Source organism: Streptomyces montanus (assembly GCF_005786655.1).
GTDB classification, from domain to species: Bacteria; Actinomycetota; Actinomycetes; order Streptomycetales; family Streptomycetaceae; genus Streptomyces; species Streptomyces sporangiiformans.
In genome coordinates this window covers 1-113339 of sequence record NZ_VBZC01000014.1, presented here as the reverse complement: position 1 = coordinate 113339, position 113339 = coordinate 1, and the positions used below count along the sequence as shown (strand labels likewise).

The 113339-nt window shown below is 69.7% G+C and carries 103 protein-coding genes and 15 pseudogenes (1 of these 118 running past the window's edge); 57 read left to right on the top strand and 61 right to left on the bottom strand.

All coding sequences use genetic code 11. The features are described 5' to 3' along the window. From FE633_RS15190 to FE633_RS15175, 4 genes are all read left to right on the top strand, one after another. Positions 1-2212: the 3' portion of an arylsulfatase gene (locus tag FE633_RS15190; RefSeq protein WP_138045657.1), read on the top strand. Its footprint begins 149 nt before the window's first position; only the last 2212 of its 2361 coding nucleotides appear in the window; its start codon lies off the left edge, out of view; it ends in the stop codon at positions 2210-2212. A gap of 83 nt (positions 2213-2295) precedes the next feature. After that, on the top strand, positions 2296-3099 hold the full coding sequence (locus FE633_RS15185) for a formylglycine-generating enzyme family protein (RefSeq protein ID WP_138045656.1): 804 nt from the start codon (positions 2296-2298) through the stop codon (positions 3097-3099). Between the two features lie 62 nt (positions 3100-3161). Then, on the top strand, positions 3162-4133 hold the full coding sequence (locus tag FE633_RS15180) for an ABC transporter substrate-binding protein (protein ID WP_138045655.1): 972 nt from the start codon (positions 3162-3164) through the stop codon (positions 4131-4133). Positions 4134-4375: 242 nt separating this feature from the next. After that, positions 4376-5206: a hypothetical protein gene (locus FE633_RS15175; protein WP_138045654.1), complete on the top strand. Its 831-nt coding sequence runs from the start codon at positions 4376-4378 to the stop codon at positions 5204-5206. Between the two features lie 165 nt (positions 5207-5371). Here FE633_RS15175 and FE633_RS15170 read toward each other — a convergent pair whose 3' ends face one another. The 6 genes from FE633_RS15170 to FE633_RS15145 all read right to left on the bottom strand — a co-directional run bounded on the left by FE633_RS15170 (position 5372) and on the right by FE633_RS15145 (position 11486). Further along, positions 5372-5770, bottom strand: coding sequence for a hypothetical protein (locus FE633_RS15170; protein ID WP_138045653.1), 399 nt, complete (start codon positions 5768-5770; stop codon positions 5372-5374). 94 nt (positions 5771-5864) lie between these two features. Beyond that, positions 5865-7106 carry a SpoIIE family protein phosphatase gene (locus FE633_RS15165; protein WP_138045652.1) on the bottom strand — a complete coding sequence of 414 codons (1242 nt, stop codon included), beginning with the start codon at positions 7104-7106 and terminating at the stop codon, positions 5865-5867. Positions 7107-7188: 82 nt separating this feature from the next. Then, entirely contained in the window at positions 7189-7401 is a 213-nt protein-coding gene (locus FE633_RS15160; protein WP_138045651.1) for a hypothetical protein, read from the bottom strand. 154 nt (positions 7402-7555) lie between these two features. Next, a complete protein-coding gene (locus tag FE633_RS15155; RefSeq protein WP_138045650.1) occupies positions 7556-10156 on the bottom strand; it encodes a YfhO family protein in 2601 nt (866 codons plus the stop codon). Beyond that, on the bottom strand, positions 10153-10524 hold the full coding sequence (locus FE633_RS15150) for a GtrA family protein (protein WP_138045649.1): 372 nt from the start codon (positions 10522-10524) through the stop codon (positions 10153-10155). Before FE633_RS15150 ends, FE633_RS15155 begins: the two co-directional genes overlap by 4 nt. Further along, complete coding sequence (locus FE633_RS15145; RefSeq protein ID WP_425473176.1) at positions 10521-11486, bottom strand: glycosyltransferase family 2 protein; 966 nt, start codon at positions 11484-11486, stop codon at positions 10521-10523. The genes FE633_RS15150 and FE633_RS15145 overlap by 4 nt, the downstream gene beginning before the upstream one ends. 135 nt (positions 11487-11621) lie before the next feature. Here FE633_RS15145 and FE633_RS15140 point away from each other — a divergent pair, with 135 nt between their 5' ends. Next, positions 11622-12620, top strand: coding sequence for an inorganic phosphate transporter (locus FE633_RS15140; RefSeq protein WP_138045647.1), 999 nt, complete (start codon positions 11622-11624; stop codon positions 12618-12620). A 115-nt stretch (positions 12621-12735) separates the two neighbouring features. Continuing rightward, positions 12736-13236: a hypothetical protein gene (locus FE633_RS15135; protein ID WP_246113620.1), complete on the top strand. Its 501-nt coding sequence runs from the start codon at positions 12736-12738 to the stop codon at positions 13234-13236. A gap of 139 nt (positions 13237-13375) precedes the next feature. Here the strand turns inward: FE633_RS15135 and FE633_RS15130 are convergent, their stop codons facing one another. Next, positions 13376-13861 carry a hypothetical protein gene (locus FE633_RS15130; RefSeq protein ID WP_138045645.1) on the bottom strand — a complete coding sequence of 162 codons (486 nt, stop codon included), beginning with the start codon at positions 13859-13861 and terminating at the stop codon, positions 13376-13378. Positions 13862-13993: 132 nt separating this feature from the next. On the opposite strand from FE633_RS15130, the pseudogene FE633_RS15125 reads away from it, so the two are divergent. The 3 genes and pseudogenes from FE633_RS15125 to FE633_RS15115 form a co-directional block, all read left to right on the top strand. Further along, positions 13994-14656, top strand: a pseudogene (locus tag FE633_RS15125) (histidine phosphatase family protein); the annotation flags it as partial. A 10-nt stretch (positions 14657-14666) separates the two neighbouring features. After that, complete coding sequence (locus tag FE633_RS15120; RefSeq protein WP_138045644.1) at positions 14667-15848, top strand: DUF418 domain-containing protein; 1182 nt, start codon at positions 14667-14669, stop codon at positions 15846-15848. Positions 15849-15962: 114 nt separating this feature from the next. Next, on the top strand, positions 15963-16427 hold the full coding sequence (locus FE633_RS15115; protein WP_138045643.1) for a nuclear transport factor 2 family protein: 465 nt from the start codon (positions 15963-15965) through the stop codon (positions 16425-16427). Positions 16428-16490: 63 nt separating this feature from the next. On the opposite strand, the gene FE633_RS15110 is transcribed toward FE633_RS15115, so the two are convergent. The 3 genes from FE633_RS15110 to FE633_RS15100 all read right to left on the bottom strand — a co-directional run bounded on the left by FE633_RS15110 (position 16491) and on the right by FE633_RS15100 (position 17894). Next, positions 16491-16868: a DUF1304 domain-containing protein gene (locus FE633_RS15110; RefSeq protein ID WP_138045642.1), complete on the bottom strand. Its 378-nt coding sequence runs from the start codon at positions 16866-16868 to the stop codon at positions 16491-16493. A 61-nt stretch (positions 16869-16929) separates the two neighbouring features. Continuing rightward, positions 16930-17277, bottom strand: coding sequence for a VOC family protein (locus tag FE633_RS15105; RefSeq protein ID WP_138045641.1), 348 nt, complete (start codon positions 17275-17277; stop codon positions 16930-16932). Between the two features lie 92 nt (positions 17278-17369). Next, positions 17370-17894, bottom strand: coding sequence for a hypothetical protein (locus FE633_RS15100; protein ID WP_138045640.1), 525 nt, complete (start codon positions 17892-17894; stop codon positions 17370-17372). Positions 17895-18151: 257 nt separating this feature from the next. Between FE633_RS15100 and FE633_RS15095 the strand changes: the two genes are divergently transcribed. After that, entirely contained in the window at positions 18152-19282 is a 1131-nt protein-coding gene (locus FE633_RS15095) for a hypothetical protein (protein ID WP_138045639.1), read from the top strand. 77 nt (positions 19283-19359) lie between these two features. Here the strand turns inward: FE633_RS15095 and FE633_RS15090 are convergent, their stop codons facing one another. Continuing rightward, the gene (locus tag FE633_RS15090) at positions 19360-20208 is read right to left on the bottom strand and encodes a hypothetical protein (protein ID WP_138045638.1); all 849 of its coding nucleotides are present in this window, start codon (positions 20206-20208) and stop codon (positions 19360-19362) included. Between the two features lie 221 nt (positions 20209-20429). On the opposite strand from FE633_RS15090, the gene FE633_RS15085 reads away from it, so the two are divergent. Next, positions 20430-21437, top strand: coding sequence for an alpha/beta hydrolase (locus tag FE633_RS15085; RefSeq protein ID WP_138045713.1), 1008 nt, complete (start codon positions 20430-20432; stop codon positions 21435-21437). Between the two features lie 70 nt (positions 21438-21507). On the opposite strand, the gene FE633_RS48385 is transcribed toward FE633_RS15085, so the two are convergent. The 3 genes and pseudogenes from FE633_RS48385 to FE633_RS48375 all read right to left on the bottom strand — a co-directional run. Beyond that, a complete protein-coding gene (locus FE633_RS48385) occupies positions 21508-22140 on the bottom strand; it encodes a DinB family protein (protein WP_281291193.1) in 633 nt (210 codons plus the stop codon). A gap of 249 nt (positions 22141-22389) precedes the next feature. Beyond that, positions 22390-23038: pseudogene (locus tag FE633_RS48380) on the bottom strand (MerR family transcriptional regulator); the annotation flags it as partial. A gap of 47 nt (positions 23039-23085) precedes the next feature. Next, positions 23086-23348: pseudogene (locus FE633_RS48375) on the bottom strand (transposase); the annotation flags it as partial. 272 nt (positions 23349-23620) lie between these two features. Here FE633_RS48375 and FE633_RS15070 point away from each other — a divergent pair. From FE633_RS15070 to FE633_RS47200, 10 genes are all read left to right on the top strand, one after another. Next, positions 23621-24277, top strand: coding sequence for a hypothetical protein (locus FE633_RS15070; RefSeq protein ID WP_138045637.1), 657 nt, complete (start codon positions 23621-23623; stop codon positions 24275-24277). A 496-nt stretch (positions 24278-24773) separates the two neighbouring features. Then, positions 24774-25412, top strand: coding sequence for a ribonuclease FAU-1 family protein (locus FE633_RS15065; protein ID WP_138045636.1), 639 nt, complete (start codon positions 24774-24776; stop codon positions 25410-25412). Positions 25413-25889: 477 nt separating this feature from the next. After that, positions 25890-26957: an ABC transporter substrate-binding protein gene (locus FE633_RS15060; RefSeq protein WP_171059959.1), complete on the top strand. Its 1068-nt coding sequence runs from the start codon at positions 25890-25892 to the stop codon at positions 26955-26957. Next, positions 26954-29131 (top strand): sugar ABC transporter ATP-binding protein, encoded by a 2178-nt coding sequence (locus FE633_RS15055; RefSeq protein WP_138045634.1) that lies wholly within the window; start codon positions 26954-26956, stop codon positions 29129-29131. The genes FE633_RS15060 and FE633_RS15055 overlap by 4 nt, the downstream gene beginning before the upstream one ends. Then, positions 29124-30077, top strand: a complete 954-nt coding sequence (locus tag FE633_RS15050) for an ABC transporter permease (RefSeq protein WP_138045633.1) — start codon at positions 29124-29126, stop codon at positions 30075-30077. The genes FE633_RS15055 and FE633_RS15050 overlap by 8 nt, the downstream gene beginning before the upstream one ends. Beyond that, positions 30074-31021 carry an ABC transporter permease gene (locus FE633_RS15045; protein ID WP_138045632.1) on the top strand — a complete coding sequence of 316 codons (948 nt, stop codon included), beginning with the start codon at positions 30074-30076 and terminating at the stop codon, positions 31019-31021. Before FE633_RS15050 ends, FE633_RS15045 begins: the two co-directional genes overlap by 4 nt. Further along, positions 31018-32241, top strand: a complete 1224-nt coding sequence (locus FE633_RS15040) for a M20 family metallopeptidase (RefSeq protein ID WP_138045631.1) — start codon at positions 31018-31020, stop codon at positions 32239-32241. Before FE633_RS15045 ends, FE633_RS15040 begins: the two co-directional genes overlap by 4 nt. Then, positions 32232-32960, top strand: coding sequence for an MBL fold metallo-hydrolase (locus tag FE633_RS15035; protein ID WP_138045630.1), 729 nt, complete (start codon positions 32232-32234; stop codon positions 32958-32960). Before FE633_RS15040 ends, FE633_RS15035 begins: the two co-directional genes overlap by 10 nt. Continuing rightward, on the top strand, positions 32957-33775 hold the full coding sequence (locus tag FE633_RS15030; RefSeq protein ID WP_138045629.1) for an IclR family transcriptional regulator: 819 nt from the start codon (positions 32957-32959) through the stop codon (positions 33773-33775). The genes FE633_RS15035 and FE633_RS15030 overlap by 4 nt, the downstream gene beginning before the upstream one ends. A 96-nt stretch (positions 33776-33871) precedes the next feature. After that, positions 33872-35131 (top strand): DUF1152 domain-containing protein, encoded by a 1260-nt coding sequence (locus tag FE633_RS47200; RefSeq protein ID WP_171059958.1) that lies wholly within the window; start codon positions 33872-33874, stop codon positions 35129-35131. A 70-nt stretch (positions 35132-35201) separates the two neighbouring features. On the opposite strand, the pseudogene FE633_RS15020 reads toward FE633_RS47200, so the two are convergent. Next, a pseudogene (locus FE633_RS15020) lies at positions 35202-35581 on the bottom strand (peptidase inhibitor family I36 protein). Continuing rightward, on the bottom strand, positions 35578-35736 hold the full coding sequence (locus tag FE633_RS47195) for a hypothetical protein (RefSeq protein ID WP_171059957.1): 159 nt from the start codon (positions 35734-35736) through the stop codon (positions 35578-35580). The pseudogene FE633_RS15020 and the gene FE633_RS47195 overlap by 4 nt, the downstream one beginning before the upstream one ends. A 696-nt stretch (positions 35737-36432) precedes the next feature. On the opposite strand from FE633_RS47195, the gene FE633_RS15015 reads away from it, so the two are divergent. Further along, positions 36433-37614, top strand: coding sequence for a cytochrome P450 (locus FE633_RS15015; protein WP_138045628.1), 1182 nt, complete (start codon positions 36433-36435; stop codon positions 37612-37614). Positions 37615-37626: 12 nt separating this feature from the next. After that, the gene (locus tag FE633_RS15010) at positions 37627-37821 is read left to right on the top strand and encodes a ferredoxin (protein WP_138045627.1); all 195 of its coding nucleotides are present in this window, start codon (positions 37627-37629) and stop codon (positions 37819-37821) included. Between the two features lie 581 nt (positions 37822-38402). Here the strand turns inward: FE633_RS15010 and FE633_RS15005 are convergent. Continuing rightward, complete coding sequence (locus FE633_RS15005; protein WP_138045626.1) at positions 38403-39176, bottom strand: L,D-transpeptidase family protein; 774 nt, start codon at positions 39174-39176, stop codon at positions 38403-38405. Positions 39177-39420: 244 nt separating this feature from the next. On the opposite strand from FE633_RS15005, the gene pyrE reads away from it, so the two are divergent. Next, the gene (pyrE, locus tag FE633_RS15000; RefSeq protein ID WP_138045625.1) at positions 39421-39945 is read left to right on the top strand and encodes an orotate phosphoribosyltransferase; all 525 of its coding nucleotides are present in this window, start codon (positions 39421-39423) and stop codon (positions 39943-39945) included. A gap of 3 nt (positions 39946-39948) precedes the next feature. On the opposite strand, the gene FE633_RS14995 is transcribed toward pyrE, so the two are convergent. The 8 genes from FE633_RS14995 to FE633_RS48370 form a co-directional block, all read right to left on the bottom strand. Further along, the gene (locus tag FE633_RS14995; protein ID WP_246113631.1) at positions 39949-40125 is read right to left on the bottom strand and encodes a hypothetical protein; all 177 of its coding nucleotides are present in this window, start codon (positions 40123-40125) and stop codon (positions 39949-39951) included. Positions 40126-40200: 75 nt separating this feature from the next. Beyond that, entirely contained in the window at positions 40201-40638 is a 438-nt protein-coding gene (locus FE633_RS14990; RefSeq protein ID WP_138045624.1) for a VOC family protein, read from the bottom strand. A 33-nt stretch (positions 40639-40671) separates the two neighbouring features. Then, a complete protein-coding gene (locus tag FE633_RS14985) occupies positions 40672-41115 on the bottom strand; it encodes a helix-turn-helix transcriptional regulator (RefSeq protein ID WP_138045623.1) in 444 nt (147 codons plus the stop codon). Positions 41116-41283: 168 nt separating this feature from the next. Further along, a complete protein-coding gene (locus FE633_RS14980; protein ID WP_138045711.1) occupies positions 41284-41757 on the bottom strand; it encodes a GNAT family N-acetyltransferase in 474 nt (157 codons plus the stop codon). A gap of 71 nt (positions 41758-41828) precedes the next feature. Continuing rightward, positions 41829-42242 carry a hypothetical protein gene (locus FE633_RS14975; protein WP_246113617.1) on the bottom strand — a complete coding sequence of 138 codons (414 nt, stop codon included), beginning with the start codon at positions 42240-42242 and terminating at the stop codon, positions 41829-41831. Positions 42243-42432: 190 nt separating this feature from the next. Further along, on the bottom strand, positions 42433-42846 hold the full coding sequence (locus FE633_RS14970; protein WP_246113626.1) for a peptidoglycan-binding domain-containing protein: 414 nt from the start codon (positions 42844-42846) through the stop codon (positions 42433-42435). Positions 42847-42869: 23 nt separating this feature from the next. After that, on the bottom strand, positions 42870-43295 hold the full coding sequence (locus FE633_RS14965) for a peptidoglycan-binding domain-containing protein (protein ID WP_246113616.1): 426 nt from the start codon (positions 43293-43295) through the stop codon (positions 42870-42872). A gap of 300 nt (positions 43296-43595) precedes the next feature. Beyond that, positions 43596-44696: an RICIN domain-containing protein gene (locus FE633_RS48370; RefSeq protein WP_138045621.1), complete on the bottom strand. Its 1101-nt coding sequence runs from the start codon at positions 44694-44696 to the stop codon at positions 43596-43598. Positions 44697-45119: 423 nt separating this feature from the next. On the opposite strand from FE633_RS48370, the gene FE633_RS14955 reads away from it, so the two are divergent. The 4 genes from FE633_RS14955 (at position 45120) to FE633_RS14935 (ending at position 48791) form a co-directional block, all read left to right on the top strand. After that, entirely contained in the window at positions 45120-45599 is a 480-nt protein-coding gene (locus FE633_RS14955; protein ID WP_138045620.1) for a hypothetical protein, read from the top strand. Between the two features lie 1035 nt (positions 45600-46634). Beyond that, on the top strand, positions 46635-47873 hold the full coding sequence (locus tag FE633_RS14945; protein ID WP_138045619.1) for a Hint domain-containing protein: 1239 nt from the start codon (positions 46635-46637) through the stop codon (positions 47871-47873). A gap of 106 nt (positions 47874-47979) precedes the next feature. After that, positions 47980-48507: a hypothetical protein gene (locus FE633_RS14940; RefSeq protein ID WP_138045618.1), complete on the top strand. Its 528-nt coding sequence runs from the start codon at positions 47980-47982 to the stop codon at positions 48505-48507. Next, positions 48504-48791 (top strand): hypothetical protein, encoded by a 288-nt coding sequence (locus FE633_RS14935; protein WP_138045617.1) that lies wholly within the window; start codon positions 48504-48506, stop codon positions 48789-48791. The genes FE633_RS14940 and FE633_RS14935 overlap by 4 nt, the downstream gene beginning before the upstream one ends. A 118-nt stretch (positions 48792-48909) precedes the next feature. On the opposite strand, the gene FE633_RS14930 is transcribed toward FE633_RS14935, so the two are convergent. After that, positions 48910-49194, bottom strand: coding sequence for a DUF6355 family natural product biosynthesis protein (locus FE633_RS14930; protein WP_138045616.1), 285 nt, complete (start codon positions 49192-49194; stop codon positions 48910-48912). Between the two features lie 496 nt (positions 49195-49690). On the opposite strand from FE633_RS14930, the gene FE633_RS14925 reads away from it, so the two are divergent. After that, positions 49691-49987: a hypothetical protein gene (locus FE633_RS14925; protein WP_138045615.1), complete on the top strand. Its 297-nt coding sequence runs from the start codon at positions 49691-49693 to the stop codon at positions 49985-49987. Positions 49988-50151: 164 nt separating this feature from the next. Here the strand turns inward: FE633_RS14925 and FE633_RS14920 are convergent, their stop codons facing one another. Together FE633_RS14920 and FE633_RS14915 are read right to left on the bottom strand one after the other, a co-directional pair. Next, complete coding sequence (locus FE633_RS14920) at positions 50152-50409, bottom strand: hypothetical protein (RefSeq protein WP_212747218.1); 258 nt, start codon at positions 50407-50409, stop codon at positions 50152-50154. Between the two features lie 33 nt (positions 50410-50442). After that, the gene (locus FE633_RS14915) at positions 50443-50901 is read right to left on the bottom strand and encodes a nuclear transport factor 2 family protein (protein ID WP_138045614.1); all 459 of its coding nucleotides are present in this window, start codon (positions 50899-50901) and stop codon (positions 50443-50445) included. Between the two features lie 732 nt (positions 50902-51633). On the opposite strand from FE633_RS14915, the gene FE633_RS14910 reads away from it, so the two are divergent. After that, complete coding sequence (locus tag FE633_RS14910; protein ID WP_246113615.1) at positions 51634-52944, top strand: FAD-dependent monooxygenase; 1311 nt, start codon at positions 51634-51636, stop codon at positions 52942-52944. 756 nt (positions 52945-53700) lie between these two features. Here FE633_RS14910 and FE633_RS14905 read toward each other — a convergent pair. Continuing rightward, positions 53701-54420, bottom strand: a complete 720-nt coding sequence (locus FE633_RS14905; RefSeq protein WP_138045613.1) for an SDR family NAD(P)-dependent oxidoreductase — start codon at positions 54418-54420, stop codon at positions 53701-53703. Between the two features lie 92 nt (positions 54421-54512). On the opposite strand from FE633_RS14905, the gene FE633_RS14900 reads away from it, so the two are divergent. Beyond that, positions 54513-55064, top strand: coding sequence for a MarR family winged helix-turn-helix transcriptional regulator (locus FE633_RS14900; protein ID WP_138045708.1), 552 nt, complete (start codon positions 54513-54515; stop codon positions 55062-55064). Positions 55065-55953: 889 nt separating this feature from the next. On the opposite strand, the pseudogene FE633_RS48360 reads toward FE633_RS14900, so the two are convergent. Then, positions 55954-56016: pseudogene (locus tag FE633_RS48360) on the bottom strand (hypothetical protein); the annotation flags it as partial. Positions 56017-56330: 314 nt separating this feature from the next. On the opposite strand from FE633_RS48360, the gene FE633_RS14890 reads away from it, so the two are divergent. Further along, complete coding sequence (locus FE633_RS14890) at positions 56331-56810, top strand: VOC family protein (protein WP_138045612.1); 480 nt, start codon at positions 56331-56333, stop codon at positions 56808-56810. Positions 56811-56838: 28 nt separating this feature from the next. Next, on the top strand, positions 56839-57198 hold the full coding sequence (locus FE633_RS14885) for a UBP-type zinc finger domain-containing protein (RefSeq protein ID WP_138045611.1): 360 nt from the start codon (positions 56839-56841) through the stop codon (positions 57196-57198). Positions 57199-57232: 34 nt separating this feature from the next. On the opposite strand, the pseudogene FE633_RS14880 reads toward FE633_RS14885, so the two are convergent. Further along, positions 57233-58146, bottom strand: a pseudogene (locus FE633_RS14880) (DUF5996 family protein). An 85-nt stretch (positions 58147-58231) separates the two neighbouring features. After that, positions 58232-58382: pseudogene (locus FE633_RS48355) on the bottom strand (amino acid transporter); the annotation flags it as partial. A gap of 70 nt (positions 58383-58452) precedes the next feature. Here FE633_RS48355 and FE633_RS14870 point away from each other — a divergent pair. The 4 genes from FE633_RS14870 to FE633_RS14855 all read left to right on the top strand — a co-directional run bounded on the left by FE633_RS14870 (position 58453) and on the right by FE633_RS14855 (position 61485). Continuing rightward, complete coding sequence (locus FE633_RS14870; protein WP_138045610.1) at positions 58453-59433, top strand: aldo/keto reductase; 981 nt, start codon at positions 58453-58455, stop codon at positions 59431-59433. Positions 59434-59711: 278 nt separating this feature from the next. Then, entirely contained in the window at positions 59712-59930 is a 219-nt protein-coding gene (locus FE633_RS14865) for a hypothetical protein (protein ID WP_425473175.1), read from the top strand. Continuing rightward, complete coding sequence (locus FE633_RS14860) at positions 59927-60295, top strand: hypothetical protein (protein WP_138045609.1); 369 nt, start codon at positions 59927-59929, stop codon at positions 60293-60295. Before FE633_RS14865 ends, FE633_RS14860 begins: the two co-directional genes overlap by 4 nt. A 335-nt stretch (positions 60296-60630) precedes the next feature. Then, positions 60631-61485 (top strand): alpha/beta fold hydrolase, encoded by an 855-nt coding sequence (locus FE633_RS14855; RefSeq protein WP_138045608.1) that lies wholly within the window; start codon positions 60631-60633, stop codon positions 61483-61485. Between the two features lie 72 nt (positions 61486-61557). Here the strand turns inward: FE633_RS14855 and FE633_RS14850 are convergent, their stop codons facing one another. Then, positions 61558-62793: a glycosyltransferase gene (locus tag FE633_RS14850; RefSeq protein ID WP_138045607.1), complete on the bottom strand. Its 1236-nt coding sequence runs from the start codon at positions 62791-62793 to the stop codon at positions 61558-61560. A gap of 174 nt (positions 62794-62967) precedes the next feature. On the opposite strand from FE633_RS14850, the pseudogene FE633_RS49235 reads away from it, so the two are divergent. After that, positions 62968-63118 (top strand): annotated as a pseudogene (locus FE633_RS49235) (NF041680 family putative transposase); the annotation flags it as partial. Positions 63119-63225: 107 nt separating this feature from the next. Then, a pseudogene (locus tag FE633_RS14845) lies at positions 63226-63729 on the top strand (alkaline phosphatase family protein); the annotation flags it as partial. An 87-nt stretch (positions 63730-63816) separates the two neighbouring features. Here FE633_RS14845 and FE633_RS14840 read toward each other — a convergent pair. The 3 genes from FE633_RS14840 to FE633_RS14830 form a co-directional block, all read right to left on the bottom strand. After that, the gene (locus FE633_RS14840; protein ID WP_138045606.1) at positions 63817-64293 is read right to left on the bottom strand and encodes an iron chaperone; all 477 of its coding nucleotides are present in this window, start codon (positions 64291-64293) and stop codon (positions 63817-63819) included. Positions 64294-64440: 147 nt separating this feature from the next. Then, entirely contained in the window at positions 64441-64893 is a 453-nt protein-coding gene (locus tag FE633_RS14835; RefSeq protein ID WP_138045605.1) for a pyridoxamine 5'-phosphate oxidase family protein, read from the bottom strand. After that, positions 64890-65120, bottom strand: a complete 231-nt coding sequence (locus FE633_RS14830) for a VOC family protein (RefSeq protein ID WP_138045604.1) — start codon at positions 65118-65120, stop codon at positions 64890-64892. The genes FE633_RS14835 and FE633_RS14830 overlap by 4 nt, the downstream gene beginning before the upstream one ends. 147 nt (positions 65121-65267) lie before the next feature. Here FE633_RS14830 and FE633_RS14825 point away from each other — a divergent pair, with 147 nt between their 5' ends. Then, complete coding sequence (locus FE633_RS14825) at positions 65268-68063, top strand: ATP-binding protein (protein ID WP_138045603.1); 2796 nt, start codon at positions 65268-65270, stop codon at positions 68061-68063. Positions 68064-68473: 410 nt separating this feature from the next. On the opposite strand, the gene FE633_RS14820 is transcribed toward FE633_RS14825, so the two are convergent. After that, a complete protein-coding gene (locus FE633_RS14820) occupies positions 68474-69469 on the bottom strand; it encodes an Acg family FMN-binding oxidoreductase (protein WP_138045602.1) in 996 nt (331 codons plus the stop codon). Positions 69470-69688: 219 nt separating this feature from the next. Beyond that, positions 69689-70273 (bottom strand): Rv1733c family protein, encoded by a 585-nt coding sequence (locus FE633_RS14815; protein WP_246113614.1) that lies wholly within the window; start codon positions 70271-70273, stop codon positions 69689-69691. A 231-nt stretch (positions 70274-70504) separates the two neighbouring features. Between FE633_RS14815 and FE633_RS48350 the strand changes: the two are divergent. Further along, positions 70505-70588 (top strand): annotated as a pseudogene (locus FE633_RS48350) (pyridoxamine 5'-phosphate oxidase family protein); the annotation flags it as partial. 72 nt (positions 70589-70660) lie between these two features. Here the strand turns inward: FE633_RS48350 and FE633_RS14805 are convergent. From FE633_RS14805 to FE633_RS14795, 3 genes are all read right to left on the bottom strand, one after another. Next, a complete protein-coding gene (locus FE633_RS14805) occupies positions 70661-72406 on the bottom strand; it encodes a GAF domain-containing sensor histidine kinase (protein ID WP_138045600.1) in 1746 nt (581 codons plus the stop codon). Positions 72407-72655: 249 nt separating this feature from the next. Beyond that, entirely contained in the window at positions 72656-72976 is a 321-nt protein-coding gene (locus FE633_RS14800; RefSeq protein ID WP_138045599.1) for a hypothetical protein, read from the bottom strand. A gap of 189 nt (positions 72977-73165) precedes the next feature. Beyond that, positions 73166-74878, bottom strand: coding sequence for a SulP family inorganic anion transporter (locus FE633_RS14795; protein ID WP_138045598.1), 1713 nt, complete (start codon positions 74876-74878; stop codon positions 73166-73168). Between the two features lie 190 nt (positions 74879-75068). On the opposite strand from FE633_RS14795, the gene FE633_RS14790 reads away from it, so the two are divergent. Together FE633_RS14790 and FE633_RS14785 are read left to right on the top strand one after the other, a co-directional pair. Then, positions 75069-75974 carry a universal stress protein gene (locus FE633_RS14790; RefSeq protein WP_138045597.1) on the top strand — a complete coding sequence of 302 codons (906 nt, stop codon included), beginning with the start codon at positions 75069-75071 and terminating at the stop codon, positions 75972-75974. A 39-nt stretch (positions 75975-76013) separates the two neighbouring features. Continuing rightward, positions 76014-76895, top strand: a complete 882-nt coding sequence (locus FE633_RS14785) for a universal stress protein (protein ID WP_138045596.1) — start codon at positions 76014-76016, stop codon at positions 76893-76895. 53 nt (positions 76896-76948) lie between these two features. Here the strand turns inward: FE633_RS14785 and FE633_RS14780 are convergent. Next, positions 76949-77017, bottom strand: a pseudogene (locus tag FE633_RS14780) (hypothetical protein); the annotation flags it as partial. Between the two features lie 140 nt (positions 77018-77157). On the opposite strand from FE633_RS14780, the gene FE633_RS14775 reads away from it, so the two are divergent. The 4 genes from FE633_RS14775 to FE633_RS14760 all read left to right on the top strand — a co-directional run bounded on the left by FE633_RS14775 (position 77158) and on the right by FE633_RS14760 (position 82341). After that, entirely contained in the window at positions 77158-79851 is a 2694-nt protein-coding gene (locus FE633_RS14775; RefSeq protein WP_138045595.1) for a bifunctional acetate--CoA ligase family protein/GNAT family N-acetyltransferase, read from the top strand. Positions 79852-79867: 16 nt separating this feature from the next. After that, positions 79868-80599: a CBS domain-containing protein gene (locus FE633_RS14770; protein ID WP_138045594.1), complete on the top strand. Its 732-nt coding sequence runs from the start codon at positions 79868-79870 to the stop codon at positions 80597-80599. Positions 80600-80615: 16 nt separating this feature from the next. After that, entirely contained in the window at positions 80616-81128 is a 513-nt protein-coding gene (locus tag FE633_RS14765; protein WP_138045593.1) for a flavodoxin domain-containing protein, read from the top strand. 199 nt (positions 81129-81327) lie between these two features. Further along, positions 81328-82341 carry a 2-hydroxyacid dehydrogenase gene (locus tag FE633_RS14760; RefSeq protein ID WP_138045592.1) on the top strand — a complete coding sequence of 338 codons (1014 nt, stop codon included), beginning with the start codon at positions 81328-81330 and terminating at the stop codon, positions 82339-82341. A gap of 3 nt (positions 82342-82344) precedes the next feature. Here FE633_RS14760 and FE633_RS14755 read toward each other — a convergent pair whose 3' ends face one another. The 3 genes and pseudogenes from FE633_RS14755 to FE633_RS48345 form a co-directional block, all read right to left on the bottom strand. After that, positions 82345-83340: an Acg family FMN-binding oxidoreductase gene (locus tag FE633_RS14755; protein WP_138045591.1), complete on the bottom strand. Its 996-nt coding sequence runs from the start codon at positions 83338-83340 to the stop codon at positions 82345-82347. Between the two features lie 16 nt (positions 83341-83356). Next, positions 83357-84034 (bottom strand): CBS domain-containing protein, encoded by a 678-nt coding sequence (locus FE633_RS14750; RefSeq protein WP_138045706.1) that lies wholly within the window; start codon positions 84032-84034, stop codon positions 83357-83359. Between the two features lie 41 nt (positions 84035-84075). Continuing rightward, positions 84076-84476: pseudogene (locus FE633_RS48345) on the bottom strand (cyclic nucleotide-binding domain-containing protein). 123 nt (positions 84477-84599) lie between these two features. Between FE633_RS48345 and FE633_RS14740 the strand changes: the two are divergent. From FE633_RS14740 to FE633_RS14720, 5 genes are all read left to right on the top strand, one after another. Continuing rightward, positions 84600-84800, top strand: a complete 201-nt coding sequence (locus FE633_RS14740) for a hypothetical protein (protein ID WP_138045590.1) — start codon at positions 84600-84602, stop codon at positions 84798-84800. A gap of 96 nt (positions 84801-84896) precedes the next feature. Further along, positions 84897-87152 carry a formate C-acetyltransferase gene (gene pflB, locus FE633_RS14735; RefSeq protein ID WP_138045589.1) on the top strand — a complete coding sequence of 752 codons (2256 nt, stop codon included), beginning with the start codon at positions 84897-84899 and terminating at the stop codon, positions 87150-87152. 20 nt (positions 87153-87172) lie between these two features. Continuing rightward, positions 87173-87931, top strand: coding sequence for a pyruvate formate-lyase-activating protein (gene pflA, locus FE633_RS14730; RefSeq protein ID WP_138045588.1), 759 nt, complete (start codon positions 87173-87175; stop codon positions 87929-87931). A 45-nt stretch (positions 87932-87976) separates the two neighbouring features. Then, positions 87977-88828, top strand: a complete 852-nt coding sequence (locus tag FE633_RS14725) for a universal stress protein (protein WP_171059956.1) — start codon at positions 87977-87979, stop codon at positions 88826-88828. A 159-nt stretch (positions 88829-88987) separates the two neighbouring features. Further along, positions 88988-89611 (top strand): DoxX family membrane protein, encoded by a 624-nt coding sequence (locus tag FE633_RS14720; protein ID WP_138045587.1) that lies wholly within the window; start codon positions 88988-88990, stop codon positions 89609-89611. A 298-nt stretch (positions 89612-89909) separates the two neighbouring features. Here the strand turns inward: FE633_RS14720 and FE633_RS14715 are convergent, their stop codons facing one another. From FE633_RS14715 to adhP, 4 genes are all read right to left on the bottom strand, one after another. After that, complete coding sequence (locus tag FE633_RS14715; protein WP_138045586.1) at positions 89910-90374, bottom strand: pyridoxamine 5'-phosphate oxidase family protein; 465 nt, start codon at positions 90372-90374, stop codon at positions 89910-89912. Positions 90375-90556: 182 nt separating this feature from the next. Further along, positions 90557-91276: a CBS domain-containing protein gene (locus FE633_RS14710; protein ID WP_138045585.1), complete on the bottom strand. Its 720-nt coding sequence runs from the start codon at positions 91274-91276 to the stop codon at positions 90557-90559. A 340-nt stretch (positions 91277-91616) separates the two neighbouring features. Continuing rightward, a complete protein-coding gene (gene ppdK / locus FE633_RS14705) occupies positions 91617-94310 on the bottom strand; it encodes a pyruvate, phosphate dikinase (RefSeq protein WP_138045584.1) in 2694 nt (897 codons plus the stop codon). A gap of 111 nt (positions 94311-94421) precedes the next feature. Continuing rightward, positions 94422-95432, bottom strand: coding sequence for an alcohol dehydrogenase AdhP (adhP, locus tag FE633_RS14700; RefSeq protein ID WP_138045583.1), 1011 nt, complete (start codon positions 95430-95432; stop codon positions 94422-94424). A 412-nt stretch (positions 95433-95844) separates the two neighbouring features. Here adhP and FE633_RS14695 point away from each other — a divergent pair, with 412 nt between their 5' ends. Then, on the top strand, positions 95845-96537 hold the full coding sequence (locus FE633_RS14695) for a response regulator (RefSeq protein WP_138045582.1): 693 nt from the start codon (positions 95845-95847) through the stop codon (positions 96535-96537). A gap of 384 nt (positions 96538-96921) precedes the next feature. On the opposite strand, the gene FE633_RS14685 is transcribed toward FE633_RS14695, so the two are convergent. The 5 genes from FE633_RS14685 to FE633_RS14665 all read right to left on the bottom strand — a co-directional run bounded on the left by FE633_RS14685 (position 96922) and on the right by FE633_RS14665 (position 102569). Then, entirely contained in the window at positions 96922-97146 is a 225-nt protein-coding gene (locus FE633_RS14685) for a hypothetical protein (RefSeq protein WP_246113613.1), read from the bottom strand. 77 nt (positions 97147-97223) lie between these two features. Beyond that, a complete protein-coding gene (locus tag FE633_RS47190; protein ID WP_171059955.1) occupies positions 97224-97688 on the bottom strand; it encodes a hypothetical protein in 465 nt (154 codons plus the stop codon). 769 nt (positions 97689-98457) lie between these two features. Beyond that, a complete protein-coding gene (gene tcuA / locus FE633_RS14675; RefSeq protein WP_138045581.1) occupies positions 98458-99942 on the bottom strand; it encodes an FAD-dependent tricarballylate dehydrogenase TcuA in 1485 nt (494 codons plus the stop codon). Positions 99943-100011: 69 nt separating this feature from the next. Continuing rightward, on the bottom strand, positions 100012-101454 hold the full coding sequence (dctA, locus tag FE633_RS14670) for a C4-dicarboxylate transporter DctA (RefSeq protein ID WP_138045580.1): 1443 nt from the start codon (positions 101452-101454) through the stop codon (positions 100012-100014). After that, positions 101451-102569, bottom strand: a complete 1119-nt coding sequence (locus tag FE633_RS14665) for a PrpF domain-containing protein (protein ID WP_138045579.1) — start codon at positions 102567-102569, stop codon at positions 101451-101453. The genes dctA and FE633_RS14665 overlap by 4 nt, the downstream gene beginning before the upstream one ends. Before the next feature lie 132 nt (positions 102570-102701). Between FE633_RS14665 and FE633_RS14660 the strand changes: the two genes are divergently transcribed. Then, a complete protein-coding gene (locus FE633_RS14660; RefSeq protein WP_138045578.1) occupies positions 102702-103610 on the top strand; it encodes a LysR family transcriptional regulator in 909 nt (302 codons plus the stop codon). Here the strand turns inward: FE633_RS14660 and FE633_RS47765 are convergent. Next, positions 103596-103742, bottom strand: a pseudogene (locus FE633_RS47765) (SDR family oxidoreductase); the annotation flags it as partial. The gene FE633_RS14660 and the pseudogene FE633_RS47765 overlap by 15 nt on opposite strands. Positions 103743-104161: 419 nt before the next feature. Here FE633_RS47765 and FE633_RS49230 point away from each other — a divergent pair. Further along, positions 104162-104293, top strand: a complete 132-nt coding sequence (locus FE633_RS49230) for a hypothetical protein (RefSeq protein ID WP_281291185.1) — start codon at positions 104162-104164, stop codon at positions 104291-104293. A gap of 548 nt (positions 104294-104841) precedes the next feature. On the opposite strand, the gene FE633_RS14645 is transcribed toward FE633_RS49230, so the two are convergent. After that, positions 104842-105693, bottom strand: coding sequence for an alpha/beta hydrolase (locus FE633_RS14645; protein ID WP_138045577.1), 852 nt, complete (start codon positions 105691-105693; stop codon positions 104842-104844). Positions 105694-105793: 100 nt separating this feature from the next. On the opposite strand from FE633_RS14645, the gene FE633_RS14640 reads away from it, so the two are divergent. Then, positions 105794-106207, top strand: a complete 414-nt coding sequence (locus FE633_RS14640) for a winged helix-turn-helix transcriptional regulator (protein WP_138045576.1) — start codon at positions 105794-105796, stop codon at positions 106205-106207. Between the two features lie 118 nt (positions 106208-106325). Here FE633_RS14640 and FE633_RS14635 read toward each other — a convergent pair whose 3' ends face one another. Both FE633_RS14635 and FE633_RS14630 read right to left on the bottom strand, forming a co-directional pair. Next, positions 106326-107807, bottom strand: a complete 1482-nt coding sequence (locus FE633_RS14635) for an FG-GAP-like repeat-containing protein (protein ID WP_138045575.1) — start codon at positions 107805-107807, stop codon at positions 106326-106328. Between the two features lie 1079 nt (positions 107808-108886). Further along, positions 108887-109597 carry an FG-GAP repeat domain-containing protein gene (locus FE633_RS14630; protein ID WP_138045574.1) on the bottom strand — a complete coding sequence of 237 codons (711 nt, stop codon included), beginning with the start codon at positions 109595-109597 and terminating at the stop codon, positions 108887-108889. 241 nt (positions 109598-109838) lie between these two features. On the opposite strand from FE633_RS14630, the gene FE633_RS14625 reads away from it, so the two are divergent. Continuing rightward, positions 109839-110600, top strand: a complete 762-nt coding sequence (locus tag FE633_RS14625; RefSeq protein WP_138045573.1) for a helix-turn-helix domain-containing protein — start codon at positions 109839-109841, stop codon at positions 110598-110600. Positions 110601-110867: 267 nt separating this feature from the next. On the opposite strand, the pseudogene FE633_RS14620 reads toward FE633_RS14625, so the two are convergent. From FE633_RS14620 to FE633_RS14610, 3 genes and pseudogenes are all read right to left on the bottom strand, one after another. Continuing rightward, a pseudogene (locus tag FE633_RS14620) lies at positions 110868-111116 on the bottom strand (N-acetyltransferase family protein); the annotation flags it as partial. Positions 111117-111614: 498 nt separating this feature from the next. Further along, positions 111615-113099, bottom strand: coding sequence for an NAD-dependent succinate-semialdehyde dehydrogenase (locus FE633_RS14615; RefSeq protein WP_138045572.1), 1485 nt, complete (start codon positions 113097-113099; stop codon positions 111615-111617). Between the two features lie 60 nt (positions 113100-113159). After that, positions 113160-113339: pseudogene (locus FE633_RS14610) on the bottom strand (ABC transporter permease); the annotation flags it as partial.

The window sequence follows — 113339 nt, the reverse complement described above, 5'->3', positions numbered from 1 at the left end:
CGTGCTCGTCGACGACCTCGGGTTCGGCACCTCCAGCGCCTTCGGCGGACCGTGCGAGATGCCGGCCGCGGAACGACTCGCAGACAACGGGCTGCGCTACACCCGCTTTCACGTGACGGCCCTGTGCTCGCCGACCCGGCAGGCACTGCTGACCGGGCGCAACCACCACTCGGTCGGCATGGGCGGCACCACCGAGATGACCACCGCGGCCCCCGGGTACAACGGGTTCCGGCCGCGCAGCGCGGCGACCATGGCGCAGATCCTGCAGGGTAACGGCTACAGCACGGCCGCCTTCGGCAAGTGGCACCAGACCCCGCCACGGGAGATCAGCGCGGTCGGGCCGTTCGACCGCTGGCCGACCGGGGAGGGGTTCGACACCTTCTACGGGTTCATGGGTGCCGAGATGAACCACTGGTATCCGCTGCTGTACCAGGGCACCACCCCCATCGAGCCGGACCGCCGGCCCGAGGACGGCTACCACCTGTCCGAGGACCTCGTCGACCGCGCCATCGACTGGGTGCGCACCCAGCGCACGCTGACTCCGGACCGGCCGTTCTTCACCTACCTGGCGCTGGGTGCCGCGCACGCGCCGCTGCACGTCGGCCGCGAATGGCAGGAGAAGTACCGCGGACGGTTCGACCACGGCTGGGACCGGCAGCGCGAACTGACCCTGGAGCGCCAGAAGGACTTCGGCGTCGTACCCCCCGAGACGGAACTCGCGCCCTGGGCCGAGGGCGTTCCCCACTGGGACGAACTCACCGACAACCAGCGTCAGTTGGCCGCCAGGTTCATGGAGACGTTCGCCGGGTTCACCGAACACGCCGACGTGCAGGTCGGCAGGTTCGTCGACGCGCTGGAGAGTCTCGGCGAGCTGGACAACACTCTCTTCATCTACATCCTGGGTGACAACGGCGCCTCGGGCGAGGGCGGCATCGAAGGGACGATCGTCGAGCACCGGCTGGGGCACGGCGTGGTGGACGACCCGGACGAGATGATCGACCACCTCGACGAGATCGGCGGCCCGCTGAGTTACCCGATCGCCCCGGCGGGATGGGCGCTGGCGCTGAACACTCCCTACCAGTGGACCAAGCAGGTGGCCTCGCACTTCGGCGGCACCCGGGACGGCATGATCTTGCACTGGCCGCGAGGGGTCCCCGAGCGCGGAGGGCTCCGTCACCAGTTCTCCCATGTGATCGACGTACTGCCGACGATCCTGGACTGCGTGGGAGTCCCGGCGCCGTTCAGCGTGGACGGCGTGACGCAGCAGCCCATCGAGGGGACGAGCATGCAGCGGACGCTCGCCGACCCCCAGGCGTCCGAACATCGCCGTACCCAGTACTTCGAGATGTGCGGCAACCGGGGCGTCTACCACGACGGCTGGATGGCGGTCACCCGGCACGGCATCCCCTGGGAGATGGTGCCGGACAAGGACCGGAGGTTCGCCGACGACGTCTGGGAGCTCTACGACGTGAACCACGACTGGAGCCAGGCGCACGACCTCGCCGCCGAACACCCCGAGAAGTTGCGCCAGTTGCAGGACCTGTTCCTGATCGAGGCAGCGAAGTACCAGGTCTTCCCCCTGGACGACCGGGTCACCGAGCGGGAGAACCCCGCCGTGGCCGGCCGCATCGATCTGGTCGGCGACCGGACGTCCATCACCTACCGCGCGGGAATGCGGAGGTTCACCGAGGAGACCACACTCAACGTCAAGAACCGCTCGCACAGCATCACGGCCGACGTCGACCTGCCGGAGACAGCGGCCAAGGGCGTGATCATCGCGCAGGGCGGCCGATTCGGCGGCTGGACCCTGTACCTCACCGAGGGCAAGCCGGCCTACGCCTACAACTACTTCGGCATGAGCCTGTACACCGTGCCCGGCGGCGAGCCCCTGGCACCGGGACGGCACGAGATCCGGCTCGAGTTCGACTACGACGGCGGAGGACTCGGCAAGGGCGGGACCGCCGTGCTCCTGGTGGACGGTGAGAAGCACGCGTCCGGACGGGTCGAGCGGACCATCCCGTACTACTTCTCCTTCGACGAGACACTCGACGTCGGGGTGGACCTGAGTACACCGGTGACCGACGACTATCCCGTCCTCGACAACGAGTTCACCGGGACGATTCATACGGTGCGCATCGACCTGGACGCCCAGAGCACCGAATCGTCCGAGTTCGACGGCGGACGGCACCGACGAGTCATGGGGGCCCAGTGAGCTGCTGCACGCCGTCAGGCGGCCGGGCCGCGGACAGGGCGGCGCTCCGACCGTCCGCCGTCCGCCGGGCAACGCTCGAGGGCATGGTGGCCGTCCCCGCCGGCGAGTTCCTCATGGGCAGCGAGGACGCGCTCGCCTACCCGGCCGACGGGGAAGGCCCGGTGCGGACGGCGTACGTCGACGCGTTCTGGTTGGACGCCTGCACGGTGTCCAACGCACAGTTCGCGCGCTTCGTCGCCGATACCGGGTACCGCACCTCCGCCGAGCGGATCGGCTGGTCGTTCGTCTTCGCCGGGTTGCTCCCGGACGACTTCCCGCCGACCCGGGGCGTGGTGGGCGCGCCCTGGTGGCGACAGGTGGAGGGCGCCGATTGGCGCCATCCCGACGGACCGCACTCCACCTGGGAGGACCGAGCGGATCATCCAGTCGTCCATGTCGACTGGGACGACGCCGGCGCCTACTGCGCCTGGGCCGGCAAACGCCTGCCCACCGAGGCGGAATGGGAACGCGCCGCCCGAGGGGGACTGCACGCGAAGGTGTTCCCCTGGGGCGACGAGTTCGAGCCGGGAGGCCGTCCCCGGATGAACGTGTGGCAGGGGGACTTCCCCCACCGGCACCCGACAGCCGACGGCTGGTACGGCACGTGTCCGGTCGACGCCTTCGAGCCCAACGGCTTCGGCCTGCACAATGCCACCGGCAACGTCTGGGAATGGTGCGAGGACCGCTTCTCCCCCTCGCACGACGAACAACAGCGCGTCGCCAAGGGCGGCTCCTACCTGTGTCACGCGTCCTACTGCCGCCGCTACCGGGTCGCCGCGCGGCAGGGCCTCTTCCCGGACTCCGCAACCGGCAACGTGGGGTTCCGGTGCGCTCTGGACATGACGTGACCCCTTTCGACTCCATCACTCGTACAACGGCGCGATGCGCCCGGCGCACAAGGAGCATGACCATGGCAAAGCGAGCAAGACGGTGGCGTCCCTGCGCGGCGGGGATGGCCGTACTCGGTCTCACCTTGACCGCCTGCGGTGGGGCGAAGGTCGGCGACGACTCCGCCGCGGCGGACGGCAGTTCGGGCAAGTGCGGCACCTTCAACCTCGCGGTCAACCCATGGGTGGGCTACGAGGCCGATGCGGCGGTCATCGCGTACGTCGCGGAGAAGGAACTCGGTTGCAAGGTCGTCAAGAAGGACCTGAAGGCGGAGATCGGCTGGCAGGGGTTCGACACGGGCGAGGTCGACGCCATCCTGGAGAACTGGGGCCACGACGACCTGAAAAAGAAATACATCACCGAGCAGAAGACCGCCGTCAACCTCGGCCCGACCGGCAACAAGGGAATCATCGGCTGGTACATCCCCCCGTGGATGGCGAAGAAGTATCCGGACATCACCAACTGGAAGAATCTCAACAAGTACGCCTCGAACTTCAAGACCTCCGAGTCGGGCAGCAAGGGCCAGCTCCTCGACGGCGACCCGTCGTACCAGACCAACGACGCGTCCCTGGTGAAGAACCTGAAACTGAACTTCAAGGTGGTGTACGCGGGCAGCGAGACCGCGCTGATCCAAGCCTTCCGGGACGCCGAGAAGAACAAGAAGTGGGTGATCGGCTACTTCTACGAACCACAATGGTTCTTCTCGGAGGTGCCGCTGGTCCACGTCGAGCTGCCCAAGCACACGGAGGGCTGCAACGCGGACCCGGCGAAGGTCGCCTGCGACTATCCGGTGTTCGACCTCGACAAGATCGTCAGCACCCGGTTCGCGAAATCCGGCAGCCCGGCGTACGACCTGGTGAAGAACTTTACGTGGACCAACGAAGACCAGAACGCCGTCGCCAAGTACATCGCGCTCGACAAGATGACACCGGAAAAGGCGGCGAAGAAGTGGGTCGAGGCGAACCCCGACAAGGTCAAGGCCTGGCTCGGATAGTACCGGTCGACAGTCGTCCAGGACACTTACCGAATCACCCGTGGGGTCTCTATGCAGTGCGGCGTAGATACCCCAGGGGTGACTCGACCGTGAGATCGCCGACCCGGCGCCGAGGCCACAGTCCGAGGGCGAAGCGCCACGCGGACTTACGCGCGGCGGCCGCTCTCGCACCACTGGGAAGGTCGACGCCACGCCCTGTCGCCTTCACTGTTGACACGTTGTCAGCCCATTAACGTGCGGTCATGGCACTTGGCTTGCTGCTCGCACTGTGCGCCTCCGTCTGCATGGGAACGGCGACCGTATTTCAGGCGCTCGGCGCGCGAGCGGTGACCGCCGGAGGGCCGGGAGCGGCGGTGCGGGCCACGTGGCAGTGGCCGTTCCTCGTCGGGATCGGGCTCGACACACTGGGCTTCGGTGCCGAACTGCTCTCTTTGCGCTCGGTCCCGCTCTTCCTGGTCGAAGCGGCGGTCGCCGGATCCCTGGCGGTCACGGCGGTCGTCGCGGCGGGCGTGTTGCACATCCGGCTGCGGCAGGTGGAGTGGGGGGCCGTGGGCGGGGTGTGCTGCGGGCTCGTGCTGATGGCGATCGCGGCGGGCCGGGAGGCGAGTGGGGACGGCGACGACACGATGCGGCTGGCGGTGCTGACAGGCTCGGTCGGGCTCGCGCTGGTGGGCTGGGCGGTGAGTGCCCGCGCCGACGGCGTGCGCCACCGCGCCGCCGTGCTGGGCGGCATGGCGGGGGCCAGCTTCGGCCTGGTGGCCATCGCGGCACGGTTGCTGCCTGGATTCACCGTGCCGGGAATCCTCATCGAACCCGCGGCGTACGCCGTGGTCATCTCCGGGATCTCCGGCTACCTGCTGCTGATCGACGCCCTCCAGTCCGGCTCGGTCACCGGCGCCACGGCGGCGATGGTCATCGGCCAGACCGTCTGGCCCGCGGTGTTCGGCATCGTCTGGCTGGGCGACTCGACCCGTCACGGGCTGGCACCGCTCGCGGCGGCCGGGTTCGCGATCTCGATCACCGGCGCGCTCGCGCTGGCCCGCTTCGGCGAGGCCGAACAGGCCGCCACGTAGCCGCCGCCCGCGCGGGCATCGTGCAGAGCGAGCACCGTGGTGCGCGGAACGTGCAGCGCACCTGTCACCCGAACTCGGTGCGATGGCCCTAAACGGCCCCTTTGCCCGCGGTGGCGTCGCTCACTGTGTTGGGCTGGCGGCGGACGGCGCCGACCACATCGCCGATCAGCCGGGCGAAGTCGGGCCACGACGTGCGGCCACCGCATCGAAGAGGGTCCAGCCGTCCATCTCTGCGCTCGCGGGATGGTCGGGACGCCACCCGTGGGCCAGAGCCGCGTCGAGCAGGGCCCTGGCGGTGCCCGGCTCGTGCAGGTTCAGAGTTGTTCCGAGCGCGGTACCGACTGCCCCGGAAGGCATGAGACACCCATCCGGGACCAATCTGCCGTGGCCTGCCCGGAAGACGATGCGGAGCCGTCCGCGCGCTTTGAACAGGCGCAGGACGAGGGTTTCGCAGCAGTCCTCATACCGGCCGTCGCCCAGCGCGCGATGGGTGTGGCTCAACGACCACAGGAAGGTCTCCCCGTCGACCACGAGACGCCGCGCCTTGGTTCCGCTGCGAGCCATTCGCCGATGGTAGCCGCAGCCGCAGCCGCAGCCGCAGCCGCAGCCGCAGCCGCAGGAGCAGACGCAGCCGCCGCCGCAGTCACCTGACGGCCGGTCACAGCCGGACCACGATCAGGGCGATGTCGTCGCGGGCGCCGCCGCTGACGCCGAGGCGGGCCAACAGGGTGTCGGCCAGTTGGTCGGAGCTGAGGCAGGCATGCCGGGAGAGCGCGTCGATGAGCCGGTAGAGGCCGGCGTCGATGTCCTCGCCGCGGCGTTCGATGAGGCCGTCGGTGTAGAGCACGAGGGTGTCGCCGGGGGTGTAGGGCAGGTCGGCCTGGGGGCGGGGGACGTGGCGGAGGCGGGCACCCAGCGGAGGATCGGTGGCCTGGTCGAGCAGATGGCAGGTGCCGTCCTGCCGGACCAGGACAGGGGGTGGGTGTCCGGCGCTGCTGTAGATGATGCGGTGAGCGTCGGTGTCGATGACGGCTTGGACCGCGGTGGTGGCCAGCGCACCTTCCACGGAACGCGAGTACAGGCCCAGGACCTCCAGGGCCTTGGCGGGGCCTTCGACGGCCCGGACGGCGGCGGACAGCGCGCTGCGGAGCATGCCCATGACGGCGGCGGCCTCCAGGCCATGACCGACGACGTCGCCGACCGCGACGGCGAATCCGCCGTCGGGCAGGTCGGCCACGTCGTACCAGTCGCCGCACACGTTCAGCGACCCGGCGGCGGGCAGGTAGCGCACCGCGGTGTCCCGGTGCCGGGCCAGATCGGGTGAGTGGAGCATCGCCTCCTGCAAGGTGACAGCGACCTGGCGGTCTCGGTCATGAGCCTGGCGCAGTTCCTCGTTCAGCCGCTGGAGCTCGCTCGCCCGCGCGTACAGTTCGGCCTCCAGCGCCTCCCGGTTGCTGAGCCACCCACCGTCCTTGGCTCGCGCCGGATGGGAGAGGACGAAGGCGGTCACGTCCTCCACCCGGTGGATGATCCATGTCACCTGCCCGTCCGGCCCGAGCACGGGGGTGTTGATGGGGGACCACCACCGCTCCTCGAAGACACCGGGACGGTCACCGACGGGAATGTCGTACTTCTGCATGGCCATCGTGTCCGGCTCCTTGGAGCGCAGGACCCGGTGCAGAGAAGCGTTCAGGTTGCGCACCCCGTCGGCCCCGGGGTCCGCCGGATTGTCGGGGAAGGCGTCGAAGAGGTACTGCCCGAGCAGATCATCCCGAGTGCGGGCGGTCGCCCGGCAGTACGCCGCGTTGACGCCGACGATCACCAGGTCGGGGCCCAGCACCAGATAGGGGCTGGGGGTGGCGGCGAACAGCGCCTCGTAGTCGATCTGCGGTGCCGTCACACGTCTCCGATCCCGTCCCCGCTTTCGGCGACGTCCCTCGGCTGTTCGTCAGAGCCCCGGCGTCTCCCTAACGCATCCCGCGTCACCAGACACACCCGACGTCCAGAATCTCCACTACGTCACCGCGGACGGTGTACACGAGCCAGCAGGAGTCACTGAAGGCCGCGGCCAGGGTCGGAGCCTGTGGCTTCGGGATCTCGGACACCGCGTCGATGAGCAAGATGATCTCTTGGTGCGCATCGCCCGGCACGTCGAACAGCACATCGGCAGCCCGCTTCACCATTTCTACCCGCATTGCGCACCCCCGGGTCCGCAGGAGCAACACGGCGCCGCGGAGCCCTGAGCTCCGCCTGGGCCTGTGCAGCACTACTGCCTGTGCAGCACTACTGCCAGGGTCCCTCGACCTGTCCGGACACGCACCTTCCGCGCCGGCGCGGGGACAGCGGCGATCACAGGGACTTTCCCGTCGGCGTACCTTCCCGTGCCGAGCCGGTGCGGGTGGTACCGACGCGCCGTCGCCATGATCGGTCCCCGCCGGCCGCGGGGCGGCGCCCGCGGGTGTATCGCCACGCCGACAGGAACAGCAGCAGGACTGCGGCGCTCGCGCTCGCGGCCGTCGCCACGCGCAGACCAGGGGGTCGGAAAACGCAGTGGAGTTCGTGCTCGGACGCGTCCGGCAGGGGGACCGCCAGCAGCCCCAAGCGGCTGCGCGGGGCACGCATCGGGCCGCCGTCCACCGCGCACCGCCAGCCCGGCGTACGCGCGGTGGCGACGACGGCCGTGCCCGACGAACCGGCAGGGAGCGTGGCCCGCACGCTGTGGCCACCCGCCGCGACGTGCGTGGCGCCCCGGGCCCGCAGCTCCGAGATCCCGCGCCGCAGCTTGCCGGGATCCAGACAGCCCAGTGGCGAGTGCGGCAGCTCGGTGTCCTTGAAGACCTTTCCGACAGTGACGGTCACGTGGCCGTCCGCCGGGACGGTGCCCAGCGGCTTGGTGGCCGTCGCCTTCTCCGGATAGTCGCCCCACAGCCGTACGGACTTCCCACCGGGCCCCGAGAGCAGGGCATCGGTCCACGGCCCGTCGACGTAGAGACGGCTGCCGGGGCGGCACCGCGCGGTGATGCGGTACGGGCCGCCTGCGGCGGTCAGCCGGTACGGGCCCCCTGCGCGCAGCCGGGGCGGGCCGTCGGCAGCCGCGCCGTCCGGACCGGCGAAGGTGATCCGCGGCAGCTCGTACACCTCCTGCCCCAAGACGGCCTGCTGGTGGAGGAACGTGGAGGCACCGGCCGGTGGGCGGGGCGTGTCGCGCGGCTGGACGGTCACCAGCGGTGGCGCGGGGAAGCGTTCGACACGCACCTGCCCCGGGCCGTCGGCGTGCCGGATCCTGGCGCCGACGGAGAAGATCGCGTCGGCGACGGGGTTGTCCTGGGGGATCAGGTGGCGGCCGTGCATGGTCCAGGAGTAGCCGAGGCGCTGCATGAGCCGTGCGGTCTGCCGCGGCAGGTAACTGCTGTAGTAGGAGGGGCCCTCGCTGTCGAGGAGTTGCGGGTCGTTGTTGACGATCTCGGCCGGCCCTGTGTCGGTGCGATGGGCGGGCCAGCCGTCGACGCGGGCGACGGCCTCGTATACGGCGTCGTGCCGAGCGCCCCAGGTGGGCTTGGGGGCGTAGAAGGCCAGTTTGTCGCGCTGTTCATCGACGGCGACGGCACTGGCCGCGGACTCGGCGAGTACGACCGCGGTGAGCGCGGCTGCGGTCAGCGGCCGCGGCAGCGGGCCGCCGCGCTCGCGGGCGAGCAGCAGCAGGAGCGCGAGGGTGAGGCCGCCCGAGCCAAGGACCACGAGCCAGGTGAGGGGACTCACGCCGTTCTCGTCCCGTACGGAGGCGGCGGCGATGACACAGGTGACCGCACCGGCGGTGAGCAGCGGCCCGGGCCGAGGCCGGTGGGCCAGGCAGAGCCAGGCGACGGACACCAGCAGACCGGTGAGGACGAGCGTCGCGCGGTACGGACTGCCGTTGGGCTGGGTGAGGCCGTACCAGACCTTGACCGTGGGCAGCCAGCAGAACGAGGCGGCGACGGCGAGCAGCGCCACGCACCACGCGGTCCGCGTCCGAGCGCGGATGTGCCTGCTGAGAGGGAAGGCGAGCACCAGCAGCAGCGCGAGCATGCCCACGAAGAACCGGGGCACACTGCTGAAGGCCCGCTGTGCGGGCAGCAGCTGCAACAGATACTCCAGCGGCGACGGAGGGTTGTAGGGCAGGACGGGCATCGACTGGGCGTTGGCGGCGGCCAGATACGAGGGCCAGATCACGGGCGCGGCGAGCGCCGTACCGAGCGTGAAGGCAAGGGCCGCGCGACCGGCGAACCGCATCGACACCGTCCGGCTCCACTCGTGCGTGGCCCAGAGCACGACGCCGACGACGGCCGTCCCGGCGACGGCCATCAGCGAGGTGTAGACATTGCCGGCCCAGGCCAGTCCCACCATCGGAGCCGCCCACAGCCAGCCACGCTCCCGGGTGCAGCGGTCGAGGGCCAGCAGCATCAGCGGGAATGCCGTCAGACCCCACAGCCACATCGGGTCGAAGGCGCCGTCGTTGAGCGTCCAGCCGGACAGTCCGTACGCGGCACCCAGCAGGCCCGCCTGCCACCAGGGGCCGGGCCGTAGCCGTCGCAGCCACAGCACCATGACCGCCGAGCCCAGCCCGATGCTCAGGCATGCGCCCGTGTAGACGGCCAGGTCGACCAGCCGCCGCGGGAAGGCCGCGACGAGCAGCGAGAACGGGTTGCCGAGAAAACTGACGAACTCCGCCCAGTACGGCACCCCGAAGGCGCTGTTCCAGTTGAAGAAGAGATCGCCGGACGACGTGCCGTGCAGCAGGTCCCACAGGTGGGCGTGAAAGGGCACGAACTGGTTGCCGAGGTCGTTCACGGCGCGCGAGCGCTCCCCGAAGGGGTACGTGCCGCGCACCACGCCCGACATCAGGAAGGCCGCCATGGCGACCGTCGCCCCCAGGCCCGCGCCGAGCCCATGTCCGGCTCCCGCTCTCCTCACGGTCTGCCTGCCGGCACCAGGATGCGGCGGGCGACCAGGAAGGTGACGGGGATCGCGCCGATGGCGGCGATCAGCGGGGCGATGCGCGGATCCATGCCGAGGACGGACACCATCGCGTACACCCCGGCCGTGGTCAGGAGAAGGTTCGTGGCGTTCGTCAGCGGGAACAGCAGGAACTTCTGCCAGCTCGGGCTGGTGCGGTAGGTGAAGCGTACGTTCATGAAGAAGGAGCCGATCATGCTCAGCAGGGTCGCCAGGATGTGCCCGGCCAGATACGGCACCCACAGGCACAGCAGCCGGTAGATGACGTAGTACGTCGCGGTGTTGACGGCCCCGACGAGCGCGAAGCGCACGATCTGTCCCTTCACGAGGAGCGCGTCCGCAGCGCGGACGGACGGGCGACGTCCGAGGGGTCTCCGGGCGTGCGCTCGCTCACCAGGTAGTGCGGCCGCTGCTTGCACTCGTTGTAGACCCTGCCGACGTACTCGCCGATCAGGCCGAGCAGCACCATCTGCATCCCGCCGAAGCCGGTGATCGCGACGACGAGGGTGACGTACCCGGGTGCGGTGACCCCGCCGATGAGCACGGCCCCGACCGTCCAGGCGGCGTAGGCGAGTGCCAGGCCGGCGAGCACGAGCCCGACGTGGATGGCCAGTCGCAGCGGGCGGGTGTTGAAGGACACCACACCGTCCACCGCGTAGTTGAGGAGCTTGCGGTAGTTCCACTTGCTGTTGCCGCCTGCGCGCGGTGTGTCCGTGTAGTCGAAGAAGACGGTGCTGAAGCCGATCCAGGAGAACAGGCCTTTGGAGAAGCGGTTGCGCTCACCCAGGTCCAGAAGCGCATCCACGGCGCGGCGCGACAGCAGGCGGAAGTCGCCGGCGCCGTCGATCAACTCGACGTCGGCCCAGTGGTTGACGAGCCGGTAGTAGCCGCGGCTCAAGAGGGTCCGCAGCGGGCCGTCATGTTCCCGGGAGCGGCGAGCGACGACTTGGTCGAAGCCTTCGCGCTGGAGGTCGAGCATTCGGCGGAGCAAGCGGGGCGGGTGCTGGAGGTCGGAGTCCATGATGGCGATGTGGTCTCCGGTGCACTCGCGCAGCCCCGCCAGCAGGCCGGCCTCCTTGCCGAAGTTCCGTGAGAGGGACAGATAGCGGACATGGCGGTCGCGGAAGGCGAAGGCGCGCAGCAACGACAGCGTGCCGTCGGTGGAGCCGTCGTCGACGAATACCACCTCGTACGGCTCCCGGAGTTCGTCGAGCTGCGCGTGGAGTTCGTCGTTGAAGGCCTCAAGGACCTGTTCCTCGTTGAAACAGGGCACCACCACTGACAACACTCCGCGCTCCTCCGCCGCCGCAGCCGTCCCCATCGCGCACTGTACGTGATGTCATAGTTTGCTCTGGTATTAGCGAGCTCCGAACGGTCGAATAACCGGCTCCGGGCGGGCCGACAACGGGAAGGTGATCCGGGCGTGGAGATCACCCTGGTGCTGCTGATCATCCTTGTGGGATTGGTGTTCGACTTCACCAATGGTTTCCACGACGCGGCGAACGCCATCGCCACGTCCATCTCCACGCGTGCCCTCACCCCGCGCATCGCACTGGCGATGGCCGCGGTGATGAACTTCGCCGGTGCCTTCCTGGGCACCGAGGTGGCCAAGACCGTCGGCAGCGGCATCATCGGCGCCCCGCAAGGGAGCTCCGGACTGACGCTGGTGCTGTGCGCGCTGGTCGGCGCGATCGCCTGGAACGTCTTCACCTGGTGGAAGGGGCTGCCCACCTCGTCCTCCCAAGCCCTGATCGGGGCCCTGGTCGGTGCCGCCTTGGCCGCGTCCGGCACCGTGTACTGGAGCGGAGTGGTCGACAAGGTCATCCTGCCGATGATCCTGTCGCCACTGGTCGGTGTCGCCCTGGGCTACACCCTGCACCTGGTGATCCTGTGGGCCTTCCGAAAGGCCTCGCCCCGCCGCACCACCCGCCGTTTCCGGATGGCCCAGACCGTCTCCGCCTCGGCCATGGCCCTGGGGCACGGACTGCAGGACGCCCAGAAGACCATGGGCGTGATCGTCCTCGCACTCGTGACCGCGGGCTGGCAGGACGACTTCAGCGTGCCGTTGTGGGTGATCGCTGCGGTGGCGGCCGCCATGGCAGCCGGCACCTACAGCGGCGGACGCCGGATCATCACCACCCTCGGGCGGCGCATCACCCACCTGGACCCGCCGCGCGGCTTCGCCGCCGAAACCTCGGCCGCCACGGTCCTCTACATCACCGCCTTCGTACTGAAGGCGCCTATCTCCACCACCCAGACGATCACCGCCGCCATCCTGGGCGCCGGCGCCACGCGGCGTGCTTCCGCCGTTCGCTGGGGAGTCGCCCGCACCATCGTCGCCGCCTGGATCCTCACCTTCCCCGGAGCCGGACTGCCCGCCGCGGCGCTCTATCTGCTCATTCACGCCCTCACCGGGCTGTGACCCCTCCCGGAGGCCCGCCATGCCCACCCCCTGGCCACCCCCCGCTCCGCCACCGGACGACCTGCCGGGTCCCGGCCGATTCACCCACCTTCACCCGGACAGCGGAGCCTGCCTGATGGAAACGGCCTCGCTCCTGGCCACGGGCCGCTTCACGGACAGCCCACCCGGCACACATCCGGTACTCGCGGCACTGGCCCGGGTAATCAACGACAGCGTCAACGACGCCGCCCGCGCCACACTCCGGCCGCTGGCCGCGGACCTCGCCCACGCCTACCCACCCGGCCGCACCTACGGGCCCTGGCTCATCGCTGGACTCCTGGACGTGGCCCAGCGGGCACGACCCCGGTCGAGGCGACTGCGCCGCAGACGCGCGGCGTGCCGTCGGCGTATCGCCCGAATCACCCGCTCCCGAGTCCCCGCCCCGCTCGTCCGCGCGGCGGACGCCCTGTGGTGGCGCGGCCCCGGGCACCACCATCTTGAACACGCGCTCCGAGTCCTGGTCGCGCTCCCGGACGCCGACGAGCGGCTGGTCCTGCTTCTCACCGACGCCGTGGCACACGCTGTGGCCGCCACTCGGTCCCCATCGTCCGAGCCCGCCCTCCCACTGACTCGGTGAGGGCCGCATCCCACAGCGCATCATCAGCCCATGGCGGGACCTGGACCGACCAGGCCAGCGCTGCCGCGTAGTCGTTGACGGGGATGCCGGCAAACAAGTCGACAGCCGTGTCGCAATGACAGGTCCGGCGACTCCACAGTCATCCGGCGTGCTGGTCGCCCCGGCGCATCCGAGCGGCGGCGGCAGCGCGAACGCGCCGCGTTCTGCCCTCGCGGGCGAGGAGGGCGAGTGCGTCGGGTGAGGTGACGATCTCGGTGGCCTTGCGCTGGAGCCAGTCGGACGCGGTGGTGATTTCTTCGGCGGTCCATGGTTCGCCCAGGGCGACCGATCTCAGCAGGGCCCATGCGCGCAGGCGCCGCTGGAGGAACTCTCGCTCACCGATCACAGCGGCCAAGTCCCGCTCCCAATTGGCGAATTGAGGATCAGACAGCAACTGGGCTGCCCGCCGGTCCACATGCCGGACCACCGCGGATTGAGCCATGGTCGCGTCCGGGTCACGTAAGACCTCCGCCACCAGGCTCCCCTCATCCTCCGCAGCCACCGCGGCCAGGTCCTGCAGGTAGCGGGTAAAACGCTGATGCTCGTCTCCGTCAGACTGTCCACTGGCGGCGCGCCGACCGGTCATGCGGCGGTTCCTTCCGGGAGTTCGACCAGCTGACCGGGCGCCGGCGTGCCTGCGCGTCCGCGTGCCTGCGCGCATGAAGCAGCCGCTTGACGGCCTCAGGGTACAAGCACTCAACAGGAGACCCCGGCCGGGAGGCGCGCGGCAGTCTCCATCGCCCGGGCGTTACGGGCCGGGATCCCCGACGGCGCCCAAGTCGAGCTGATCTCCTCGGATCTGCAGCGTGCCCGGCAGACGGCCGATGAGGCGGCCGAACTGTTCCGTGTGAAGCCGATCCTGGATCGCAGACCGCGGGAGAAGTCCTACGGAGAGGCGGAGGGAAGACCGCAGGAGTGGCTGGACCGGCGGTTCGTCCCGCCACCGGCTGTCGGCGATCGCATGGGCCACCATGAGGGCGTGCAGGGCGCCGAGACCAGAGCGGAGTGCGCACAGCGCGTCTACGCGGCCATGGACGAGATCCTGCGGCGCCCATGCGAACACCAGATCATCGTGACGCACGGATTCGCGCTGACGTTCGTCGTGGCGTCCTGGATCAAAATGCCGTACGAGTCGCTGGGATCGGTCAGTTTTCGGGCGCCCTCAGGCAGCATCACCGTGCTGCGCGAAGACGACTTCTGGAGAGCCAGGCCGCCGGGTGCTGGTCGGCGCCGGCCGACGCGGGCGCCGACAAGGCCCAGGTGTACTCAACCGCGCCTGCATGTCCACCGCAGGGCGGAAGGTGTCGTACTGACGTCTGCATCCTTCGGTGTACGGCAAGTTCGGCACTGGTCACGACGATTCGGCCCCATGCCGCCGTGACGATGAATTCATGGCGGACACAGACACGGAAGCCCTGCGCGTATCGGCATCCTTACCCACCGGACGACGGCTCGCCCTGCTCGACGTACTGCGCGGGGCGGCCATCCTCGGCACGCTCATGACCAACGTATGGATCTTCACCGCTCCGGGCGCGGAGTGGGGAATCCTGCAGTCCGGTACGGCCGAGCCGTCCTTCGGGTCGTTCCCGGAGGTCGCCGAGACCGTGTTCCGTCTGCTCGCGGACGGTAAGTTCCTGTCGCTGCTGACGATTCTGTTCGGCGTTGGGCTGGCCATCCAGTACGCCTCTGCGGCGCGGCGTGGGCAGCCGTGGCCGGGGCGCTACCGGTGGCGGGCGCTGTTCCTGTTCGGTGAAGGCACGCTGCACTTCGTGCTGGTCTTCGCATGGGACGTGCTGATGGGCTACGCGGTCACCGCGCTGCTCGTGGCCTGGCTGCTGACCCGCTCGGAGGGGGCGCGGCGGCGGGTGATGTGGTGGGCCGCGGGAGTACATCTGACGCTGATCGGCCTGCTGACGGTGGCGCTGTCCATGGACGACACGGAGGACGGCGCGGTCTCCCGGGAGGTCGTCGACCTGTACGCGCACGGCGGTTACCTGGACCAGATCACCTTCCGGCTGGAGAACGCGATCGCGCTGCGCATGGAGCCGGTGCTGACCTTCTTCCTGTTGGTGTTCCTCTTCCTGCTGGGCGTACGGCTCTTCCGGGCGGGGGCTTTCGGCGCGGACGAGCGGGGGCGCCGTCTGCGCTCCCGCATGCTGATCTGGGGGCTGGGCCTCGGACTCCCACTCAACGTGGCGGTGGCCCTGGGAGGCCCGGACCTGTTCTTACTGGGCCGCTACGGTGCCGCGCCGCTGCTGGCCGTCGGGTACATCGGGCTGATCGGGGCGCTGGTGGACAGGGCGCGGCGGCCGGGCCCGCTGACGGCAGGGCTCACATCCGTCGGCCGGACGGCACTGTCCGGATACGTCCTCCAGAACGTGCTGTGCGTACTCGTCTCGTACGGCATCGGCCTTGGCCTGGCGGAACGGCTCGGCGACACCGGGCGGCCGTGGTGGGTGATGGGGCTGTGGGCGACCGTGTGTGTGGTGCTGATGGTGGGCTCCACGCTGTGGCTGCGGCGGTTTTCGACGGGGCCACTGGAAGCGGTCCAGAAGTGGGCCCTGCGCCGCTGAGGCGTCCCGCCGTCGGACGTTGGTCATGCATCGGTAGTGCCAACTCGCCGAGGGGTACCGCTCGATGTCCGATTGCCGCCAGCGTGGTCCATCTCGATTGATCACACTTGCGGCATGACGAATTCATCTGCGGCGGACTCGGTAGCCATCCTCACTGGCATGTACGCGGCCGAGGCGGAGTATCTGGCGGCCGGAGGCCCGGGCGAGGCTCCGTTCGACCTGCTTGCCCCCTTCTTCGCGCCCGATGTCGTGCTGCATCAAGCCGATGGTTTGCCCTACGGCGGGACGTGGCGTGGGCACGAGGGCCTGGAGAGGTTCTTCCTTGCGATGAGTCAGGTGTGGGAATCGTTCGACATGGCGGAGCAGGACTTCCTTGCCACTGGTGAGACTGCGGTGGTGCTCACCCAGGTCCGTGCTCGCGCTCGTGCCACGGGCCGCGAGCTCACGTTCCCGATTTTGCAGACGATCAGCATGAGAGACGGGCGGATCTCTGAAGTCCGCCCCTTCTACTGGGACACGGCGGCGATCGCCGACGCCTGCGTGGGGTCGACTCCGGCTGCCCCAAGCTCGACTGCGTGACGTTGGCGGTAGCCGGTCTTGTCGAACCTCGGCGTTTGCCGTCGGCTCAACGACGAGCTCGGATCAGAGCAGGGCCGCCGCCAACAGGGCGATCGTCGGCGGCAGCCCCTGGCCCGGGGCGCCGCGCCACAAGCGAGGAAAAGAGGCGATGAACACGATCGCGGACACGATGAGGAATGCGCACAAGGAGACGATCAGAGTGTCGCCGACAGTCGTGTCGCCAGTGTGCAGTGCGACGACCTCAGCGACGAGGCCGAGGCCGAGCAGGATGTTGTAGACGGCAACACCCGAGCGCCACAGGGTGACTTCGGGTGCGTCGGCGGTTGAGGTCGTGAGGAGAACGCGGACCGCGGGACGGTCGTAGAAGAAGCGCTCCAGGGTTCCGACGGCGATGTGGGTCAGAGCCGCGATCAGGGCGAAGACCTGGGTCACGAGGTTCACGGTCCGGAGCGTCCGCCTCTGCTGGGAAATCGGCAAGAGTGCACGTCGTATACCGCGATCGTCAGCGGTGACTCAGCACGTTGACCACCCGGCCGTTGGGGTCACGAACAAAGAACCGGCGTACTCCCCACTTCTCGTCCTGCAAGGGATGCACGATCTCGGCGCCGCTCTCCCGCATGACCGCGTAGGCCGCGTCCACATCGTCCACCTCGACGCTCATGTCGGGCACGACTGGCGCGGTCTTGTCGTGGCTCATGAAGGTGACCTGTGCCGTGGGGGTGGAAGGTGAGGCGAGTGTCATGACCCAGCCATGGTTCATGACTTCTTCGAACCTCAGGAGGCCGAAAAAGTCCCGGCTCTCCTCCATGGCCTCTGATCGGATGTCGGGCATGACCCGGCGGATGGACACAGGCGACTCCTGTTGAGAGGCGAGAGTAAACGTGTCTCTGATTCTCTCCAGAGGCGTATCCCTCGCAACACACACTCTCGCATCAGGCCGCCCTAGTGCGTCGCCTGCCGTACGGACGAATAGAGGAACTGGTCCTCCCCGAGAGGCTGGTCGTCGACTTCGCCCTGCCACAGCAGTAAGCCGTGCCGCCGCTCCCAGCGGGCGGCGTACGCCGCCCTGGCGAGCCACGGTGGTGCGAACACCAGCGGGCAGAGGGCGAGCATGAGATCCCACAGGAAAGCGCCGAGCAGAGCTGAGACCACCATGAAGGCGAAGAGGGTTCCGTTGACACTGCCCCGAAGCTCCGAGCCGGGCGTGGGCAGGACCGCGTCGGGGTTCTCCAGCGGAACAGCGGTGTCGAACTCCTGGCCCTCGCCCACCCACTTCAGCCGGGAACAGGTGAGCAACCCCCACGCCGCTCCCAGGGCGCCGAGGAAAGCGAAGGAGGCGAGGGCCTTCCCTATGCCGGCCTCGAACTCCGGAGCTCCGCGCACACTGAAGGCGACGGCTGAGCTGACGGCCGCCGCACACACCGCAACGGTGGAACACATCAGCTCGTAATGGACGAATCTGACCACGATTTCTCCCCCTTGGCACCCATCCCCCCGGCGGCCGGTGCCAATCCCACTATGCCTCACGCTGACGAGACCCGCCCCATGACGGCATTCGCCTTCTGAGGTGAAGAAGCGAACACGCAGCAGGCGCAGAAGGGTAACGGGTGCAACCCCTGTCGCTGTCCGGCTGGTCTCCACGAGCATGCACAGGATCATGTGTGGCGCCGGGGATGCTCGGCGGCCACGGACCGGGGACCTGGGCTGAACGTGAGGTGGGGAGCATGTACGTGAACCCGCGCATGGCCAAGGTCAACGCGGCGCTCGCCGTGTTGTTGCTCCTGTTCGTCTCCGTGGTGGCCCTTCGCGCCGTGATCGGCCCTGATATGGCCTGGAGGTACGACAAGGTCCTCAAGGACACGGGCGGACTGTCCGGAGTGATGGCGACCGCCGCCGACGACATCTGGGCGGCGGGCGACGGCTTCCTCCTGCACTACGACGGCACGGGTTGGCAGCGCCGCCCCATGCCCACGGCGTTCGGCCGCAGCGTCGACAATGTGCGCCTCGACGCTGTGGACTCCGGTGGACTCCTGCTGACGGCGAGGCTGGTGGATGGGGACACGTGGCGGATGGCCCACTGGGACGGCACACGCTGGACGGCGCTGCCCAAGCTCCCCAACGGGCACCGCGCCATGAATGTGCGGGCTCTCGCCGCGGACGACATCTGGGCCCTCGACGGCGAGGCATACCACTGGGACGGCACCCGCTGGACTACTGCGGAACTGCCCATCGTTGTGAGTGCACTTGACGGCGTCGCGTCCGACGACCTGTGGGCGGTCGGTTACACGGACGTCGACGAGAACGGCGACCGAGGGCCGGAACTCACCCAGCCCGCCGCCGCGCACTGGGACGGCCGCGCCTGGAAGCTCGTACCTACGCCGGACTACCACTTCCCAGCGCCGGCGCCGGCCGAGCCGGGGGCCGATCTCACCAACGTCGTCGTTCGGGCGAAGGACGACGTACGTGCCTATGGCGAGCACACCTACAACCCTGGCGAGGAGGGTCACGAGCCCGACTTCGAGGATATTCGGCTGCGCTGGAACGGCACCCGCTGGACCAAGCTGCCGAACGCGAAGGGAGCGTGTGCCGACCGCGGCCACGCGGTCCGCGACGGTGAGCGCGGGGCGGTCCTCAGTGCCGGCCGGTACCTCACCGCGGACGGCGACTGCGAAGGGATCTCGTCCTCAGAGCTGCCGAGCACCGGCGGGATCAGGTCCAGCGCGAAGCAGTCGCTCTGGCTGAACGCCATCGCCGCGATCCCGGGTACTGACAAGATCCTCGGCGTCGGCTCCGTCGAAGTCTCCCAGAGTGGCGATCCCACGAGCAGATCGGTGATCGTCAGCCTGAAGCGCTGAAGGCCGCTGCACCTGGATCTTCGCCTCGACCGTGACGGGACGCGCGTTCGGGGCGCGGTGCGGGCCCCGGGCGCCCCTCAGTTCTCCCCGCCGTTCAGGAGGTCGGCATAGCCGCGGGTTCGCTCGGACGCGTTGCGGTGCCAGTCGGCCTGTGTGCGGTGTTCTTCTGCCAGGGAGGGCTCGGCGGTGACCAGTTGGTCGTAGACGGTGGCGATCTCGTCGTGCACCGCCGCGATGGCGAGCCGGTTGGTGCGCACCGCGTCAGCGTGCCCGCGGTAAGCGGCGAGCAGCACGTGGGGGTCGTCGTCGACGACGGACGAGTGGGCCGCAGGCCCCTGGGCATGCAGAGTGCTGTACTGGTCGTTGAGCTTCTTGGCCTGCGCGTCCAGGTCCGTACGCCGGGTGTGCAGGGCGGAGCCGCGGCTACGCAGGCTCGCCTCGTACGCGTGAGAGCCGGGGAAGCGGACCGCGTCGAGGCCTGACGTGATCGCTTGAGGCCGGTCCGGGCGCAGGCCGGCGTACAAGACATCGGCCTCCGCTGCCACTTCGAGCGTCTTCAACTCCGGCGGCAGCGCGCTGCGCCCGGTGGCAGCCCAGGCGTGAACGTCGCCATACCACTTCTCGTGGGCGGACTGCCGGGTGATGCCGGCGGCCTCACCGATCTGGTACCACGTCGTGCCGCGTTCGCGCTCGGCGACCACCGCCTCACGCACCACCTCCTCCGTACGGCGCTGCAGTTGCAGGGCGGTACGGAGGAGATCGCCGGGCGCGGGGTCCGGGGCGACCGGCACGGCATCGAGGGCGGCCTCGACGAGTTGACGGAGGGTGAGGGCAAGGGCGACGCGGGACTCGTCGCGGGGAGACAGCCTGTGGAGCTCGTACGCCGCCGGAGCGGAGGAGGCAGAGGCGGCTTCGGCATCGGTCACGCTGTCAAGGTATCCCTGACGTCTTGTTCATGTCAGGCTTTACCTGACGAATTCGTCATCGTCGAAACCAGCGCTTCCGGAACGGCATGAACGTCAGCGCGGTGTCGCCAAGTACACCGGTGGGCGGGTGGGCAGGGCCATGGTGGGGGGTCAAGGGCGTTCATAGCCTCGTCGGCATGGCTGACAACGACAGCAAGGGCGGCGCGAGCGCCGCAGGCAGCATGGGCATACCGGGCCCGGTCCCGCCGGCGACGGGGCCCTCGCGGCGGCACACACTGCGGCGGCTCGCGACGACGGCCGGCGGTGCCGCGCTCGCCGTCGGCTTCGGCGCGCAGGCCGCTCGGGCGACCGATGCCGACGGGACCAAGGGAGGGGGAATCGGCGGCGGGCGGACGTACGTCCTTGTCCATGGCACACACAGTGCCGGTGCGTTCTGGAGCGCGATCGGCAGGGAGCTGGCGCTGCGCGGTCACCGCGTCGTCGCTGTGGACCAGCCGTTGCACGGCACTGAGAGGTTCGTACCGAAGGCGTATCAGACACAGGATCTGGCAGCTCTCGCCACGGAGCCCTCGCCGGTCGCCGCGCTCACGCTGGACGACTTCGAGCGGCGCGTCACCAACGCCGTACGCCGCGCCGCGCGGCTCGGCGCTCCCGTGGTGCTGGTCGGGCACAGCATGGGAGGCCTCTCGGTGAGCAGGGTCGCCAACGCCGTACCCGAACTCCTCGCGCACATCTGCTACATGGCCGCGTTCTGCCCGAGCCGGAGCATGCCATCCCTGAACGCCTGTGCGGCCTCGCCCGAAGGGCAGCGCGCCATCAGCCCGGTGGACCAGGTCATCGGCGACCCGGAGAAACTGGGTGTGCTGCGCCTCAACTGGCGTACCTCCAGCCGTCGTGACCTCGCGTTGTTCAAGGAGATGATCTGCGCGGACCACACGGACGAGGCGTTCCTGCGGGTGCTGGAGGGCATGCAGACGGACGAGTCGTTGACGGCGTACGAGGGCCGGGCCGTCGGGCGCGCGGGCACGTGGGGGCGCATTCCCCGTACGTACCTGCGGTTCGGCAAGGACAGGACCATTGCCGCGGAGCTCCAGGACCGCATGATCGCGGAAGCCGACGAACTCACCCCGGACAATCGCTTCACGGTCCACAATTTCCCCCGCTCCGGGCACCTTGGGCCTCCGGATACTGCCCGCGTGACCGATCTCCTCCATGGCCTGGTTCTGTAGCCGCGGCTCACCACGTTCAATGTCATGCAGCCACGCTCGGCCCCGGCAGGCGAAGACGAGCTCCAGGAGGTCAGCCCGGTTCCTCGAGGACGGCCAGGTCGCGCTCGGCGTACATGCGGTGCCACCACTCCTCGTTGAGGACGATCAGCAGGCACTCGCGGACCAGGAAGGTCTCGCCCTCGTCCGGCCAGCCGGGACCCACGATCGGTTCGGTCCGGCTGTCGAGCTGCTCGTCGGTCAGGCCGTCGACCACGCGCCGCATCATCCCCATCGCTTCCAGCCGCAAGGCGAGCGCCTCGTCGAGCGACGGGCGAGCGTGACGGTCGTGCGGCACTCCCGGCCGGGGACCCATCTGGTCCCACGGCAGGGACAGCGGGTGCCACGGGCTGGAATCGCGGAGGATGCAGCGGCCGACCCACGACTCGGTCGCGAACGCGAGGTGGCGCAAGGTCTGGATGAACGACCACTCGCCGTCGACCGACTCGTGCAGCATCTCCGGGGGCAGCCGACTCGCCCGCGTGACAGTCGACTCCCACAGCCGCTCGTTGAGGTCCCAGGCCTCTTGGAACCCTTCGGGGGTGGTCGGGCGGAACTTGGGGCGGTCGGGGTGCCGACGGTCCAGCTCGGCCTCCACCAACGGCGCGACGTCGACCCCGTTGATGACGAGGCCCTGGATCTCGCCGTCGATGGTGGTGTCGACCATCTCGACGCCGCGCATCACGACCTGGTTGAGCGCACACGCCCGGAACGTCGCCCCGTTGAGGCTCACCGTGGTGAACCGCGCCCCCGCCATGTCCGCGCACTCGAACTCCTTGCCGCGGAGGCCGGTGAAGTCACTGTCGCTCATGGCGGTCAGACTAAGGCCGAAGTGCTGCCACCGGATCCCGTGGGGACGGCCTTCATTTCCAGGGCGCGAGTGCCCTTGTGGAGGCCGAGCCGTTCGTGGTGTGCGCGCAGGGACGGCCAGGGTGGTCTCGGCGCGCGGGTCGTCCATGTTCTCCAAACGGGCCAGGAGGCGCTGGTGGAGGGCGGCGTCACCGGATTCGGCCGGGTGGCCGAGGATGTGCGCGTAGTGCGGCGTGAGCGCCGCGACGATCGGCTCGGCCTCGGGCGAGGCCGGGTCGATACCGGCCGCCAGGGCGGCGGTCACCTGGGCGCGGACTGCTTCGGCGAGGATGCGGGGCAGGCCCGTGATGTCGTCCGGGGCGCGGTCGGCCGCCAGGTCCCGGGCCATGCCCTGCATGGTGGCGCGGAAGCTGTGGTCCTGGAACAGTTCGGCCAGTTCCAACCCATGCCTCCACCTGTTCCGGCTCGGGGTTGTCGGGCAGTTCGGGATGTATGAGGTCCAATTCCCCCAGGGTGGAGCCGCGCCTGGCCACCGCCGTCCACACCGCGCGGCGCAGGCGCTCCAGTGCCTCGGCGTGTGCCGCGGCCACCTCGGGCAGTGAGACTTCCCGGTCCACGACCTTGCGGATCGTGGCCAGGTCAAGGCCCAGGTCGCGCAGGGAGCGTTCGAGGTCGAGACGGGCGTCGGCGTCGGAGCCGTACAGGCGGTAGCCGGCCGGGCTGCGGTCGGTCGGCGGCACGATGCCGGCGTCGGAATCCCGGCGTGCGTCACGCGGGCGTGCCTACGAGGTAAAGCCACCCCCTGCGGGATGACTGCCCGGATGCTGCGCCGTCGCAGGTGATCGCGGATGGCCTTGGACGAATACGCCTTGTCCGCAAGCACCATCTCGGGAGTGGTCCTGGGCCTGCCGATCGGCCTGGGCACCCGCAGCGCGGCCATCACGGCCGGGGACGCGGGCGCGTCCCCGGCCTGTCCCGGGGTGAGGACGAAGGCCAGGGGGCGCGGCATCGGCCGTCAGCCGCGAGGTGGATCTTGGTGTTCAGCCCGCGGCGGGACCGGCCGATGGCATGGTGGTGCGGCTCGCCCGCCGGGGCCCCTTTTTGCGGGCCAGGGCGGCGTGCTGGTGCGCACGCCCTAGCCGCGTCCCGGCGCGTACCTCCTCCTGCGTGGTGAACGTCCGAACCGGCTGGCTGAGTTGGGCCGGGCAGCGACGCCGGGGGGATGAGGGGGTCCCATGGAGGTCCTCCTCGGCACCCGGCCTGACGGTAGATCAACGGGCCGTCGGAGGCACATGATGGAGGCGCCCGTCCCGTCAGAAGCGAGGTGCCGCGTCCCGATGAACCGCAAGACCAGAATCCTCCTGGCGGGCCTGGCCTCCGTGGGCGGCGCCGTCGCCGGCGCGGGCCTGCTGCACAACCGCCGGCCTGATCGCAGGGAACGCCTCCACGTCACGGTCTTCAGCGAGCCCGGCTACATGGGCCGCAACGAGAGGCTGACCTGGACCGGCGGCGAGCGCGAGGTCGTCCCGCTCACCCGGGTACAGCTGCCGCGCATCGGCTCGATCAGGCTGGAGCGGCTCGTGTACCGCTTCCAGCCCGAGGTGCGGCTACCGAACATGTACATCCTGTGGCACGCCCTCACCGAGCGCCCGGACCGCACGGACCCCGAGGACGGCGTGGCCAGCTTCATCGCCATGCACCAGCTCGCCGGCACGTTCTCGGTGGGCTTGTGGGAGCCGGTCCGCGAGTCCGAGGCGCGGTCGGGAGTGCGGCTCTGGGCCGGGCGCCCCGGCTGTCCGCTGCCCGCGCACGACGAGGGGGACCCTTCCGATAAGGCGGATCCCGGCAAGGCGGCGGCTTCCGGCGAGGCGGCCGCTCCCGGCGTCCAGACCTGGCACGACGTCCTGGCCAACACGCCCGACCTCGGCTCATGGAGCACCCGCACCCGCTACCTCGAACTCGGCTACCACGACGGGAGCAGCCCCCGCGGCTGACCGGCCGCCTGCCCTGCCTGCTCCCCCCGTCACCAACGTCCCGGACAGCACACCTAGGTGCGCACCCTGACCGACCTGGTATGCCTCCTGCGGCCAGCCGGCGAACCTGTCGTCGAGCTGATCCATCGGGTATGCGCCGAGGTCCATGGTGCCCAGGCTTGCACCGGCGAAGCCGCGCCAGGTCCCCTTGAGCGTGATCGCGGATTTCGCCACCGCGTATGTGAACAGGCCTCAGGCCTCGGCGAGTTCGATGAACCGGTGGTAGAGCCCGATGATCTCTACGGGCTTGCCGTCCAGATGCCGTTCGAGGGCCCACTCCTTGTCCATGCGGTGATGCTGACCAGCTCGGCCACTGCACCATCAGGGTTTCCTGGCTCGATACAGCGCGGATCGTCACCGAGACAAAGCAGCTGCCTTCTGGTTGCCTTCAGTTGCTGCTGGGGCTGGTCCATCCGCCGGTCCTACGGCCGGACGAGCCATGGAGAGGTGAGGGCTGATGCGGAGCTTCGCTGTCGGGGAGACGGTCGTACGGCGTGACGTCTACCGGGGGCGGGTGTGGAGTGAGCAGGCGCTGCGGGTCATTGAGGACACTGACACGGCGATGGTGACGGCCTGCTGTCCCGGGGCGGAGGCGCGGTGGCCCTCGTTGTACGCAAGGGCCCGCAGCGACGACCGGTCGGTGCGGAGGGAGGCATTCGAGGCGATGGCGGCGGGGGAGTGGGAGCTCGGGCCCGGAATGTGGCAGGACACGGTCCTGCTGCTGTGGAAGCCGCCGACGGCCTGGTTCAGCATCAATGCCTTCTACGACGCTGCCGGGCACCAACTGCGGAACTGGTACGTCAACTTCGAGTACCCCACGACGCGCACCCCCGACGGGTTCGAAACCTTCGACCTGACCGTGGATCTCGTCATCGACCCAGACCTCACACGGCTGCACTGGAAGGACGAGGACGAGTACGCCCATGTGCGACGCCTCGGCATCGTCACCGACGCCGACCACCAGGCCGTCGAACTCGCCCGTTCCCGGGTGGTCGCCATACTCGAAGACCGCGCTGGGCCGTTCGCGGACGCCGAACGATGGGCGGCCTGGCGCTGGGACGTCGCCTGGCCGCCGCCTGCGCTGGGGGACTGCTGATGACCGTGAGCCCCCGCTGATTCCGCCCCACGGTCTGCTCTGTCGTTGCAGTCGCTGCGGCCTACCGTCGCAAACGGTCCCAAAAGGGGCCTCAAAGTCGCCCCCCATGCCGCGCCTCAAGGCCCTGCCTCAAAGGCCTGCCTCGGCGGGGCCCGGCCCCCGATGAGGCCGCCGGCCCGTCGCCGGAACCCCCGCGGCCGTGCGACGGTCTGGCGCTACCCCGGCCCCTGGCTCCGCACCCCTCCGAGCTGCCGTGTTGTGCAATGCGAAATTCTGTGGTGCAGATGTGGTGCGCGGCCACGCACACCTCCTACGTTGCCCTCTCAACAGACCGGTCCTCACCGGGCGAAGCGCCCCCCACCACCAGGAACAGTGATGTTCCGGCGCGCGGGTCTGGTGAAAGCCCCCTCCCCAACTCACCGTCACCCGGGCCACGTGCCCAGCCCGGGTACCTCCCGAGGGAATCGAGGAGCTTCGATGAACACACGTTCCGTACGTGGTGTGGTGGCAGTGGCAGCCTCGCTGTGCGCGCTGGCCGGGATCACCGCGTGCAACGTCGAGTCCGACAGCGACACCGCCAAGAGCGGCGCGAGTGCCTCCGCCGCGGCGGCCAAGGACCTCAAGGTCGGCTGGTCGACCATCTACCTGACGCCGTCGTGGATGCAGCAGACCCTGAGGATGCTCAAGGCCGACGTCGACAAGCTGAAGGCGGCGGGCAAGGTGTCCTCGTTCAAGACCTTCAACGCCAACGGCGACACGTCGCAGCAGATCTCGCAGATCCGGGCGATGATCCAGCAGAAGTACGACGTGATCCTCGTCGACGCCGGCTCCTCCACCGCGCTCAACCCGGCGCTCGAACAGGCCGTGGCCGCAGGCATCACCGTCGTCGCCTTCGACTCCCTGCCCACCAGCAAGAAGGTCATCAGAGTCGGCACGGACCAGAAGGCGTGGGGCTCGATGATGGCCGAGTGGCTGGCCAAGAAGCTGAACGGCAAGGGCAGCATCATCGCCATGAACGGCCCGGCAGGCGTGGCCGTCAGTGAGGACCGTTGGTCCGGTGCCGAGACGGTCTTCAAGAAGTATCCCGACATCAAGATCGTCAGCAATGTGCACAGCGAGTACAACCTCGCCCCGGCCGCCCAGGCCTTCGCCTCCGCCTACTCGGCCAACCCGACCATCGACGGAGTGTTCTCGCAGGGCGGTGCGCTGTCCGCCGCCGCGCTCCAGACCCTGATCAAGCAGGACAAGAAACTCGTCCCCGTCACCGGTGAGAACTACAACGGCTTCCTGAAGATGTGGCAGTCCAAGCAGAAGAAGGGCTTCTCCTCCCTCGCCACCGCCCAGCCCAACTACCTCGCCGTGATCGCCATGGAGGCGGCCGTCGCCAAGGAGGAGGGCGTGTCGGTGCCGCAGGACATCACCGTCCCGCTTCCCGAGATCACCGACGACAACCTCTCCGAGTACGTGAAGACGGACCAGCCGGACGACTCGTACCCGATCAACGAGCTGCCGCAGTCCGAGATCGACAAGCTCATCGGCAAGTGAGCGGTGAGCAGGTGACCATGGCGCCGCTGCTGAGCGTGGAACAGGTGTCGAAGTCGTTCGCGGGGAACCAGGTGCTCAAGGAGGTGAGCTTCACGGTCGAGCCCGGCGAGGTGCTGGCACTCGTCGGTGAGAACGGGGCCGGCAAGTCCACCGTGCTCTCCCTCGTCACCGGGCTACTCGCGCCCGACTCGGGCCGTGTCGTCTACGACGGCGCACCCGTGTCCCGGGCGTGGTCGCCGCACCGCGCCCGGGCCGCCGGGATCGGCTCCGTCCACCAGGAGTTGAGCCTCAATCCGCACCAGAGCGTCGCGGAGAACGTCTTCCTCGGCGCCTGGCCCAGCCGGCGCGGTCTGGTACGGGCTCGCGACCTCGCGGCGCGGGCCCGGCCGCTGCTGGAACGGGTCGGCCTGGACGTCGACCCGCGTACCCGGGCCGGGCGGCTGCCGCTCGGCCGCCAGCAACTGGTCGAACTGGCGAAGGCGCTGGCGGGCGAGCCCCGCCTCCTCATCCTCGACGAGGCCACCTCGGCACTCGACGAGGACCAGGTCGGCGCCGTCTTCCGCGTCGTCCGCGAACTGCGCGACCAGGGAGGCTCGGTGATCTTCGTCAGCCACCGCATGGCCGAACTCTTCGCGGAAAGCGACCGGTTGACGGTCCTGAAGGACGGGGCGGTGATGGCGACCCGGGAGCGGGAGCGGACGGACCACGACGACATCGTGCGGCTGATGGTGGGACGGGAGCTGTCGGACCTGTTCCCCGAGAAGGCGTCCGGGGCCCCGGCCGAGCCCCTGCTGCGGGCCCGGGACCTGACCGTCCCCGGCGCGTGCTCCTCCGTCGACCTGGACCTCGTACCCGGCCATATTCTCGGCCTCGGCGGACTGCAGGGACAAGGCCAACGCGAAGTGCTGCGCGCCCTGTTCGGCCTGGTCCGGCACACGGGGCAGGTCACGCTCGACGGCCGGCCGGTACGACTCTCCTCTCCCCGTGACGCCATCCGGCACCGCATCGCGTACGTCCCCGAGGACCGCAAGACCGAGGGCGTACACACCGCGCGCAGCGTGCGCGACAACCTCGCCCTGCCCAGCTTGCGCACCCTCGCCCCCGGCAGCCGCCTCACCACCGTCTCGCGTCCGGCCGAGAGCCGGCTGGTCGCCGAACTGACCGACCGGCTGCGCATCAAGGCCGCGTCCCCGGCGCAGGAGGCCCGCCGCCTCTCCGGCGGCAACCAGCAGAAGCTGGCCCTGGCCAAATGGCTGCCGACCGACCCTGCCGTCCTCCTCCTCGCCGAACCGACCCGTGGCATCGACATCGGCACCAAACGCGAGATCTACCACCTCCTGCGCCGCCTCGCCGACGCCGGCCTGGCGGTCCTCGTCACCTCCGGAGACACCATGGAACTGGTCGGCCTCTGCGACGAAGTGGCGGTCCTGTACGAGGGCAGCGTCGTGGACCGGCTCACGGGCTCCGCCCTGACGGAAGAGCGCCTGGTACGGGCGTCCGTGATGGGCACGGCCACCGGGCCTGCGGGTGCGCCCGCCGAACCGGACCCGAAGCCCGATGCCGAACCGGGCGCATCCGGCTTCGACGAGACCACGGTGCCGGAGCGGGCAGTCGAGCCCGCGCCGAGTCCGGCCCGGGTTGCCGCCGGTGGTCCGGGTGAGGCCGTGGTCGCCTTCGATGCTGCCGAGGTTGTGGTGGGCGGGGTTGTCGCAGCGGAGCCGGAGTCGGAAGCAGGTGGGTTCGTCGAGGAGCCGGTGCCGGAGGCGGCTGTCGAGCCCGCGTCGAGTCCGGCCCCGGTTGCCGCCGGTGGCTCAGGTGAGGTCCTGGTCGTCATCGGTCCCGTCGACGCCGCCGCGGGTGGGGCTGCTGACTTGGCCCCGGCGCCGGACGAAGGCCAAGCCGTTCGGCACGATGCGGCAGATGGTGCCGATGATCGCGCCGGCACCGAGGGGGCCGCCGACGCCCTCGTGGGCGAGGGCGGCCTGACCTCGGCTGCGGACACCGGCCCGGGGCCGAGGCCGCCTGGCGACCCCGCATCCGCCGGCGGCCTCGGCCTCGGCCTCGGTGACACCCAGGCCGACGGACCGCTCGCCGCAGCCGAAGACGGCGCCGATGGCAGCGCCGCAGACATCAGCGACCGTCCAGACCCCTCCGGGAGCGTGACCCATGCGTGAGCGGATCACAATGGCAGCCCGGGGCAACACCGACCTTCTCGGACTGCTCGCCCTCCTGCTGGTGCTGCTCGTCGCCTACCAGAACTACGACCCTAGCCTGCTCACCCCCGCCTCCGTCACCATCCTGTCCGCGCAGTTCCTGCCGCTGATCCTGGCCGCCGCCGGGCAGACGACCGTGATGCTGCTCGGTGGAATCGACCTCTCGCTGGGCGCCGTGCTCGGGCTTGCCATGGCCGTGTTCGCCACCTACGACGCGCAGGGCCCGGGCGGAGTCCTGACCGCCGCCGCACTGGCCCTGTGCGTGGCCGTCGCGGCCGGCGCGGTCAACGGGACCCTGGTCGCGTACGCCGGTCTGCCCCCAATCGTCGTGACGCTCGCCGCCTCGTTCCTGTGGAGCGGCGTCACCCTGGTGGTTCTGCCGCAACCCGGCGGACACGTCCCGGGCGGGCTCGTGGACGCGTACAACAACGGGTGGTACGGCATCGCCCTGCCCGCGGTCGCCGTCGCCTTCGTGCTCGCAGCATGGAAACTGCTGCGCACCACCCGGCACGGCCTCGCCCTCTACGCCGTGGGCGGCAACGAACACGGTGCCTACGCCAGCGGACTCCACACCCGCGGAGTGAAGATCGGCGGATACGCGCTGGCGGGCGCGTTCACCGGGCTCGCCGGGATCGGGCTCGCGATCCAGACCGGCTCGGCGGACCCCACCATCGGCACGCCGTACACGCTCAACTCCATCGCCGCCTCCGTACTCGGCGGCATCAGCTTCTTCGGCGGAGTCGGCCGGATGCGCGGCACGGTACTGGGCGCCCTGGTCATCGGCCTGCTCACCAACCTGCTGCTGTTCACCGGGATCTCGCCCTTCTACCAGCTCGTCCTGCAGGGAGTGATCCTCGTGGCGGCGCTCGCCCTGAAGACCTACGTCACGAGGGAGGCGGCCCAATGAGCAGCCTTGTATCGGTGGCCGCGCTGCGTGGCAGCCGGGCCGCCTGGGCGTTCGGGGTCCTCACGGTCACCTGGCTCGCGGCCGTCCTCTTCGCCCACGGCTTCGACAGCCTCTCCAACTTCCGCTACCTCGTACAGACGGCATCGTTCCTGGGCATCGTCGCGGTCGGCCAGACCCTGGTCGTCATCATGAGCGGCATCGACCTGTCGGTGTCCGGCGTCGTCGCCCTGTCCGCGGTCGTCTGCGCCAAGGTCGCCTCCGGCACCGGAGGCGGCGCGAACGGCATCACGGCGGCACTCGCGCTGAGCGCGCTCGTGGGCGCGGTCAACGCGGCCGGCGTGGTGTGGCTGCGGGTGCCGCCGATGGTGATGACCCTGGCCACCGGCACGATCCTCTCCGGCGCACTCCTCGTCTACACCGACGGATCGCCCAGCTCGGCCGCGGTGCCCCTGCTGGACTCGCTCGCCAACGGCCGCCTGCTGGGCGTGCCATGGGCGTTCGTGCTGTGGCTGGGCATCACGGCCGTCGCCGGCTGGCTCCTGCACCTGTCCCGCGCCGGCCGGTACGCGTTCGCGCTCGGCGCCGGAGAGCGCGCCGCCCGCGCCTCCGGGGTACCGCTCGGCGCAACGGCGTTCACCGCGTACGTCTGCTGCGCCCTGCTCGCCGGAGTGGCGGGACTGGTGCTGCTCGGCTTCACCGGCACCAGCTCGCTGACCATGGGCAACCCGTACCAGCTGCTGTCCATCGCCGCGGTCGTACTCGGCGGCACCTCCATCCTCGGCGGCCGCGGCCACCTCCTCGGTACGGTCGGCGGCGCCCTGCTGCTCACCCTGCTCACCGCGCTGCTGACCTCCTGGAACCTCTCGGAGGGCGTACGCCAGGTCGTCCTCGGCGTCCTGATCATCGGCCTCCTGCTGGTCTACGCGAGGGAGCGCCGCACATGACGCCACCGCCACCGCCACCGACCGGCCCGGAGACCGTCGCGCCTGCGGGCGGCCTCGTCCGGGACCTCGTACGCATCCCCAGCGTCAACCCCCGGGACGAGGCGGGTGACGGAGGCGAGACGGCCGTCGCCGCGTACGTACGGGACTGGCTGGAGCCCCACGGTGTACGGGCCGCCCTGCACGAGGTGCTGCCGGGCCGGTGCAACGTGGTCGCCGTCGTCCCGGGCCGCTCCCCGGCGGCCGTTCTGCTCGCATCACACCTCGACACGGTGGAGACCGATGGCATGACGGTCCCGCCGTACGCCGGTGACGTCCGGGACGGCCGCCTGTACGGGCGGGGAGCCTGCGACGCCAAGGGTCCCCTGGCCGCTTTCCTGCTGGCCGTCGCCGAACTCGCCCGCGGCGAAACGCCGCCGTACACGGTCGTCCTGGCCGGGGTGTGCGACGAGGAGCACGCCTACCGAGGCGTCCTGCACCTGCTGCGTACCCTGACGGACCGCCAGGTCGTCGGCGCGATGGTCGGCGAGCCCACGGGACTGCTCCCGGTGACCGCCCACAAGGGCGTCATCCGCTACACCGTGCGCACCACGGGCCGCGCCGGCCACAGCTCGCGCCCCGCGGACGCGGTCAACGCCGTCTCGCTGATGGCGCCCGTCCTCGCCCACCTCGCCGCCACGCCCCCGGCCGTCGTCCCGCATCCGCTCCTGGGCCCGGCCACCCGCGCGGTCACCCGCATCAGGGGCGGTACCGGACCCAACACCATCCCCGGCAGCTGCGAGGCCGACGTCGACCGTCGCACCCTCCCCGGCGAGGACCCCGACACGGTCTGGCGGCAGGACCGGGCCGAACTCGCCGCCCTGGGAGCGGAGTTGGACCGCCCATTCACGGTCGATCCGGCCCTCGACACCCCGTCCCACGCCCCCGTCGTCGCCGCCCTGCGCGCGGCCCTGGCCGCCCACGGCCGTCCGTCCGGCATCCAGGGCATGCCCTTCGGCACCGACGCCAGCAAACTGGCCCGCGCCGGCATCCCGTCGGTGGTGTTCGGACCCGGCTCGGTGACGGACGCCCACGCCGCAGCGGAATCCGTGGAACTCGCGGAGGTGGGGCTGGCCGCGCGGGTCGTCGTGGAGACGGTCCGCGCGATGGGGGAGCGCCTGGGTGAGGGCGCGCCGGTGCCGGGCGGCCCCCGGAACGGCACCCAGGAGTCACCGTGCGCCTGACCGACCATGTCACCCTCCTCGCCAGCGGTGCCGCGGGATTCGACCTCACCGACCCGCTGGACTGCCACGTCTACCTCGTACGCGGAAGCCGTCGCAGCGTCCTAGTCGACGCCGGCGCGGGCCGGTCCGCCGACACCGTCCTGCGCCTCGGGGGCACCGCGCCGGACCACCTGCTGCTCACCCATGGCCACGCCGACCACGCGGGCGGGGCCGCCGCCCTCGCCGAGCAACTGCCCGACCTGCGCGTGCTGGCCGGAGCGGCGGCCGTGCGCTGGATCGCCGAAGGGGACGAGCAGGGCCTGAGCGTCGACAAGGGCAAGGCCGCCGGCGTCTACCCGGCCGACTACACCTTCCGGCCCTGCCCCCGCGTCGAGCCCATCGCCGACGGCACGGAGATCGACCTGGGCGGCGGAGCCGTCGTCCGGGCCGTCGCCACACCCGGCCACGCCGACGGCCACACCTGCTACTACCTCGTCACTCCCGACTACCGGGCACTCTTCTCCGGTGACTGCGTCTTCACCGAGGGCCGCATTTCCCTGCAGAATCTGCATGACTGCCGCGTGCCCGAGTACGCGGCCAGTCTCACCCGGCTGGCCGCGCTCGACGTCGACGCGCTCTTCCCCGGCCACCACGAGGTGTCGCTCACCCGCGCAGGGCGACACCTTGCAGCCGCCCGCGACACCGTCGCCCGCGGCCTGATGCCGAGGAGTACGACATGACCGCCCCGCCCCGCCGCAACCAGGCGTCCTCATTGCGCCGCGCCCTGACCGTCCTGGACTACATCCGTGACCACTCCGGAACCGGCCGGGGCACGTCCCTGACGCGCATCGCGGAGGACCTCGGCATCAACAAGAGCACCGTGCTGCGTCTCGCCACGCCACTCATCGAGGCCGACCTGCTGGTCCGCGACCGGGAGACCGGCTGGTTCCGGCTCGGTCACGGCACCCTGCGGCTGGGCCAGGCCTACCTCTCCTCCCTCGACCTGAGATCGGTCGCAGCGGAACCGCTGCGGCTGCTCCAGCATGTCGTGGGGGAGACCTGCCACCTGGTGGTGTACGAGCCGCCGGACGTCGTCTACATCGACAAGGTCGAGAACGAGACCAACGTCCGTATGGCCTCCCGCATCGGCAGCCGCGTCCCCGCCTACCGCACCGCCGTCGGCAAGGCCATCCTGGCCTGGCAGGACGAGGAGGCGTTCCACGCCGTGGTCGCCGCCGGTATGCCCCCGGTCACCGCCCACACCGTCACCGACCCCGAACGGCTGCGCGCCGAACTCGACCGCGTCCGCCGACGGGGCTACGCCATCGACGACCGAGAGAACGAACCCGAGGTGCGGTGCGTCGCCGCACCCGTCTTCGACCACACCGACGCGGCGATCGGAGCGCTCAGCGTCTCCGGCCTCACCACCCGTATGGTCCCCGCCCGGGTCCACGAGGTCGGTGCCCTGGTCGTCCGCACGGGTCTGGACATCTCCCGCGCCCTCGGCAGCTCCCGGGGACGGGACGGCGGCCGGAACCGGCCCGCCACCCCCTGACGTGCCCCTCCTGATGTGCCCCTCCTGAAGTGCCGACTTTGAAGAGCCGCCGATCCGCCCGACCGGGACACCACTCGACGTACGACAGGAGCCCCCGTGAACAGCCCCCAACGGATGACGTTCCCGTCCCCGTCCAGGTCGTCCGTCTATGCCTTCGTCGAGGACCTGCGCGCCGAAGGCTCGGACGCCGTCCTCGACCGGATCCTGGGAACGTACGGCTGCGACACGGTCACCGTCGCCGCCGCCTACCATCGCGCCCGCGACGTCACTCCGCACGGCCCCGCCCGCGTCACCCTGCGCCAGGACGGTGTCCACTTCATGCCGCCGGCCGACCTGTTCGACGGTGTCCGCCTGATCCCGCCCGTGCAGTCCGGCGCCGACGAGGAGCCCCTGCGCGAGGTTCGCCGGCGCACCAGCGACAGAGGCGCGGCCCTGCACGGCTGGACGGTCTTCCTGCACAACACCACCCTCGGCCTCGCCCACCCCGACGTCACCCAGGAGAACTGTTTCGGTGACCGTGGCGCCCCGGCCGACCTGTGTCCCGCCCACCCGGACGTACGGGCCTACGCCGTCGCCCTGGCCCGCGCGGTGGCCCGCCAAGGCGTGGACGCGGTGGTCGCCGAGTCCCTCCACTTCGGGACCTTCGGACACGGCTACCACCACGAGCGCAGCTTCGTCCCCCTCGGCCCGCTGGAGGAGTTCCTGCTGGGCCTGTGCTTCTGCCCGCACTGCGCCCGGCGCGCCGAGACCGCGGGAGTGGAGTCCGCAACGGCCCGCAACGAGGCGGCACGGGCCGTAGGCCGGGTGCTGGACGGCGCGGATCCGCTGCCAGGGCCCCTCACCCCGGATGCACTGGCCGGACAGGTGGGTGAGGCGGTCGCCGCGTACGTCCGAACCCGCCACACCACCGTCACCTCCCTGGCGGCGACAGTGGCGGACGCCGTGGAGGCCGAGGGATCGGAGCTGGTCTTCCTCGACCTGACCGGCGCGGTCAAGGGCTACGCCGACGGCCTGCCGACCGGCGCGCTCGCGGCCGACGAAGCCTGGAGGATCGGCGTGGACCCGGCGGCCGTCGGCGCCGCCGTCCCCGGCTACGCCGTGCTCGCCTACGCGCGCGACCCCGCCCGGACCGCCGCGGACACGGTCGCCTACCGCACGGCCCTGCCCGACGCCTGCACCCTGCGTGCCGTCATGCGTCCGGGCGCCCCCGACACCGCGTCCGCCGAAGCCCTGGCGGCCAGGACACAGGCGGCCTCCGGCCCCGGCGGCGCGGACGCGGTGGATTTCTACCACTACGGCCTGTTCCCGTTCCCGGTACTCGACCGCATTCCCACCGCACTGAAACAACTCGGCTGACGGAACATCCGCCCCCGGCGCCCACCGCGGCCGGCCGGGGCGGCGACGGGGTTGACGAGGTTGACGAGGTTCAGCAGCCCATGGCCCACACGTGGGAGTCGCCGCGGTCGTTGGCGGTGGCGTTGTGGCGAACCCCGTCGCCGGGGCGAAGGCAGATCGTCATGTCGCCGCCGGTGGACGGGAACTGGATGGCTTCCTCGTAGACCTTGATGTGGTCCTTGACGCCGGGGCCGGAGATCCCATGGTTCGCCCACGAGGAGTCCTCGTCGGCGATCCAGTTCTCCTACCATTCGTCGTGGCCCGAGGCGTTCACTGCCCATTGAAGTCGACGTCCGTCCAGACACAGAAGGTGCCGCTCGGACAGTCCACGGCCGAGGCGGGCGTGGCAGTTGCCAGGCTCGCTCCGACGGTGAGCAGGGCGGCGGCGAGGAGGGCGACGGGCTGCTTCATGAGGTGGGCCTTTCCTTGCGTGCTGCGGTGAGTTCGTGGTGGTCGGCGGTGAGCAGTGCCCTCGCCTCGGCGAGTGCGTGCGCGCGCAGGTCCCGGTAGTCGGCGCGGTCCTGGGACAAGGCTTTGGTCTTGACGTTGTTGACGGTCGTCGCCACCCGGAACCAGCGGCGCTGGTCTCCGTGGAGGCGGCGCTCCGCGGCCGCCAGGCAGCCGTCGGTGTGGTGCCCGATGACGTGCCCGCCGGGCAGCGTGAGCGCAGCAGTTGGGCGGCCTTGAGCGTGTCGGCCGGGCTGAGCGAGACGGCCGGTTCGCGCGGCGCGCCGCAGCCGGAGAGGCCGGCGAGCGCGGCCGTCAGACAGATCGTGGTGAGCTGGGCGGTGAGATGTGCGCGCCCCGTGGTACTCACCCTGGCTCGCAGCCGGCGTGCCGTGTGGTGTCGATCGCGTCGAGCTTGTTCCACCACTCCCAGTTCTCGGAGTGGTCCCCGCCCCGGATCGTGCGCTGCAGGCAGCGTCCCTGGCTGGGGAAATGGAGGGCGGTACGCCGTCGTGTCGACCTGAGAGCTGAACGACTTGGCGTGCCGGTGCACATGGTCGGCGGGCACGGCGAACCCGCCGGGCGCGGAGTTACCGCAGCCGTTGCCCGTGCGCCCAATGCGCCCACGGCGCACGAGAGGGTCTGGTGCGCGAGCCCGCGCACAACCTCCCGGCGAGAATCCGGCCTCGCTGGGGCGACGAGGTTCGGCCAGATGATGCGTCCGACGGATCTGGCTGAACTTCGCGGTGGCTACGTAGGTGCCCCGGGCATCTAATGAAGATCGGTAAGAGGAACCTTCGCTTGCGAGGTCATCGATGACGGAACCGGTCGCTTTCCCCCAGGACCGCACCTGCCCCTACCACCCGCCCACCGCCTACGAGCCGATGGCACGGCCCCTCTCTCGGGTGGCCCTGTTCGACGGCCGCGAGGTCTGGGTGGTCACCGGCCATTCCGTGGCCCGCGAACTGCTGGTCGACCAGCGCCTGTCGTCCGAGCGCGACCGCCATGGATTCCCCATTCCCACCGCGCGTTTCGCCGGGATCCGGGACCGCCGCGCGGCACTGCTCGGCGTGGACGACCCCAAGCACAACACCCAACGGCGGCTGCTGATCCCGAGCTTCACACTCAAGCGGACGGCTGCGCTTCGGCCACAGATCCAGCAGACCGTCGACCGGCTGCTCGACGCGATGGTGGCACAGGGGCCGCCGGCCGAGTTGGTGAGCGCCTTCGCGCTGCCCGTGCCGTCGATGGTGATCTGCGCGCTGCTCGGCGTCCCGTATGAGGACCATGACTTCTTCGAGGCGCAGTCCCGCAGGCTGCTGCGCGGCCCACAGGCCGCCGACACCTTGGACGCGCGCGACCAACTCGAGGCGTACTTCGGCACGTTGATCGACCGCAAACAGAAGGAGCCCGGCGACGGACTGCTCGACGAGCTGATCCACGAGCAGCTGCGCGAAGGGACAGTTGACCGGGCCGAGCTGGTCGCCCTGGCAACGATTCTGCTGGTCGCCGGCCACGAGACGACGGCGAACATGATCTCGCTCGGCACCTTCACGCTGCTTCGCCACCCGGAGCGGCTGGCCGAACTGCGCACCGAGCCCGCCCTGATTCCGACCGCGGTGGAGGAGCTGCTGCGCTTTCTGTCCATCGCCGACGGGCTGCTGCGGGTGGCCACCGAGGACATCGAGATCGCCGGTACGACGATCCGGGCCGACGAGGGGGTCGTCTTCTCGACGTCCGTCATCAACCGCGACGCCAACGCCTTCGCGGAGCCCGACACGTTGGACTGGCACCGCTCGCCCCGTCATCACGTCGCGTTCGGCTTCGGCATCCACCAGTGCCTCGGGCAGAACCTGGCCCGGGCCGAGATGGAGATCGCGCTGCGGACGCTCTTCGACCGGCTGCCCGGTCTGAGTCTGGCGGCCCCCGCGGACGAGATTCCCTTCAAGCCGGGCGACACGGTTCAGGGAATGCTCGAACTGCCCGTGACCTGGTAGAGGATAGCCGTCATGCACATCAAGATCGACAGGGATTCCTGCATCGGCGCGGGCCAGTGCGCCCTGACCGCACCAGGCGTGTTCACCCAGGACGACGACGGTTTCAGTGAGGTGCTCCCGGGCCGGGAAGACGGCGGCGGCGATCCGCTCCTGCGGGAGGCCGCCCGCGCCTGTCCGGTCGGAGCGATCACTGTTTCCGAAGGGTAAGGCTGTTTCCGAACCCTTGTGCTGCTACAACCGCGCGGTCGGCGGTCGGCGGTCGGCGGTCGGCCCTGGCCCGCGCACGGGAATGCCTCCGGGGCCGGCTTCGCGTATCCAAGATCGCAGGACACGAGCAACTCCGTGAAGAACTGAAGTTCCGGTTGCCTCGCCTGCGCGACCTGCCAGTATCGGCGAGTCGGCGATGCACCTGGTGCAGGGTCACCTCACGGTGATGATCTCAGGGCGGGCCCGGAGCCCCTCGAGGTATTGAAGGGCCTCGTCGGGATCGGTGCAGTGCCTGGCGGGTCGCGCGGGCACGACGTCGTTGTCGAAGGAGATGATCACGCCGAAGGGGTCGAAGACGAAGGCTTCGACGCACGGCTTGTTTCGCTCTGCGCCGAGATTGAGCTGATGCTCGGGCGGATCCTGATTCCTGACGGAGCGAAACTTTTCCAGTCTCGGGTTGTTGACTCACACGGGGATGTCCAGGGCTTTGCGCACCGCGTGAGTGACGAGCGCAGTGGTGGAGGGTGCGATGGGGGCGGCCGTCAGGTTGTTCTTCGCGAGCGCAAGGGCGAAGTGGTCGCTCACTTCCCGAGGGCAGTTTCCGGCCCCATGACCACGACCGGTTTCTTGGTCGGGTCCAGCCAGCGCAGCAGTTCCTTCATCCGGCCTTTCGACAGTGCTATGCAGCCGTGGGTCGGGCCGCCGTGGTCCAGATGGATCCAGATGCCGCCGCCTTTGGCTGTGCCCAACGGCCGGCCCCGGTCCAGTGGGGTGGTGTGTGGGATGCGGTTGTAGTTGATGGCCACCACATAGTCGAAGGATCCGTCCAGTGATTCGCCCTCGAAGCCGGTGCCGCTCACAGTGAAGGCGGACTCCTGTTCGTAAGGGAGCCGTGTGCCCGGATCGGGCAGCCGCCCTCCCGCGTCGGTGAGGCCGTACACACCGATCGGCGAGCGGAGGTCGCCCTGCCTGTGGTCCTCGGTCCAGCCGCGCAGAGCGTTGCGTGCGCGCCAGGGGCCGGAGGCGGTGCGCCAGCCCTGGACAGGGTCACGCTCATAGAGCATGACGGTGGCCTGGTGGGAGTTCCTGCTGCCGCCGGTCACCACGACTGCCTGCCGGTTGGCGGTCGTGAGCCGGGCGCGGATCTTGGGGCCGAGCGCGGGTATTTCCATGGGCCGGATGATGTGCGGCTGGGGTGCGGGCCTTCCGGTGCTGCCTGCCGCCCCTCCTGCGGCGCTCACCGTTCGTCTGGGCACGGCAGACGCGCCGTCGCCGGCGCCCGACCAGACGTTGAGCAGCAGACCGGCGCCCACCAGTGCGGCGATGGCCGGCAGCGGCGCTATGTGGGGCGACATATACGGACCCTTCGAAGGAATCCCCCCTGCCACTTGGGACGCTAAGGGCCTCCCGTGGGGATCGACGCGCGCTGTTGCGCCGATCGGGACGAATATCGATCTTTTGGCCGACTGTCTGAGGCCACGGTCGCCGAGGGCACGCACCCGGGGCACCGGCGGGCGGCCGCGCTGCATCACGCCGGTCACCAGCTGTACGACCGGCACAGCCATTTGCGGTTCGATGTGGCTGGGATACTTCGGTTCTGTGACTTCTTCAGAGCTGGCTCGCCAGATCCATGCCGCTTCTCACCTGACCGGCGATTTCGTGCTCCGTTCGGGGCGCAGGGCCACCGAGTACTTCGACAAGTACCGCTTCGAAGGCGACCCCGTCCTTCTTGACTCCATCGCGCGGGAGATGGTCCCTCTCGTGCCGGCGGGCACGGAGGTGTTGGCCGGCCTCGAGATGGGTGGGATTCCGGTGGTGACCGCGCTCGGTCGACACACCGGTCTGCCTTGTGCGTTCGTACGCAAGCACGCCAAGGAGTACGGAACGTGCCGCCTGGCTGAGGGTGCCGACATTGCCGGGCGCCGGGTATTGGTCGTGGAAGACGTGGTCACCAGTGGTGGTCAGATTGTGCTGTCCACTGCCGAGTTGCGTGCTCTGGGCGCGGACGTCCGCGAGGCTCTGTGCGTCATTGACCGTCTGCAAGGTGGGGCCGAGGCCCTGGCAGCCGAGAGGATCAGCCTGCTGTCACTTTTGACTGCGGATGACCTGAGAGCGGCAGCTTGACGGTCAGCTGATCTGCGGTTCCGCCAGCAACACCACCCGGTCGGACTCGACATCGAACCCCAGCCCCGGATGGCTCTGGTCCCAGTCGCCCTCGGGCGTCAGCACCGCCGGCTTGCCCCAGGCCGCGACAGCGCCTCCCCGGCACGCGGTAGCGGCATGACCACGCCGCCTTCGGGACATCCCTCCCACTCAAGATCGAAGAAGCTGGCGACCCCGATGGCCACTCAGAAAGGAAGCACTCCCTGCGGATTGGGGTCAGTGCCGTTCCGGATCGAACTCCAGCACCTGCGTGAGCCGGATGTTGTTGCCCGACGGGTCGCGGAACGATGTGTCGATCCCGTACGGCTGCGCCGTCGGCGGGTCGTTGAACTCAACGCCATGGGCGGACAGTTCGTCATACGCGGCCTCGCAGTCGTCGGTCTCCAGGAACAGCGTGCCGCCCGCACCCTTAGCCACCAGATCCGACAGCTGGGCACTGCTCGCCTCGTCCAGCATCGGCTGCGCCGGTACCGGCATCAGCACCAGCGCCGGACCCTCCCCGCCGGGCGGGGCGACGCACAGCCACCGGAAGCTCCATGCCTCCATCGTCACGTCCGCCCGGACCTCCCAGCCGAGTTTCCTGGTGTAGAAGTCAAGCGCCTCGTCCTGGTCGTGCACCCAGAACTGCGCATTGGCGATCTTGATCGTCGTCATGGTCGCTCCTCGGTCGGTTGCCTGGAATCGACGCTAGGCAGCCGACAACGCCGTGTCTTCTCGAAACGTGCGGTTTCGTGGCCGACCGTAGGTCATCGCCACACAGCGGGGGATGCGCACATGCCGTGCGGCGGGCGGGAGCGCCGCACGGTACGCCTGCGGGGTCATCCCGTACATCCTCCGGAAACTCGTCGTGAACGAACCGATGCTCCGCACACCGACGGCGACGCCGATCGCGGCCACCGTCCAGTCGGTCGCAAGCAGCAGGGCGGCAGCCCGCTCCAGGCGACGGGTCAGCAGGTACTGGTGCGGCGATTCGCCGAACGCGGCCTTGAAGCGGCGGCTGAAGTGGGCAGGGGACAGCGCGGCGGCCGCGGCCATGTCGGCCACAGTGAGTGCCTCGGGGTACCGGGCGTCCGCTAGATCCCTGGCGCGGAGCAGATGACGAGCGATCGGAATATGGGTCACGGGACCCATTGTGAGGTCACCGGGACCCGCCGCTCCCGGAAGTCTCGGTGGCCGACCTGGGGCATCCTGTGGCGACCGCCTGGGGTGGTTCCGGTCCTGCTGTATATCGCGGTTCGCGCTCGTGAGGCTCGCCTGGTGCGGTTATGTCCAGTGACTGTGCTGACCACCCGGTCACCGTCATGCGCCAACCGCGCCCATGCCAGTCGGGTCGTAGGCCGGCCGGCGCACCATGAACACGTCCACCGGATCCTCGGTCTCGAGGGTGAACCCGTGCCGCTCGTACAGCCGTCGGGCCGGACTGCCCTGCAGCACGTTCAACCGAACAGGGACGCCGCTTCGGTCGCACCGCTCCAGCAGGTCGCGCAGCACGCCCGAACCGATACCGCTGCCCTGAAGATGCGGGGCCAGGTAGAAGTGCTCCAGCCAGTGAGCGTCCTCGGCCCGGCGCAGCGCCACGCAGCCGGCGAACGCGCCGCCCACCTCGATGACCCAGGTGTGCGCCGGATCGAACTCGTCCCGCAGCCGCTTCCGCACCCGCTCCTCGTCGTACCGCCCGAGCCGTTCCAGATCCGCCCGCAACACCACGGCACGCAACTCTGCCACTGCCGCGACGTCCGACACCGACGCCGGCCGCATACCCCAGTCCACCACGGTCGCCACGCTACCGCGCAGGGCACCTCCCGGTTTCGTTGATCCTCTGACTCCACGAAACCACACGGTGATCACTTGTCGGACAGGCCGTAGGCGCCGACCTGCTGGGCGGCCACGCGCAGGCGCTTGCCCCGCCTGCCCGTCACGAACTTGACCGGGATCAGCACCGCCCACCACAACTTCGCCCCTGTCGGGGAGACGAAGGCGAGCGGCACGGCGGCGGCGAAGACCAGCACCGTTGACGCCAGATCGGACACATCGTTGCGCGCGATGGGATCGGGCAGCGCCGCACTACCCAGCCAAGGGCGCTTCCAGATGGCGATCATCAGCGCGAGTTGTGTGGCCCCCATGGCCGCGACGGCGCCGGAGTAAACGGCCACCGACTGCGACAGGTCCCCGTACTCGGCCAGCAAAGTCGTGGGGAAGGGCATCATGGCAATCATCCCCAGGCTCAGCAGCCCGAGCTGGGTGACCGTCCCATCCACCTCCCGCGCGTACCGGAAGATCTGGTGGTGGCCCCGCCAGAACGCTGTGATTCATGGAGCGGGCCTACCTGGGCGGGTCCGAGGCTTTCTCCCGGACCCGCCCGCCCGCCCCGTCCAGCCCCGTCCAGCCCCGTCCAGCCCCGTCCCGCCCCGGCCCGTACGAGAACCGCCTCTCAGGCGTGCGTCGCGGTTATCCGGGGCCGTTCACTCGGTCGCAGGCGAAGCCGGGAACCCGCCAGTGGATCGCGTCCCGCGTGCGTGGGCCGTAGACCCCATCGGCGGTCTGCCCCTCGTCGGACTGAGCGCGCCGCAGCGCTGCCTGGGTGCCGGCCCCGAAGATCCCGTCCTTGACGAGGTTCTCCCCGTAGCAGTCGTTCAGGGCTGACTGCAGTGCCTTCACGGCGCTCCCGTTGTTGCCGCGCGCGAGCAGGCAGCTGACGTTCCCGCCCGCAGAGGGAATCGTCGCGGTGAATCCGTGAACCGTGGTGTACGAGATTGCGGTGTTGCAGGTCGGGGTCGCGGCATGGGCCGTGCCTGTCCCGACTGCGGTGACTGATGCGGCGGCAGTGGCGAGCGCAGCCAGGCCGAGTGCCAATCGACGCATACTCAAGGATCTCTCCCGTCCACTCAGTTGATGGTCATCAGCCAGTACCAGGTGTTGGGTCCGACCACCCCGTCGACGGAGAGGCCGGCGTTCCCCTGGAAGGTCCGGACGTAGCGCTTGGTGGTGGGACCGAAGATGCCGTCGATGAAGCCCGGCCCGGGAGCTCCGAGATGGGAGGACAGCAGTTCCTGGGCGTAGCGCACACAGGCGCCGGTGCTGCCCTGGCGCAGGTAGACGTTGGGGATCTTGAGGGTTGCCACGTCGCTGCTCGGGCGGTAGATGCGCGTGCCGACTTGGTTCACGCAGTCCGAGCGGCTCGAGGCGGCGGTGTAGGTCGTCGCGGCGGGGTCGGCGGCGGGCCGATCGCCGGCTTGAGCCGGCGCGGCCGTGGCGCCGAGGGTGAGCGCGGTTCCGAGTGCGGCGGTCGCCAGCGCATGGCGAAGACGCATGAGAGCTCCTTGTGTCGGATGGTGTAGGTCGGGAGACATACGCCGACCTGGGGCGTGCCCCGACAGACCGGTCGGGCTCCACAAAGCGTGCCGACAGCGACCCGACCACCACAACAGAACCGGCTGTCCCGGACAGGCCTGCCACTGTCCGGCCTGGTCGGCGTCCTGTCCGGGACACGCCCGACCCGATGCCATGGGTGTCAGCGACCGTCCTCGAAGGACCTCCAGCACTGTCGGGACGGCAACTTCGAAGGCGTCGACATCGAACTGGCCACGATGCGCGGAGCCGTCGCGCGGTAACTACTCGTTGCTGGTGATGGTGGGTACCGCGCTCGGCGAGGGCGCCGGTTCAAAGCGGAAGACCTGCCCCGCGTCGCCGGAACCGCAGGGAAGCTGGAGCACCGGCGCCCATGTGTCCTTGGAGGCGCCGGGCACCGAGACGCAGGCGTTGGTGTGCAGTGGCAGGAGGCGATAATCGTTGGCTCCGGCCGGCTTCAGACGGAAGCGTTCGGAGTTTCCACGGTGCCCGCAGTAGTCGTCCATCATCCGGGCGCCCTTCTTGGTACTGCCGTTGTCCACGCCCAGGCAGCCGTAGCCGAAGACCGGGTGCAGGGAACGGATCCGGTACACCCCTTCCCCCTGCTCCTCCAGGGCGTAGGTCGGACTGCTGCTGCCGCAATCGGCCTGGTACACGTAGCCCGCCTCGTCGCCGTCGCGCTCAGAGAGGCACAGTGACGACACGAGCGAGCGGATCCGGTACGTCCCCGCCACCGGCGACGCCGAGTCGCGTGCCGCTCCCGGTTTTTCCTTGCCGTAGTCCGTGGCCGCCAATGTGAAGTACCCGCCGCCCAGCAGGGCCAGTAACGCGAGTGCCGCTCCGAGCAGTCGCTTGTGTGAGCCGAGCAGCCGACCCGGCCAGCGGGATGTCCAAGGCTTGGCGGCTCCGGCAGCCGGACTCTCTTGACCGGCATGAGATTTATGGGCGGCAAGGGGGAGTAACTCGGCCGCCGGCAGCGGTGCGTCGCGGAGCGGCTCGTGCGCCGACCGGTGCGCCGACTGGTGCCCAGGTTCGGGTCCTACCCCGTCTTCCTGTGCTGTGCGGGCTCTTGGAACGCCTGCGGCGACGATCCGGTGGCGCGACTCCAGCCATGCCTCTGTGTTCTGCTCCTCTCCACAGGCACGCAGGAACACCACCAACGTCTCCACCCGCGGCAGAGCACCGTGACGCAGTACGTCGGCCAGAGTGCTGCGCGGCAATACCTCACCCCGCGCGGCCGCACACTCCTCCAACTGCCGGAAAGACAGGCCCGACCGTTCCTTCAGCTTCCGCAGCAGAGCGACGAACTCCGCCGCATCCCGGGCCTCTTGCGGCGCCACATGCTCCCGTTCCTGTTCCCCCATGCGCCACATCCTCGTTGGTGGCACGGCGCACAGCAATGGCCATTTCCAGCCCTGTGCACAAGCCTCGGCGTAAATCCGGACACCTCCTGACCAGGCCGGACACTGGTGAGGGTGTCCGGGACAGCCCGCAGTTGTTGCCCCACCTGATCCACGCCAGCAAGCTCTGTCCCACCTGGCCGCCACAGGCACCAGTCCAGAAGTGCGGCCAACTCGTGGGGCCGAGCCCCGCCGTCCTGCCTCCCGCACAGTCCCGCACCTGCCGCCCGAAGGCGGTCCGCATGAACGAATCACCCCCATCGCCAGGACAGAGACCGAGTCGACGCAGCCTCATCGCGGGCGTCGCCTCCGCGCCTCGGCGCCAGGCGGCAAGCCCAAGAGCAGGCGTGTATCGCAAACACCCACTCATGACGGAGGGAGAACCCAATGATTTGGCGTGAGAGACAACTGGGCAAGGCGACTGCGGCATGCGTCGCCGGACTGATGGCCTGCGCATCACTGCTGCTGTCGGCGCCGCAGGCCAGCGCGCGGACGATCTGCTACGACGACGTCGACACTGTTCCCAACAAGTACGGGCAGACAGGCGGTTCGGGGCGCGCCAGCTTCTGCTACGACGACGCCACGGGCTACTTCGAGACGAACACTGGCCAAAACTGGGTGAAGGACCACGTCAACGGCGATGGCGTCGCTGCCCGTCTGGTGCTCGTCTACGAACGTCCCGGCGGGCCACGGCAAGTGGAGGTGAGGAAGACGGACACCGTGAGCACTCCCGGAGCCACCAGCTGGGCCTGGTCGGGCTACTTCGACTACGTCGGCGCGTATGTCTGCCTCGGACACTCCCAGCCGGGCACTGGCAGCTACTGCAACCTCCTGTACGACACGACGGGTTTCTCCGAGGGAGGCTGATCACCCCTTCGACCTGGCTCCCATGCGACGAGGGGAGAATCTGCTCGACACAGATCTGCCACGTCCTCTGCAGCGGTGGTCGTCCTAACGCTCAACTGCGAGGACGCTGGGGGTGCGGGGACGCGGGGGAGGGGGCGGAGGGGGATCCGCTCGGCCGGGGTTTGGTGATCGTTCCAGCCCCGGCCGAGCGGGCTTCGGGCAGTTTCGCCGCGGCCCGGGAACGGCAGATGCCCGTCGCCGAGATTGCCTTTCGTCCCCATCTTCGAGTTCTCGCGGCCTACGCTCCTGCATGCCACGACGCAACATCGGCCACACCATCCCAAGAAGCAGGGCAGGCAGCGAGGGGGCGTCGTCGGCCGACGCACGCGAGGTGGATTTTGGTGCTCAGTCCGCCTCGGGATCGGCCGAGGCTGTGATCGTCCAGTTGGCCCTGCCGTTGCTTCCCCTCTATGCCCGCGCCGGTGCGGCAGCGGCGGAAGCGGGTACGCACCGTCTTCCACTGACCCGTAGCGTTCCGGCGGGTCACGCCAGAAGATCCCCGTACGGATCTTGTAGTCCATTGCGATATATCGCACCACCATGATCTACCGTCCGGTGATCTTTGAAGGCGGACCCTAGTTCTCGCAGCCCAACGGATGCGCCGGTGCGGTGACGGTCGGTCGCTCCGGCCGTCACCAAGCCGGTCGTCGGGCCGTGCCGTGGATCCGACGCGGTCTACGGACGGGCAAGAGATATCCGCAGCAACTTTATTGTCTTGCGTTTCAAATATATTGCTTTCCGGGTGACTTTTCCCGCGAGACTCTTCCGGTACGACTTATTCCGCAGGTTAATGAACGCCCGACCCCCCGTCATGGGGGGTGACGCGGAAGAGGTGGGGGAATGGTACGTCAGTGCGATGCCGCTCATTGCAGCGGAGCCGATCAGGAACTCAACGAGATCTGCAAGCTGGAAGGATGGTCGGTAAATCATCCGGTCCTGACCAGGGACAGCATGGGGCCGTGTTACTGCTCCTGCTCGTGTCTCGCCTTCGGAACCATGGTCCAGGACGGCGGCGGTGGCTTCAAAGGCATAGAGACCTATGTCGAGGGGGACACGGTGCTGGCCGCGGGAACGGCGCTCGACTGGGCGCCGCAGACCGTCGTGTTCAGTGGTGGTACGACCGGTGCCTCGCGTCAGAAGTACACGGTTCTGGTGCTCTACGGAGACACCGCCCTGGCCGTGACCAGCGATCATCTCTTCCTGCTCGCAGACGAGCAGCAGACCCTGAAGCGGGCCGACCGGCTGACGACCGACGACCGTCTCGTGTCGCCGTCAGGGCGCCCCGTCCCGGTCCGGGGTGTACACATCGGCGACTACCTGGCAGGATTCCACCACATCGCGGCGGGCTCCAAGGAACCGCCTCGGGAGAATCTCGAAAACCACCTGCTCAACACCAACGGTGTGGTGAGTGCCGACTATGTCGTGCAGATCATGGCCCGCAGGACGGACATCGCCGGGTTCAACGTGAAGGACCACGTTGACATGCCGATCGTGGGTTCCACCGAATACATCGAAATCCACGGTCGTGACTGTCTGACCGCACCGTCGTTCGAAGCGGGATTCGACGATAAGTCGCCTATCCGGGCAGCCGGATTCAACGCGCCGGATCTGGAAACACCCGAGTACACTTTCGTGCCCGCAGAGGCCACCGTGGTGCACATTCCGGACGGCGCGTGCAGCTTCCTGTCGCCGGAGGAGGCGGAAGCGAAACGCCAGTCACCGAAACGCCCGTTCAACGACCCGATGTCGCGTGAGTGGACGGAGGCCCTGATCCAGCAGCACAAGACCTTCTACCCCGACGTCGTCTACAGCCTGGACTGGGCCAGCGACGAGGTCAACGCGTACGCCTGGGTGGACAACAACGTCCGCCATGTGTCCCTCAAGGGCGGCCTGGTGCGCGACCAGGACCTGGAACTGGAGGGCATCTCGGTGGTGCTGGCCCACGAACTCGCCCACCACTACGGCGGTGTGCCGTCCTTCCCGAGCGGGCTGTCCTGCGAAGGACAAGCCGACTACCGAGGGGTCCGGAACATCATGCGCAAGGTCTGGTTCGGCGACTCCTACATCGACACCACCGACGCCGGGATTGCCCAGATGGCCAACTTCTTCGGAGTACCGGACGACTCCAACCCGCCGTCCGGTAACGCCGGCTGCGGTCACCCGCCGGGCCGGTGCCGGGTCGCTACCTATCACGCTGCGGTGAGCCTGAGCGGCAAGCCCGCCTGCGCGGGCTGATCCGCACCCCGCGTGCCACTCCGCCGCGCGCGGACCGGAGCGTTGAGCACAGTTCTGGTCCGCGCGTCGGTGCAGACGCCGTAACCCGTCGACCCCGAGGAAGGCCATGGACACCCCGGACCCGACCAACCTCCCCGCGCGGCGGGAGGAGATCGCCCTGAAACTGGGACTGGCATCCGAACGTGTGACGGATTCCGTCATCGAGCAGATAGCGGACGACCCCCTGTTCTTGCACCATCTCGAACTCTGCAAGGACCAACCGGAGATGCTCGACATGCTGCTCGGTGAGAGCAACGACAGGAACGGCGGCAAAGCCGGCATCGGGCTGTCCGCGTCACCACAACGGCCGCCCGCTCCCGGCAACGCGGAGCTGCTCGGCCGGGCGGGCGCGGCGCTCGGGCGGTGGATCGCCTCGGGATTCGGTCGCGTCACGGACGACGAGTACCGCGCACGGCTGGCCACCTGCGGAGAGTGTGAGCATCTGACCGTACCGCCGCGCGCGGGCTTCTACCGGCTGATGGGAGCCACCGACGAGAAGACCGTGTGCGGGCTGTGCGGCTGTGATACCCGCCGCAAGGCATGGCTTGCCACCGAGCAGTGCCCGGACCACCGGTGGAAGGCGGCAACTGGATGACCGCGGAGCGGACGGTGGAGGAACCGGTGCGCGTGGTCGACAACGGCATCCGGAGTTTCATTCCGCCCACCTACTGCTTCGAACTACGAAACGAGGCCGGTGGGATCGTCGCGACCGTCTCTCAGGTCGTCATGACGGACAGCACACTGACCGACTTCGGCTTGCTCGCGGCATTGCGACGGGACGACGCGCAGGTCGTGGGCAGCATCACATCCTACGACCCAGGGGCCAGCGCGAGACGCCCCGGAGCCCGCTTCACTGTCACGCGTGTCATCGCTCCCTGAGGAACGCACCTCCTCGGATCGCCACCAGATATGAGAAGACCGCCACCTCCTATGAGGTGGCGGTCACCCTCGCATCGTTCCCTGCCTGGCAGGGGGCCCGCGTCGCGTACGAAGGGGATCAGCAGGTCCGCCCGACGTAGTACGCACCGTCGATCTTGCTGGCCGAGCCGAGCCAGGAAACACCGGGACCCACGCACCTCTCGTAGTTCGGGCCCCACACCTCCACCTCGATGACGACGCGCGAGCCGTCGCCCGTGCAGTGGTTGTAGTACGCGTCGCTGCCCGTCTCGTAGAACCCACAGGGGTTGGCGGCCGCAGTTGCCGTTGCGCCCGGGACCAGCGCAAGGGCACTGCTGACGGCCACGGCGGCGAGGACGGTGGGCAGGAAGCGGCGGACGCTCATGAACTTCTCCTTGTGCGGGTGAGATCCGACGCCGGAAGGCTCGGACACAGGCAGCATCCGTGATCGTCTGACACCAACTCAGCGTTTTTCCCGGACGAGGTGCGCGGGTTCACCCTCCTGGGTGCATCATCCATGCCTCCCGGCGAGCGGAACATGTGCCAGGCGGATCGTCCAGGCCCTACTCGGCCCTGTCCTCGTTTACTTGTCGAGCCATGACGAGTGATGTGGGGAAGGCTGAGCTCGGCGTGAAGTTCAGGCAGCTTGCGGACCGGGCCGTCATCCTGATGACTGCTGACCCAGCCACTGCGGTTGATCCTGGCGAGGTCCAGCACTGGAGGATGCTCTTCAGCGAAGAAGCCGAGGAGGTGCGAGATCTCCCTACTCGCAGTGCCTATCTCCGGCAGCACGTTTCGGGTCCCAGGGGTCGGTGAGACTCGGCCCTGGCGCCTGGGCGCGCCCGAGGGCCAGGGACTGCGGAACACCGAAAGGACACGAGATGCGTAGCAAGTGGATGCGGCGAGCAGCGGTGGCGGCGAGTGGCGTGGTCGTGGCCAGTGCACTGCCCCTTGTTGTCGCGAGTCCGGCCCAGGCGTGGTCGTGGGACTGCCAGGAGTATCTGCGGGACAAGGGATACAACGTGCCGGTCGGCGGCGAAGCCGCGGACGCGTGCTCGATCGCTGAGGACGGTGAGGGGTCGTCGAACTCCCTCTCCATCTGCCTCAGTCGGCTGGAGAGCCTTGATGTCGCCTGGAAGCACGCGAAGACCGCGTGTGTGCAGGGCGCAGCCAGGTAGGTCGCCCATGGCTGTTCTATCCGCCGGTACCTGTCCATCACCCCGTCCAGGCCGGCCGTCGTGCCTGCGGTGACGATGATTTCAAGGGCGACCGCGACCAGGTCACTGGCGAGGCGTACCAACCAACGACCCCCGGCAACCACGTCCCGGCATCAGGATCGGGTTCATCGCTCTGGGGATTGCCGTGAAATGATCTTTAGGGGCTGCCACCGGCTTTCCTGCGCGGGGTCGATCCTGCTGCCCCACACCAGCGCCCCACCGACCAGGCCGGGCATGTCCCGCGTGGCCAGGGCCGGGGCCGGGGCTTCGAGCAGGTCGGCGACGTCTTCCAGGTAGGTGACCAGTGTGTCGAGCTCGTCGTCGGGGCCTTCGTCGTAGCGGGACCAGCGGCCGAGGTAGCCGCTCGCGACGTCCAGGGGCATCAGGGCCTGGTTGCGGGGCAGGCATCCCGCGCCTCACGGGGCGCAGGCCTCGGCGATCGACAGGCTGTTCTCGTAGAGGTGGTGCCGGGTGATCCGGCCGCTCTCGACGGTGAGGTGCAGCGCGAACGGGCCCTGGAAGGACTTCCCCGTCGCGCGTACGGTCCCCGACAGGTGCCCCATCAGGACGGCGTCGGTGCCGTCGACGAGGAACGTATCGACGGAGGCGCGCGCGTCCTCGGGCACGGTGTGCTCCATCAACTCCGCGGACTGGGCGGCGCATTCGGCAGCGGTGGACCGCGGGCGGATCCACGGGACGGTGGGGTTCTCGGCGAGCAGCCAGTCGACCTCGTGGGCGAAGAGCGCGACGAGCCGCCCAGTGTCCCCGGCCAGCCGTGCGACAAGGAACTCCTGTACGACGGCCCGGGTGGCCTCGGCGACGGAACTCGCGGTGGTGGCTGAACCAGCCGTGGTGGCGGTGGACTTGACGGACATGGCGCTCTCCTCGCGGCTGCGGCCGGATCCCGGCGGGGGTTCCCATCGATGTGCTTGATCCTGCCGGGGGAGGGGAGAGAGGTCGATTACCTCGGGGGTAATGAGAGGCCACTAGTGACAGGGCATACCTACCTCAGCGGAGGTGTCGGCGTACACAGGAACGTCCCCAGCCTTGGACGGATGAACGTGGCCACTTCTTACCAGGGCGCTTTCACGGTCTGTGGCTTCTCCCTGTTCGCATGATCAGGCCCAGCCTCTCGCCCGCCCGGAAGTGACCTGTCTCGCTGAAGGTGAGCCGGTCTCGGTCTATCTGAACCATCTGGTCGCGCCTCTCAGTCAGCCTTGGCCATTCGCTGATCTGTCTCGCTCTTCCTGACCCATCGCCGCGCCAGTGTCCGTTCTCACTGGTCCTTTCAGAGTCTCACCGTGTTGCGCACAGATCTGGCGAAGTCTCCGGCGGCGGCCCAGCTGACAGCCTGGTTCGCCTGGTTTGCACCAGTCTGGGCTGATGTGGGTCTCATCGGAGTTGGCGTTTCTCATCGATGTCTGCCGAGGTCGAGGCGATCATGACCATGCCCGACGCGCGCGCATGCCGAGTTCAGGGTGTTTGCGGGAGCGTGGACGCGATTTCGGCCGTACCGATGAGTTTTGTGCGGATCCGCAGTCGATACCCCTGGATCCACCGACAGCGGTGGGCCTGTGCTGGGAACGTTCCAGCGCGGGAGGAAGCACATGGAGGCAGTGATGGGCGTCGACGACTCCGAGCACGAGCGCACGATCCGGACGGGCGAGCAGGGGACGCGGGTGAGCGGTCCCAGGGTGTTGGTGGCGGGGGCGAGCATCGCGGGACCCGCGCTGGCCCACTGGCTGCGCCGGCGGGGGGCCGAGGTGACCGTGGTGGAGCGGGCTCCCGAGCTGCGTCCCGGCGGGCAGGCGGTGGACGCGCGCGGGGTCGCCAAGGAGGTCATCGGGCGCATGGGGCTGGACGCGGCGGTCCGCGCGGCGTGCACCGACACCGCCGGCGCGCACACCGTGGACGCGGACGGGCAGGTGCTGGAGACCTTCCGCGCGGACGACGACGGTGGCGACGGGTTCATCGCGGACATCGAGATCCTGCGCGGGGACCTGTCCCAGGTGCTCTACGACGACACCCGCGACGGCGTCGAGTACATCTTCGGCGACCGAATCGCCGAGCTCGCCCAGGAGGCGGACGGGGTCGACGTGGTCTTCGCGGGCGGCGACCGGCGGCGCTTCGACCTGGTGGTCGGGGCCGACGGGCTGCACTCGGAGCTGCGGGCGATGGTCTTCGGCCCGCATGAGCGGTTCCTCCGCCACCTCGGGCACGTGCTGGCCTTCTACAGTGTGCCCAACGAGTTCGGGCTGGACCGCTGGCTGCTCGAGTACCAGGACCAGGAGTCCGGGAGCTCAGCCCTCTTGCGACCCATCCAGGACGCCTCCCGGGCGATGGCCATGTTCTACTTCGCCTCGGCTGACTCGGCTGACTTCGACGTCGACTACCGTGACGTCGCGGCCCAGAAGCGCCTGCTGCGTGAGCGGATGGCGGGCCTGGGCTGGCTGGCCCCGGACATCCTCGCGCACCTGGACGACACCCCGGACTTCTACCTCGACCAGGTCGCCCAGGTGGTGATGGACCGCTGGTCGAGCGGACGGGTGGGGCTGCTCGGGGACGCGGCGTTCAGCTCGTCGCCGATGTCCGGGCAGGGCACCGGGCTGGCACTGGTCGGCGCCTACCTGCTGGCCGGAGAGCTGGCCGCCGCCGAGTGGGACCCCGACACCGGGTTCGCCCGCTACGAGGCGCGGATGCGCTCGTTCGTCGAGGCCAACCAGGAGATCGGCCGATTGAACGCCCGCAGCCGCGACGTCCCCGGGCCAGACGCCGAGCCGCGCCCCGATTTCACCAGCGAATGGTTCACCGAGCTGGTCGGGCGCGCGATCAACGGCATCGAGCTGCCCGACTACGCGGGGGCGCCGGACTCCGCAGCCCCGGCCGGATCGCCGATCACCTCGTCAGCCAAGCCGTAGGTGTCACATAACGTGTCGAGAGGGACCACGGTTCGGTAGGACACCGCCGGACGACCTCCGCTCATGCCGCATGGTGCGCGTTGGAGCGCCCGTTCGGCGGCCACGCCACGTTCCGATGAGGCGGTGTTGACTCGGAAAGCTGACAAGATCGATGAGAATCCACTGCGCGGGGTCTCAGCGGTTCTGTCACTTGCCTGGTCGGCGCTCACCGGAACTGACAAGACCATTGAGACATCGACCCCGTGACGTCCAAGCCCATTGATCCCCAGCCGGATTACTCGCCCGTCTTGTCTCAAGGCAGTTGTCAGTGCGCAGCTCGCCGACATGGCTCCCTGACACGATGGATGAGAACGGACAGCCAGGCTGCCTACGGTCGTCGTACCAGGTCAGCGCCGAGTGGGGGTGGCTGGTGGACGCGGAGAGCTTCTGGCTGGAGTACGTCGACGCTCGCGGTGAACTGCACGGCGGGCCGCTTGAGGTGGTGTGGTCGGCCCGCGTCGAGGCAGCCGGGTGTCGGGCTACCGGCACCCGCGGGTGCGGCGCGAGCCGGTGGCGACGGAGCCGGGTGCCGGGCGTCGCCGACCTGACGGCCGCGGCCCGGCAGCCGGACCCCCGGCGGGCCAGTTCGACCGCAGCATCCGAACCCGATGCGCATCGCATCGCTCGCCTACAACGTCCGACAGGACGTTGTGCCCGCACCAAACACGCAATGCCGGTCTTGGAGCTGTCGAACCCGCATCACCCACAACAGCCCGGCTATCGGGTCTTGCTGGCGCCGCCGTTGATGTTGAGGACTTGGCCCGTGATGTGGCGGGCGGCCGGAGAGGCGAGGAAGGCGACCGCGCCGGCGATGTCGGCCGGGGTGCCGGGACGGCCGATGGCGGTGGCGGCGATGAGGGTGGCGCGGCGTTCGTCGGAGAGCTGGTCGCGGAAGAACTCGGTGTCGGTGATGTAGCCGGGCGAGACCACGTTGGCGGTGATGTCGCGGGGGCCGAGGGCGTCGGCAAGGCTCAGGTTCCAGGTGGCGAGGCCCGCCTTGGATGCGCCGTACGAGTCGGCTCCCTGGTCGGCCGCGATGGAGCCGAGGTGCACCACCGCGCCACCCGGGGCGAGGCGGTCGTCGAGGGCCTTGGTGGTGAGGGCGGCACTGACGAGGTTCGCGTCGAGGTTGGCACGGAAGTCGCGGGCGTAGGAGCCGAGATCGGTCTTGCCGTCGGCATCGAAGACGATGTTGCCGCCCGCGTTGTTGACCAGTACGTCGACGCGCTCGGGGAGTTCGGCCACGAGCCGAAGGAGAGCCTCTGGGTCGGTGTGGTCGCAGATCAGGGGACGAACGCCGGTTTGGGCCGCGAGGTCGTCAAGGGGGCCAGGGCGACGGCCGGTGACGATGACGGTCTCGTTCTGGTCGGCGAAGTGGCGGGCGATGGCGCGGCCGATGCCCGTGCCGCCGCCGGTGACCAGGATGGTGCGTGACATACGATGAGCCCCTAGGTTCAGGTCTAAATTTAGAGCTAAACGTAACACTGGGGAGGGTCGGCATGGCAAGTGAACCCCTCACGCCGAAGAGCATGAGCTACCCGACGGACGGCGCATCCACGTACCCCGTGCAGGACATCGCGGCCTCCTGGGAGCGCGAGCGGCCCGGCACGCCCGTCGCGTCGATCGGGATCGTCACGCCCATCTGGCGGCTGGCGAAACTGCTCGGCGACGACCGGCGGCGGGTCCTCGCGCGGGCCGGGGTCGATGCCGCGACCCTCGACCTGCTGAGCGTTCTGCGGCGGAGCGGCAAGCCGTACACGCTGAGCACACGCGAACTCAGCCGGCGATCGCTGGTCACCGCGGGCGCCATCTCGCAGCGCGTCGCCCGCGCCGAAAGCGACGGGCTCGTCACCCGCCAGCCCGGAGAAGGGCGGCCGCGCACGGTCCTGGTCTCCCTGACCCAGGCCGGGCACGACCTGGTCGAGACCACCGTCGACCACGTTCTGGGCCGGGAGGCCGAGCTGATCGACGGCCTGACAGGCGAGCAGCAGGGCCAACTCACCGAACTGCTCCAGGTGCTGCTCCAGGATGTTCAGCGCCGGCTCGGCGACGACCGTATCTCCCATGTCGGCGAGGAGTGACCGGCCTACTGCAGGGCGGCCCGTGCCACCAGAGAAGACCCCGTACGTCTGCGCTCCTGGGCGTGCTGCTCCCCGTGGTCACCTAACGGGGAAGGTTCGTCTCCCAGGTCCGGGCCGGGGTCTCAGCAAGCTGGTTGAGACCTCCGCGCGGTCGTTGAGCAGCGAGGCCTGGTCGTCCGGGCCACACACTCGTGGCGCCGCTACCCGTCCGTGGAGAGCGGGCCCTCGCACTCATCGGTCCAGTGCGCCGGGAGGCTCAGCGCGGCCAGGCGCTCCAGAGCCTGCTGCGCCGTCATCTCGCGCCGCGCCCCTGAGGCCCCGCACCGGTCCGCCGGTGCGGGGCCGTCGTGTGCCGGCCGCGGACGACGCCAGCAAGCAGCGACTCCCGCCGCCGCGGCCTACTTGAAGCCCTCAGACGCCTCAGGTCCGCTCACCAACGCGGCGATGACGCATAACCCGCAGGACCTCGCTGCTCGGATTGAGTGAGACAGGCCAGTCGTCGCCATCTCACTCAACCTGAACCACTCCAGGTCACGGACTTACGATGGCCCACTTCTACTGAGACAGGACACGTTCAGTTGCGCACGAAAGAGTTCAGCGCGCAGGTATCCCGTCTCTGTCGATCTGGTCCCTGTCTCAAGTGATCTGGTCCGATTCGCTCGTCGTGTCAGATGATCTGGTTCGCCGCGAGCGGTGGACAAGGCGGTGGACAAAGATCGCGCGAGCGGCAGACTGGCCCCATGGCTGCATCGGATCCCAAGGCTGACCTTCACCTTTTACTTGCAGTCCGCCCGTGACGCCCTGCTGTGGAAGGTCGAAGGGCTCTCGCGTCGGTGATCTTCCTGGGGACGCCCGGCCTGGGCTCGTCGCACATGCCGTCCAGGCCGCGGTCCAGAAAGCGCCGGCGCCAGGTGCGGACTGTCTCGGGCGCGATGCCGGGACGGCGTGACACCTCAGCGATCGAGTGGCCCTCGGCGCATTCGAGAACGATCCGCGACCGCAGAGCCAAGGCCTGAGTTGTCGAGCGCCGGCGTACCCACCCCTAGGCACTGCCCGTTGGGCATCAGCTACGGACAACGGCGGGATCCTCGGCCCAGGACGACTCACGTCGAACCAACGACGAATCTCCGACTCAGGACCCTGGGCCGGTGTCCTCATCCGCCCTCGGCGGGGTCTGCGGAAGGGCCCGTCCGCGGGCCGGACGACGGTTGACGGGCTCTGCCGGGTGGGAATGCCGGGCGGCCGCCCGCGCCATACGCTCGGCATATGTCCGATTTCACCTCCGCCGGCGTGTCAGCCGAGGACCTTCCCGCACCGGCCGAGGGCCTGCTGCTCACGCACTTCCTTACGGTCGGCGACGTCCCTCGCTCGCGGGCGTTCTACGCCGATGTGCTGGGCGGGCAGGTGGTGCTGGACGAGAACCCCTGCATCATCAAGGTCGCCAACAGCTGGATCATCATGAACCCCGGCGGCGGGCCCACTGACGACAAACCCGACGTCGTCCTGCACACGCCGGAGGACCCCCACACCGTCTCCAGCTTCCTGAACGTACGGGTGGCGAACATCCACGGGTTCTACGCGGCGGCCCGCGCCAAGGGAGCCGAGTTCCTCACCCCGCCAATCGACCGGCGCGCCGAGCTGCGCTGCTACATGCGCGACCCGGACGGCTACCTCATCGAGGTCGGACAGGCCACGGGCCTGCTGAAGGGCATCCTGGCACGCACCAGCACCGAACCTGACCGCTGAACGGCGCCTCACGAGAGAGGCATCCCTCATGGCACACCAGCAGATCCCAGGTCTCGATCCGACCGCAACGCCCAGCGGAACCGGGTGCGTGGAGTGCTTGGCGGGGGACGGACCCGGGTGGTGGTTCCACCTGCGGCGATGCGCCGCCTGCGGGCACATCGGATGCTGCGACTCCTCACCCGCGCAGCATGGCACGAAACACGCGCGCGAGGCCGGACACCCCCTGCTGACCAGCTTCGAACCGGGTGAGGACTGGTTCTGGAACATCGAGACCGATCAGTACTACGAGGGGCCGGAGCTGGCCCCGCCCACCGCGCACCCGGCCTCGCAGTCCACTCCGGGCCCCCGGGACAAGGTCCCTGGGGACTGGGAGCGGCAGCTCCACTGACCGCGCTCGATCGTTGGACTCTCCGGTCCGGGAGTCAGATCTGCCGGACCGGGTCCGTGATGCCTCCGGGGCATGCGAGCGCCGCGATGTCCCATCCGGCGCGTCCGGCCCCGGCCTGGTAGGCGCTTTCGTAAAAGGCGAGGACGGCGGCACGGGGATCGGTCTCGACGCGGGCCGCGTCGTAGCGCAGCACGGCCAGGTGGCTGTCGCCGCGCGCGACCCACCGCGCGGACGCGGGGCTGAGCGGCTCCCCGGCCAGGCCGGCGGGCTCGGGGGCGGTGTAGGAGTAGAAGGCGGGGTCGGTGAAGGTGTCGTCGCCGAACCAGAAGCCGAAGCTCATCACTTCCCAGGAGTACGCCTCACGGGTAACGGGGTCGGCCTTTCGGGGCTGATCCGTCGCCCGGAGAACCGGCTGTGGGCGATGTCGAAGGTGTGCCAGAAGTGGTGCACCGGGCTGTTCTTTCCCGAGTAGCCCGCCGCGAACTCCTCCAGCACGGACGCCACCTGGCTCAGGACCCGCCAGTAGCGGTTGGCGGCCACGGGATCGTAGGTCGCGTGCTCGGTGTCCTGGGCGAACGGTCGGCCGGCGTCGGGCAGGTCGAAGGGCCTGGGAATGGCGATGTCCACCCGGATCCCCAGCGCGGTCAGAGCGGCCAGGGTCGCGTCGTGGAAGGACGCGACGGACTGGCCCGGAAGCGGGAAGGATCGCTCTTCGCCGTCCAGCGTCGCGACGATGAGCCGGTGGTCTACGAAGTCGAAGTCGATCGTGAAGATCGGATTCCCGTCGACCTGACCCATCGGACGCGTGGTGATGCCGCGCCCCATGACATGGAACGGGACCTTCCACCAGTGGTTGCGCCGGGCGCTCGCCGCCAGGCGGGTCTTGCCGACGATCTGTGCGAAGCGGTGCAGTGTCTCCTTGGTGTCCCGCCACTCCGTCAGTGGCATCGGTGGGAACAGCTCCATCACGCTCCCATGATGACCCCGCGGGCGGCGTCCGGCACCCGCGCCGGGGGCCGGAGGGAGCGGCGGTTCAGTCCTCGGCCACCAGAGCCGGCGTGGACACGTGCAACACCTCGCCGCGGAAGAGGGCAGGGCTGCGGCGCTGCATGACCAGCATCAGCCCGGGCCGGGCCCACGGCGATGACGAAGACCGAGCCGACGCCCGCGACCGAGCTGCCGGTGTCTAATGGCGTTCCGCCAGCAGGCAGCCCAACCAGGGCAGCAGTAACGATATTGAGAGAAGAAAACGGCATGAAATACACCAGGCTGGGTTCGACAGGGCTGAAGATCTCGCGGGTCTGTCTCGGCATGATGAGCTACGGCGATTCCGCCCAGCGCGCGTGGTTCCTGGACGAGGGGGCGGCCGAGCCCATCGTGCGTCGGGCCGCGGAGGCCGGGGTGACGTTCTTCGACACCGCGGACATGTACTCGCGCGGCGTGAGCGAGGAGATAACCGGGCGGCTGCTCGACAAGCTCTTCCCCCACCGTGACGACTACGTGCTCGCCACGAAGATCTACTTCCCGATGGGCTCCGGACCCAACGACGCCGGCCTGTCGCGCAAGCACATCCTGTCCGGCATCGATGCCTCGCTGCGGCGGCTGGGGACCGACCATGTAGATCTGTACCAGATCCACCGGTGGGACTACGAGACGCCGATCGAGGAGACCATGGAGGCGCTGCACGACGTGGTGCGCTCCGGCAAGGCCCGCTACATCGGCGCATCCAGCATGTTCGCCTGGCAGTTCGCCAAGGCCCAGCACGTCGCGGAGACGCACGGCTGGACGAAGTTCGTGTCGATGCAGAACCACTACAACCTGGCCTACCGCGAGGAGGAGCGCGAGATGATCCCGCTCTGCCTCGACCAGGGAGTGGGCTGCATCCCGTGGAGCCCACTGGCGCGCGGGCTGCTCGCCGGTTCCCGCGAACGCGGCGGCAAGAATCTCACGGTCCGCGCTGACAGCGACCAGTACGCCGAGGAACTGTACGGGGACGCCGACTTCGACGTGGTCGACGCGGTGCGCGAGGTCGCCGCTGAGCGAGGGCTGCCACCCGCGCAGATCGCCCTGGCGTGGCTGCTCGGCAAGTCCGCGATCAGCGCACCGATCGTGGGCGCGACCAAGCTGAACCATCTGGACGACGCCGTCGCGGCGGTGGAAGTGCTCCTGAGCGAGGAGGAGATCGCCCGCCTGGAGGCCCCATACCAGCCCCACCGAGTCATCGGCCACGCCTGACGGCTCAAGGCCTGGCCGGCATCTTCAGGGACTACCAGTCGTGGCTGACGACCCAGGCGTGGTATCAGTTCGAAACGGCAGAGCCGGACCAGATCAACTGAGACAACATCCGGGATCCTCTCGCCCAAGACCAGATCAACCGAGATTCCGAGCATCCCCACGTCTCAACTGATCTGGTCGCGGCAGGTCACAGAGCTGAGCCGGTGCCAGATCGTTTGAGACGGGACAGCAGGTCAGGGGCTCGGGCACTGAACTCTTCGGCACGGTCCGACACGAAGTTGTCGGACTGGCTGGAGCAGGTGCAGATGACAGACCTCAGTCGTCTCGTCGACGATGCGGCGGTCTGGGCGCCCCTTCACCGCATTGCCGGAACGCTCGACAAGTCACTGCCGGGGATCTTTGCGGCGGACTACGTCGAACGTCTGGAAGCGGCTCGCAGCAGGCTTCGTCCAGCGCTGGACGACAGCACCAGTGACGAGGAGGGTGCGGACGCATGAAGCCCCTCTCGGAGATGACTGAACGCGAGTACTTCGCCAGCGTCGGCCAACGTCCCGGCATGTTCGTCGGCAAGACCTCCTTCCACATGCTGACCGCATTCCTGACCGGCTATGACCAGCATGCTCTCCGGCACGGTGGGCACGGGCTCACCGGCTGGCACGACTGGCTCGTCGCCCGTCGCGGACGCGACTGCAACCACGCCTGGCCCGGCCAGGTCCTCCACATCGCCCTCCCAAACGGCTGGGACGACATCTGGAACCTTCCGCCTGAGGACGAGCAGCACGCGATCAAGGTCCTGTTCGAGCTCCTCGACGAGTTCGCTGCCGAGCGCGAAGTAGCGCAGGGCGCACAATTCTCAGATTGACTGAGACGCCGGGCCGCACCGCGTCTCACTCAAGATGCCCCATCGCTGGTCACGGCCTCGACGTGGTTCACCCTCACTGAGACAGGACAGGAAGCCATCCGTCAGAAGCGGTCGGCTTGTCAGCGCGTCCTGTTACGGTCCGTGCATGGTGAAGCGTGTGCCGTACACCGGCAATGAGAAGGACAGCCTGCGCACACCGACTTCTTCGGACGCCGCCCTCCTCCAACATCCGCACGCCCTTGCTCAAGTTGCACCCTCAAGTGCGCACTTCGCGTTCGACGGGGATCTTTGATCCGGTGTTCGGAATGCTGGGTGCCCCCTACAGTGAAGCCCATATGACACTCCTACATGCTCATGACTATGGGGGCGATGGCCCGCAACTGGTTCTACTGCACGGTTACGCACGGTCGCTCACCGACTGGGACGCCTCGGCCGCCCTGCTCTCCGCCGGGCACCGTGTCCTCGCCGTCGACCTTCCCGGGCACGGCCGCTCTCCCGGCATCTCCCCCTGGACCATCCCCACCGTGGTGCGGCACATCGCGGACACGCTCGAAGCGCATGGCGTGCCGGAGGCCGTTGTGGTGGGCCATTCCCTCGGCGGACTGGTCGCGGTCGAGTACGCCCGGGCGAACCCGGACCGTGCCCGTGCCGCCGTGAATCTCGACGGCTTCTGGTGGGGACGCGAGTACCCCGGCGCTGAACGGGTGGGTGAGGGGCTGCTGGCGTCGGCCGGGACCATCGCGCCACCCGAGTACATCGAGGAGCAGGTCACCAATTCCGCCCGGCTCGGGATTCCCGCCGACCGTGCGGAGGCCGCTACCCGCGCGGCCGCACGCCCGTTGCCCGACGGCAAGTGGCAGACGCTGCCGGAACGGGCGGAGGCGCTGGAGATCCTCGACGAACTCCACAGGCTCGGCGAGCTCGGTGTCACCAAATGGCTGGACGGGGTCGACTGCCCGCTGCTGCTGGTACAGGCCGGCCGACGGCTACCGCCTGCGCCTGGCATGGAGTGGTTCGACGATTTCAGCGCCCGGTTCGCACGAGGGGTCTCCGACGAGCTGGCTGCGCTCTCCCGCACCCGGCCGACGATCAGCGTCAACCGGATTGACGCCGCCCACCCCATGAACCTGGAGACCCCAGAAGCGGTGGCGACGCTGGTCGCCGGGTTCGTTCGAGGACTGCCCGACTGAGAACTCCTGACACAATGATCCCGGAAGCCGGTGCTGTCCCCGTCGGTGCCTGATTCGACGATTCCGTTTGGTTCACACGGACACGGGCGGGCTTTCCTGGCTGGCTGCGTCGAGTAGCAGTTTCGCGGCCACCCTCGCCCCGTCGGTGCGGATCGTGCCGGCCACGGCCCGCGCCCGTGCTCGGGTCTCGGGTGTCAGGGCTGTGGTGAGCGAGGCCGACAGGGAGTCGAAGGTCGGCGTCAGGCCCTCGTGTGCCGCGCCGATGCCCAGCTCGGCCACCCGCCTCGCCCAGTACGGCTGGTCTGCGATCCGGGGGACCACCACCTGGGGCGCGCCGGCCAGGGCCGCCGTAGTCGTCGTACCCGCGCCGCCGTGGTGCACGACGGCGGCCACGCGGCGGAACAGTGCCTGCTGGTTGACCTCGCCGATGACGAAGCAGTCGTCGGAGTCGTCGATCGGGGCCAGGTTCGCCCAGCCGCGGGCGAGGAGTACGCGGCGGCCCTGCGCGCGGCTCGCTTCGGTGGTCACCCGGGCGATGTCCTCCGGGGCGTGCGCGGCCATGCTGCCGAAGCCCACGTACACCGGCGATTCGCCGGCGTCCAGGAACGCCTCCAGCTCCTCCGGGAGCGGCCGGTCGTCGGGCAGGATCCACGCCCCGGTCTGCACGAGGTCGAGGTCCGTCATGCCCTGCGACGGACACAGCGTCGGGTCCGCCGCCAGCCACGGCCGGCCGGTGAGGACGTGGTCGCGGACGTTGTCCACCGGCGGCAGGCCGATCGCCGCCCTATGGCTGTTGAGCGCCTCGCCGTACAAGGCATTCACCCGCTGGGCGTCCTGCTCCCACAGCACCCGGTTGTCGGTCTCGCCCTCCGGGGACGGCGTGCCCGGCCGCCTCCCCGGAGGGAAGTGCCGCGACGGCAGGCCCAGGGTGTGGAAGCACGCGAGCACGTAACGGATGCCCAGTTTCTCGGCCACGTCCCGTGCGCCGGCCGGCATCAGTCCGGTCGCCAGCAGCGCGTCACATCCCTCGGCCGCCGCGGTGAGCGTCTCGAACCGTGCCGCGACCAGCTCGGGAGCGAGCCGGAACGCGTCCTTGGCCGTCGGTGGCTTCGCGCCGGCGACCACCGAGCGCACCGACGGGCCGAGCGGCACCAGCGGCACACCGACACGCGCCAGCAGCGCCGCGAACTCCTCGTCCGGCGGCGCGCACACCCGAGCCTCCGCACCGAGTTCCCGCAACTCCACCGCCAGTCCCGCCAGCGGTTCGACATCTCCGCGCGATCCCCATGTCGTCAACAGCACACGCACTTCGCGACTCCCGTTTCTGCAGGTCGTGGCTTTCGGCCGCCGATTTTGCGATACAACCCGGGTCTTGCCGCAAGCCCCCCGGTGCGCTATAAGTTGAGAGTGGCAAGGAGTGGGATCTCCTTGCCTTTGTCTTTTGGTCGTCCGCTGTGGACGGACAGCCTCCTCTCGAAGCGGCCCGAGCCGACCATCACCACAATCACGGACAGCAGTAACTACGGCAAAGCCCGCCGCAGGCCGGGGACCGGGTCCACGCTCGCTCGCCCTCCGCTCGGCCTGGATCGATCACGAAGGTGAACTCCCCGTGGTCGAGGGCACGTTGGTCCGAAGGCCAGACCTCCGCCCTCCGTGGGAGAAACTCGCCGCACCTGAGCAGTGCAGCGTCGGACAGCCCGCCTGCGCGGCACCCGGACGGAGTTGTCGGCGGATCTGAGAGCCGACTTCGTTGCCTCCAAGATCGAGGCGATCGCCTCGAACCCGAAGGTGTGGCGCAAGACCGCTTTCATCCGCAACTACGACGAGAACGACGGCCTGTTCGACCACGTGGCCCCGCCCACCCCGCCCGCGGGCACGGCGGGCGGGATCGTCCAGGGCCTGCCGATAGGCAGCGGTTTCCGCGTCCCGGCCATCATCATCTCGCCCTGGACGGTGGGCGGTTGGGTGGCCTCCGAGGCCTTCGACGACACCTCGGCGCTGCAGTTCCTGGAGCGGTTCACCGGCGTCGAGGAGCCGAACGTCCGCGACTGGCGACGTAGGACGTTCGGCGACTTCACCTCCGCCTTCCGCTTCACGCATGCCCGCCCGCGCCCGCCCCGTCTGCCCGACGACACGGCGGAGCAGTTGGAGAAGGCGAAGGGTGAGGTGGCAACGCTGCCGAAGCCGACGCTGCCGGGCGCCTCCAGGGGGACACCGGCGTACGCATCAGGAAGACGGTGGTGAGCCGGACCAGGCGGGGTGTGCGGCTCCGGTCGGTTCGCGCTGGTGAAGACCAAGGGAGTTGGTCCTCCATCTGATGAGGACGCGGTGTCAGCTCGCCGCCTTCCCGATGAGCTCGACGATCCGTGCCTCGGCGGCGGCGGTCAGCTCCGTCAGGGCATAGGCGGTGGGCCACATGGCGCCTTCGTCGAGCTTCGCCTGGTCGCTGAAGCCGAGCGTGGCGTACCTGGTCTTGAACTTCTGCGCGCTCTGGAAGAAGCAGACGACCTTGCCGTCCCTGGCGTACGCGGGCATTCCGTACCAGAGCTTCGGCGAGAGGTCCGGCGCGGCGGACTTGATGATCTCGTGGAGCCGCTCGGCGAGAACGCGGTCCGCGTCCGCCATCTCGGCGATCTTCGCGAGCACGTCCCTCTCCCCGTCCGCCTTGGCCCTGCGCGGGCTGCGGCGCGCGGACGCCTTCAGCTCCTGGGCGTGCTCCTTCATCGCGTCGCGTTCCTCGGCCGTGAACCCGTCGAACTTCTTGTCGGCCGTGGCAGTGCTCCGGACGGACTTCTGCGCCTTCGTCATGGCAGGTTTCCTTTCTTGCACAGAGTGATCGATATTTCTGCAGGGTCTGTGGGGCATGGGCATTCTGCGGCGTGACGTCGTCCTGCGAGTGCCGACGGCCGGAGGCGGATGTGTTCTCGTGTGGCGGTCAGTGGCAGTCAGTGGCGGTCAGTCGAGCCAGCGGCCGTCGCACATGAGCTCGCGTCCCGGCAACTCGTTCGCCTCGCGCCAGGTCTGGATGCGGCGCGGGGTGACACGGAACCAGCGGTACGGCGTGGCCAGCGCGCGAGGGTCGAAGTCGGTGCGTGCCGCGAACCGGTCACCCTGCTGCTGCGGCAGCGCGTCGATCTCGAGGACCTCGACCTCGCCCTCGATCATGGACACGTCGCGGGTGGTGCCCAGCCCCAGCCGAGTGGTCCGGGTGGCGGCCAGGTTCCTGCCGGTCGGGCTGTCGGCCGGGGTGGCCACCAACAGCGTCTCGCCGTCCCAGTCGAAGGACAGCGGCACCAGATACGGCGCGCCGTCCGCCGAGGCACTGGCCACCCAGACATCGACGTCATGGGTGAGCCGGTGCTCGGTGTCGCGGCGACGTTGAGCGCGGGAGCGGGGGCCGGCGCTCATCGGACCTGCAGCAGGCCGAGGGCGTTGCCGTTGGGGCGGGTGACGGTGGCCAACAGGCGGCCGCCACCGACATCGTGCGCGGGTTGCTTCACCGTGGCGCCCGCAGCGATGAGCCGGCCCTGGGCTTCGAAGCCGACGTAGTAGGACTCGTCGATCCGCTTGGCCTTCACCAGGTCGGACAGGGGATGCAGTACGGCCCGGAACCTCTGTGGGGACGAACCGGTCATGGTCACTCCTGTGGTCGTGGGTCACGGTCGACCCGGTGTGTCCTTCCGGGCTCGATCGCTGTGGTCACAGCCTCTCCCGGCCGGGGTACGGTCCGCCTCCGTGCCGGCCACGGAAACGACCACGGATCCACCACGGATAATGACTCGGTGTCCAGTCCAGTGGTCTCAGCTCGGGAAGCCGAAGTGCTCGCGCTGCTCGGGGAACATCTCAGCAACGCGGAGATCTCCGCGCAGCTGTTCATCTCCGTACGCACCGTCGAGTCACACGTCTCCGCACTACTGCGCAAGCTTCAGGAGCCGGACCGGCGGGCGCTTTCCCGGCGCGCGGCCGAACTCGCCCGCGCCGAGCAGTCGCGCCCGGTACCCGCCCTCCCGGCACCGCTCACAGCGTTCATCGGCCGGGTACGGGAGCGCGCGGAGTTGGCCGAGGCGGTGAAGGCGCGCCGGCAGGTGACCGCGGTCGGTCCGGGCGGAGTGGGGAAGACCCGGCTCGCGCTGGCGGTGGCAGCGGAGGCGGCCGACGACTTCGCCGACGGGGTGTGGTTCGTCGACCTGGCCCCGATCACCGATCCGGGGCGGGTGGGAGCGGCGGTCGCAGCCGCCGTGGGTGTGGGGGAGCAGCCCGGGCGCGGTATCGACGAGGCGGTGCTGGCCGCGCTGGCGGACCGTCAGGCGCTGCTGGTGCTGGACAACTGCGAGCAGATACGCGACGGGGTGGCGCCGTTCCTGGAACGGCTGCTGGTGGCCTGCCCGCGGTTGCGGGTGCTCGCGACGAGCCGGGCCCGGATGATGGTGCCGTTCGAGTGGGTCTTCGAGGTTCCGCCGCTGTCCTGGGCCGGCGGCGGCGAGTCGGAGGCCGTGACCCTGTTCATGGAACGGGCGGCGGCGGTCGGCCGACCGCCGGACCCGGCGGTACGCGACCGGATCGCGGCCGTCTGCGAACGGCTCGACGGCATGGCGCTGGCGATCGAACTGGCGGCGGCACGGTGGCCCACGCTCGGACTGGACGGTCTCACGGCCGGCCTCTCCGACCAGCTGCGGATCCTCGCCGGCGGACCCCGCGCGGACGACAGGCACCGGTCGGTGCGGGCGGCGCTGGACTGGAGCCATGACCTGCTTCATCCGCAGGATCGGGCGCTGCTGCGCAGGATTTCGGTGTTCGTCATGCCGTTCGCGGCTGAGGCGGCCACCGCGGTGGCCGCGTTCGCCCCGCTGGATCCGGCCGCGGTCGCCGACGGGCTCGGCCGGCTTGCCGAACAGAGCCTGCTCGCCGCGACACCGTCCGCGGCCGGCACCCGGTACCAGGCGCTGGAGACCATCCGCCAGTACGGGGCGGAGCGGCTCGCCGACGCCGGTGAGCTGACCGACGTCCGATCTCGCCACCTGGGTTGGTGCCTGGCCGGCGCGACCGCCCTCACGGAGGCCGAAGGCGCGGACTGGCGCGCGCGGTTCGACGCGATGGCAGAGGACCTCCGAGCCGCCCTCGCCTGGGCCGCCGGCCGGCCGGAGCAGCGCGTGGACGGCTGCCGTCTCGCCCTGTCCATGGCCGAGCTGACCTTCACCCGCAACCTGTTCGGCGAGGCCCAGCAGCGGTTCGAGCAGGCGGCCGCGCTCGCCGGTGACGTCACCGGTACCGCCGCGGCGCTGAGGGAGGCCGCCGGGGTGGCTGGTTGCCGCAAGCTCGGCGACGACATGTTCCGTCTGCACCGTGCGGCCGCGGAGGCCGCCCGCCGGGCCGGCGACACCGCCGGCGCCGGCCGCGACCTGGCTGCCGCCGCCACCGTCGCGTACCGCTTCTCCAGTGAGTTCACACAGATCCCCGCCGTGGACGAGGTGACCGCCGTGCTCGCGGCGGCGCGAGAGCTGTCCGGCGACGACGACCCGGCGGCCGAGGCGGCGGTCGCGCTGGCCGAGGCCGCGGTGATCGTGGATGCTTTCGGCGCGGTCCAGGGAGATGTCGACAACACCGCGCAGCAGACGGTCGAGTACGCCGAACGGGCCGTCGAACTCGCCCGGCGGGCGGGCGACCCGGTGGCCGAGTCCGCCGCCCTCGACGCGCTCTCCGGCGCCCGGACCTGGGCCGGTGAGCCCTTCGGCGCCGCGGCTGCCGCCCGGCGTCGGATCGACATCCTGACTTCGGCACCGCACGCCCCCGCCAGTACGCACGAGCGGATGGATGCCCTCGCCATGGCCGCCGGAAGTGCCCTCGGCGTGGGTGACCTGCCGCTGGCCCGCCGGTGGGGCAGTCAGCTCGCCGACCACCCGCTGTTCGCCGAGGTGGGACACCACGCCACGTCCTGGCGCCTGATCGCGGACGCGTTCGCGGGCAACGCCGACGAGGTACTCACAAACAGCGTGAGATTCCTCGACGCGTGGAAGCAGAGCGGCCGACAGCGGTCGTTCTCGCTCGGCCCTGCCGCCGCGTCGGTCGCGATGATCCACGGCTTGCGCGGCGACCACGACGCCCGGGCAACCTGGCTCGGGATCGTCGACCGGGCGGGCACGGCGTCGGAGCACCGCCATGGCTACGGTGCGGTCTTCGACGCCATGGTCCTGCTCCATCACGGGGACCCGGACGCGGCCCTGGAGCGGGTCGCACCGGAGCCGGATCAGGTGTGGAAGTGGGTCTCCTGGATCTGGCTGCACTGGTATGTGGCGCTCCGGGCGGAGGCTTCGGTGCTCGCCGGGCACCCGGACGCCCGGGACCGGGTCGACGCCGCCCGGAGCCTGGTCGCCGGCAACCCGGTCGCCGCCGCCCAGCTGGACCGGGCGCAGGCGCTGCTGGACGGCGACCTGACGCGGCAGCTCGCCGCCGCGGCGGCATTCGACGCCGCGGGCTGCCGCTACCAGTCGGCGCGCACACTGCTGCTCGCCGGGAACGGCCATGCCGCCGCCGGCACGGCGGCGCTCGCCGACCTCGGCCTCGCTCCCACCTCTGCATGAAACACCCACCGCGGACGGTGCTGTTCGGGGCGGGGCGACCGGACGGTGGCTTCAAAGACTGCTTCCTGCCGTGTGATCACGGCAGTCGACGCGCTGCTGGCGGTGCCCGCACCGGGCGTTCGTGTCCGGCGCCGCCGGAGAGCTCCACGAAGTCCTGCAGGAACAACGCCGGCCCGACCGGGCGACCTGGAATTCGCCGCGCACCTCAGCCTGACCGCAGGCATGGGAAGTCACAGGACGCTCAAGCGGCCCGAGCGGGGATCAGGGCGTCGGCAACCGTGGCCGTCAGCCCTCCACGTGGGCCGGCCACAGGTCGGGATCGGTCGCTGAGGTCCAGTGGGTCCGGCGGCGCCGGGCATCCGGGTCCGGCCGTCCACGTCGCGGGTGCCGGCCCCCGCTCCTGCGCCAGGTCACGCGATCTCGAGGACGTCCCGTACGGGGCGGCGTGGCGTGGCAGGGCCCCGGGGGCCGTATCCGAGGCGTAGCACCATCTGTGTGTGCCCCCTGCCCGACACCGGGTCGCGGATCAGGGGCCGCAGGTCGGGGCTCTCCAGCGGATGGGACGTCAGCGAAGTGGCCAGGTCGGCCAGGGTGGCCTCCAGCAGGACGCGTTCCAGCGCCTGTCCGGCACGCAGCCAGTCCGCGGCGGTGTCACCAGGGGTGCTGAGCAGGGCCAGGTGCGGTGTGTGCTCGAAGGCGGTGGCGCCGCGGTCGGCCACCGGCCGGCGTCCGGCGAAGTCCCGCTGCGGCGCTTTCCCGTCCCGCTTCCGGGGTCCGAACGCGTACTCGGGGACGCCGTCGACGGCGATGTCCGCCTCCGGTCCGAGCCGAGTCCAGCGCTCCAGGTCCTCCCTGGCCTCGCTGGTCATGGTGTCCCGGCTCTCCGCGTCATGCACCAGGTCGAGCACGGTTTCGGTGTGCCAGGGGCCGGGGAGCAGGAGCGCGGCTCCCTCCTGTGCCGCGGCGTCCCGCAGGGCGCCCAGCACCTCTTGCGGGATGTCCCTGTCGGCGAAGGGATGGCGGCTGGTGTGCCGCTGCCGGATCGCCGGCTGCAGCCGCACGAGATCGTCCTGGTCGCGCGGAGGCCCGGACGGGACGGTCAGGCGGACGGTCGCGAGCAGCAGCGGGTCCCGCGGCTCGGGCAGTAGCCGGGTCTCGGGCATCAGGCCCGTGTGGGCGGCGGCGACGCGGAGGTTGAACAGCGCGGCGCCACAGCCGATGTGCAGCGCCCGGTTGTCGGGATCGGAACTGGGCATGGCCCGGTCGGGATCGCCACGCAGCACAAGGAGCTGCTCGGCGGTGACGTAGCGGAAGCGCCAGGGCTGGGCGTTGTGCATGGACGGGGCCGCCGTGGCCTCGGCCACCAGCGTGGTCACCGTCTTCTCGTCGAGCTGTCGCAGAGCCATGGCATCCTCCTCACTCCCACCGCACACCGTGGTGTGAGCTACCGGGTACCCGGTAGTGCGTCCAGGTGCACGTTACGGCGTGGCCGCGGTAGTGGCCGTTGCGGGCCGGGGTCCGGTCAGCGCGCGCCCGGCGAGAGCGGGTTCCGGTGTCCTGCCGGCCGTCCCCGCCCCTCAGCCGGCTACTGCCGCCGGCCGGCGCGCATCCGGCGGTGAATACGCTCACGAGGTCTTGCGGGCCCACTGGGGTCCGACCAGGCGCCACTCCCGTGCCCACTGGTCGTAGCGCCTCTGGTCGAGCCGCCATCGCGTGACACGTCCGGCCGCGTATGTCACGCCGCCGACCGCGAGTGCGGCTGCGGTACCCGCGTAGCCGGCGAATACGGAGGCCTCGGCCACAGTGGTCGGCTCTGTCGTGAGATTCCCCTGGTTGTCCGTCCACACCTGGACCATCGCTCCGGCCTTCCGGCCGGCGTCCACCATGGCCGTGCCCGTGCGTGTGGTGCCGTCCGCAGCCGTCCAGCGGACCTTGGCCCGGAACCGCGCGTTGCCGGCTCCCGCCTCCGTCACCACGACCTCCGGGGTCCTTTCGAGAAGTACGGCTTGGACGTCATGTCGCCCGGCGCGCTGCTGTGCCAAGAAATCGTAGGTCGCGTGCGCCGCTGCCAGGCCGGCGAGCACGCCGCCCAGCGCGATGACCGTCCCCATGGCCAGCACGATCCACGCTTCGACGATGTCGTCGTGACGCCGCAGCGGATTGCTCCGCCACCGCCACAGCCTCTGCTTCGTACGGGTGTCCTTGCGCACCGGTCCGCACCTCCTCATGGGCGCTGTCAGTCATCAGCACTGTGAGAACGGTGACACTGGCGTACGTCAGGACGGATGGGCCTGTCAGACCGGACCCGTGGGCCGCATGGGAGCCAACCGGGATGGAACAACGGGCCATTCGGCCCTCACTGCTGCACCCCGCGGATCCCACAGAGCGCGCGCTGCCCATCCCGGTGGGAGCAGCGGTCTTCAACCTCTGTGTCGCGGATCTTCGTAAGTATCGAGCCCGAACTGGTCACCGGACGCGAACTCGTGGGAGGGCGCACGATGTACGGGGTCGACCTGGCCTCCTGAACACCAAGGCTCCGGGCAGGGAGCGCGCCATGGCGGTCGACGTACCCGTGCCGGGGCGCGACGAGGCGGTACTCAGGGCGCGTCGGTGTGCAGCGGCACTGTCCATTCCAGGGCGGTGCCGGTGGGCTGATGGGGTGTGAGAGTGATGGTGCCGCCGAGGTTCTCGGCGCGGGTGCGGATGTTGGCGAGACCGCTGCGGCGGGTGACGGCGGGGTCGATGCCGCGGCCGTTGTCGGTCACCCGCAACCGCAGAGTCGTGTCCGTGGCTTCGGCGGTGACTTCGACGGCGGTGGCGTGGGCATGGCGCGCCGCATTGGACAGGGCCTCACGCAGCACCGCGAGCAGCTGCTCACGGTGGTCCTCGGGGACGCCGGTGTCCAGAAGACCGCTCATGCGCAGCGCGGGAGTGAAACCGAGCGTCTCGGCGGCCTGGCTCACCTCGGCCACGAGCCTGGCACGTAGCCCGGCGGTGTCCGGGCGGGCGCGCTCGCTCAGGGCGTAGATGGTGGACCGGATGACCTTGATGGTGTCGTCGAGGTCGTCCACCACCCGCTGGACGCGCTCGGCGACCTCGGGCCGGTCCCCTACGCGGTTGAGGACCGACTGCAGGCTGAGTCCGCCGGCGAACAGGCGCTGGATGGCCAGGTCGTGCAGGTCACGGGCGATGCGTTCGCGGTCGTTGAGGACGAGCAGCTCTTCGGCGTCACGGCGGTGCTCGGCGATCTCCAGGGCGAGCGCGGCATGGTCGGCGAACCCCGTGATCATCTTGACGGTGGCATCGGGGAAAGCCGGGCCACCCTGCCGGTTCGCGACCTGGAGCACACCGCGGACGCGCTCGCGGGTGCCCAGCGGGATCAGGAACGCCGGACCCAGGTCCAGCACGGCCGCGCTGCCGGACTCAGAACGCGGGTCCTGGCTGAGGGAGTCGCTGACGATCGTCTCGCCCGAGCTGAACACCTTGGCGGCCAGGCTGGTGCTGTCGGGCAGAGCCAGTCCCCGTACTTCACGGGCGTCGGTTCCGTCGGCGGCCTCGACGACCAGCTTGCCGGTGTCGCTCACCGGCACCGCCAGCGTCACCAGGTCCGCGCCGGACAGGTCACGGACGGTGGTGGTGAAGGAGTGCAGCGCTTCGTGGGGGTCGGCGCCCGACAGCAGGGTGCGGGTCAGCTCGCTGCTCGCCGTCAGCCAGCGCTCCCGGCGGCGGGCGTCGTCGTAGAGCCGGGCGTTGTCGATCGCCACACCGGCCGCGGCGCCGAGGGTGCGCAGCACCGCCTCGTCCTCGGCGTCGAACTGCTGACCGCCGTTCTTCTCCGTCAGGTAGAGGTTGCCGAAGATCCGGTCGCGGACCTGGACCGGCGTGCCGAGGAAGGTGGTCATCGGGGGGTGGCCGGGCGGGAAGCCGACGGAGTCCGGGTGCTCGTTCAGGACCGTCAGCCGCAGCGGGTGGGGCTCACGGATGAGCAGGCCGAGGATGCCTTCGCCCCGCGGATAGTGGCCGATGCGGGCGATGGTCTCCTCGTCCACACCCACGGTGATGAACTGCTTGATGCCGCCCTCGTCGCTGAGGACCCCGAGCGCCCCGTAGCGGCAGTCGACCAGCTTGACCGCGGACTCGACGATCCGGTGCAGCACCACGTCCAGGTCCAGGTTGCTTCCGATGGACAGGACCGCGTCCAGGAGAGTGTGTACACGGTTTTGGGTGTCGCGCACCCGCTGCACCTGCTCCTGAAGGTCCTCCAGCAGCGCATCCAGGCGCAGCCGCGGTGTCGCGGGGACAGAAGCCGACTGATCCCGCGGATCGCGCGCGCCCTGGTCCATCCCTGTTCCCCTCACTGCCCTGCGACGTCCGTCCCATCATGCCCGAACGGCCCTGTGCCCAGTCGGGTGTCTGCGTCGATTCAGAGTGAGCGGCGGCCCGTGGGACGGGGCGTATCCGACCAGGCACTTGTCGCACCACAACACGACGCAACGCAACGCACAAGATGCCCACTGTCGCCCATGGGAGGCAGATCGTCCCTCTTGCATCCGCTTCCGCGGAGCGATCATCGAGTCAGGCACGGGCGCCGGCTACGGCATCCGCGAGGGGTTCCCCCATCCCCATCGGAACGGCGACCGCGCCAGGGGGGGATGGCGTGCCACTGGGCAGGGCAGCGGCCCGGTCGGTGGACCGTCACCGACCGGGCTCGTCGTCACCACAGGCTCAGGCCCGGTGAGAGTCCCCTGCCCGGCTGCTTCGTTCGGAAGGGCCGAGGGAGTGGTCGCCGCCGCCCTCCGCCGGCCGTTGCCGTGGTCTCCGGCGTGGGCGGCCTTGTCGGTCTGGCGGCGCAGCCGGTCCTGGAGCTGGTCGACGAGTTCCCGGCCGGTGGCCTCCTCGGCGAGGACGACCACCTGACCACCGTGCGACTGCGTTCCGTCACGGAGGGCTCCTTCTGCTGGTCTTGTCGGTGTGGTTCAGGCTGACGCGTCGGGCAGCCACAGGTCGGGCCCGCAGGGCGTGGTCGGCGGGGGACCGGTCGGCGTGCAGGACCAGCATCGGGCGGGGCAGGGCGAGACCTTGCCGTCCGGCGCGGCGTCCGTTCACTGTTCGCGGCACCACTTCCGGTACGCGGCCACAGCCGTCGGCAGGGTGGGAAACGTGTGCTCGGTGCCGACGGTGTCCGCCAGGCCGTAGGACTGCAGGTCGTCCAGCAGGTCCTGCTTGACGCGGGCGAGGGCGAAGACGATGCCGCGGTCGGTGAGTTCGCGGCGGAGGGCGTCGACGGCGTCCAGGGCGGTGATGTCGACTTCCACGTTGGCCTCGGTGTTGAGGACGAACCAGCGTACGGGGCCTTGCTGTTCGTCGACCGCGGCCAGAGCCCGGCGGTGGAAGTCCTCCGCGTTGGCGAAGAACAGGGGTGAGTCGTAGCGGTAGACCAGCAGGCCGGGGATCGTACGGGCCTGTGGGTAGTCGTCGACGTCATGCATGCCGGCCACGCCCGGCACCAGCCCCTCGACGGCGTCGTGCGGGCGGGCGACCCGGGTCAGCAGCTCCGCGATCGACAGTCCGACGGCGACCAGCACCCCGTACAGGATGTCCAGGACGAGTACCCCGGCGAGGCAGCCGAGCGCCAGCAGCAGCTCCCTGCGGCGGAAGGACGCCAGGCGCCGGAAGCCCGCCAGGTCGATCATGCGGGTGGCCGCGTAGACGACGAGTGCGCCCAGTACGGCCGAGGGGGTGCGGGACAGCAGCGGGCTGAGGAAGAGCAGCACGGCCAGGACGGCAGCGCCGGCGATGAGTGAGTACGCCTGGCTGCGGGCGCCCACCGAGGAGGCCAGCGCGGTACGGCTGGCGCTGCTGCTCACCGGGAAGCCGTGCAGCGCACTCGCCCCGAGGTTGGCGGCGCCCAGGGCGAGGAACTCCTGATTGGGGTCCAGCGTGTCTGTGTCTGTGGCACGGCCGGCGAAGGCCCGTGCGGTGAGGATGAAGTCGGTATACCCGACGAGGAGGACCCCCAGCGCGGGCAGCAGCAGGTGGGGCAGCTCGGTCAGGTCCGGCAGGGCGAGGCCGGGCAGGCCGGCGGGGACGTCGCCGATCACCTTGATGCCGTGCCGGTCGTCGAGGTCGAAGACCGCCACCGCCGTCGTAGCCAGCACTACGGTCAGCAGAGGGCCGGGCACTGCACGGATGTAACGGGCGGCAGCGAAGAGGAAGGTCAGCGCTACGGCGGAGAAGACGACGGTGGCCGGATGGGCGTCCGGAAGGTTGCGGACGAAGGACCACAGCTGCGGCAAGAACGCGGAGCCCGTGCTGTCGACACCGGTGAGCTTGGGCAGCTGATCCACGGTCATGATCAGCGCCACTCCCGCCAGATAACCGATGAGCACCGGCCGGGACAGCAGATCCGCGATGAATCCGAGCCGTGCCGCCCAGGCCGCCACGCACAACAGGCCGACCGCGATCGCGAGCGTGGCCGCCAGCGTCGCGTACCGGGCCGGGTCTCCGGCGGCGAGAGGACCGACCACCGTCGCGGTCATCAGGGCGGTCGTCGACTCCGGGCCGACGGAGAGCAGGCGGGAGGAACCCAGCAGGGCGTACAGGCCGAGCGCGGGCAGGATCGCCCACAGCCCGGCGACCGGCGGCAGCCCGGCCACTCCCGCGTACGCCATCACCTGGGGCACGAGGTACGCGGCCACCGTCGCCCCGGCCAATACGTCGGCCTTCAGCCACGAGCGCCGGTAGCCGAGGAGCGTGCCGAGCCCGGGCGTCAGACGGCGCCACCGCGGAACGTGGCCGCCCGAGCTCTGGGGCATGTGTCTCCCTCCACCGAGTGGAGCTCAGGATCCACTGAGACGGCGGTCCCGCGCGAGATGCCGAGCACAGCCCCACACCGCGCCTGCCGTTCACAGGGCCGGTCGGCCCCACCCAGGGACCTGCGGCCCCTGCACCACGAACTGTCGTCCCACGACGCTGGAATCACATCCCCGTTGAGGAGGCAGAACCATGGTCCACACCGTTGTCGCAGGCTTCGACGGCTCGGCCGAGAGCCGGGCAGCCGCAGAGTGGGCGGCCCGTGAGGCGAAGCTGCGCGGTCTGCCGCTCAAGCTCGTACACGTCTGGGAGCCCGTGCCCGAGCCCATCGCCCAGGCACCGCTCCTCGGTGCCGAGACGCAGCAGCACTGGAGCGAGCGGATACCGCGGGAGGCGGCCGAAGGACTGAGGCGGCGTCACCCCGGCGTGGACGTGACCGTGGAACAGATCAGCGGTCGGCCCGGCGAGGTGCTGACACGCGTGGCGAAGGACGCCGAACTGCTGGTCCTCGGCTCCCGTGGCCTGAGCGGCATCGGAGGCTTCATGGTGGGCTCCGTCGGCCAGGCCGTCGTCGCGGGTGCAGAACAGCCCGTGGTCCTGGTCCGCGCCGGGGAGCAGGCCGCGGACGAGCACGCGATGGACCCGGCGGGAATCCCGTCCGCCGCGACCCCGTTCCGGCCGGTCGTCCTCGGCCTCGACACCGACACCCCGCACGAGGCGGTGATCGAGTTCGCCTTCGACACCGCGCTGCGGCGGGAGACGGACCTGCTGGTCGTGCACGGCTGGAACCCGCCGCCCTACTACGCGTACGGCATCCCGGTGGATGGCGGACTCCACGCTGAACTGTCCAAGAAGGACGCTGCCGCCCTGAAGGACGTCCTTCGTCCGTGGCGCCAGAAGTTCCCCGCTGTCGAGGTCATCGAGGAGTCCCGGTTCGGCAGCCCGGCCATCCATCTGGTGGACGTCTCCAGGGAGGCCTCTCTGGTCGTCGTGGGCCGCCGTATCCGTCGCTCGCCCCTCGGTGCGCATATCGGCCCGGTCACGCACGCCGTGCTGCACCACGCAGCCGCCCCCGTCGCCGTCATCGCGCACGGCTGACGCATTCCCGAGAAGTGAGGACGTGAGGACGTGAGGACGATGGAGCATCCTCTGGTCGTGGGTGTCGACGGTTCCGAGCCGAGCCTGCGTGCCGTCGACTGGGCGGCGGACGAGGCCGCGATCCGCGGGGTGCCGCTGCGGTTGGTGTATGCCTCGCTGTGGGAGCGGTACGAGGGTGCGGCGCCGGCTCAGGATCTCGGCAGGACGTCCGAGCAGATACTGGCAGACAAGATCGTCGATGCCGCCGTGCAACGTGTCCACCGTCGCCGTCCGGACGTGAAGGTGGAGGCCGAGGTGACGCCCGACGGCCCGGTGCCCGCGCTGGTGCGCGAGGGACAGGATGCCTCCGTGCTGGTGCTCGGGTCGCGCGGCCGCAGCGGCTTGGCCGAGCTGCTGCTCGGCTCGGTGAGTCTCGCCGTCGCCGCCCACGCCGACTGCCCGGTGATCGTGCTGCGCGGCCACCAGGACAACCGGGCGCAGCCCGCGACGCACGGGCGCATCCTGCTCGGTGTCGGCGAGGACACGCGCAGCTCGGCGGCCGTGCGCTTCGCCTTCGAGGAAGCGGAGCGACGGGGAGCCGTCCTCGAGGCCGTACGAGCCTGGCGGTGCCCCGCGCACCAGACCACCGACCATCCCCTCCTGGCGGGGGAACCCGCCAGGCTGCACGAACAGCGGGCCGCGGAGACTCTGGAGGCCGCGCTGAACGAGGCGGCCGCGGAGCACCCGTCCGTGGAGCTGCGTCGCCGCACCGCCGAGGGCTCCGCCCGCAATGTGCTGCTCGACGCCTCGCGCACCGCCGACCTCCTCGTCGTCGGGGCCCGGCGCCCGAGGGGACACTTCGGACTGCAGCTCGGTCGTGTCGCCCACACCGTGCTGCACCACTCCGCCTGCCCCGTGGCAGTCGTACCGCAGCGGACCTGATCCGCAGCCCGGCTCAGAGGCTCGCCGCGTGATCGGGGACGTACGTCTGCAGATCATGCGGCGTACCACTGGGTGCGCTCGCGTTCCGTCGGCTTCGGGAGCGCAACGATCCGCGCCAGTCGCGGCGCGGTTCACGTACGTCGAGCCATCTTGGCGGCCGCGTAGGGCCGACCGGCCCTGTACTCGCCCCCGGACAGCCCATGGGACCGGCCCTCCATCCGCTGGATGCTCGAAGCATCACAAGGCTTGGAGGCGACCCGCCATGACGGACCACGCGATCGGCCGACCCCCGGTCCATGCCCTGCTCGCGGACGGCACCACCGTGTGCATTCGTTCCGTGGTGCCGGGCGACCACGACCAGGTGCAGGGGCTTTACGAGGAGATGTCCCTGGAGAACCTGCGATTGCGGTTCTTCGCGGCGAGCCGGCGCTCGGCCGCGCTGGCCGCAGGCCGGGCCTGCGGCCCGCCGCGCCCCGGTTTCCGGGCTCTGCTGGCGGAGACGGGGGGACGGGTGATCGGCCTGGCCGAGTTCGACACCGGTGGTGACGGCGACTCGGCCGAGATCTCCATCGCCGTCGCCGACGGGCTCCATCACCGCGGCGTGGGCACCCTCCTCGTGGAACACCTGGTGTCGGCGGCCCGCGCGGAGGGCATCACCACGTTCACCGCGGATGCGCTGAGCGAGAACCAGGAGGTTCTCCAGCTTTTCGCGGATCTCGGACTGCGTACGACTCGCCACTTCGAAGGGCCGGAGGTGCGCTGCGTCGTCGGACTCGACGAGGACGACAGCTACCTGTCGGCCGTGGAGGCGCGCGGCCGGGCCGCCGACGTGGCCAGCCTGGAGTCGCTGCTGCGGCCGGAGGTGGTCGCCGTGGTCGGTGCGGGGCGCAAGCCCGGATCCGTGGGGCGGGCCGTGTTGCACCACCTCCACACAGGCGGCTACGCCGGGCGGCTCTTCGCGGTGAACCCCGGCGCCTCCTCGATCCTCGGCGTGCCCTCGTACCCGTCGGTGAGTTCCCTGCCGAAGACCCCTGATCTCGTGGTCGTGGCGGTGCCTGCCCCTGAGATCCCCGAGATCGCTGAGGAGTGCGGCAAGGCCGGCGCACGGGCGGTCCTCGTCGTCTCCGCAGGCCTCGACAGCACACAGGCGCAGGCGCTGATGGCGGCCTGCCGTGCGTACGGCATGCGGCTCGTCGGGCCCAACTGCCTCGGCATCTCGAACACCGATCCCGAGGTGCGGCTGGATGCGACCTTCGCCGCCGGCCACCCGCGCCCCGGTACCGCGGGTGTGGCCGTGCAGTCCGGCGGGGTCGGCATCGCTCTGCTCGACGGGCTGTCCCGGCTCGGCATCGGCGTGTCGTCCTTCGTCTCCCTCGGCGACAAGTACGACGTCAGCGGCAACGACATGCTCCAGTGGTGGGAGAGCGACAGCCGTACCGGCCTCGCCCTGCTGCACCTGGAGTCCTTCGGCAATCCGCGGGCTTTCTCCCGCACAGCCCGGCGGGTTACCCGCCGCATGCCGGTGCTCACCGTGGACGCGGGCCGCACCGACGCGGGCCGCCGCGCCGCTGCCTCGCACACCGCGGCTGCCGCGACGCGCACCATGACGCGGCAGGCCCTGTTCACCCAGGCCGGGATCACCGCGACCCGCTCGGTCGGCGAGCTTCTGGAAACGGCCGCGCTGATGCATTCGCAGCCGCTGCCGTTCGGATCCCGCGTCGCGATCGTCACCAACGCGGGCGGTGCCGGCGTCCTGGCCGCCGACGCCTGCGCGGAGGCCGGACTCGTCCTCCCGGCGTTCACGCCCGAAATGATCGACCACCTGCTCGCCGTACTCCCCGACGGTGCGGCCGTCGGCAACCCGGTCGACGCCACCGCCGCCGTCACGGAGGGCCAGCTCAAGGACTGCGTGGACCTCCTGGTGCGGCGCCCGGGCGTCGACGCCGTCCTGCTGGCCCTCGTCCCCACCGCCGTGGCCACAGCGACCGGCGACGATCTCGTCCGCGCCCTCACCGACGCCCCCGCACACCGGGCGAAGCCGGTCCTCGCGGTCCGGCTCGAGCAGGACCTCCCGGTGAAGCTGCTGCCCGCCGCCGACGGTGGCACCACCCCCTCGTACGCGGAACCCCAGGCAGCGGCACGGGCACTGGCCCACGCCGCCCACCGCGCGGCATGGCTTGCCCGGCCCGCCGGGACGGTCCCGAGCCTCGACGGGGTCGACACGTCGCGCGCCCGCGAGGTCGTCGCGACGTTCCTGGCCGCTCATCCGGAGGGTGGCTGGGTGGATCCGAGCGCCTGCGCCGACCTGCTCGCCTGCTACGGCATTCCGCAGCTGCCGTGGGCCTGGGCGGCGACCGAGGACGAGGCTGTCATCGCCGCCGAGCGGCTGCGCGGCCCCGACGGCCGGGTCGTGATGAAGGCCCACTGGCCGGGGCTGCTGCACAAGAGCGAGCAGCACGCCGTCCATCTCGACCTCCAGGGCGATGCCCAAGTACGGGAAGCCTTCCGGGACTTCGGGACCCGCTTCGACGGACTGCTGACCGGAGTGGTCGTCCAGCCGCTCGCACCCCGCGGCACAGAGCTGCTCGCCGGTGTGGTCCAGGACGAAGTCTTCGGCCCGCTCGTCCTGTTCGGGCTCGGCGGCACCACGACCGACGTCCTGCGCGACCACGCAGCCCGGCTCGCCCCGCTCACCGACCACGACGTGCACGACCTGATCACTGCACCGCGCTGCGCACCTCTCCTGTTCGGCGCGCGCGGCAGCGGCCCGGTCGACCTCGCGGGCCTCGAGCAGCTGCTGCTGCGGCTGTCTCGCATGGCGAGCGACCTGCCGCAGCTTGTCGAGGCCGACTTCAACCCCGTACTCGCGACACCGAGCGGAGTCAGCGTGCTCGACGCGCGCGTACGCCTGCTGCCGCGCAGGTCCCAGGACCCGTATCTGCGCCGACTCCGCTGAGAAGGGAAAATGGACGATGAAGCACAACAAGGTCGGCCCCGTGATGGCCACGGAGGTCATTCGCGTCGAGTACGGCACCCCCTTCAAGGAGGTGGTCCGGCTGTTGGCCGACCACCGGATCAGCGGACTGCCGGTGATCGACGAGGAGGAGAAGGTCCTCGGGGTCATCTCCGAGACGGACCTGATGGCCCGGCAGGCCGTGACCCCCGACCCGTTCGAACCGACGCGCCGTCGGCGTCTCGCCGACCTGAGGCGCGGCGCCCGGCGGCAGGCGGCGAAGGCGCAGGCTCGCACAGCCGGGCAGCTGATGACCCGGCCGCCCGTCACCGTGCACGCCGACGACACCATCGTCGAGGCCGCCCGCACCATGGCGCAGCGGCGCGTGGAGCGGCTGCCCGTCCTCGACGAGGAGGACCGGCTCATCGGCATCGTCACCCGGCGCGACCTGCTCCAGGTCTTCCTGCGGCCCGACACGGAGATCCGCCAGGAGGTGATCGACGACGTGGTGACAAGGGCACTCTGGCTGCCGCCCCGGACCGTCGATGTCTCCGTGGTGGAAGGCGTGGTCACGCTCGCCGGCGATATGGAGCGCAAGAGCGAGACGGAGATCGCCGTCTCCATGACACGCCAGATCGGCGGCGTGGTCGCAGTCGTCGACAAGCTCACTTACCGGCTGGACGACTCGCATCTCCGGCCGGGCGAACCGGGGCTGCACGGCGCCGCCGACGACTGGCTGCGCACGATATGAGAGGAGGAGGACCGCCATGCCCGACAGCGTGCTGGTCGCTTACGGAACAACGAACGGATCGACCGCGCGGATCGCCGAAGCCATCGCCGACGTCCTGCGCAAGGAGGGACTGACGGCCGAGGCACGCCCGGCCCGGTCCGTGGAGAGCGTGACGTCGTACGACGCCGTGGTGGTCGGAGGCGGACTGTATGCCGGGCGCTGGCACAAGGACGCCCGCCGCTTCGTCCGCCGCTACCGCCGCGACCTGGACGAACGTCCGCTGTGGCTGTTCAGCAGCGGCCCGCTCGACCCCTCGGCCTCGGAGCGGGACATCCCGCCTGTGCCCGGTGTGAAGAAGGCCATGGACCAGCTCGACGCCAGGGAGCATGTCACCTTCGGGGGCTGCCTGGAGGAGGGCGCGAAGGGATGGGTCGCCCGGATGATCCTCCGCTCCGGCAAGGGCGGGGACTTCCGCGACTTCACCGCGATCGAGGCGTGGGTAGCCCGGATCGGGTCCGAGCTCGCGGGCGCCACGTTTGAGAGGAGCTGAGCCAGGGGGGTGCCGTGCCAGGCGTCGCGGACCCGGCGTGATCCGAACGACACCCCCTGGCCCGGGAGGGGGAACGCTAGGTCTCGCGCAGGGGCCGCCGCTCTCACCGACACACAGGGCGGCGGCCGTTCGGGCTGCGTCCTACGGTGGAGAGGTGGTCACCTGCCCCGATGGACCCGCCCCGACGGGAGGAGAGCACGTGGAGATCGTCGCGTACGGCGTCCTCGCGGACGAGGAGCCGTTGCTGCGGGACGCGTTCGACCGGGCGTTCGCCGGCAGTCATGAGCTGCGCTGCCTGGGGCTGTTCCTGAACAAGGACACCGCCCCGACCACGGTCGGCCGCGAAGTCGTGCTGTGCAGTGTCAACGACACACTGGACGCCGAGGTGCTGCGCGCGCTGGCCGACGGCGGTACGAGGATGATCGCCCAGCGGGCCACCGGCTTCAACAACATCGATCTGACGGCGGCCGAGGAGTTGGGGCTGACGGTGGCGAGGGTCTCGTCCTACTCGCCGTACTCGGTCGCCGAGTTCGCGTGGGCGCTGGCGCTGGCGGTCGATCGCCGGATCGTGCGGGCCGCCCACCGCACCCGGGAGTTCGACTTCCGGCTCGACGGACTGATGGGCCGCGACCTGCACGGCCGGACGGCCGGGGTAGTGGGCACCGGCAGGATCGGGACCGCGTTCTCCCGGATCGCCCACGGCTTCGGCATGCGCCTACTGGGCTGGGACATCACCGAGAACCCCGAGTGCCTGGCCCTTGGCATGAAGTACGTCGGGCGCGAGTGGCTTTTCGCCGAGGCGGACCTGGTCAGTCTGCACGTGCCACTGCTGCCGGACACCCATCACCTGGTGGATGCCGAGGCCTTGGCGCGGATGAGGGACGACGCGATCCTGATCAACTCCAGCCGCGGCGGCCTGGTCGACACCGACGCCCTGCTGGAAACCCTGCGTGCGGGGCGGCTGAGCGGCGTAGGCCTGGACGTGTACGAGGAGGAGGCCGGACTGTTCTTCCTCGACAAATCCCTGGAGGTGATGACCGACGAGCGCCTCGCCCGGCTGATGACCTTCAACAACGTGCTGGTCACCTCGCACCAGGCATACTTCACCCGGGACGCCGTGGAGCAGATCGCCGAGACCACCGTCCGCAACGTCGAGGACTACCTCGCCGGGCGCACCGGGGACAACACCCTGGTGCGGCCTTCGCCGGCCTGAGCCTCAGCGGGCAACTGACAGCGGTTCTTCGGCCAGTGCCTGTTGCGCCGTGCGACGCGGCGAAGGCGGTCCCTCAGGCCCGTATCCGAGGCGGAGCACCATCTGCGCGTGAGTGTGTCGGTCGTCGGGCACTTGTCCCAGCTGGTCGCGCAGGTCGGGCCACTCCAGTGCCTGGTGCAGCAGCGACGCCCGTACGTCGTGCGCGGTAGCCACCAGCAGGACGCGTTCGAGGGCCTGGCCGGCACGCAGCCAGTCGGTCCGTCGGTCGTGCACCGTGGACAGTACGGCGATGGACGGCCGGTTCTCGAAGGGGCGGGCGGTCAGCTCGGCCGGGTGCCGGTGAGCGCCGAAGTCGCGCATCGGGATCCGTTCCCGGAAGTCCTGTGGGCCCAGCGTCTCGGGCGGCATGCCGAGAGCCTCGCCATTCGGGTCGTGCGCCCAGCGGCGGCTCTCCGCGGCCCGGTCGGGGTCGGCCGTGTTGCGATGCTCCGCCACGCGGATGAGCCGGAGCAGGCGGTCGGTTGCAGCCGGTTCGGGACGGCTCAGCAGGGCGCCTTCGGCGTGGGCGGCCTCCGCGAGTTCGATCAGGACGGCGGCGGGCACCGGCCGCTCGGAGAACGGGAAGCGGCTGCTGCGCCGACGCCACAGCGCGTCGTACAGGTGCGGTGTGGAGGCTGCGGAGGCGGTGCCGCCGAACCGCACGGTCGCGAGCAGCTCCGGCTCATCCGGCCGGGGCAGCAGCCGGGTCACCGGCTCCCAGCCGAAGTGCGCCACCGCCACGCGGAGGTTGAGCACCGCGCAGCCCCCGGAGAGGTGCAGGGCGCGGCCGGTCGGATCGATGTGGCGCAGACCGCGATCCGTCGCGGCACGGATCTCCAGCGTGACGGTGTCCGGGTCGAGCCGGAACCGCCAGGGCTGCGTGTTGTGGATCGAGGGTGCAGCCACGGCCGCGGAGACCAGTTTCTCCAGGGTCGGGACATTGAGAACCGCCGGGCGCATCGGGACCCCCTTCGCCTCATCCGGTACCGGACGGCCCGGCTTCTGCCGCGCGGGACGGGGAGAGGTCGAACTCGACGTCCACGACGCCCTCGACGGCACGCACCAGACGTGCGGCCACGGGAACCAGGGACGTGTCACGGATACGGCCACCGAGCCTCACCACTCCGTCCCGCACCGCCACGCGTACAGCTGACGTCGGCGCGGGGAAGAGATACGACACCACCTCCCGGCGGACCTCCTCGCCGATCTCCTCGTCGTCACGCAGGAACACCTTCAGCAGGTCGGCACGGCTGACTATGCCCTGCAACATGCCCACCTCGTCGACGACGGGAAGCCGCTTCACCCTGGCGCGAGCCATGGTCCGCGCGGCCTGAGCCAGCGTCGCGTCCGCGCGGACGGTGACAGGTGGAGAGGTCATGAGCTCCCCGGCGGTCACCGCGCCGGCCTTGGCGAGATCGGACAGGCGCCGAAGCTGGGTGTACCGGTCGGGGTCGCTGTCGCGGAGCTCCTCCTTGGGCAGCAGGTCGGCCTCGGAGACGATGCCGACGACTCGGCCCTCGCCCTCCAGGACGGGCAGGGCGCTGACCTGCCAGTGGTGCATCATCCGCACGATCTCCTTGAAGGCGGCGCCGCGGCCGATCGCGGCGACGGTATGGGTCATCACGTCGCTGACGATGTGCGGGGTGCCGTGCATCATGTCTCCTTGGCCGCCATGGCTTCGACTTGTAGGGGTGGTCACAGGAGGCTGCCGCTGCCGTAGGGGGCGTACAGGTCCAGCAGCCGGGTGCGGGCCGAGTGCGGGCGTTGGCGAGGACGTTCCCCACCCAGTGGGCGATGCTCGCACCGAGCGCGGGATCGTCCTGGCACATCAGGCGGACCGCGGTGGCGTCGAACTCATAGGCACGCACTGTGCTGGTTGCCTCGGCGCCCAGATGCCAGGTATACGGGGCGAACAGCCAGGACCAGCCGATGAGTTCGTTGTGTCCGAGGTGCTCGATGACGGCCGCACGGCGGCCGAGCACGGCCGGCAGCGCTCGCGGCATGCCGACCGTGGCGGGAGCGATCATGACGTGCCTCCGGTACGGGCGTACGAACCTGTCACCTCCAGCGTCTTCCGGTGCCGGACCCCGGACCATGGGCCGCTCGGCCCCGTAACCGGGCCGCTCGGTACCGGATGAGGTCCCTTCGGCACCCTGCGCCGAAGCAGGTTCGGAGATTCGATGAAGTCGTAGACAACCCGACTCAAGGGGGTGTGCATCGTGGGTACGTCACTGACTCCGGAGTTCTGGAAGCTCTTCGCTGTCCTCCTGGGGGCTTCCATGGCGGTCACCTTCGTGCTCAGCGCCGCGCTCGATGCGCTGGTGGTACGGGCACAGCAGCGCCGCATCCGTCGTCGGCCCGAGGTCTCGCGGCCGACCGAGGCGTCCCGCCGACCCCATCGGACCCTGGCCCGTCTCTGAGCCGGGAGAAGGCCCCGACGGGCCTTCGGCGCGGCATTGCGGGTGACAAGCACCGGAAGCGCAGATGTCCATGCACGGAGCGAGGAGAGACTGGCGATGACGGCAACGGCGACAGCGGGTATTCGGGCAGAGGAATGGAGCGGCTTCGCCGGGAAGCTTTGGCGCGACGGCATCGACGTGCGCGACTTCATCCAGGCCAACTACACGCCGTACGAGGGCGACTCGGCATTCCTGGCCGGTCCCACGGACCGCACCCGCGCCGTCTGGGACAAGGTCAGCGCGTTGTTCCCGGAGGAGCGCGCGAGGGGCATCCTCGACGTCGACACCGCGACCCCGTCCACCATCACCTCGCACGCGCCCGGATACATCGACCCTGAGCGGGAATTGATCGTCGGCCTGCAGACCGATGCCCCGCTCAAGCGCGCGATCATGCCGAACGGCGGCCTGCGGATGGTCCGGAACGGACTCAAGGCATACGGTTACGAGCCCGACCCGTTCGTGGAGAAGGTCTTCGGGACCTACCGCAAGACCCACAACGACGGCGTCTTCGACGCGTACACCCCCGCAATGCGGGCTGCCCGCAGAGTCGGCATCATCACCGGGCTGCCGGACGCCTACGGCCGCGGCCGGATCATCGGCGACTACCGGCGTGTCGCGCTGTACGGCACGGACCGGCCGATCGCGGCCAAGCGTGCCGAGCGCACCCTGTTGGACGCGCGGCCCTCCACCTCCGAGGTCATCCGCGATCGCGAGGAACTCGCCGAGCAGATAAGGGCGTTGAGTGAGCTGACGCGCATGGCGGCGACTTACGGTTGCGATGTCTCCCGCCCCGCGACCACCGCGCACGAGGCCGTGCAGTGGTTGTACCTAGGTTTCCTGGCGGCCGTGAAGGAACAGAACGGCGCCGCGATGTCCCTGGGCCGCACGTCGACCTTCCTCGACGTCTACCTCCAGCGCGACCTGGACGAGGGGACCATCGACGAGACCCGCGCCCAGGAGCTGATCGACGACTTCGTGATCAAGCTGCGGATCGTACGGTTCCTGCGCACGCCCGAGTACGACGCACTGTTCTCCGGCGACCCGACCTGGGTGACGGAGTCCATCGGAGGCATCGGCCCCGACGGCCGGCCGCTGGTCACCCGCACCTCCTTCCGCTTCCTGCAGACCCTGTACAACCTGGGCCCGGCCCCCGAACCGAACCTCACCGTGCTGTGGTCGCCCCAACTGCCCTCCGGTTTCAAGGAGTTCTGCGCTCAGGTTTCGATCGACACCAGCGCTGTGCAGTACGAGTCGGACGAGCTGCTGCGGCCCCGTACCGGCGACGACACCGCGATCGCCTGCTGCGTGTCGGCGATGGCGGTGGGCAAGCAGATGCAGTTCTTCGGCGCCCGCGTCAACCTCGCCAAGGCGCTCCTGTACGCGGTCAACGGCGGCCGCGACGAGATGACGGGCGAGCAGATCACCCCCGAGATGCCCTCTCTGATGGGCGAGTACCTGGACTACGAGGGGTTGTCGGCAGCGTACGACCGTGTCCTGGACTGGCTGGCGGAGACGTACGTCAACACGCTCAATGTCATCCACTACATGCACGACAAGTACGCCTACGAGCGCATCGAGATGGCCCTGCACGACCACCCGGTGCACTGCTTCATGGCCTGCGGCATCGCCGGTCTGTCGGTCGCCGCGGACAGTCTGTCCGCTGTGAAGTACGCCAGGGTGAAGGTCATCCGGGACGCGACCGGACTGGCCGTCGACTACGAGACCGAGGGCGAGTTCCCGGCGTACGGGAACAACGACGACCGCGCCGACGCCATCGCCGTGGACCTGGTGAAGTCCTTCATGGCCAAGGTGCGCAAGCACCCCACCCACCGGGACGCGGAGCACACCCAGTCGGTGCTGACCATCACCTCCAACGTGGTCTACGGCAAGCACACCGGCAACACACCCGACGGCCGCCGCGCGGGCATCCCGTTCGCTCCCGGCGCCAACCCGATGAACGGTCGTGACCGGCACGGCGTGGCCGCGTCGGCCCTGTCGGTGGCGAAGCTTCCGTACGAGCACGCCCGCGACGGCGTCTCACTGACCACGACGATCACGCCGGAGGGCCTCGGCCACGACCCGGCCGAGCGCGCCGGACACCTGGTCGGCATCCTCGACGCCTACACGGCGGCCGGAGGCTTCCACATGAACGTCAACGTCCTGAACCGGGCCGTCCTGGAGGACGCCATGGAACACCCGGAGAACTACCCGGAGTTGACGATCCGGGTCTCCGGGTACGCCGTCAACTTCGTCCGCATGACCCGCGAGCAGCAGCTCGACGTGATCAGCCGCACCTTCCACGGGTCGCTGTGAGTGAGCGGGCCGTGAAGGCGATGACGACCAGCCCGGCGGCAGGTCTCGACCGGACGACGGGCCGGATCCACTCCTGGGACCTGTCCACCGGCGTGGACGGTCCCGGGACCCGGTTCGTGCTCTTCGTCAGCGGGTGCCCGCTGCGCTGCCTGTACTGCGCCAACCCGGACACCTGGCACATGCGCGACGGGCGGGAGGTCACCGTCGACGAGGTGATGGCGGAGATCGAGAAGTACCGGGGTTTCGTCACCGCGGCCGGGGGAGGGGTGACCCTCACCGGCGGCGAGCCGCTGCTCCAGCCTTCCTTCACCGGCTCGGTACTGCGCCGCTGCAAGGAGGCCGGACTGCGCACCGCCCTCGACACCTCCTGTTTCCTCGGCGCCCGCGCCACCGACGAACTCCTCGTCGACACCGACCTGGTGCTGCTGGACATCAAGTCCTTCGAGGTCAACACGTACCGGAAGCTGACCGGTGGCGAGCTCGCGCCCACACTGAACTTCGCCACCCGTCTCGACCGGCTCGGCGTCCCGATGTGGATCCGCTACGTCCTGGTTCCCGGCTGGACCGACGACCCGGCAGCCGTGGACGGCCTCGCCCGCTTCGTCGCCGGCCTCGACAGCGTCGACCGCGTGGACGTCCTGCCGTTCCACAAGCTCGGCGCTCACAAGTACGACGCCCTGAAGATCCCCTTCCCGCTGCGCGACACCCCTGCCCCGGGCCCGGAACTCACCGAGCGGGTGCGCGAGCAGTTCCGGGAGCACGGCCTGCGGGCGCTGTGACCTGAAGTGCACCAAGGACCTACAGAGCAGAGGAGCGAAGGCGAGATGACTACTGGTTGTGTGACCGTCGGAGTGGACGGCTCCTTGGCCGCCACGTGGGCGCTGGACCGTGCCGCCGAGGAGGCGGAGCGACGCGGCACCGCCCTGCGCATCCTGTACGCCGTACCCGACCGGGACGAGGCCGGACCGATCCTTGCCTCGGCCGCCGCACGGGTGCGTGCCCGGCGCCCCGGCGTGCCGGTCGTGGCCTCGGCCGTCGAGGGAGGCGCAGCCCACGCGCTGCTGCGCGAAGGACAGGACGCCGATCTCACCGTCGTCGGAACCCGCGGGTTCGGAGGTCTGACCGGCAGGCTTTTCGGTTCGGTGAGCCTGCGCCTTGCCGCCCGCACCCGCAGCCCTTTGCTCGTCGTACGGGGCGACCAGCCGTCCCGGGAATTCGGCACGGTGCTGCTCGGCATCGAGAGTGACGCCGACGCCGACGCGGCGGCATACGCCTTCGCAGAGGCGGAGCGTCGTGGTGCGCGGCTGAACGTCCTGCACGCCTGGACACGGAGGCATGTCACCCCCGAACTGCCGTCTCTCGTGCCCGCGACGAGCCCGGGCCAGCAGGAGGACGCCCGGCGCACCTGGAGCGAGGAGGCGGTGCCCCGCTTCACCCTGGCCGAGCTGGAGGAACGGTATCCGCAGGTCGGCGTCGAGACCCGCACGGTTCGTACCGGGCCGGCCCAGGCGCTGCTGGAGGCCACCTGCGAGGCCGACGTCGTCGTCATCGCCGCACACCGCAGCCCTGATCGGCACGGGGTGCACCTGGGGCCGGTCACTCACACCCTGCTGCATCACTCCCACTGCCCCGTCCTCATCGTTCCGGCCGGCCGGAACAACGGCCAGCGCGCCTGAGGACGCGCCTCACGCAGCTGACCGGACCTGTGAGCAGGGACTTCCGGCCCCAGGAACCAGGTCGTCCAGCCCCTCCGAACTCCCCTGGAAGAGCGGGACATTGGAGGCGTAACGGAGTCACGGAGACGCCGTACAGAGCCCTTGGAAGGGATGAGCGAGATGGCGGTTCACGAGCACCCCCACCGGCATGCAGGGTTTCACTTCCCGCCGCTGCGCAGGTCCTCTGCCGCTCAGGCGCCCGGCGACGCCGCGACCGCGTCGGCCACGGCAGTCGGCTCTTATGCCTTCGCAGGTCTGCGCCTGCTGACCGGGTTCGTCTTCCTGTGGGCGTTCCTGGACAAGACCTTCGGCTTCGGCTACGCCACGCCGTCCGGCAAGGGCTGGATCGACGGCGGCTCGCCGACCAGGGGCTTCCTCAGCGGTGTGGCCGTCGGACCGATGGAGTCCACCTTCCACGACTGGGCCGGCGACACCTGGGCCGACTGGCTGTTCATGCTCGGCCTGCTCGGCATCGGGCTCGCTCTGATCGCGGGTATCGGTCTACGGCTCGCCGCCGTCGCCGGGACCGCGATGATGGCGCTGATGTGGACCGCGGAGTGGCCCCCGGCCAAGCACCTCTCCGACGGCTCAGCGAGCATGTCCACCAACCCGTTCGCCGACTACCACCTCATTTACGCCGTCGTCCTCATCGCTCTGGCGGCCGCCGGCGCCGGCGCCACCTGGGGGCTGGGCAAGGCGTGGGCACAACTGCCGTTCGTCAGCAGGAACCGCTGGCTGCTCTGACGGCCGGTCCCGACCGGGCCGCCACCGCAACGCGCGGTGGCGGCCCGGTCTCGTGGTTCCGCCGCGCGGGTCGGCTGGAACGGCCGGTCGGTCCCCAGCAGGGACTTGAGGCGCCTCCTGTGCCGGGTGCGTGGCTCAGAGACTGGCATCGCACTCCTGAAGGAGGTCCGCACATGCCCCGCATCGAACGGGGCCGGCTTGTCGGACCGGGCGTCGCGACGAGGGCCGACCGGTGCCGTCCTGGGGCCATCGGTCCCGCGGTCCCGACCGCCCGCAGAGCCTGTCCGCAGGAGACGATTCAGAGCTTGGCGCGTTGGTCCGCCTCGGTGAGAAGGACACCCGTGACCAGGTCGGGGCGGAGACGGACGGCGTAGTCCATGCTGTGCTGCACCCACGGGTGCAGCATCGTCTCGTAGAGGGCCAGCTGCTGCGGGTCGGTCACCAGGTGGGCGTATCCGGTCACCACCACGCTCCAGCCGAGGTGTGTGTCCGGATCGATGGCGTCGGCTTCGTATGCCACGACCACGCCCCGGCCGTCGGCCTGTCGGGTGTGCGAGGTCAGGGCGGCGCCTTCGTGGGTGCGGATGACGATGTCGCCGTTGTCGAGGATGTGGTTGACCGGGCGGATGGTCGGCAGCGCGTGCCGGGTGAAGACGATCCTCCCCAGGGACACGCTGCCGAGCAGCCGCAGGGCTTCGTCGCTGTCGAGCTCGATGCTCTGGCGAGGTCCTGGGGGGACCGGACGGGCGTTGTCGAGAGTCATGGTGGGCTTTCGTGCGGGTGTTCTTCGCTGGTGTATGTTTCCGGGCGGCGTTCGATCAGATCATTCGAACGCGTCGGTGATCAGGAGCTCTAGGGCCGTTCGGCCCTGAAGCACGTCCGGTCGGCCCTCAGGCGTCCGGGACGTCCCGCTGCCCGGGCATCGTCGGGCCTGTACTGCCGAGGTCAGCGTTCGGGCAGCCAGTAGTGCTTGATCCTGTGTGACGGGTGCTTCCCGGGCCCGCGGGTGTCATCGACGCGGAACGTCAGGCTGTTGACGACACCCACCACCCCGTCGACGCGCCACGTCTGCCGGAGGGCCTGCGGGATGTCGCTGCGGAGTTCCAGCCGTCCTTCGAGCATCGCCATGCCGTCCCGGACCGCGACGATCACGGTGTCGGGAGGCAGGCCCATGGTGCGGGTCAGCACGTCGAGCACGTCCTGGCGGATCTCCTCGTCCGTGCGCAGGAAGACGCGCAGGAGGTCACGTCGGGTGGCGATGCCGATCAGCCGGTCCTCCTCGTCCACGACGGGGAGACGTTCGACGTGGTGGCGCTCCATCACGCGGGCGGCGTCCGCGACGGGCTGTTCCGGGTGCACGGTGACCGCCGGTGTCGACATCAGCTCCTCCGCGGTTGTGGCGCGGGCAACGGCGGCTGCGTGGCGAGCGGATCGGCCAAGTGCGGGGATCCGGAACCGCCGTCCTCGGCCGGGTGTGGACCTGGCCGCCTGGCCGTGGATCAGATCGGATTCGGAGATCACGCCCAGGACCTTGTCGTCGTGGTCCACCACGGGCAGCCCGCTGATCCCATGCGACTCCAGCAGCCGTGCCACGTCCTTGAACGAAGTCTCCCGGCGCGCTTCGACGACCTCCCGGGTCATCACCTCGCCGACGATGCGGGTCATCACGCCCACTCCCTTTCTCGGCCGGCGTCCACGAGTGGGGCGCGACGGAGTTCTCCTGCGCCGGCCCTGCGGGGTTGATCCAGCGAGAGCACGGCGGCCTGCCATGGGCATCGGGGGCCGGTACGCACGGGCCCCGACGGCTGGAGAGGCCCTTGCCATCCCTTCGGACCGTCCCGGGGGAGCCTTCCCTCCGATGTCTCTTCATGCTCCCTCCCGGACGCCTGCCGGGGCAGGGGCCGAGCGTCCTGGCACAGAGGGCCGACCTGCCCCACCGAAAGCACCTGTACCAAGCCGGTCAGCCCGCCGTGCCAGGGAGGCACGGCGGGCGCCAAACGCCACCTCACCTGCTGTCGCTCGTCTCCGTCTCGGGGAGAGCGGCCCGTCCGGCTTCCAGGCGGGCGACCGGGACCCGGAACGGTGAGCAGGAGACGTAGTCCAGTCCCGCCCCGTGGAAGAAGTGCACCGAGTCGGGATCCCCTCCGTGCTCGCCGCAGACGCCGATCTTCAGGTCGGGCCGCGCCGCACGGCCTTCGGCGACGGCGATCTGGACCAGTCGGCCCACGCCTTCGCGGTCGATCGTCTCGAACGGGGACACCTTGAAGATGCCCTTGTCGAGATAGGCGGAGAAGAACGCCGCCTCGACGTCGTCGCGGGAGAAGCCCCAGGTGGTCTGGGTCAGGTCGTTCGTGCCGAAGGAGAAGAACTCCGCCTCCTCGGCGATTCGGCCCGCGGTGAGCGCGGCCCTGGGCAGCTCGATCATCGTGCCGACCGGGCACTCGACGGGAACGCCCGAGGCCTTGGAGACCTCGGCCAGTACCTGCTCCACCTCCTCGCGCACGATCCGCAGTTCCTCGACCGTGTCGATCAGCGGCACCATGATCTCCGCCCGTGGGTCCCCGCCCGCACGCTTGCGTTCCACGACCGCCTCGGCGATCGCCCGTACCTGCATGGCGACCAGTCCCGGCGCCACCAGCCCCAGGCGTACGCCGCGCAGGCCGAGCATCGGGTTCTCCTCGTGCATGCGGTTCACGGCGTCCAGCAGCTCGGCGTCATGCGCGCTGGTCGGTGTGCCGTGTGCCTCGGCCGCCGCGAGACGCACGGCGAGTTCGGTGCGGTCCGGCAGGAACTCGTGCAGCGGCGGGTCGAGGAGGCGGATGGTGACCGGCAGGCCGTCCATCGCCTCCAGGATGCCGATGAAGTCCTGCCGTTGCAGCGGCAGCAGCGCGTCCAGGGCCCGCTCGCGGTCGGCGTCGCTACCGGCCAGGATCATCGCCTCGACCAGCTGCCGCCGGTCGCCGAGGAACATGTGCTCGGTGCGGCACAGCCCGATGCCTTCGGCGCCGAACCGGCGGGCCCGGGCGGCATCCTCGGGTGTGTCGGCGTTCGCCCGCACCCCCAACCGCCGTACGCCGTCGGCCTGTTGCATGGCACGGGCCACGGCGTCGACCAGCCCGGGCGACCGCTCACCCTGCCCGCCGGACTCGAAGTACCGCATCACAGCGGAGTCGACCAGCGGAGCCGCGCCCGGGTAGACGGCGCCTTCGGAGCCGTCGACGGAGATGACCGTGCCCTCCTCGACGGTGGTGGCGCCCACGGTGAAGCGGCGTCCCTGTGTGTCCACGGTCATCTCTTCGGCCCCGCAGACGCAGACCTTGCCCATGCCGCGGGCGACCACGGCCGCGTGGCTGGTCTTGCCGCCACGGCTGGTGAGCACGGCCTGGGCGGCGACCATGCCGGGCAGGTCGTCTGGGGTGGTCTCCTGCCGTACGAGCACGACCTTCTCCCCGGCGGCGGCACGTCGTACCGCCGCCGCCGAGTCGAACACCGCGGCACCGACGGCGGCGCCCGGCGAGGCCGGGATGCCGCGCGCCAGCGCCTGGCCCACGGCCGAGGTGTCGAACCGGGGGAACATCAGCCGGGCCAGCCCGTCCCCGCTGACGCGTGCCAGGGCCTCGTCCGAAGTGATGAGTCCCTCGTCGACCAGCTCGGCGGCGATGGCGAACGCGGCTTCGGCGGTGCGCTTGCCGACCCGGGTCTGCAGCATCCACAACGTGCCGCGCTCGATGGTGAACTCGATGTCGCACAGGTCCCGGTAGTGGGTCTCCAACGTGCGCAGATGGTCGCGCAATTGCGTGTACGACGGCGGATCCAGGTGCTCCAGGTCGGTCAGCGGGACGGTGTTGCGGATGCCCGCGACGACGTCCTCGCCCTGGGCGTTGGACAGGTAGTCGCCGTACAGGCCGGGCCGTCCGGTGGCCGGGTCGCGGGTGAAGGCGACGCCGCTCCCGGAGTCGGGGCCGCGGTTGCCGAACACCATGGTCTGCACGTTGACCGCGGTGCCCAGGTGGTCGGGGATGTGCTCGCGGTGGCGGTAGAGGCGGGCGCGCTCGCCGTTCCAGGACTCGAAGACGGCCAGGACCGCCCGCCGCAGTTGCCCGGCCGGGGACTGGGGGAAGTAGTCGCCGGTCTCCTGGCGGATCAGATCCTTGTACGCCTCGACGAGCCCGGCCAGATCGGCCGCGTCCAGGCCCAGGTCGTCGCCGGCCCCGCTGGCCTCCTTGAGGCGGGCCATGACGTTCTCGAACAGCGCACTGTCGACCCCCATGACCGTGCTGCCGAACATCTGCACAAGACGGCGGTAGGCGTCCCAGGCGAAGCGCTCGTTCCCGGAGGCCTTGGCCAGCCCCAGCACGGAGTCGTCGTTGAGACCGATGTCGAGGATCGTCTCCATCATGCCGGGCATGGAGAAACGGGCCCCTGAGCGGACGGACAGCAGCAGCGGATCGTCCGGCTGCCCGAGCCGCCGCCCGGAGGCCTGCTCCAAGGCGGTCAGGTGGTCGGAGATCTCGCGGGACAGGCCGTCAGGTTCCGAGCCGGTTGCCAGGAAGGCCCGGCAGGCCTCGGTGGTGACGGTGAAGCCGGGCGGCACCGGCAGGCCCATCCGGGTCATCTCGGCCAGGTTGGCGCCCTTGCCGCCGAGCAGGTCGGCCATGTCGCGGCCGCCCTCGGCGAACTCGTACACGTAACGGACCATGGCGGTGTGCACTTCCTTCCGGCGTCCGGGGAGTCGCCGGGCACTCGGGCCGTCCGCCGGGCGTTCCGCCCGGTCGGCGCGCACGACGCGCGGCAGACGGGTTCGGATGGGTCACATCTCGAAGACGATGCGGGCCTTGATCCGACCGTTCAGCACCTCGGAGATGGAGTCGTTGACGGTCTCCAGCGGGCGGGTCTCGTAGATCACCTTCGTGCGTCCGGCGGCGTGGAGTTGGAACACCTCGTCCAGGTCCTGTCGGGTGCCGACGATCGAGCCGATGACGGAGGTGCCGTTCAGGACGGTGTCGAAGATCGGCACCTGGATGGTTCCGCCGGCGGGCAGGGCGACCATGACCAGTTTGCCACCGCGCCGCAGACCGCCGTAGACGGAGGCGAAGGCCTGCTCATTGACGGCCAGCGCGATGGCGGCGTGGGCGCCGCCGTGCTGCTTCAGCACCTCGGCGGGGTCCTCCTTGCGGGCGTCGATGAGGATGTCGGCACCCAGCTCCCGGGCGAGTTCGAGTTTCTCGTCGGTGACGTCGATCGCGGCGACGGTGGCTCCGGCGATCTTCGCGTACTGCACGGCGAGGTGACCCAGTCCTCCCACTCCGGAGATCGCCACCAGCTGGGTCGGACGTACGCCGGCGACCTTCAGAGCCTTGTACGTCGTCACGCCGGCGCAGGTCAGCGGGGCGGCGTCGCGCGGGTCGATGCCGTCGGGGACCGGTGCGGCGAAGTCGGCCGGGGCGAGCATCTTCTCGGCGTACCCGCCGTCCACGCTGTAGCCGGTGTTCTGCTGCTGCTCGCACAACGTCTCCCAGCCGGACAGGCAGTGCTCGCACCGCCCGCAGGCCCAGCCGAGCCAGGGCACGGCGACCCGCTGCCCGACGGTCAGATGGGTCACTCCCTCGCCGAGCGCCTCGACGATGCCGACGCCCTCGTGCCCGGGGACGAACGGCACGGTGGGCTTGACCGGCCAGTCGCCGTGCGCGGCATGGATGTCGGTGTGGCACAGTCCGGACGCCTCGACGCGGATACGGACCTGGCCGGGGCCGGGCTCCGGGTCGGGCCGCTCCTCGATCACCAGCGGCTTGCCGAAGGACCGGACGACTGCTGCCTTCATGTGCTGCTCCTCAGATCTGTCGACCGTCAGTACGGTGCGGCTCCAGGGTCGAGCGCGGCGCCGGCGCGACGGCAGGTACCGGATGTCCCCGGCGGTGGGGCCCCTCGGCCCTCACGCCGCGCGGAAACCGGCCCTCAGTCGTACGGGACGACCGCGCCGGCGGGCGGCGGCGTGGTGCGTACGGCGTGGGTGACCGGCCCGATGCGCATGCCGAGCGCGGGAGGGCGCATCTTGCGGCCGAAACGAGTCCGAGAAGACAGGGCGGTCCGGGTGAAACAGGGCCGATCGGCCCTGGTCCTTGGATCTGAGATCACGGAAGATCCCAGATAGGCAAGGGGCCGATGACGGACCCGTGCCGTCCATCGGGCGAGTCCCGGTGCACGACACGGACTACGCAGCACAGGAGTGGTCGATGGCGGACAGTGAGCAGCCCACCCCCAAGACCCCGATCCGGGTCTTCCTGCTGGACGACCACGAGGTCGTACGGCGTGGGGTGCACGACCTGCTGAACGACGAGCCGGACATCACCGTGGTCGGCGAGGCCGGCACCGTCGAACAGGCCCTGGTCCGCGTCCCCGCCTTGCGCCCCCACGTCGCGGTCCTCGACGTCCGCCTGCCCGACGGAGACGGCGTGACCGTGTGCCGCGAACTGCGCTCTCGCATGCCGGAGCTGGCCTGTCTGATGCTGACCTCGTTCGACGACGAGGAGGCCCTGCTGGACTCGATCATGGCGGGCGCGTCGGGATATGTGCTGAAGCAGATCCAGGGATCGGACCTGGTGTCGGCGGTGCGCACGGTGGCAGCGGGCCAGTCCCTGCTCGACCCCAGCGCCACCACCAAGCTGATGGCCCGGCTGCGCGGCGAGCAGACCAAGGAACCGGAACCGGACGCCCTGCCCGGCCTGACCGACCGCGAGCGGGAGATCCTGGCCTTGATCGGTGAGGGCCTGACCAACCGCCAGATCGGCCAGCGGCTCTACCTCGCCGAGAAGACGGTCAAGAACCACATTTCCCGTCTGCTGGCCAAGCTCGGCGTGGAACGGCGCATCCAGGCCGCCGTCATCGCCACCCAGGCCCAGGATCGGTTGAAGCAAGACGGACACTGAGCCCGGGGAGTCGTGCGGTCCGCTGGGCCGAACGTTCCTCACCTGGCCTCCGTACGGCCCATGCCCGGACCGATTCCCAGCCAGCGGGCTGACAGCGCACACAGGTGCGGATCGATCGGGAGGATGACGGACCGGGCGGAAGCCTTCTGGGGACACGTACGACAACGCCGCCGGACCGAACACCCTGGCCACGGGCAGCACGTCACGGACCGAAGCGGCATCCACGACAGCCTCTACCGGCAGTCTCGTCAGTGCGTCGCGCACGATCACGGCGGCACTCTCGCTCGGCACGGTCACGATCGCCGATCCACCGAGAGCCACTACCCCGACCCAGCCAAATCGGAGCAGTCATGCGACCGAAAACGACCGTGTTGCGGTCTGAAGCTAGGCGCAGCCCGGCGGTTCGTCCTCGGCCGGTACGAATTGCAACGCAGGCATCCCGACGGCGTCGAAGTGGGCAGTGTCCGGGCCGATCAGGGTCATGTAGCCGGCGAGCCTCTGGCCGTCCTGGGAGGGCGGCTCCCCCTTGACCTGCTCGACACCGGGGAACACGGAGTCGAGGACCCACCAACGGCCGCCGAACTTGACGGCTTGGCGCGATACTTTCATGTACTTCAGACGCTGTGGGTACCTGTTTCCGTTCGGGCCCTGCGGGCCTTCACGGCTGCGGCGGCCGATCGACGTCGTCAGGCGTTGTCGGTCCAGATGTCTGAACGCATGGCATCCCGGGTCTCCAGGCGCAGGTCCAGGTACCTGCGCGTCAGTTCCTCGAACTGATCGCTGTCGATACGCGCTCCGCCGCTGACGGCGTCGCGCATCATTCGCACTGCCCGACTGCATTCCTCGGCCGGACCGACGACGGTGTGCGGGGCGAGAAGTTCCAACTCGTGGCGAGACGCGTAGCAGTGCGTGTAGGCGGCGCGTGTCTGCCGGTACCTCTCGCTCGCCTCAAGGCCGGGTGTCGCGGCAATGTTGCGTAGGTCGCTGCCGGCCTGAGCGTGAGCTGCGAGGAACCTCGCGTAGAGCTCCCGTCGTGTTCTGTGCCACTCGGCTGTCGTCTCTCGTTGTGTCTTCCGGCGCTCCACCAGCAGGGCCGATCCCATCGCGATCACGGCGCCGACAAGTGTGGCAAGCAGCGGTATCCAGGTCATTCCTGAACGGTAGGGCGCATTCGCGGCCAACTGCCCGGCGTGCTGCGGTTAGTTGGCACGCGATCCAGAAATCGTGGCGTGGACGCGGGGGCGTATTCGCGCAGGAATGCCGGGAGCGCCCGAAGCTCCTGGCGACTGCGGGCGATCTTGCTCGAGAACCCCGTCCACCAGGAGCTTCGTCGTTCCGCGGCAGCGCCCAACGTGAGGCCGCTGCCGTCAGGTTGGAGAGAGCACAGTGGCCCACTTCTGCCCACGCTGTTCCGTCGCCGCGGAGTACGAGGTCAACCCACGGAAGGTTCTCCGCGCTACATATCCCCACGAAGCAATTCTCGAATTTCCCTTGCATCTTCGAGCGAACTTCCCAGGAAGGCGACGGAGTCACCCTGTTTCCTTCGGCAACGAGGCCACGCCACTTCACGGCTGGGTCCACTTGGTGCGGGTACCCCTCCCTGAAGTGGTAGCCGTTCTTCGTGAAACCGATGTCGGCCCGGACGCCGTCGACGGCCATCGTCTCGGGGAAGTCCTCGAAGAACGGGATGCTGTAGTTGGAGAGCTCGATGTTCTCCGGCAGGTGGAAGAGCCGCCGAACTCCCCCTGATGCCCGCGGAGTCGACGCCAGCTCGTACGTGGGACCACGTCCGTCGCCCTCTCCGCGCTGAACGCCGGCCGCGCAGCGTCTTCGTGGCAGCGACGACGGCGCTGGCTGAATCAGTCGGCCCGCGCACCATGCCCGGCCAGTCACCAGCCGTCCGGCTCGGGCTGATCGGACTCACCTGGCCCGGCCTGCTGCAAGGGCGGCCGCGGAGTGGCCGGCCCTGCGGCCGAACACCGACCCGGCGGTCAGCCCCGAGCCGCCCGGATAGTTGAAGTAGAAGAGTCCGCCGACGAGTTCACCCGCAGCGTGGAGTCCTGGGACGGGCAGTCCGCGGGTGTCGAGGACGCGTGCGTCGGCGTCGACACGCAGGCCGCCGAAGGTGAAGGTGATGCCGCAGGTGACCGGGTAGGCGGTATAGGGAGGCGTTTCGAGGGGCTGGGCCCAGTTGGACTTGGGTGGCGTGATGCCTTCGGTGCGGCTGCCGTCCTTGACCGTCGGGTCGAACGGGCCGCCGGTGATCGAGGCGTTGAACTCCTCCACAGTGGAGGCGAGTTGGTCCTCGTCGATGCCGAGCTCCCGGGCCAGCCCCCGCATGCAGCCGGAGGCGACGCTGGTAACGTTCTTCGAGGCGTACTCCTCGGGACGCAGCAGCCGCGCGGCCTTGGCGTCGAAGATCTGGACGGCGGTGCCTCCGGGCTGCCGGAGGATCTCGGCGCCGTACTTGGCGTAAGTGTAGTTGCGGAAGTCCGCGCCCTCGTCGACGAAGCGGTGGCCGTCGGTGTTGACCATGATGCCGAACGGGTAGCCGCCGCGGGTGAGTTGGTTGGTCAGCTCCCGGTCGCCGGTGGGGTGTGCCCCCGAGTCCCAGGCGACGGCGTGGCAGCCGCTCCAGTGGCCGTACGGCTGAGCACCGGCGTCGAGAGCCAAGCGGATGCCGTCGCCCGTGTTGTAGGGCGTGCCGCGGACCAGAGCCAGGTCCCAGCCGGGGCCGAGGTGGGCGGCGCGCATCTGCGGGTTGGCCTCGAAGCCGCCGGCGGCGAGGACCACGGCGCGGGATTCCAGAACCTCCCCGTCGACGAGCACCACGCCTTGGACGGTGCCGTCGGGCGCGGTGGCCAGGCGGGTGACGGGGGCGTCGAAGCGTACGTGCACTCCGGCGCGCTCGGCGGCCGCCAGATGCTGCTCGATCATGCCCTTGCCGCCGCCGACCACGCCGACCGCCAGACCGCCCCAGAAACGGTGGCGGCCGTCCACCTCGTACGCCTGCCGGTGGTACATCAACTCGAACCGCAGGCTCAGGTCGCGCAGCCAGTCCATCGTCGCGCGGGACTCGCCGACCAGAATCCGCGCGAGGTCGGTGTCGGTGCGCCCGCGCGTCACCCTGACCAAGTCGTCGAGGAAGTCGTCGTCGGTGTACGGGTCGAGGTCGGTGAGAGGGAAGCGGTCCTGCGCGGACGGATCGAGGAGATCCTTGAGGTCGGCGAGTCCGCCGTGGCTGGTACGCATGGCGCCGGCGGTGAAGTAGGAGTTGCCACCGGCCCATTGCCGTGGGGCCTTTTCCAGTACGAGGACTTGGGCTCCCTCCTGTCGGGCGGAGTGCGCGGCGCAGAAGCCGGCGTTTCCGCCACCGACCACGATGACGTCCCAGGGCGCTGCCATGAGTGCGGGTGCTCCTGATCACGAGAAGGGGCGGGTCCGGAGCACAGGCTCCGGACCCGTTGGGGGGCGTCAGCCGGCGGCAGGCACGGGGTCACGGTCAGTTCCGGCCGCTGCCTTCGGGTCGGGCTCGTCGGCCTCCTCGGGCTTCGCGCCGGGTGCGGAGTCGACCTGCGGCTCGCGGGCGTGCTCGCCCTCGGGAGCGGAGGCGTACGGGATCTCGCCACGGAGCACGGCCCTGGCACGTTCCTCGTCGAGTTGGCCCTCCCACTTGGCCACCGCAAGGGTGGCGACGCCATTGCCGACGACGCTGGTCAGGGCGCGGGCCTCGGACATGAAGCGGTCGATGCCGAAGATGAGCGCCAGGGCGGCGACGGGTACATGCGGAACGGCGCTGAGGGTGGCGGCCAGGGCGATGAAGCCGGAGCCGGTGACGCCGGCGGCGCCCTTGGACGTGAGCAGCATGACAGCGAGCATCGACAGTTGCTCGGTGAGGCTGAGGTCGGTTCCGAGGGCCTGGCCGAGGAAGACCGCCCCCATGGTCAGGTAGATCGCGGTGCCGTCGAGGTTGAAGGAGTACCCGGCGGGCAGCGTGATGCCGACGACCGGCTTGGAGGCGCCCGCGTGCTGCAGTTTGGCCATCATGCGCGGCAGCACCGGCTCGCTGGACGAGGTGCCCAGCACGATCAGCAGCTCTTCCTTGATGTAGCGGAGGAAGGGCAGCAGGCGCAGGCCGTTGATGCGCATGACCGTACCGAGGACGACCAGGACGAAGAACAGGGCGGTGAGCCAGAAGGAGCCGACCAGCAGGAAGAGGTGACGCAGGGTGTCCAGACCGTAGTTGCCGATGGTGAAGGCCATGGAGCCGAAGGCGCCGATCGGTGCCAGCCGCATGATCCAGCGGATGAGCGTGAACAGGACCTTGGACAGCTTCTCGACGCCCTGGGTGATCCCCAGACCTGCCTCGCCACTGGCGTTCAGACCGAAGCCGAACAGCACCGAGATCAGAAGCACTGGCAGGATCTCGTGGCCGGTGAGCGCGCTGATCAGGGTGTCCGGAATGATGGCGAGGACGAACGCGGCGAAGCTCTCGTGGCTCTGGGTAGCCTCCGGCGGTAGGCCCTCGGTGGAGAGGGTGGAGGGGTCGACGTGCAGTCCGCTGCCGGGCTGGACGACGTTGACGACGACCAGGCCGATCACCATGGCGACGGTGGTCAGGACCTCGAAGTAGATCAGTGCCTTGAGGCTGACCCGGCCGACGGCGCGCGCGTTGCCCATGGAGGCGATGCCGTGGACGACGGTACAGAAGATGATCGGCGCGATCATCATGCGTATCAGGGCGATGAAGCCGTCGCCCAGGGGCTTCAGGTCGGCTCCGAAAGACGGCCACAGCCAGCCGGCGACGGCCCCGGCGAGGACGCCGATCAGGCACTGGACGTAGAGCAGGGACAGCAGTCGGCGGATGCGGCGCGGTGGAGCGGTGACGGTGCCCGGGGCGGCGTCGTTGCGGCTCATGCGGGGCGTCCTTCCAGGACGGGAACGAGAAGTTCGGCTCGGACGATGCGGCGGGCGGCGCGGTGCAGCAGCACCGTGGGGGACGCGCCGTCCGCGGCGGGGACGGCTTGGGCGGTGATGACACCTGCCGGGGTGCCCAGGCGCAGCGTGCCGTCGGCGGTCTGCCGGGCGACGCGGTGGGCGAGGGTGCCGGGGATGGCGGCTGCGGTGGCCAGCGCGACGGCGGAGGTGAGGCCGATCGCCGGGTGCGGGGCATGCATCGACACCATGCGGACGGCCAGGTCGTACTCGTCCTGTCCGACCGGGGTGCCACCGGTGGTGCGGTAGGCGGCAGGGCGGGCGACCACGCCGACCTTCGGCACGGCGTGGCTGACGGGATCGTGCTCCTTGGCCAGGCCCACGGCCAGGGCGGCCTGACGGCGCAGCACGGTGAGCGCGGGTACCGCCGCGGCGAACTCGGCCAGGGACTCGGTGCCTTGGAGTCCGAACGCCTTGGCCTCGAACAGCGCGGCCGGAGCGCCGGCGTCGACGAGGGACGCCTCGACCGGACCGGTTGGCCCCGTCAGGGTGTCCAGGGCGCGGCGCGTCGGCAGGGCGCGTCCTGTGGTCGAACCCGCCGGGTCCTCGAAGCCGAGCAGGACCGGCACACCGAGCGCGGCCGTGCCCGGCACTGCGGCCGTCCCCTCGTCGGTGGCCGTACGTCCCGGGGTGGGGATGGTGCCGCTGAGGCGGGCCCCGGTGTTGACGTTGAGCATCCGCACCGTGGTGGAGTCCGACGTGATCCGCACCAGGCCGTTGTGGACGGCGTACAGGGCGACGGCGGTGGCGCAGTTGCCGCAGTTGCTGGTCCACTCCACGCGCTCGTCACCGATACCGACCTGCGCGAAGGCGTACTCGACGTCGATGCCCGGCTCGGTCGACGTTCGGACGATCGCGGCCTTGGAGGTGGTGGAGGAGGCGCCTCCGACGCCGTCGATCTGGCGGGGGTCGGCGGCGTTGTAGGCGGCGAGCAGCAGGGTGTCGGCGTCCACACCGGTCGCCACCACGTCGTGGTGGTCGAAGATCCAGCACTTGCTGGTTCCTCCGCGGATCATCTCGCCCTGCAGACGCAACACAACAGACTCCTCATGGAAAGCCCCACGGCACTTCTGTGCGCGGTGCGATCCACAGTGGGCGCGGAGAGCGTGAAGTACAATCTCGGAAATCTGCACGGGTATTAAGCTGGAATTAACGCTGGAGGTGGCGCGGTGCTCGATGTCCGGCGCATCCTGCTCTTCACAGAGGTCGCCCGCCGGGGCTCGGTCACCGCGACCGCACGGGCTCTCAACTACACGCCGTCAGCGGTGTCCCAGCAGGTCAGCCGCCTCGAAGCGGAGGCCGGGCAGCCCCTGTTGGAGCGTCATGCGCGAGGCGTCACGCTCACCGACGCGGGACGCGCTCTGGCCGAGCGCGGGGAGCGGATCGGGCGCGAACTGACGGCCGCGGAGAACGAGCTGGCCGACTTCGCGGGACTGCGCGCGGGCACCCTCCGTGTAGGAACCTTCCCCACCGTTGGCGCATCTCTCCTCCCTCGGGCCGTGATCTGCTTCCGGGAAGCGCACCCCGACGTACGACTGACGGTACGCAGCGCCCGCATCGCGGGCCTGTGGGCGATGTTGGAGAACCGGGAAATCGAGATGTCCCTGATGTGGGACTACGACTGGAACCGCATCGACCGCGAGGACATCGTCATCACCTCACTCGTCGACGACCCCCCGGCCCTACTCGTCAGCAAGGACCACCCCCTCGCCGGCCGCCCTTCGGCCGCCCTCGCCGACTTCGCGAACGACCCGTGGATCACCCGCGCCGAGAAGCACCCGGTGGCCGAGGCCCTCGCCCGCAGCTGCCACGCGTCCGGTTTCGAGCCGCAGATCGCCTACGAGGCCCACGACTACCAGGAAGCCCAGGCCATGGTCGCCGCCGGCATCGGCGTCGCCCTCGCCCCCACCCTGGCCCTGGAAGGCATCCGAGGCGGCGTCAGCGTCTTGCCGCTGGAACCCCCCGCCCCGGTACGCCGCATCCTCCTCGTCCGCATGAGCGATCACGTCCTCACTCCTGCCGCCCAGGCCTTCGCGGGCTTTCTGCGCGACACCGCTGCGGCCGGCACGGCGTCTTGACATGCCGCGTTGGTCCGCAATCGCCATCCCTCCGGGACTGACGCTGTTGACCCGGATGCCGCGAGGGGCGAGGTCGAGGGCCTGGCAGCGGGGGAGTTCGAGTACGCCGCCCTTGCTCGCGTGTAAGTCCAGCGGCCGGCCTCGGAGATGTGGCCGGAGACGCTCGCTACGTTCACCACCGCCCGGCGTACGAGCGAGTCAGCGCATCGGCCGCGGTCGCGACGAGCTGGGCGGGGGCCAGCAGGTTGACCTCCAGGGTGCGCCGCCACTGCTGCTCGGTGGCTTCCACGCCCCCAGCAGGAACACCGCCGCGTTGTTGACCAGCACTCCAACGCCCTGTCCGCGTCGCAGGCGGCCTCGATCAGTTCCGGCTCCCGCGCGGGCGCGGTGTCGGTGATGTCGGCGGCGACCGTTCGCACACGTCGGCGTCCTCACCCAGGCTCTTGCGGACGGCCTCCAGGCCGTCGCGGTTCACGTCGATCCTGGTGACGTGCGCCCCCTCGGCGAGGACTGCGGCGGTGGCCGCGCCGATCCATCAGCGAAGTGGTCCAATGACCGCCTTCCGCACCGAGCGTGAACCCCTGGGCCCGCTGGAGCCGGAAGTCGGTCGGCAGACCGACCAGCGGCTGTCCCGGATGCGTCAGTCCGAGGGCGCGGACACGGGTCAGCAGCGCGCCGCGTAGCGTACGGCCTGACTGCGCATATGGGCGGTGATCTTCCCGGTCTCGGTCAGGAACGCGAGCCGGTTCAGATGGTGACGATGTCCCCCGAGCGCTGGAGAACCTTCAGGCCTCATCCCGCTGGCTACCCACTCCGCCCTCAAAGCAGCGGCCCAGAACGGCTCGCCCGTCAGCGTCTCCGGCATCGCACGCCCACCGCGCAGGACCCGGCGGCCGCGACCCGCCAGCCACGCCGCGCTCCTGACTGACCTCGCCAACGCGCAGGCACGTAGCGCCCGGCTCGTCACCCGTGCCCAGCCATTGGAGAAGCGTCTGTCCGAGGCGCTGGGGAACAGGTCCGGCGCGAATCCGGTCTCGGTGCCGCCCTCGATGTCGAGGAACTCCAGCGGACGATCACCCCGCCTGGAACAGCAGACCCTCGACCTGAAGGCGTCCTCGGAGGACGCGGGGGCGAACTGGAGGCTGCCCGGGAAGCCAACCGGCGGCTGACCAGGGCCTTGAACCAGCGCGAACGACCTAGGGCGTGTATCGAATGTCAGCCCCCGGCCCGGTCACGCTGCTTTCGCGTCCTCACCGGCCAGCAACGGATGCAACAGCGTGAGCAGGGCGCGCGGCCGGTGCAGCGGGATGATGTGGCCGCAGTCTTCGATGACATGTCCGGTGAGATCGTCGGTGACCGGGCGGAGTTGACGTTCCAGCGCAGCACCGACAGGCCGGGCGCCCAGCGCCATCGTTGGCACCGTCAGGCGGGCAGTGGCGACCGCCTGCTCGATCTGTACCGCGCTCTCGGGCAGGGCCCGGTAGTACGAGAACGCGCAGCTCAACGCCTGGCGGCCGGTGTATGCGCGGACGAAGGCGTCCCGGAGGACGGGGCGCACCCCGTCGCCGAGCGTGCCGGCGCTCAGAAACCAGTCGACGTAGGCGGCCTCGTGGCCATCCAGCACGGTCTCGGCAAGGCCGGGCCCGGCGGAATGGAAGCCGAACCACCACGGCGGCCCGTCGGCGAGGAAGTCCTCGGCGCCGGGCAGCCTGCCCAGAAGGGACTCCATGACGACCAGGCGCCGGACAAGACCGGGGCGGCGCAGGGCGAGGAGGAAGGCCGGCGCGGTGCCCGCGTCGATGCCCACCACCGCGACCGAGGACACGCCGAGCGTGGTGAGAAGCGCCGCGGCGTCCTCGGCCAGGGTGTCCGCGTCGTACCCGGAGGCGGCCCGGCTGCTCGCGCCGAACCCGCGCAGGTCCGGCGCGATGACGCGGTAGCGGCCGGACAGATCGGCCATCACGTCCGTCCACAGCTCCCAGGTATGCGGGAAGCCGTGCAGCAGCAGGACGGCCGGGCCCGATCCGGCGAGGGCGACGTTCAGTTCGACACCGTTGGCGGGGACGCGTCGCAGCTCGGGCATGGAGGGCTCCAGGTGTGGTGAGTGATGGTGACTAGGTCACGCTAGGGAACTATGCTGGTCCGCCCAAGACGGCACTTTCCGTTCAGGTGGTGAGCCCCAGGTGACCACGTCGAAAGCCGGCGGACGTGACCAGCGGCCCGGTGAGCGCGGTGACCTGCTGGATCCGCGCTGCCCGACCCGCCAGTTGCTCGACCGTATCGGCACCAAGTGGACGTCGATGGCGGTCAAGGTGCTGGCCGAGGAGGCTCCGGGCGAGCTCCGTTTCGCGGAACTGCGGCGCCGTATCCCGGGCATCTCACAAAAGATGCTGTCCGTCACCCTGCAGAGCCTGGTCCGCGATGGCCTGGTCGCGCGCCGCGTGGAACCCACCGTGCCGCCCGCCGTCCACTACCGGCTCACCGAGCTCGGCCTGTCCCTCGAAAGACCGCTCTCCGCCCTGCGGGTCTGGGCCGAGACGCACATGCCGGAGATCGACCGCAGCAACCAGCTCGCCGACGAGTCACCCCCCAACTAGGACTTGTCCGGCCGATCATCTTCCGGTTCCAGCACGCGAAGAGCCAGGCTGGTCCCGGTCGGGGCCTGGTGGCTGCATGCCCCAGGCCCCGACGGGGAGGGTTCATCCGGTGGGGGCTCTAGGTGTTGCCGCCTCGGTTGAGCCAGGCCCGGACGGATCCGCCGTCGTAGACGACGACGTAGTCGGCCTTTCCATCGCCGCTGATGTCGCGGAACGTTGATTTGTCACCGGGATATCCGGTCTCTTTGACGAAGTAGCGCTGCTCGGTGAAGCCTCCGTGGCCCCGGCCGCCGTTGTTGATGTAGGCGTGGACGGCTTCGCGCTTGCCGACCATGAGGTAGTCGGCCCTGCCGTCGCCGTTGACGTCCGCCAGGCGGAGCCTGCTCCGGGAGCCGTAGGAGACACCGGGTGCCCAGTTCTGGTGCTCCTTCCAGTGATAACCGCCGTCCGCTGTTTTCTGGTTGTAGTAGGCGTGGACGGAGCCGTTCTCGCCGACCCTGAGATAGTCGTCTCGGCCGTCACCGTTGACGTCGGCGAACCTGACGGCTTCCTGCGGGACATTGCGGAAGAACTTGTGATCCTCGACGTTCCATCGGAGTTCACCGTCCTCCACTCTCAGGTTCAGATAGAACCGTGCATTGTCGTCGCTGCCTGGGGGCGGGAGAACGACGATGTCGTCGCGCCCGTTTCCGTCGACGTCGGCAAGGCGGAATCCTCCGCTTTCCCCGAGAATGGGGATGCCGAACTTCACTTCCTTCCAGCGCGGTTGACCGGCTTGAGCCTTGCGGTTCAGGGCGAGGCGCACCCTCACGCCGTCTTCGGACACGCGCACGTAGTCGTCGCGGCCGTCACCGTCGAAGTCAGCGAGCTCGGTGGGGCCCTGAGGGTGCGTCATGCCGGGAGCGATGACCCCAAGAGGCCGCCAGCCCGGCCCGGCCGCGCTCCCGCCGTCGTCTGGGGGGTCGCACTTTGCGGACGGGTTCTGCGCGTCAGGCTCTTTGATCCAGCCCCTGTCGGCCGCCTCGACGACTCCGTTGTAGAAGTCAGTCCCCAGCTTGTCGTAGCCGGCGTCGTTGGGATGGGCGTCATTCTGGAGGCCGTCGTTGACCTTGATGTCGCTGGTGTCGGCCAGCACCACATGCTGACCCTGTGAGCGCAGTTCGGAAACGATGCTGGGCAGTTTCGCGTTGAGCGAGTCGATACGCGGCTGCAGACCCGGTTTCGCGGTAGGGATGACCTTTGCCACTACGACGACGGCTTTGGGCGAATCCTCCAAGGCGTCCGTGATCAGCTTCTTCAACCGTTGCGGGGCTGTCGCCATGGCGTAGTTCTCGTTGGCGTCGTTCGTGCCTGCATGCAGTGTGATGACGTTCGGCTGATAGCGAGGCACAGTGCAGGCGGCAACCTCTGCGATCTCGTCGATGCGATAGCCGGGGTGTCCCTCGTGGTCGCGATCGTCCATCGTCCCTCTGCGGGCGGATCCCACGAAGTCCACGTCTCCCTCGCTCACCGCGCCGTCCAGGGTGTCGAACAGCTCGTCGCGGTACCCGTTGCCGTCGGAGCTCTGCACGCCCGCTGTGATCGAGTCACCCAGGGGCATGGCGCGGATCGGATCGCACCACGGCAGCCCAGCCCACGAAAGGCGTAACGAATCGCCCAGTGATCCCCGTCGGTTCCACGCCTCTGCGCTCTGACACGGGTGTCGCTTCCGTTGCTGATATAGGCCCAGTCCAGCTCGTTTCCGCTGTAATGAGTGGGCTGGTTCGACCGGACGATATGCCGCTGCATCCGCTGCGGCATCGTGGCGGGGTCACGATTGAAATCGGCCAGGACCTGGACCGCGGCACGCGGCGTGGCCCTACGGGCATGACTCAGCGCCGTCCTGACGATGTTCGGAGCGTCACGCCCTCGCGCTGATCCCGACAAGGCATGCGCCGAGTAATACCAGCCTGTGCCGATCTGCACCCCTAAAATCGGGCGGGAGCTCGCTGAACCGCTTACCGGAAGCCGGACCGCGTCGTAGACGGTTTCGCGGGTGACAATGGCGAGACCGTTGCGCTGCTGGCCTGTATCCAGCCAGTAGATATTGACCGCGTCACTACTTTCCAGCCGGTAAACGTACTCATGCACGCGAGGGTCAGAGAAGACGCGATCGGTGCGGTTTGCCGAACCTGGGGCCTCGGAACCGGCTTCCTGCAACGACAGCACCTGGACACCTTCACGGAGCCGCTGCCGGATGCTGGTCAGCCAGCGGGATTCAGGGACCGTGTTACTTCCGTCACGTGACCCCTGCATGTTCTGTTGTCCAGTCACCAGATGCCTGCTCGGGACAGCCTCGGCCGGCACAGCGGCTGGAATCAACGCCAGCAGGGACGCGAGAGACGCCAAAGCAGTCCAAAGCGCCGTCAAACCAAGAAATCGACTTCCCCCTCCGGAACATCTCGTCAAACCCACCCTGCCTGAGAGACCTTTGCCGCCCATACGCTTTCTCCCTTTCATGATCAGCCTCCGTTGCGAAACGGTCCCGCAGCGACTGCGAAGCAGTAAACGTCCCCGTGGGTGTCGCCCTGGCCTGCTGCGCGATTGGTCCTTGAGCGACTGCCGGAGCAGGAAACCGATGCTGACGCCGAGGCCCCGGGCCGCCACTGCAGGGGGGCGGGCCGGGGCCTCGGGGCGGGGTCAGGAGCAGGAGGCGTAGAACTGCTTCCAGCCGTCGCTCGGCATGGACGGCAGGTCGGCCGGCGTGCCGACCTCGCCATACTCGTTGTTCGCGTCGGCGTCGTTGGCACCCGGGGTGCCGTCCGCCTCGGTGAGCCGCACCGTGCGCTCGCGCACGCCGTCGCCGGTGTTGGCCAGGACCGCCAGGTCCGGGCGCTCGTCCTTGTTGTAGTCGGCGATCCGCAGCTGCTGAGCCTCGCCGATATCGGTCTGCAGGGCGTCGGCCGAGCCTAGGCCGCCGCGGTCCAGCGGGCCGGGCCGGTACTCCGAGATGCGCGGGGTCGAGGGGTCGTCGACGCTTGAGGGCTCGACGACGTTGACGACCAGATCCAGCGTCCCGTCGCCCTGGAAGTCGGCGACCGCCGCGGTCGTGACCTCACCCTTCTTCGCACCGACGAGGGATGCGACAGAGACCGGGTCGGAGTAGGTGCCGTCCCCGTTGCCCCACTGGACCGTCATCTTGGTGCCGCTCAGCCAGGGGTTGTTGACCTTGTCCACATGGGCGTCCCCGTCGAGGTCGCCCACCAGGGTGTCCGCGTCCTCCAGACACGGGGCCGGTAAGCCGCGGGTCGACACCGGTTCAGCCGCTGCGGCCTGGTATCCGGCAAAGCCGAGACTCACAGCGGCCGCCGCGAGCGGCAGGGCGATCAAACGCGAGCGAGTGCGAAACACGTACGGGCTCCTTCGTTCTCATGGCCGAGCAAACTACGGCCGCGATGGCCCCCGAGACCGCAATAGCGGCCGTCCTGGGAGCGCTGTCGTCGTTCTCCACGAAAAACCGTGCCGTCACGGCACAGTCAAGCCCTTCCGGAGGGGTGGGGTGGCGCTTGACCGTGCCGCGACGGCATGGTTTCGAATGGAGTGGGTCGAGGCCGCGCGCTGACGCGCGCGGAGCCGAACGGAGTGCGAAGCCATGGCATGGAGCACGCGTGAGATCGCCGAGCTCGCGGGCACCAGCCTGCGGGCGGTACGGCACTACCACGAGGTCGGTCTGCTCGACGAGCCGGAACGCCGGGCCAATGGCTATAAGCAGTACGGCGTGGCCCACCTCGTGCGGCTGCTGCGTATCAAGCGCCTTGTCGACCTGGGGTTCCCCCTGTCCCAGATCGCCGAGATGGGCGAGTCCGATGATCATCCGGAGGAGGCGTTGCGCACGCTCGACGCCGAACTGGCGGCCACCATCGAACGGTTGCAGCGGGCCAGGATGGAACTCGGGTTCATCCTGAAGAAGTCGGTTCCGACCGACCTGCCTCCGGAGTTCGCCGCGGCCGCGGTCGACACCCCGATGTCCGACGCGGATCGCTCGTTCGTCACCGTGATGAGCAGGGTGCTCGGCCCGAAGGGCACGGCGGCCTATGCGGACCTGATGAGAAACCCCGTAATGGATGCCTCCGGGGAGAGGTTCGAGCGGCTGCCCGCCGACGCCGACGAGCAGACCCGAGCCGACGTCGCCGAAGGGCTGGTCGCCTTCGTGCACTCGCTGTACCGGCAGCATCCGGGTCTGAGCACCCTGACCGCCGACGCCCCGCGCGGCGAGAAGTTCGCGAAGAAGACCGTCGGCCAGGCCCTCCAGGACATCTACAGCGACGCCCAGGTGGACGTCCTGCGCCGGTTGGGCGTTCTGCTCGCCGAAGCGCGGCGGGGCACCGAACAGCCTGGCAGCACCGGGATCTGAGCGCACTTACGTCGGCGGTTGCCGACTGTGACGCAGCGACCGGGCGAGAGTTTCAGCGACATCAGCGCGACTGTCTGACCGTGAAACTCGGCCGGCCCGAGTGAAACGGGACCGATTTCGGCCCACCGGGCGTTCGCTGCCAAACCCCAGAATCAGCAGACCCTCGGCAGCGACTCTTGGGCCCTCGAGGAACTGACCACCGCATCCGACTGGTGCCAGCGCACGGTCACGACCGGGCAGGTCGCTACTTCGCCCGAAGCTCTCACGCTACTTGCAGAACAGGGACGGACTCGCCGCGTCCGAAACGCAGCCACCCGCCGCTTCCAACACCCCGCGCAGCCAAGCTGACTTGATCCACAGGTCTTGACTATTACTCGGGCTGCTGCGCTTGGACGGCCAGACGATCAGAGTGTCGAAGCCGGAGCTGCGTGAGTGCTGTTTCAGCGCCTCCAGGAGCGCGGAGCCTGCTCCCTTGTTGCGCTGTGACGGCGTGACGTAGAAGTTCGTGCCGTAGCCGACCGGGGTGTTGGCGGTGTACGGATCCGGCGGAGCATGGTGCGTGCTGGTTGCTGATCAGGCTCAGGATGTGCCCGGCCCGGGATCAGAGGCGGCAGCGCACGCGTGTGTCGGGCCTCTGGACGCCGGGCGCGGCTGTGCACGTTCATGTGTACGCCGACAAGAGGGCAGCCCGGTGGGGAAGAACCGAGGCTCCCCACCGGGCTGCCGTGGCTGCTTGACGCCCCAGACGCCTGCCCAGCCTCTGCAGGATGCCCCTTGCCGTCGGTGACCAGGCACTGCGAGGCACGCGCCGACGGCGGGAACTGCTTCACGGCGCCTGCCTGCCGAAGATCCGTCCGGGCGGCCAGGCCGGCGGTATCAAGGCCGCCGCCGGAGACTGGCCACCTGGGGCGGATTTGGCCGCGCGCCAGTGGACGTCGCGGAACGGATCATCATCCCGGTCACTGCGTTGCCCGGCTGGCACGTCGGCGAGCCCTGCGCTGGAGTCCGCCATGCTCAGGTGTTGAAGCCGGGCATGGACAGGTACTTGAGCTGCTGGTACTCGTGGAGGCCTTCCGGTCCGCCCTCACGGCCCAGGCCGGACTGCTTGATTCCGCCGAAGGGTGCCGCGACCTCGGAGACCAGGCCGCGGTTGATGCCGACCATTCCGGCCTGCAACCGGGCAGCGACCCGCCGGGCGCGGTCGATGTGGGACGTCATCACATACGACGCGAGGCCGTGCTCGGTGTTGTTGGCCACCGCTATGGCCTCGGCCTCGGTGGAGAACCGGTGGATGGCGGCGACCGGGCCGAAGACCTCCTCGTGCATGATCGCGGCGTCGGCGGGGACGTGGTCCAGCACGGTCGGGGCCGCGTAGTGGCCCGGCCCGTCAGGGATGTCCGCCTTGCCGATGACGACGGCACCACGGGCCACGGCGTCCTCGACGAGGTGGCGGACCTTGTCCACCGCGCGGTGGTCGGCCAGCGGGCCGAGCTCGGTGTCCTCCAGGTCCGGGGAGCCCACCCGGATGGCGGCCATGCGTTCGGCCAGCGCGGCGGCGAACGCGTCGGCGATTGGCTCCTGGACCAGGAACCGGTTGGCGCCGACACAGGACTGACCGCCCAGCCGCATCTTCGCGATCATCGCTTCGCGGACCGCGAGGTCGAGGTCGGCGTCGTCGAAGACCAGGAACGGCGCGTTGCCGCCCAGCTCCATCGAGGTGCGCAGCACCCGGGCACCGCTCTGCTGCAGCAGCAGCCTGCCGACCGGGGTGGACCCGGTGAAGGACAGCTTGCGCAGCCGGGGGTCGGCCAGCAGGGCCGTGGTGACCGCTGCCGCGTCGCTGCTGGTGATCACGGTCAGGACACCCGCGGGCGCGCCGGCCTCGCGCGCCAGCTCGCCCAGCACCAGGGAGGACAGCGGGGTGAGCGCGGCCGGTTTGAGCACGGCGGTGCAGCCGGCGGCGAGGGCGGCTGCGGCCTTGCGGGCGGCCATGGCCAGCGGCACGTTCCACGGAGTGATCAGCAGGCAGGGCCCAACCGGTTCGGCGACAGTGACGATGTGACTCTTGCCGTCCGGGGAGGGTGTGCTGCGCGCGTGGGGGCGGACTGCCTCTTCGGCGTACCAGCGGAAATAGGCCGCGGCGTAGTCGACCTCACCCCGGGCTTCGGTGATCGTCTTGCCGATCTCCAGGGTGATGATCCGGGCCAGACGCTCACGGTGTTCGATCATGGCGTCGGTGATCCGGTGCAGGACGGTCGCCCGGTCCCGCGGGCTGGTGAGGGCCCACTGGTCGGCGGCCGCGGCCGCCGCGTCCAGTGCTTTGAGCGCGTCCTGTGCGCCGCAGTCGGCGACGGTGGCTATGACTTCCTCGGTTGCGGGGTTGCGCACCTCGAAGGTGCGACCGCCGCTGGCGGGTTGCCAGTCGTGGGCGAGGAAGCCACGGGGGACGGATTCGAGGACTGCCGACTCCCCTGAGGGAGCGGTGAGCGTGTCAGTCATGCGCGTGGCTCTTTCGCTGATCGCAGGATGGTGTGTTGAGAGAGCACGATCGGTGGCTGGTCATACGGCCTCACCTCCGGGGTTGGCGACGCCTACCGTGTTCTCGACGGACAGCAGGGAGTCCTGCCGTCCGGAGCCGAGCCAGCGCACCAGGGCGACCAGGCCGAGGGCGAGGATCGCGAAGGCGATGAGGATCGCGCTGATCGCGGTCACGCTGGGGTCGATTTCGAAGGTCAGGGA

Bases quoted from the DNA above. Each gene is read 5' to 3' on its own strand.
- FE633_RS15185 (WP_138045656.1), top strand. From the start codon at position 2,296: ATGGTGGCCGTCCCCGCCGGCGAGTTCCTCATGGGCAGCGAGGACGCG.
- FE633_RS15180 (WP_138045655.1), top strand. From the start codon at position 3,162: ATGGCAAAGCGAGCAAGACGGTGGCGTCCCTGCGCGGCGGGGATGGCC.
- FE633_RS15175 (WP_138045654.1), top strand. From the start codon at position 4,376: ATGGCACTTGGCTTGCTGCTCGCACTGTGCGCCTCCGTCTGCATGGGA.
- FE633_RS15170 (WP_138045653.1), bottom strand. From the start codon at position 5,770: ATGGCTCGCAGCGGAACCAAGGCGCGGCGTCTCGTGGTCGACGGGGAG.
- FE633_RS15160 (WP_138045651.1), bottom strand. From the start codon at position 7,401: ATGCGGGTAGAAATGGTGAAGCGGGCTGCCGATGTGCTGTTCGACGTG.
- FE633_RS15135 (WP_246113620.1), top strand. From the start codon at position 12,736: ATGGAAACGGCCTCGCTCCTGGCCACGGGCCGCTTCACGGACAGCCCA.
- FE633_RS15130 (WP_138045645.1), bottom strand. From the start codon at position 13,861: ATGACCGGTCGGCGCGCCGCCAGTGGACAGTCTGACGGAGACGAGCAT.
- FE633_RS15120 (WP_138045644.1), top strand. From the start codon at position 14,667: ATGGCGGACACAGACACGGAAGCCCTGCGCGTATCGGCATCCTTACCC.
- FE633_RS15115 (WP_138045643.1), top strand. From the start codon at position 15,963: ATGACGAATTCATCTGCGGCGGACTCGGTAGCCATCCTCACTGGCATG.
- FE633_RS15095 (WP_138045639.1), top strand. From the start codon at position 18,152: ATGTACGTGAACCCGCGCATGGCCAAGGTCAACGCGGCGCTCGCCGTG.
- FE633_RS15085 (WP_138045713.1), top strand. From the start codon at position 20,430: ATGGGCATACCGGGCCCGGTCCCGCCGGCGACGGGGCCCTCGCGGCGG.
- FE633_RS48385 (WP_281291193.1), bottom strand. From the start codon at position 22,140: ATGGTCGACACCACCATCGACGGCGAGATCCAGGGCCTCGTCATCAAC.
- FE633_RS15070 (WP_138045637.1), top strand. From the start codon at position 23,621: ATGAACCGCAAGACCAGAATCCTCCTGGCGGGCCTGGCCTCCGTGGGC.
- FE633_RS15065 (WP_138045636.1), top strand. From the start codon at position 24,774: ATGCGGAGCTTCGCTGTCGGGGAGACGGTCGTACGGCGTGACGTCTAC.
- FE633_RS15060 (WP_171059959.1), top strand. From the start codon at position 25,890: ATGAACACACGTTCCGTACGTGGTGTGGTGGCAGTGGCAGCCTCGCTG.
- FE633_RS15050 (WP_138045633.1), top strand. From the start codon at position 29,124: ATGCGTGAGCGGATCACAATGGCAGCCCGGGGCAACACCGACCTTCTC.
- FE633_RS15045 (WP_138045632.1), top strand. From the start codon at position 30,074: ATGAGCAGCCTTGTATCGGTGGCCGCGCTGCGTGGCAGCCGGGCCGCC.
- FE633_RS15040 (WP_138045631.1), top strand. From the start codon at position 31,018: ATGACGCCACCGCCACCGCCACCGACCGGCCCGGAGACCGTCGCGCCT.
- FE633_RS15030 (WP_138045629.1), top strand. From the start codon at position 32,957: ATGACCGCCCCGCCCCGCCGCAACCAGGCGTCCTCATTGCGCCGCGCC.
- FE633_RS15015 (WP_138045628.1), top strand. From the start codon at position 36,433: ATGACGGAACCGGTCGCTTTCCCCCAGGACCGCACCTGCCCCTACCAC.
- FE633_RS15010 (WP_138045627.1), top strand. From the start codon at position 37,627: ATGCACATCAAGATCGACAGGGATTCCTGCATCGGCGCGGGCCAGTGC.
- FE633_RS15005 (WP_138045626.1), bottom strand. From the start codon at position 39,176: ATGTCGCCCCACATAGCGCCGCTGCCGGCCATCGCCGCACTGGTGGGC.
- FE633_RS14995 (WP_246113631.1), bottom strand. From the start codon at position 40,125: ATGTCCCGAAGGCGGCGTGGTCATGCCGCTACCGCGTGCCGGGGAGGC.
- FE633_RS14990 (WP_138045624.1), bottom strand. From the start codon at position 40,638: ATGACGACGATCAAGATCGCCAATGCGCAGTTCTGGGTGCACGACCAG.
- FE633_RS14985 (WP_138045623.1), bottom strand. From the start codon at position 41,115: ATGGGTCCCGTGACCCATATTCCGATCGCTCGTCATCTGCTCCGCGCC.
- FE633_RS14970 (WP_246113626.1), bottom strand. From the start codon at position 42,846: ATGCGTCGATTGGCACTCGGCCTGGCTGCGCTCGCCACTGCCGCCGCA.
- FE633_RS14965 (WP_246113616.1), bottom strand. From the start codon at position 43,295: ATGCGTCTTCGCCATGCGCTGGCGACCGCCGCACTCGGAACCGCGCTC.
- FE633_RS48370 (WP_138045621.1), bottom strand. From the start codon at position 44,696: ATGGGGGAACAGGAACGGGAGCATGTGGCGCCGCAAGAGGCCCGGGAT.
- FE633_RS14955 (WP_138045620.1), top strand. From the start codon at position 45,120: ATGATTTGGCGTGAGAGACAACTGGGCAAGGCGACTGCGGCATGCGTC.
- FE633_RS14945 (WP_138045619.1), top strand. From the start codon at position 46,635: ATGGTCCAGGACGGCGGCGGTGGCTTCAAAGGCATAGAGACCTATGTC.
- FE633_RS14940 (WP_138045618.1), top strand. From the start codon at position 47,980: ATGGACACCCCGGACCCGACCAACCTCCCCGCGCGGCGGGAGGAGATC.
- FE633_RS14935 (WP_138045617.1), top strand. From the start codon at position 48,504: ATGACCGCGGAGCGGACGGTGGAGGAACCGGTGCGCGTGGTCGACAAC.
- FE633_RS14930 (WP_138045616.1), bottom strand. From the start codon at position 49,194: ATGAGCGTCCGCCGCTTCCTGCCCACCGTCCTCGCCGCCGTGGCCGTC.
- FE633_RS14925 (WP_138045615.1), top strand. From the start codon at position 49,691: ATGCGTAGCAAGTGGATGCGGCGAGCAGCGGTGGCGGCGAGTGGCGTG.
- FE633_RS14920 (WP_212747218.1), bottom strand. From the start codon at position 50,409: ATGCCCCTGGACGTCGCGAGCGGCTACCTCGGCCGCTGGTCCCGCTAC.
- FE633_RS14915 (WP_138045614.1), bottom strand. From the start codon at position 50,901: ATGTCCGTCAAGTCCACCGCCACCACGGCTGGTTCAGCCACCACCGCG.
- FE633_RS14910 (WP_246113615.1), top strand. From the start codon at position 51,634: ATGGAGGCAGTGATGGGCGTCGACGACTCCGAGCACGAGCGCACGATC.
- FE633_RS14905 (WP_138045613.1), bottom strand. From the start codon at position 54,420: ATGTCACGCACCATCCTGGTCACCGGCGGCGGCACGGGCATCGGCCGC.
- FE633_RS14900 (WP_138045708.1), top strand. From the start codon at position 54,513: ATGAGCTACCCGACGGACGGCGCATCCACGTACCCCGTGCAGGACATC.
- FE633_RS14890 (WP_138045612.1), top strand. From the start codon at position 56,331: ATGTCCGATTTCACCTCCGCCGGCGTGTCAGCCGAGGACCTTCCCGCA.
- FE633_RS14885 (WP_138045611.1), top strand. From the start codon at position 56,839: ATGGCACACCAGCAGATCCCAGGTCTCGATCCGACCGCAACGCCCAGC.
- FE633_RS14870 (WP_138045610.1), top strand. From the start codon at position 58,453: ATGAAATACACCAGGCTGGGTTCGACAGGGCTGAAGATCTCGCGGGTC.
- FE633_RS14860 (WP_138045609.1), top strand. From the start codon at position 59,927: ATGAAGCCCCTCTCGGAGATGACTGAACGCGAGTACTTCGCCAGCGTC.
- FE633_RS14855 (WP_138045608.1), top strand. From the start codon at position 60,631: ATGACACTCCTACATGCTCATGACTATGGGGGCGATGGCCCGCAACTG.
- FE633_RS14840 (WP_138045606.1), bottom strand. From the start codon at position 64,293: ATGACGAAGGCGCAGAAGTCCGTCCGGAGCACTGCCACGGCCGACAAG.
- FE633_RS14835 (WP_138045605.1), bottom strand. From the start codon at position 64,893: ATGAGCGCCGGCCCCCGCTCCCGCGCTCAACGTCGCCGCGACACCGAG.
- FE633_RS14830 (WP_138045604.1), bottom strand. From the start codon at position 65,120: ATGACCGGTTCGTCCCCACAGAGGTTCCGGGCCGTACTGCATCCCCTG.
- FE633_RS14820 (WP_138045602.1), bottom strand. From the start codon at position 69,469: ATGGCTCTGCGACAGCTCGACGAGAAGACGGTGACCACGCTGGTGGCC.
- FE633_RS14805 (WP_138045600.1), bottom strand. From the start codon at position 72,406: ATGGACCAGGGCGCGCGCGATCCGCGGGATCAGTCGGCTTCTGTCCCC.
- FE633_RS14795 (WP_138045598.1), bottom strand. From the start codon at position 74,878: ATGCCCCAGAGCTCGGGCGGCCACGTTCCGCGGTGGCGCCGTCTGACG.
- FE633_RS14790 (WP_138045597.1), top strand. From the start codon at position 75,069: ATGGTCCACACCGTTGTCGCAGGCTTCGACGGCTCGGCCGAGAGCCGG.
- FE633_RS14785 (WP_138045596.1), top strand. From the start codon at position 76,014: ATGGAGCATCCTCTGGTCGTGGGTGTCGACGGTTCCGAGCCGAGCCTG.
- FE633_RS14775 (WP_138045595.1), top strand. From the start codon at position 77,158: ATGACGGACCACGCGATCGGCCGACCCCCGGTCCATGCCCTGCTCGCG.
- FE633_RS14770 (WP_138045594.1), top strand. From the start codon at position 79,868: ATGAAGCACAACAAGGTCGGCCCCGTGATGGCCACGGAGGTCATTCGC.
- FE633_RS14765 (WP_138045593.1), top strand. From the start codon at position 80,616: ATGCCCGACAGCGTGCTGGTCGCTTACGGAACAACGAACGGATCGACC.
- FE633_RS14755 (WP_138045591.1), bottom strand. From the start codon at position 83,340: ATGCGCCCGGCGGTTCTCAATGTCCCGACCCTGGAGAAACTGGTCTCC.
- FE633_RS14750 (WP_138045706.1), bottom strand. From the start codon at position 84,034: ATGCACGGCACCCCGCACATCGTCAGCGACGTGATGACCCATACCGTC.
- pflB (WP_138045589.1), top strand. From the start codon at position 84,897: ATGACGGCAACGGCGACAGCGGGTATTCGGGCAGAGGAATGGAGCGGC.
- pflA (WP_138045588.1), top strand. From the start codon at position 87,173: ATGACGACCAGCCCGGCGGCAGGTCTCGACCGGACGACGGGCCGGATC.
- FE633_RS14725 (WP_171059956.1), top strand. From the start codon at position 87,977: ATGACTACTGGTTGTGTGACCGTCGGAGTGGACGGCTCCTTGGCCGCC.
- FE633_RS14720 (WP_138045587.1), top strand. From the start codon at position 88,988: ATGGCGGTTCACGAGCACCCCCACCGGCATGCAGGGTTTCACTTCCCG.
- FE633_RS14715 (WP_138045586.1), bottom strand. From the start codon at position 90,374: ATGACTCTCGACAACGCCCGTCCGGTCCCCCCAGGACCTCGCCAGAGC.
- FE633_RS14710 (WP_138045585.1), bottom strand. From the start codon at position 91,276: ATGACCCGCATCGTCGGCGAGGTGATGACCCGGGAGGTCGTCGAAGCG.
- ppdK (WP_138045584.1), bottom strand. From the start codon at position 94,310: ATGGTCCGTTACGTGTACGAGTTCGCCGAGGGCGGCCGCGACATGGCC.
- adhP (WP_138045583.1), bottom strand. From the start codon at position 95,432: ATGAAGGCAGCAGTCGTCCGGTCCTTCGGCAAGCCGCTGGTGATCGAG.
- FE633_RS14695 (WP_138045582.1), top strand. From the start codon at position 95,845: ATGGCGGACAGTGAGCAGCCCACCCCCAAGACCCCGATCCGGGTCTTC.
- FE633_RS14685 (WP_246113613.1), bottom strand. From the start codon at position 97,146: ATGAAAGTATCGCGCCAAGCCGTCAAGTTCGGCGGCCGTTGGTGGGTC.
- FE633_RS47190 (WP_171059955.1), bottom strand. From the start codon at position 97,688: ATGACCTGGATACCGCTGCTTGCCACACTTGTCGGCGCCGTGATCGCG.
- tcuA (WP_138045581.1), bottom strand. From the start codon at position 99,942: ATGGCAGCGCCCTGGGACGTCATCGTGGTCGGTGGCGGAAACGCCGGC.
- dctA (WP_138045580.1), bottom strand. From the start codon at position 101,454: ATGAGCCGCAACGACGCCGCCCCGGGCACCGTCACCGCTCCACCGCGC.
- FE633_RS49230 (WP_281291185.1), top strand. From the start codon at position 104,162: ATGACCGCCTTCCGCACCGAGCGTGAACCCCTGGGCCCGCTGGAGCCG.
- FE633_RS14645 (WP_138045577.1), bottom strand. From the start codon at position 105,693: ATGCCCGAGCTGCGACGCGTCCCCGCCAACGGTGTCGAACTGAACGTC.
- FE633_RS14635 (WP_138045575.1), bottom strand. From the start codon at position 107,807: ATGCCCCTGGGTGACTCGATCACAGCGGGCGTGCAGAGCTCCGACGGC.
- FE633_RS14625 (WP_138045573.1), top strand. From the start codon at position 109,839: ATGGCATGGAGCACGCGTGAGATCGCCGAGCTCGCGGGCACCAGCCTG.
- FE633_RS14615 (WP_138045572.1), bottom strand. From the start codon at position 113,099: ATGACTGACACGCTCACCGCTCCCTCAGGGGAGTCGGCAGTCCTCGAA.